The following is a 115343-nucleotide window of genomic DNA, read 5'->3' on the forward strand; positions in this document are numbered from 1 at the left end:
AACGCTGATTTTCAAGTCTGAATTCTCGCTCTTACTATTTAAGTTTTCTGGCAATTGTCTGCCTGTTGCACTTAAGTTTGCGTGGTAAACTTTGAATGGAATCCGTTTCTTTTGAATGTAAGAGGATTGTTCATGCCGGGCATTGTGAATCGGCCAATTTTGAGAATGACTTCAGGTATGCTGCTGGTGCTGACTCTGTCACTGACAGCCTGCACTGCCTTTGCGCCCAGTCAGCGTGCATCCTGGAAGCTGACTGATCCACCACCGCTGGATCCTCAAAATCAGCCGCTCAACAGTCCCCAGCCTGCAACCCCCAATACCCAGTCACGAGAAACACAACGTATCGGTCCGCAGCAGACGATTCCCCAGAAACAGGAACCGCCTGCACCACCAGACAATGATATGTTTGCCGTCCCCGAATCGATTGACCGCAATCAGCCGCCCCAACCTCGTGATCTACCTGAAGACATACCGTCCCGTCCGCGGGTGGAGACGCCTCAGCCCCAGATGCGTTCTAAACCGGAAACGACGCCACAGCGTCCCTCCGGACCGATGATGACTCCGCCGGCTCAGGTGGGGCCGTTGGAAATGACGGTTGATGTCATTCCCAAACGACAACTGGGCAGCGGTGCCACGTTCTACCTGATCGTGAAAAACACCAGCAACCAGTCCGTACGGAATGTGATTCTGGAATGCGAGTTCGATTCCACCCTGCTTTTTCCGGGTCGCAGAGAAAAGAAAATCGGGCAACGACTGGGGACGCTGCAGCCGGGTGAATCCAAGGAAATCAATCTGACACTCTACAGTGATACCCTGGGCAACCACTGCTGTCGCTTCCGCGCGATCGCTGAGGGCGAGGAACTGGTCTGGAAATCGGTCTGCGTCGAGTATGTCAAGAAGCAGTTGGAACTGTCTGTGATTGGTCCTTCGACGCGCACCATAGGCAGTCGTGCTGAGTACATCATCAAGCTCTCGAACGTCAATAATGTCGACCTCAAGAATGTGCTGGTGTCGGTCTCCTATGATGCGTCACTCATCCCGCGGGAGGCGTCCATCGGTTCCGAACGCGAGAGTGGCCAGTTGAAATGGCTGCTGGATACGATTCGTGTGGGAGAGGGCGTTCAGCTGCAGGTCGAGTTTGATTGTGAAGTCGCCGCTGAGTTTGCCTGCATGCGTGTGAATGTCAGCAGTCCGGAACTTCCCGACGAACAGGCATCGGCGTGTCTGAAAGTGACTCCCACGCAGGGAGTGCTGGATGTGCACGTTCGTGACACCAAAGATCCGATCGCCCGTGGTGAAGAGACAACTTATGAAGTCAGCATCGAAAATCGTGGTCTGCAGCCGGCGCGGGGAATTCAGCTACAGGCGAAAATCCCCCGCATGTTCCGCGTGGTCTCAGTTGAAGCACACCAGGGGAACCAGAAGCTGAATCTGCGACCGGAAGTGAATCAGAATACATTAAGTGTCTCCCCCGTGCAGGAACTGCCCACAGATGCGTTTCTGCGGTATACGATTCAGGTCAAAGCCATCGGTAACGGCGATGGCGAATTCGAAGTGACAATTACCAGCGCCGATTCCGAACATCTGGAAACGCGCGTCAGCGAAATCACAACCGTCAACCGCTGACAGACGCTCAACGTTTGGAAGCGTGTTCCGGGAAATCATTCTGGTAGCGTTTGACCAGCGCGTTCATATCAGCCGGCACGATATAGATTTTGCCGCGAATCTTTTTTGTTTCTCCCGGCAGAAGTCCACCCAGACGGAAATCGGCGTGGAGACAGCGAATCACTCCCTGGAACAGTTCCTGGTAGGGTTCAAACGCGGTCGCGAAAATCCAGCGATCGTCTGCACTGTAGCAGCCGATCAAACCGTTGCTCGGGACTTCGCTGCTGAGAGGCCGCGGATTCACATCCGTGCGAGGTACATCCACCGGGCACCAGACCTGGCCCGGTATGTAACGGGCTGTCGTCGCCCAGTTGCGCGTCGGCATGAAGGCCGGCTTGCCATCGAGAAAGATAAACGACTTTCTGATGTAAGCATATTTGTCGTCTGTCTGCTCAGCCCCGAGTCCGGCGAAATCGCCGACACGGATACAGGGTTGAGCCCAGTGCACTTCCGAACGCACCTGCGTCGGATTGTGAGCCACGAGTTGAAAATCGACTTCGTCTGATTTCGCCGTGATCGTGTGCTCTACGATAATGCCATCAGCGACCGTGCATTTCAGTTTGAGCACGGTCCGGTCATCGTTCAGATCGATCGTCTGTGTTTCGTGTTTGACGACTGTATGTTTTCCCCAGTCCGCATCTGTCGAACCGGCGCGACAATAGGCTTCCAGGTAATTAATCGGAATCGTGCCACCCGGAATGTGGTCCCCGTGAATGTACAACATGTTCTTTTCACGAGAGAGCGTCAGGCGTGGTGCGTGTTTGTCTGCGACCGCCTGTTGTGCGGCAGACCTCCGCGTGGCGGATGGTGCGAGAATCATCAGGGCACATAATCCCAGCAGCAAAAGCGAATGAGCGAGCGACTTCATCACTTCCTCCGATTAGAAACCGTATTGATTGTCAGTTACGAAAACTCCGGTCATTAAATGAAAAACAACCGGAATGTGACACACACGCCGGTTGTTTCAGTTTGTCGTTGATCAGTTATCAGTAGACTTAGACGAATGGAGTCACACCCGGCATGGCCACGGGGGGCTCGGGGAGTGACATAGCCATATCATATTTCTCCGGCGAGAGATCTTCTTTGGAGTTCATCGCCTGTTCCCAGGTGAGGGTCTTGCCGGTATAGGCTGACATGCGGGCAATGATGCCCATCATGGAGCTGTTAGCCATGTACTCACCGTTGTTGATGACTTCGCCATTCCGCAGGGCTTTGTACATTTCGTTGTGTTCCAGCTGATGCATGTTGGTACGTCGGCGGGCTCCTTTCCAGGGGTTCTTGCCTTCGATCTGATACTTCATCAGTGTCGCAGTGCCTTCGGTTCCGGAAACAGTATCTACAAACATGGAACTGCAGCCCTGCTGATGCCGGGTGGAAGCGAGGAACTTGGTTCCGTTGGCGTATTCGTAAACCGTGCTGAAGTGGTCGTAGATGTGACCGTACTCAGGTGCAGTCCGTGTCTGGCGACCGCCTGTACTGTAGCACTTGACGGGATATTCGCCCATAACCCAGGACTGTTTATCCAGTTCATGCACGAACTGTTCGGTATTGAAATCACCGGACAGCCATGTGTAGTAGTACCAGTTCCGCATCTGGTATTCCATGTCGGACCATTCGGGTTTGCGTTTGGCCATTTTGGCGACGCCGCCCAGGTAGCGGATGCTCTGCATGGAGACAATGTCTCCGATACCGCCGTTATGAATTTTATCGACCATCTGCTGCATTCCGGTTTCGTAACGCCAGCACAGACCGGAAACGATGGTCAGATTTTTTCGTTTGGCTTCTTTGGTGGTTTCGAGCACGGAACGGATACCGGGAGCATCGACGGCAACTGGTTTCTCACAGAAGACGTGCTTGCCGGCATCGATACAGGCTTTCAACTGCTGCGGGCGGAAGTGGGGAGGTGTTGCCAGCAGCACCAGGTCCACACCGGAATCGATCAGTTTCTGATAGGCGTCGAAACCGACGAACTTGTGTTCTGCATCGACTTTGACCCGATCCTGAACTTCGGTTTTCTTCAGGTTCTGATAGCTCTGTTCCAGTTGATCGCCGAATGCATCTGCAAGTGCCACAAGTTCCACATTGGGATCGGCACGCAGAGTCTGAGCCGCTGCCCCTGTTCCACGACCACCACAGCCGACGAGACCGACTTTGATCAGTTCGGTACTGGCAGCAAATGCACCCGAGGTCAATGCGGGATTCACAACCAGCCCGGTTGTCGCCAGCGTGGCCAGTGATTGTTTCATGAATGAGCGGCGTCCTTGAGAAGGCTGCTGTGGTGAGGCATTTTCGGGCATCAGAAAGACCTTTCGTTCGATTTCAGCAATGATAGAGTACGTGGGACTCAGTAGACCAAGGTGCTATGAATCCGTAATCAGGCAGGAAGTATGAGGACAATCGTCGGCAACCGGAGCTACTTAACGATCTTTAATTATTATCAACTCAGCCTCAAGCAAGATCAAGAGCGCGATCCATGCGTTCGGAAATATCCTGTAATCTCTGGCGATCGCCGCCTTTGACTTCCGCGGTGGCCCAGCCCTGTGTGTAGCCGATATCCTTAAGCGCCTGACGGACTTCGGGCCAGTTACAGTCCCCTTCGGTGATTTCGACCTGGAAACCTTTCCAGAGTCCCTCATCCTTCTGCTTTGTGCGACTGTATTCTTTGATATCGAGTTTGACGATGCGAGGGCCCAGGATGCGAATCCACTGATCGGGCCAGCCGAAGCGGACTACGTTCCCGACATCGAAATACACGCCCGCCGCCGGGCTCTCCAGTTCATCGATGAAGCGGGCCATCTCCAGGGGGCTGAGCAGGAAGTTATTCCACACATTTTCAACCAGCAGTTTAATGCCCTGCTTCTCTGCATAAGGTAGATGTTTCCTCAGCTTGGCCTGCTGCTGCTTGTAGACGACATCGTAGGGATTATCCTGGTCGACTCGTCCTGCCACCACCAGCACACTGGTGCCCCCGTAGTATTTCGCCTGATCGATTGAGTCTTTGAGTTCGTCGCGGCTGCTGTTCAGAAAGCCGTGGACCTGCACTCCCGTGGCGTCGATGGCTTTACGAACTTCTTTAGGATCGACCCTGGTACGGTAATGAATCTCGGTTCCGTCGAAGCCCAGATCCTTGAGCATTTTGAACTTGTCCATTACCGGAATTTTCTCGGTAATCATCTGATACTTGACCGCTTTCTTAATGCGGGCCTGTTTGCCGGAGTTCTTTTCTTCGCCAGCGAATCCAGCCAGCGGCTGCAAGACGGAACCGGCCAGCAAGGTGGCAGAGGTCTGCTGCAAAAATGCTCTGCGTGTTGTTTCTTTCGAGGGAACCACGTTCCCGGATTCTGATTGCGACATGCCTGCTCCTGTTCTCGCTCAAGTTGGATGATACATCAACCACGACTTATATCGAGCATACCCCGCTCAGCGAGGAGCCGCAAGATCGCGCTACTGTTCGGCAGTGGTACTCTGTGGCTGAGGCTGCCTGGTAACGGTGACTTGAACCGCTCCCTCATTATTGTGGAGTGAATCCCACGCATCATTTAAGCGGAAATAAAGCGTACCGGTCGCCGGGGCCATCCAGGTTGCCTGCGATCCCTGGGGATAGACCCGTAGCAGTGCCTGCACGCGTGTGGGATCATTGCCAGGATCGGGGCGGATCATCATCAACAGTCGGCCCAGTGGTTGTCCATTGAAGTACTGAAACGTAATCCCGTCCGCTGTACTCTGCCAGGGTTTGGGTTTCTGCGCGAGTGAAAACATTCCGCTCGCAGACACCGCATACGTCTCCCCGCGGGTCACATGTACGCCACTCGACTGCCAGCCTCGGTCGCTGGCGATTTCCTGTGTGACTGAAGCGTCTGTCGCAAGGTCCTTGCCGGGGTGAAACGTGATCATCGCCCTTTCGGAATCATAGCCAGGCTGCAGATTACGGACAAACAGCAGCCAGGCGTCATTGGCGGCGATCAGATCTGGACCGATCAGCGCTTTGATTTTTTCTGTGAACCCGGGGCCTTGCATCTGCCGCGCCAGCTTGCGGAACTCAGTCTGATATTGGGGATGCTTGTCAAAGAACTGACTGAGGGCCCACGACCAGGCATAGGATGCATTCGCATCGACAAAATCATCGGGCCCCAGTTGCATCACTTCCAGCATCGTTCTGGGGGGTGCACTTTTAACGGCATCCTGGATTAACGAGATCCGTCCCAGGCCGCCAAAATCATTTTTATTGTGAGGCATCACGTTAAACTGAATTTTCCCATCTGCACTGACATGGTGCGTCGCCATCGATTCTGCGATGCCTTCCAGGTACCAGACGGGCGCGCTGATGTCTTCCATGATCATGCTGTAGCAGTGCGTGTATTCGTGCAGCATCAGATGCTTGAGATAATATTCCTCGGTCTGCGCGTTCATCCAGAACTGAGCCCCCTGATGACGCCCGTTGATAATCTGAGCCAGCAACCCCGGAATCAACCCTGCTTTCTCATACCGTTCCCGGTCCTGCATGATATACCCGGTGACCTGAAACTCAGTGCCTTCCCGATTGGGGGGTAACGGACCAAAATACTTTTGCAGTGCCGGATAAGCCTGTTCAAGCACAGCAGGTAGTTTTTTCGCCTGTTCGGGATCGATGTCCGTATAAAGTTTCAGATGCGGCGATTCATAACACTCGATGCCCAACAGCGCCAGACGCTGGTTGTTGTGCAGAGGACGTTGATCGCTGGGGCGATACACTTTCTGCTCAGCACTTTGCATGCGTGATGCGGGTTGAGGTTCCCCAGGCGCCTTGCCCGGGTCAGACTCCGTTTTTGTTTGCTCCGTTTTTACCTGTGGAGCCTGTGGTTGCTGCTGTGATTCCGTAGAAGCCGTCGAGACAGCAGGTTCACTGATAACGACGACCTCAGGTTCTTCAGCGGCGCGCGGGGGTTTCGCGTCTGCACCGCAGCCCGGGAGCAGCAGGCAGAGCCAGAGTAGAGAACTCGGATTCCATTCCAATCGCGACACATGCATCTGAGAGAACTTTCAACCGATTTCAGGACAACTCCTCAGGAGAATCGAAGCGAGTCTATATTACTCTGTCTATTGTGACCGATTTTGCCCCCGCCGTCGAGGAAGCATTCGTTTCGCTGTTCTGAGTTGATACCCACGCTTGATTATTGCAAAATGCGGTGTAGACGTCTGTTACGAAATTCAACCGGCTGGAGTTCTTACGTCAGATTCCAGCAGATCGATAACCTAATCTCCCCGTTATTCTCTGCGAGGATCATCTTCATGAGCCCTTTCCGCTTTAGCCTGAACGCCAGTACGATCCGTACCACACCGCTGCTCGATAAAATCCGCGTCACTGCCGAAGCTGGATACGGGGGAATTGAACTCTGGTTTGATGAAGTCGAACAGTACCTGGCTGAGGGAGGGAAACTGGAAACGATCTCGCAGGCTCTCAAAGATGGCGGACTGGCGGTTCCGACGATGATCATGTTACGCGACTGGTGGTCAGCGACGGAGGAAGAGTATCCGCGTGTATTTCAGACCTGTCTGGATCGCATCAAGCTGGCCTCTCAACTGGGGGCGGAATATGTGATTGCCTGCCCGCATCGCGATAAGAATCCGGACTACGACCTGGGTGCGAAACGGTATCGCGATTTGCTGGAAGCGGGTATCGAAGCCGGTGCGAAGCCAGCGGTTGAGTTCCTGGGCTTCGTTGCTGATGTCACCACCATTGAAGATGCATTGCGGGTGGTCGAAAAGTCGAGACATCCCGCAGCGACCCTCGTACTCGATCCGTTTCACGTATTCCGGGGAGGCGGTTCCATGGAGACCATCGCGCATCTCAAGCCCGAACAAATCGCGATTTCCCATTTCAATGATGCCGTCGATACCCTGCCTCGCGAAACCCAGATGGATCCAGACCGCGTCCTTCCCGGCGACGGGCACCTGGACCTGGTACATTACTGCCGCCTGCTGAAGCAGATTGGTTACGAGGGCTGGCTCTCACTGGAACTGTTCCGCGAAGATCTCTGGGAACAGGATCCGTTACAGGTGGCGCAGGTCGGCCTGGAACGGATGCAGATCGTAGCCGAGCACGCCTGATTTAATCCTGTTGACTCGCAGCAATAAATTCAGCAAGCGTCGAGAGATTCCGGACAAAGACCCGCGTATCGATGATGGGCACATTGTCGAGATCGGCACTGCGGATATCTCCCTGAACGAGCCAGGCGCCGTCTTTGTTCAACGCGTTGACCACAGACTGTGCCCGCGCGGCCAGGGAGGGTGTTAAGCGCAGACGACGTTGCGGGAACTGCTGCGATTTGAGTTTTTCAGGCGATGCCTTCAGCAGTTTCTCGTAACGGTTTTCGAGCGAATCGACTTTGGAATCGATGATGAAACCATAGTGAGTGGGCAGATCGTTGTCTTTGTAGGTCAGTTCATATTTTTTAGTGAAGTAAAGCGGTCGGTTGGTTTTCAGTTCGTAAAAGCGGGCCAGCTTACCGCCGGGCAGTTCTGACTTCTTCAGATAGGCCAGTGCTTTTGGGATCGGTGCCAGATATTTTTTGTCGCCGGTGTAAATATAAATCTGCATCAGCGTTTTGATAATTCCCTGCGACTCGCCTCCGGTGACCGCCGGTGGTTCGAATTTACGCGCCCAGGCTGGCTGCATCTGCTGATTGTACTGCTGTGCCCACGCCGGCTGCGGTTCGGGCATCTGCGCGAGGAGGATAAAGTCTCCCGCTTTCAGAGCCGCTTCGCGATATCGGTCCTCCTGATAGACGTGATGCGCCAGGAACATCACATTGACCAGATCTTCGATGGCATTGTCGTTGAAGGTGTAATAATTCAGGTATTTCTGTTTGGGAAAGGTACGCGACCAGCTTTCCGGATAGCTGGCTTTGAGCACGGGATAGTCTTGAGGATCGGGAAATTCGTCGTAGCGCTGCGGCCAACCCCCGTTGGGATACTGTGCTTTTAAAAATGCATCCAGGGCATACATCACGGCTCCGTGCACGGCTTTGTCTTTGAACTTCAGCTCCTGATCGAGCAGGATCAGAAAGTGGAGCGCGGATTGCGAGGTGTTGTCGTCGAAGGTCGTTGTGTTCCGAACCTTGGGACCACCTCCGTCAAAACGATACTGCATCTGAGCCCGGCGTTCGAAATCGATGTAATAGTTCCAGCCCCCGGATTTGAGTTGTCCCTTAATCAGAGCTTCACCGGCAGCTCGCGCTGCTTTCAAGAGATAGGGTTGACCGGTTTTCTGATATGCTTCGAGGTAAGCCACTCCCACAGTGGGTGTTCCCGGAGGTTGCACCCAAACCATGGTATCACGGGCACGGCCTTCCCCTTCCCGGTATTTCAGATCCCGACTGTAGTGCCAGAGATAGCCGCCCTCGGTCGAGACTTGAGTGGTGAAGTAGTCTGTCGCACGACGCATTGCCTGTTGTGCTTCATCCACCGAGATCTCAGCCTGCAGTGCATTCTGTGCTCCCATCCCCCAGACGAAGACGCAGATCAACAGCAGACATTTCAACAGACGACACCAGGTGAGCACAGTCATGGGAGATCTTCCTTTTCTGCAGTATCAGGGTGGGACACGAAGCAACTTCATCCTACACAAAGCAGCAGGTCTATGAAAGCAACCTTTTCTTAACCTTTTTCACTAAATCGGCCTCTCTGTTTTCTCGCTTAGACTGGGTTGCGTCATGCATCAATCTTTGTAATGCTCGTTAGCACTCACGATATACGCCTAAGATTTTCCCGGAGAAGCGCTTATGTTGGAAAACTACCCCTTTGTCATATTGGCGATCGGCATCGCCACTGTGATTGGCATGATCATCTTTCTGAAAATCAATGCCTTTCTGGCGTTGATCACAGCAGCCATGGTCGTCAGCCTGCTGGGCCCCGCGTCAGCAGATGGGATGAACCGCATGAAGCGAGTGGCGATCGCCTTTGGCGACTCGGTTTCCGGGATCGGAATCGTGATTGCGCTGGCTGCGATCATCGGTAAATGCATGATGGACAGCGGCGCCGCAGACAGGATTGTCCGTACGTTTCTCAAGTTGATGGGGGAAAAGAACGCTTCCTTTGCGCTGATGGGAAGTGGCTTCGTCCTGGCGGTACCTGTCTTCTTTGATACGGTGTTCTACCTGTTGATTCCGCTGGCCCGTTCGCTGTATCGCAGCACCAAACGCAATTATCTGATGTACGTGATGGCGATTGCCGCCGGGGGCGCCATCACGCATACACTGGTTCCCCCGACCCCTGGACCACTGGCGATGGCCGATAACCTGGGTGTCGACCTGGGCAAGATGATCTTCGTGGGCGCCCTGGTCGCATTACCGGCTGCTTTTGTAGGGATCTTCTTCAGCATGTTCGCCAATAAAAAAATGGACATCCCCATGCGGGAAGTCGCCGAACATACTGAACCGGATCCGCTGAAAGAGGAAGAACTCCCTTCCCTGGTTGTTTCACTGTTACCGATTGTTCTGCCCGTGCTGTTGATCACGGCCAACACCCTGGTTAACTCCCTGCTGGCTGGCGGCGTCGGTCCCCAGGCATTCCTGACCAGCGTCAGTCCTTTTACTTCGATTATCGGAGACGCCAACTTCGCCCTGCTGGTCGCGACAGCGATTTCGCTGATCATTCTTTTCAGACAACGCGACCTGACACTGCTCAAACTGGGAGCCACTGTTGAAGAAGCCCTGATGAGCGGGGGCGTGATTATTCTGATCACAGCCGGGGGTGGTGCCTTCGGAAAGATGCTGACCGTCGCCCAGATTGGACCGGCGATCCAGGGCATGTTCAGCACCGAAGAAACGCAAGTTGCCGGCATGAGCTTTCTGATTCTCGGTTTCGGCATCGCAGCACTGCTCAAAATCGCCCAGGGTTCCAGTACCGTAGCGATGATTACGACCTCCGCCATGCTGGCGACGATGAACGTCAATTCCGAAATGCTGGGCTTCGATCCGGTTTACCTGGCGACGGCCATCGGTGCAGGTTCGCTGATCGGCTCCTGGATGAACGACAGTGGCTTCTGGATTTTCTGTAAGATGAGCGGTCTTACAGAAGAAGAGGCACTCAAATCATGGACACCTTTATTGCTCGTGCTGGGATGTACCAGCCTGGCATCCACGATCCTGCTGTCAATCGTCTGGCCGATGAGCTGATTTTTGAAACAAGTTCGGTCTGCTTCACTCTGCCTGAAGGACCCCGTATGCTGAAAGCGGTATGAACCAGACAGAATCGCGACTGCTTTTGACAGGATTTCCGGTATGAGCCAGCTGTTTCCCGACTGCCAGATTGTTCCGCTCCCCGATTTTCAGTTTGCGTTTCAGATCAAGGGAAAGGAGCGACTCAGGTGGCATCACTCTCCTGAATATTCGCGTCCCTTCTTTTATCCGCTTACGGGACCGGCGGGAGTTCCGTTAACACGGATCGGACATCCGGGGGCGCCGAACCATGACCACCATCGTTCGGTCTGGTTTGCCCATCACCGGGTGCTGGGGATTAATTTCTGGGCGGAAAACACGGGAGCGACCATCAGGCAGAAGCGCTGGATCAGTATTGATGAGACCGACGCTGAAGCGATCCTGGCGGTCGAACTGGACTGGATTGATGGCCACGATCCGGCTCCCCTGCTAAGACAGGAAATGATCGCCGCTGTCAGGACGAATGAGGCAGACGAGTTGTTCCTGGAACTGCAGACCACGTTCCATCCCACTGCAGCTGCTCTTGAATTTCAGAAAACCAATTTCGGTTTTCTGGCGGTGCGGGTAGCGCGTTCGATTTCAAGCTACTTCGGAGCCGGGACGATCACCAGCAGTACAGGACAGGTCGGGGAAAAGAATATCTTTGGCAAACCGGCAAACTGGATGGACTATTCCGGCCCGGTGACTCCCGAAGTCACGGAGGGAATCACTTATTTCTTCCATCCCGATAATCCAGTGGCAGGCACGGAGAAGCCGGTCTGCTGGCATGTCCGCGAGGATGGCTGGATGGGAGCTGCGCCCTGTATGCACGGGCCACTGGAAACGACGCGTCAGTCTCCGCTGACCTTTCGCTTTCTGCTGCACGCCCATGCGAATCAGCTGCACGCTGACCAGGCGGAACGAATCTACCAGACTTTTGCTGCCAGTCCGGTCTACCAGATTAGGAAGCCCGAGAAACGTCACACGACGGCGACAGTCGTTCGCAAACCCTGATTACCAGATCAGTTCGATACCAGCAGTAATACCATCAGCAGAGAACTTGCTGTTGTCATCGCGAACCCGGGTACCGACGGCTGGATTGGCTGCGGTACGATCTTCATTGTAGTCAATGATATTGAAGGCACGTGAAATCTGACCGACGAACAGGTAGTCGTATCCGACGAAGCAACGAAAGTGCTCATTCACATTCACTTTGGCGTACAAAGAAATCTGGAATGTAGGTGAGAACTCGTTGTTCTTATCGACGGTGACAATCCGGGGATCCGAAGGCTGGAACAGTTGTTCGGTCGCGACCTGGTTGGTATTACGGTTGAAACCGAAGGTAAATTTAGGTTCGGCACCGATTGTGAAGCGGCTATGCTTGAATTCGGTACGGGCACCGAGGCTGGGACCAAAGACCCGGTTCTCGGTTTTGGAGTAGATCGTAGTTGTCCGCGGCAGACCAATTCCGCCGCCGGAATCGACTCCCACCTGATTCATGGTTTCCTGAAGATCGATGAAGCGGAACCCGAACATCGGCTGCAAACGGAACCCTTCACCGGGCAGGTGCGGATCCATAATATAGTTGATCCCGGTACCAGCCATCTGTGTGTCCAGGTTGATGGTATAGCTGGTGTCATACACGTTGGTGTTCGAAGCGGGAGCTCCATTAATTTTGAAGTTGGTCACGACGACGAGGTCATCGTCGGGAACAGAATTCGCCTGGGTGGCAAAAATGCTGTCGGTAGGACGAATCGATTCATTTTTGAAAATGCCCCAGACGTTCCACTCCAGACTACCTTCCGGCAGAGCGAATTCCAGAGCGGCACGCATGCCGTTCGTATCCATCGACTGATCGTTGTAATCCAGTTCAACACCGTTGCCACGGGCAATTCCCGTTGACCGGTCGAATACCGAATTGGGCTGAGTCGAATCGGTTACTCCCAGGATGGGAGTTCCCAGCAGCACGTCATCTGGACCTTTTAACGACCAGTGCAGATATTCCAGTTTCAGCTTGGAAGACTTAAACATATTTCCGATCTGTTTATCAATCGGAGAGTCATAAGTCCACCCGCGATCTACCGGCAACTGTCGGACCAGCGAGCGGGAATAAGTATGCATGCCGGAAAAGAGCCCGGGATCATTCATGTATTCCTCACCGGCCATGTCCGCATCACCGTGCATGACATATTCTACGGAGTCTTTATCGCCGGCGACCACGGAACGAGTTGCCAGAGGCAGTCCGGTCGAACACAGCAGCACCAGTAGTGCACTCAGTCTGAATGGAGTAATCATCATTACTTTCCAGGATGTGCGACTCATCGATTAAAACCTTGAAATATTGGATCAAAACACAAGAGTGTGTCAGTTAAAACGAGACTTCAGTCAGGATCAGGGCAGCAGGAAGTTATTCAGGCTGATTTGACCATCAAATGTACCCCCACCAGGATTGAACAGGATGAAGGTCCCGTTGTTGCCTACCGAGGTGACATTTACGACGTTGTTGATTCCCGTCCCCAGTTGCAGGGGACCATTCGTCATAGCATTGAAGCTGACAGCGGATTCGACTTCGAAGATATCTCCATCAAAGATGCTCAGAGTATTCGCATCGATCACGACCGAAGAGCTGGTTGCATCGATCAGGTCAAAGTAGATCGCGTCGCTCCCAATCCCGGACATATTGATAATATTGTTGTTGATCTGCACATTGGAGTTGGCAGCCAGATCGAGGAACCGCAGACCGAACGAATCAGCTCCTGCCATCACGATTCCCTGATCGTTGTTGTTCTGAATCAGGATATTCGAAGGACCTTCAGTCTGAACCTGAATACCTTCACTGTTTGTCCCCGCAATGGTGAAGTTGTTCTGTCCGACCACCTGCAGGGTCATCAGGTCAGCCAGATCGCTACTGGTGGCATCGATGTCGATACCCTGGTTGTTGGTAGCACCGGTACCCACAAAGTTGTTCGCATTAGCCACAAGCACGTTCATGGGGCCTTCCCAGATCACAGCCAGACCAGCCGTATTGGAGACACTGGTTGTGATATCGTTGCCTTCCAGTGAGACGTTCAACACAGAGTCATCCAGCAGTCCACCAGACTCGATGCGGATCGCATCGGCACTGTCGTCTGTAATCGTGTTGTCCTGGAGAATCAGCGTGAAGCTGTCATCATCGGTGTCATCCAGTTCGATATTCGCGAGGTATTGGAGTGAATGCTCATCAGCGGCGGTACCGTTATCCAGCAATTCCGAATCGATCATCTGGAAAGTACGACCATTGATAATCCGGATACCGTCTCCGGCTGAATCTTCAACACGAACGCGTGTCAGGTTCAGACGGGGACCGTCGGCTACCGTTGTCTGATGCCATTCGATACCGGATGTTGTCGGAATCTGGATTTCCAGACCATCGATGTTCACCCGGTCGATGTCTTCCATCCAGACACCGTGTCTGGCTGCAGTAATCGTACCGCCGGCATCGATGGTGGCTCCATCACCGACGATCGAGAACAAACCGGGAGTACGCACCAGGCGAACACCGGCACTGTTCAGATAGAAGGCGTTATCTCCGGCAGTGGAGATCCCGTTCAGGTCGGGACCTGAAGTCGGACCAGCGGTAACCGAGGTCAGGTTCATGGAGAGGCTGGTATCTTCAATGTCGATCGCAGCCGCATCTGTCACAGTGATAATACCGCCCGATGAACTGATTGTTCCTGCATTGTTATTGGCGATGAATGCCAGGTTGTCTGTGGCGGTGATATTCAGGTCACCAAAGTTGACATTACCCGGGTTGTCCTGAACGTAGACACCAACCGCAGGTACGATTGGCGGTGGTGCCGTGTAAGCGGCACTATTCGCGGTCACATTCAGAGAACCGAAGCTGACAATGGGAGTGTTGTTCAGAATATGAACAACAGGCACTGTGGCACCGGTCGTTCCGGTGACGGTCGCATTATTGAATGAAACCTGTCCTGCGGTGCCTCCCTGCCCTGCGTTATTGATCAACACAACTGAGTTCGTCGTACTGTTATTAGACAGAACAGCGTTACCCAGACGGAAGACAGGGCTGTCGTCCAGGATGATGATCGCTTCATTGGCGGTCCCGGTGACAGTCGTTGTGCCTGTCACACTGAAGACCCCTGTATTGCCACCGTTATTGAACGAGATACCTTCGCCGTTACTTCCGGTGATTCCCAGGCTTCCGCCAAAGGAGATGTTTCCGGAAGTGTTGTTTACGTCAATACCATGATCGGTTACCGCAGAGGCCCCGTTGGTCATGGTGGTATTTCCGACCACGGACATGTTACCAGACAGATTTTCAACCAGAATACCGGCACCAGCCCGGTTCAGAATGTTGATGTCCTGCATCTGGAACACACCCTGATAATCTTCGACAAAGATACTGGGGCCGGTCGCACCATCAATGATAGTCGCGGCCTGGGCTGTATTTCTGAAAGTGACGACAGCATTAGCAGTTCCGCCAGTTACATAGATACCATCGTTGACTGTAGTGGGAACGTAGGCCCCGCTTTTGGTAATAGTCACGTTATCCAAAACGGCACCACCGCCAATGTTGTTGATCAAGATACCCTGGCCATCGGTGTCTTCGATTGAAGAATCCGTCATGTTGACTGAACCACCGGTGGTATTCTGGACCAGTACCGCACGACCATCTCCGGTATTGGTAATGGTACCTGTGCTGTAGCGAAGCAGCGGATCTCCACCGTCCACTACGAAAGCGTTACCAGCAGAGTTAGTCACATTGGTTGAAGTGAAGGCCAGGCTGCCGGTGGTACTACTCAGGAAGATCCCCTCACCGGCGGCATTATTCACGTCGTTGAAATTAGCAATTGTTTCGGAGACACCAATTCCCACGATACCGCGTCCGGTGGGATTATTGAGAATAAACCCGGAGAACTCACTGTCGGAAGCAAGGATGGCACCATCGCCGACGGTGTCGTTAAAAGTAGGCCGTACGAGGCTGTTCGGTCGCAGCGGATCGCCATAGGAGGGCGAGTTTGGCAGCAGTTTCGAACCGAAGCCCTGAATGTTGAAGAAGTGGTTTACGCCTTGTCCTTCACCGAGAATCCGGTCTCCCGAAACGAGTGAGATCGGTGGCCCATTGTTGAATTCACTCCCTGCATGGGTGAAGATGATGTCACGATCAGGACCCGCCTGGGCGTCGGAGATGGTCTGGTAAGGATCCAGTACCGCACCGGTTCCCCCCGGTCCGGCAAGTGAGTCGACGTGTGAAACCGTCCAGGGTGTTCCCGTGGCCGGGTTGATGGCGGTCAGACCGGAGTCCACCACATCACGCTGTTCGACGACGACGTTGTAGTTTCTGCGAACCCGCTCAGCCATGCGGTACATCTGAGTGGATTTTTCCATCTTGTTCCACTCGGGCTTGCCGGCAAAGGTCCAGGTGATATTGAAGAACACATTTGTATTGAATGTGTCGTCGTTGGTGACCGATAATTCCGCCAGAACGTTCGGCAATGGTTCGGCCTGTAAACGACCACGCCAGCCCCAGACCTGCGGACTGCCACTTGCCTGGAAATTGTAAGTACCGGCATAAACCCGGGTTTCAAATTTCTGGGCCAGTTCTCCCCAGACCGGGACACCGATTTCCGTATCGAAGCCCCGCATAGCGGTTCCGATGGTACGGGTCTGGTCATAGAGAATGTTGAATCCGGAGTACCGCTGACTGCCGTTATTAAACTGCAGATCGAGCTGTTGCTGACGGTTGCCGAATGGAATGTAGAAGTTGGCATTGGCGTCCCAGTAGCGACCCATCGTTTCGACGTTGAGGGCTGCCTGCTGGAAAACTTTATTGGTTGAGTCATCACGATCGTAGTAGAAACCGAAACCGAAGATCCGGTCGGTGTCGTAGTTGTAGAATCGATAAGCGATACCACCGGTTCCCCCGAGATTGCCCCGGTTGGTCCGGAACAGTCTGAAGTTACCGAACAGCATTCCAGCGTCGTCCGGGTTCTTGGTGTGGGTAAACAGGTACGGCATTGCTTCCAGGTGCGTGATTGATTCGTTCAGACCAATGGTCTTGCCAGCCTGGTGACCGACGCGAAACAGAGCCCCCATCCCGTTCCCGGGAACGACCGACGGGATTCCATCAAAGGTATCATCGACTTCACTTCCGTCTGCAATGATTGTTGTGAAATCACCTTCTTCATCAGCCAGTACTGTTCCCGACATGGCGGAGATTGCCAGCACGACAGCGCCCGCAATCAGGCGGAATGCAATTTTCATAAATCGTCCAGAATAGCTTGATGTCGACACAGGCATCTGTTTTACCTCGGCAAAGCACGCAGAGTGCAATTTGGCGTTTTTGTCCCGCTGTGTTGTATTTTGATCTGTCATGAAATTTTCTGGTTCTATGACAAGTTTTTCAGGAAAACCCATGAGATTTATCTCAACAAGAAATCTTCTGAATTCGGGAATGAGCCAGGGGAGCAGGCTCCTCAGACTCAATTGGTCAAGTCGTATCTACGCTACGTATCTGCACTCAATGACAGACGAAGTCCCCACGGCAAGCAGACTGCTGCCGAATGGTGACACCTGTTATTGAACGTGATTAATTTTATTGTGAATCAGGGAGGGTTCAGCCCGACCAGTCAGTAATCATCGAGAGAGAGTTGTGATCATTACGGATTCTCCGAAGAGAAACTGGTCCGACTAATATAGGATTTGTTGTAACGCGCCCCGGAAAAATCAGGTTTTTACCGGAAACAGGTTACTGGTATTTGATAAGTATTCAGGTTGTTTTTAATGTGAAATGGTACTCGCAAGAATCCAGAGTCAGCCTTGAGGACAAGTTTGCTCTGTTTTGAACTGCTGATCAGCCAGAACTGGCTAGACCGTATACAGTCCAGAGAGAGAATGATTCTTAGAGTATAAGAGATGTTGGGCGGGAACATATTCCAAATTCAAAATCGACGAAAGGCGAATTTGACCTTTCCCCTCAGAATTTTTTGACAATTTTCAAAATAGTCTCGCTCAAAGAATACCCTGCCCCCGCCTTCCGTATTGAAATATCACGATCGGTTTCATGAACCAGCAACCCTATTTAGTGCATCTTGCTTTGCGACTGGCTACAGGCCTGGAACAATTCTCTGCCTCCGATCTGGAGAAGCATCGCAGCTTCATTTGTTCCCAGCAGCAGCCCGATGGTGGTTTTTCCGGGAGAGAGGGAGGCTCAGACCTTTATTACACGGGATTTGCCGTTCGCAGTCTCGGAATTCTGGGAGGTCTGGAGCCGGGAGAAACGGAATCCCTCTGCGGTTATCTGAAGAGCTTTTCGCTGGAAACTCTTACCACGATTGATCTTTTGAGCTGGTTGTACTGCGCGTTAATCGTTCAGGCTTCCGGGGGCCCCGATGTGCTGGCTGAGGTGCCTGAAAACTGGAACACCCGGATTGCGGAACGGCTCGAAACGCTGCGAACTGAAGATGGTGGTTATGCGAAATCGGACCAGGGCGCGCTGGGAAGTACCTATCACAGCTTCCTGATCGTGTTGATCTATCAGTTGATCGGTGTGGATGTTCCGTCGCCGAACCGGCTGATCCAGTTCCTGTATGACATGCAGCGGGATGATGGCGGCTTCGTCGAAATTGCTCCCATGAAACGCAGCGGTACTAATCCGACCGCGGCTGCCGTCGCGACTCTGATCATCCTGGAAGCGATGGATGACGAGTTGAAGTCAGATGTCAGGGACTTTCTGAACCAGGTCAAAAGTTCTGAGGGAGGATTTCAGGCCAATACCCGCATTCCGTTTGCGGATGGCCTGTCAACCTTTACCGGATTACTGACCGCGCAGGACCTGGGATTAAACGAGATCATGGATCTGGAACAGGTCCGGAAATTCATGCAGGAATGGCTTGAGTTTCCGACCGGTGGGTTCCGCGGTGCCAGTTGGGACGAACAGGCCGATGTGGAATATACGTTTTATGGCCTGGGAGTGCTCGCGTTACTTGGACAGGCGGCTCAATAAGCCAGAACTGGGAACACGTACCTGATTCACGCGGATTCCCATGTCAATTCCAGGCTTTATTCCAGGGTGTCGTCCATATAGAGCAGACGTCCGCAGGACTTACAGAACACCAGTCGACCGGAATTCAGCTCGACCCGCAGCTGAGGCTCGATCATGACATTACAGGCAGAGCAGAACCTGCCCGCCACATTTGCCAGTGCACCTGCACCGTGAGAGCGAGTCAGACGGGAAAACTGAACTTTGAGATCCGCGGGGATGATCTGCTCGGCATCGGTGATCGCTGCCTGGCATTCCCGGATTTCTTCATCGAGCGATGCTTTGGCAGATTCAAAGTCCTGTTCGACTTTTTTGGCATCTGCAAAAGCGGTTTTGATTTTCGCTTCCCAGTCTTTCGCTTCCTGATCTTTCGCGTCGATTTTATCCATCAGTTCGAGGATTTCATCTTCCAGTACGCTGTTTGCCATCTGGTCAGCGGCGATCTGCCCTTTAATAATGTCAAACTCTTTGTTGGAAGAGGCCGTATTGAGTTTTCCCTTCAGATCCAGAATTTTGGCTTCATTCGACTGTAAGTCGAGATTCTTCTGCTGGACCTGTTTCTTTAACTGAGTAATCTGCTCCTGGACGGTCTTGAGGTGCTCTTCCTGCTTTTGTGCAAACTGTTCTTTCAGCTTGATGCGTTTGGGGCCTTGTTCCAATTTCAGGTTCACATCATGCATTCTCAGATAGAGATGATGTAAGGCTTTCAAACTGGCAGCAGTTGTTGACATGTTAAAGAACTCCGGAATCGCTTTGAAAAGTCGCCTCAGGCTCTGGAAACCATCAGGCTCGATGCGTTTAGTTTGTTATAAAGTTTTCGACAGCAAATAGCCAGACATACGGCAGAAAACTGTCAGATCTTCGCTTTCCCTGCTGCAGAGAGCATTGCTTTCGAGCAAATCGTGCCCTGCAGCAAAAAAAAACGCCGATCAAAACTGATCGGCGTTGTGAATTCAGATACTGGCTGAGGCCGTTGTATCCGCGGATTCCTCTTCGGACTCCGTCTGGCCCCAGTCGGGGACCAGGCCTTCGATAAAGCCCTGCAGCTGTTTGCTGCGAACCGGATGTTGCAGCTTGCGTACCGCCTTGGCTTCGATCTGGCGGACACGTTCCCGCGTCACTTTGAAGATCCGACCGACTTCTTCCAGCGTGTAGGTGTATCCGTCTCCCAGACCAAACCGCAGTTTGATGATCTCCCGCTCACGATAAGTGAGTGTTTTCAGGACATGATCAATCTTGTCCTTAAGCATTTCCTGGCTGGCGGTGTTAACCGGGCTGTCCGAATCGGAGTCCTCGATGAAGTCACCGAAGTAGCTGTCTTCGCTCTCGCCGACGGGACGGTCCAGACTGATCGGATGTCGCGAAATCTTGAGTACGCGGCGGGTCTCTTCGAGGCTGATGCCGGCGACTTCTGCCGTTTCTTCCAGGGTGGGCTCACGTCCATTTTCCTGCAGCAGCTGCTTGCTGACTTTACGCAGTTTGGACATGGTCTCGATCATGTGCACAGGAATACGAATGGTTCGTGCCTGGTCTGCAATCGCCCGGGTAATGGCCTGACGAATCCACCAGGTAGCGTATGTCGAGAATTTATAACCACGACGATACTCATATTTGTCGACCGCACGCATGAGGCCGGTATTGCCTTCCTGAATCAGGTCCAGGAAGCTCAGGCCGCGATTGCGGTATTTCTTGGCGATCGAAACCACCAGACGCAGGTTACCGCCTGACAGTTCACGCATCGCTGTTTCGTAATCGAGGTAACGCTGCTTGACCGCTTTGACGCGTTCCCGCAGGGTTTCCGGTGTTTCCATTGTCATCATGACCAGATCCTGCAATTCCCGTTCGAGGTTTGCACGATCGTCTTTGGAGTTCTTGACGCGGAGATCATCGAGATCCCGGATCTGATCTTCCAGTTCGGTCATTCGCTGTGAAATCTGTTCGAGACGCTTCATGCCGATCTGCAGACGTTGCGTCCGCAGGCTGAGCTCTTCGATCAGAGTTGCCATTTTCCGGCGGCGTTTCATCAGCGTCGCATACGCTTCACGCCGCTGAGTCTTGGTCATTTCCGGATCGATGAACCGCTGGAAGTCAGCATTGTTCTTACTGCTGAGATATTCCAGGGTTTTCAGGTTGTGAGGCATCCGCCCCAGAATCTGATTCTTTTCCAGACCTTCGGTGACTGAGACTTTAATCGTCCGGTCGAACGGCAGCTCGGTTTTGTGAACCTTGTCCAGAATGTCGATGGCCTGCCGCATGGCGTAGTCGCTGCTGAGCAGCTCGCGGCGGAAGCGACGACGGGTGATTTCGATTTTCTTCGCCAGGCGTATTTCTTCGTCCCGGGTCAGCAGCGGAATTTCCCCCATCTGTGTGAGGTACATCCGAACCGGATCATCGATTTTCCGGGAAAGGTCATCGGTACGGGTACGTCCCTTCGGTTTCTCCGGCTGGAGCACCGTGATGACCTGATCGGGAATAATGTCTAAGTCGATTTCCTCAATGGTCAGCAGGAGGTTATCCAGCTTCTCAGGATTCAGCGCTTCATCGGGCAGATAAGCGCTGACCTGATCATAAGTCAGATAACCCTGCTTTATTCCATTTTCAATCAGTTCATTCAATCGGGCGTCGAGTCGGTGCACGTTGCTTCTCCCAATCTCTTTTAAGTTAATGGGTCTCAAGTGAATTCTTTTTATGTCGTTTCTGGTGGAACTCGGATGCCTTTTTCAACAGTTCCTTGGCATCGGAACTCAAAGTATCGCTCTGAACTTTCTGGACCAGAACTCCTTTGGTCCGTTCATGATGTTCCCGTTCTTCCCGCCATTTGAGATTCTGAATGGAATGTTTCAGAAAATGGGGAATCCCTTCATGGGGAACAGGCGAAGAGTGGAGTTTGGTATGAATCGCTTTTTCGTGGGCCTGGAAGTCGATTTTGACGACCAGCTGCTTCAGGTCCGGATCTTCAATACGATCCAGAATACGATTCATTTCCGGGACGATCCCCTCTTCCGTTAAGTCAATGCTTAACTGGTAAAGAAAGCGTAGACGGGGATCTTTCAGGTTGGCTGGAGATATATGTTGCTGAATCTGGGGAACACATTCGGGGTATACAAAGATGATTTCAAGAAGTTCGCTCTCAAGTTGATTATCTTTCGCTGAATTTTCTGAAGTTCCACCGATTCCGGAGGTGTGGTCTGCACTCGGAGTTGAATGGGGGTCGTTTGAAGGGACACTCGGATTCAGACTGGGGGTTTGCTTCTGTTTGACTTCACTTAATCGTTTTCGGACAACAGTTTCGTTTAAGCTCAGTCGATCTGCTAACTTTCTTAATATGATATCTTCACGTATTTTGCCGGTTAAGTTTGGACTTGCGGCCAGAAGCTCCAGCATTTCTTCTAAAATTCGGTGTTGTCCATCAATTGACTCCAGTCCAAATTTGTCAACACAGAGATTCAATTTAAAAATCCAGGCTTCCGGGGCTTGTACGATCAACTGCTGCAAACTCTTTGCCCCCTGCTGTTCCAGAAAATCTGCCGGATCCTGGCCTGCCGGCAGCGTTAAAATACGTAAATCTACTTCTTGAGCGATGAATTTCGTTAAAGCCCGCTCCGCAGCCTGCTGTCCTGCGGTATCGCCATCAAATACCAGTACGACTTTACGTGCCAGCCGTTTGAGATAAGTCACATGCGATTCTGTCAGAGCCGTCCCCAATGTGGCTACGACATTAGTCACACCAAACTGATGCGCTGTAATGCAATCAGTGTACCCTTCTACTACGACAACTGTTTCTGTTTCGCGAATTCCCTGGCGCGCTTCATCCAAGCCAAACAACAGTTTGCTCTTAGTGAAAATCACACTTTCCGGACTGTTGAAATATTTCGCCAGTTTTGCTGAGTCGGCTCCCGGCAGGATACGTCCCCCGAATGCAACAACCCGCTTTCGCTCGTCGTGAACCGGAAACATCACCCGATTAACGAAATAATCCGAACAACGTGACTGTCCCTCTTTTCTGAAGATCAGTTTCGCTTCCAGCAGCAGCTGTTCGGGGAAATGATTGCGTGATCGATTGACCAGCCATTGCCAGTCATCCGGATGAAAACCGAGATTAAACTGCCGCATGGTCTCTTCGGTAAAGCCCCGGTCTTCCATCAGGTAACGGCGGGCATATTCTCCTACCGCAGTCTCCATCAGACATTCATGGAACTGCGTTTCCGCCCATTTCATGACGTCATACAGACTCGACTTCTCTAATGGCTGTTGTCCGCCCTGTGAATGACGGGGGGTGAACTTGGGAATTTCGAGATGGGCCTTCTCGGCCAGAATCTTGAGTGCTTCGACAAAGTCGACCCGGTCATATTCCATGACCCAGGAAAAGCAGTCCCCGCCGAGGTTACAGACCCAGCAGCGCCAGGTTGCACGTTCGGGGGAGATGACCATGGACGGATTATGGTCGTTATGAAAGGGACACAATCCTTTGAAATCGCGTCCATTGGGAGTCAGCTGAACCGACTCTGCGACCAGTTCTACCAGGTCTGTCCTCTGGCGGACCAGTTCTTTGAAATGTTGATCAAATCCTGGCGACACCAGTTTCTCCTGAACAGTTAAGAAGCAGCCCGAATGCCAGTTTCCGTCAACAGCTGGAAAGTGGACCTTTATACATAAACCTAGAGTGCTTCCCTGCTCAACTCCGTGTCCTCAAATTCTACACCATAGAAGGAGAGGGTCAAGAAAATGCGAATCTGGATTGTTCAGACTCACGGTCGCTTAAGGTCAAAATTTGTATAATGTTACAAAAATGCCTCATCGCGCAACTTCAACGGATGCCTCAAACTGACCTCTACTCCCCCTGTCTGCTTAATCAGATAGGTTGTGATGCTTTATCAGCACAGCCACCGAAGGATTAGACAGTTGGTTTGTATGAATTATCCATATTATACCCCCCTGATGAGTGTCTGCAATCTTCCTGAGAAAGAAACCTGACCTGTTAAGGGACTCCCTCTGCGCAGAATGATGCGATTCGCGATCAATCTCAGGACAGCAGACTGCTATTTGGCAGCTGCTTCTTCCTGAGGTTCCTCTGTGGGGGCATCTGCCTGTTTAATCTGCCAGAGAGAGATATTACCGAACTTCTCGCTGCACTTGGGGCATTTCGCCTTGGCAATCGCTTTGCCGGTTTTGCCGCCGATACGTTCCTTCTTGCGTGAATCTTCGCTGACAATCAGCTGGCAGCCCTGACATTGTCGGCCTACCAGGGTCAGCTCGATTTCGGGATCGGCTTCGTAGAATTCGAGATTCTCGTTCTCAAGTGCTTCGAACTGCTCTTCGCTGTAGTGACAGGTGACCTGTCGCGTTTCATCGGTCAGCGGAATTCCAGAGTCAGGACCGAGGTCACCGACGCTATGCAGTTCCTGGAGTGCTTCAGCAAACTTACGATATTCGGTCAGACTGAACGTCAGATACTGATTTTCCTTGCTGTCTTCCTGTTTCGGGAGGGCGATCGCAATGCGGCCTTTTCCGAAGACGGGAACGCCGGCAAAAATTGATTCGTGATCGTACATTGTCGGGAAGACGACTTTCAGCTTCGAAATCTGATCTGCAGAGAGCGTCTGAACGCTGGCGGCTGGGATTTCCGCATCGTCCTTCTCTTCACGAAGATGCTGGGCGATTTCGATGCGGGCTTGATCCTGTTTATCCTTGGAGCCCCCTCCGAGGAGACCGGCTTTCACCAGACCGAGTAACAGCATGCGCTCCGGGGAAATGGCCACATCGACGGTGGTAAAGGTCTTTTCCAGACTGTTGGGTTTCAGCTTGAGCTTGGTCGGATCGACGGCATGCAGTTTCAGATTCTGGAACCAGTGCCTGTAAGTGCCGGGATCGAAGGTATCGGTTCCTGCGGCGGCTTCGTTCTCTGCCCCGGAGTCAGTTGATTCCTCATCTGCTGGCTTGGGCGATCCCATTGGTACCAGATACATGACGTTACAGGCAGGACATTTTCCGGCTGAGCCGCGATACTCCTCGCGGACACGGATGCGATGTCCATTCGGGCAGTACACGACAATACCGCCTTCGATTTTGGCAGCACGTCGACGACGACGTCCCCCTTTACGGCGACGCTTTTCTTCTTTTTCTTCCTGCAGAGCGACATCCAGCAGCACGTCGCCGCCGGTCGCTACAGAATGATCTTCATCGGGCTCAGAGGGCGCTGCCTTCTGCTTCGATTCGTCTTCTGCTTCCGCTTTTTCGGCTGCTTCCTCTTCGGCGGCATGTTGCTGCGCTTCTTCAACAGATTCTTCCCGTGCCAGCGGGATGGTTGATTCTTCCCGTTCACTGACCTCAACACCGCCTGCCAGCTGAAAGTCGTCGTCGCTGGCTTCGTACTCGGTGACGGAGACACTCTGATCGAGTTCGAAGTCGTCATCGTCACGATCGGAATAAGCGGTCATGGTGGCGGTAGAAGCGCGTGATTCTTCCTCTGCCGACTCGTCAGATTCCTCCGGAAGCGGACTGAAAATCATCGGCGGCGGATTTTCCTGCATCTTGCGATAGGCTTCCGCTATATCTTCCCGCATGAAAGAGCCACAGTTCCAGCAGCGGACCAGACCGACGCGGACCATTTCATTACACAACGGACACGGTATTTCATTGGAATTGGTATTCTGTTCATCCGGAGTTATGTCGTTGGACATACTAAATCCCTGTACCTGGATAAAAACGTAGATGATGACTGGGAGATAAACAAATCATAATTACTTCATCACTTCTGAGCTGAGTATCAAACCCGAAAAGAATACAAATGAAGAAATTCAGAAGTTCGTTTAATTATGACCTGAAACGGTGAATATATGAAATTTTGTTAGAAAACCACACAGACTGTGGAGCAACGCCAGATTAACATAGCACTCGAGCAAATGCAGTAATGAATTGTCCTTTTATCAATATTAGCGTTTTACTGGAATCAGTCTGAGCTTTTTGTCGGAAATGTGTCCATTTTGCAGACAGACTCTGTCATAAACCTAGTCCAATCTGTCTGTAAAGCAAATGACTGCTCCGGATAAATAGAACGATCTGCGTTGGGTCATGTTTATTATAATGACTAGTGCAAGAAGTATTCAAGAGTATACAGAACAGTACGCAATTTTCCGGGGCGGAATGCGCGTCTGAAAACGGGAAACCGCGCGAATCTGAGGGGACTTCGGAGCAGCAACCTGTTATACTGCCTGCATTACAGGCCCGTCGGAGCAGCAATTTCATGCCAAATGCAGAACAATACCTCAAACCGGAAGTCATCCAGACCGTGGCCCGGCTCGATCTGCGGGCCAAGTTCATCGTGGAAGGCTTTCTGAGCGGCCTGCATGCCAGCCCCTATCACGGCTTCAGTGTCGAATTCAGCGAACACCGACGCTACACCCAGGGGGATGACCCACGCGACATTGACTGGCAGGTCTATGCCAAAACCGATCGCTACTACATCAAAAAGTACCAGGCGGAGACCAATCTGACCGGTTACCTGGTGATCGATCTTTCTGAAAGTATGGCTTATACCTATCGCCAGCAGCTCTCCAAATTTGATTACGGGATCTGTCTGGCCGCATCGCTGGCGTACATGATGATCCACCAGCAGGATCCGGTCGGCCTGATCACCTTTGGTGACAAGATCAGGGATTTCCTGCCTCCCCGCAGTAGGCGGGGACAGCTGGGGAACATACTGGCAATGCTCGCCAACTCCCAACCTGTTGGGACGACGGAGGTTTCACAAAACCTGCAGCAGATCGCTTCGATGATCAAACACCGCAGTCTGCTGATGATTTTCTCGGATCTGCTGACCGATCAGAAGAGCGTGCTCGACAGTCTGCAGCGTCTGCGTTACGCTGGCCACGATGTCATCCTGTTTCATATTCTGGACGAAGCAGAGGTCTACTTCCCTTTCGAGGGGATGGTCGATCTTCAGGAACCCGAACAGGGTGAGTCTATGGTTCTGGATGCGGAGGGCATGAAAGCCGACTATCTGGAGGCGGTTCAGGAAATGCGGGAGACCTATCGCGAGAAACTGTTCGCGATGGGCGTTGATTACGTTCCCCTGGATACCAGCATGCCGTTTGACAAAGCGCTGATTGAGTATCTTTCCCAGAGAAAAGCCCGTTTTTAACTATCCTTATGAACACAAACCGGCTTTTCAACCATGCGACTGAACGCAAGCAGAGGTTAAGTTATACGGATTCAAAGTTAAATACTGATTAGTACCTGTCCGTTCTTGAAATCTTAACTGAGTATGCGAGTCTAATAGCTTGCAAGTGCTCGCTGCCAAATTTAGAGTGTTACTCACTTTGGATCATTGTGTTTGAATGGAATCCTGAGTTTCAGGCCCCTGTAATGGATGCTGGCCGCTCGGTGATCTGCTACCGCCGCTGTTTTTCCGATTTCTTCTTAAGAAATTGAATTTTTTACAAACAGCGCACCATCACGAATCGTAGTAAGCTCGCAGAAATTCTAGCGTTAGCTTAGTCGGGCCCCTTTGGCTCGAAATACTGTTCTCATAACTGATTATCATTTTATTCACAGTGGGGAGCTGAGAACCGCCAATGGACAACGAGTCAGTCATTCAGATCAGCAATCTGACAAAGATCTATCGTGATTTCTGGGGCCGCAAGAAAGTTCGCGCTCTCAACTCTTTAAGCCTCGAAGTAAAAAAAGGCGAAATCTTTGGTCTGCTGGGTCCAAACGGTTCCGGAAAGACGACCACTCTGAAACTGCTGCTGGGTCTGCTGTTTCCCTCGGAAGGGGAAATTAAGGTCTTGGGCCAGCCTGCCTCGAACGTTGAGAAAAACGAGCGGATCGGTTATCTGCCGGAAGAATCCTATCTGTATCGCTTCCTGAATGCGGAAGAAACACTCGACTTCTACGGGCGTCTGTTCAAGATTTCTCCCAAGGAACGCCGCGAACGCGCCGCCGAGCTGATCGAAAAGGTCGGACTGGGACACGCCAAACGCCGTCAGCTGAAAGAATACTCCAAAGGGATGACCCGCCGTATCGGTCTGGCTCAGGCCCTGATCAACAACCCCGACCTGGTCATGCTTGACGAACCGACCAGTGGTCTGGACCCACTCGGTACCGACGACATGAAACGCATGATCGTCGAGCTGAAAGAACAGGGCAAGACCGTGCTGATGTGCAGCCACTTGCTGGCTGACGTGCAGGACGTGTGTGACCGGATCGCGATTCTCTACGGCGGCGAACTCAAAGTCATGGGTCGCGTGGATGACCTGCTCAAAGAACAGGAAGAGACCCAGATCCTGACGTCTCGCCTGAGCGATGAAGCCATCAAAGAGATCGAACAGGTCGTCGCCAAGCACAATGGTAAGGTCGATGCCATCGATCACCCGACAGCAACTCTGGAATCCCTGTTCCTGAAAACGGTTCAGGAAAGTAAAGAACGACCGGGTCAGCGCTTTGTTCCCGAGACGGAAACGAAGAAGGCTGCTGAATAAGCGGCGGGCTGTGTCTGGTTGTTATTACTCACGATCATTGACTCTGTCTCGGCTGGAAGGATTCAGCAGAGCCTCATATCCAATGAGATGTTATTCACAGAAGTAAATCATTATGTCTTTTGATCCAATTCCATTCAATTGGCTGGAAGCTTTAAAACATTTTGCATTCGTGTTTGGAAGCTCCATGGTCATCGCGCTGGTCGTCTGTCTGGTGGTGGGTGTCATCACCCGCGGGGCGAAGGGGTTCGTCGATGTCTTCAGCGGCGTGCTGGACTTCTTTGTGCAGATCATCCATATCTCACCCCGCCGCATCTGGTCTTTATCGGTCCTCACGATCCGCGAATCACTGCGACAGAAAATTCTGTTCGTCTTCATCATCTTTGCGGTGCTGTTCATGTTTGCCGGCTGGTTCCTGGCGGGCGCTGCAGACAGACCCGATCTCCAGGTGCAGTCTTATATTGACTTCGTACTCAAAGCCATCAGTTGGCTCGTGATCCCAATCATGCTGCTGCTGGCCTGCTGGTCGTTACCGGAAGACATCCGTTTGCGCACCATTCATACCGTCGTTACCAAGCCGGTCTACCGGATTGAAATCGTCATGGGCCGCATGCTGGGCTTCACGGTGCTCGGCACCGCCATTCTGCTCGTGATGGGCGGCGTGGGTTATATCTGGATCAATCGCCAGGTGCCCGACACCGCGAAAGAGAGCCTGGTTTCCAAGGTTCCGATTTACGGCGACATCGCCTTCACCAACCGTGAAGGGGCTCCTGCTGCCTCCGGGATCAATGTGGGTGACATCTGGATGTACCGCAGCTACATCGAAGGTGCCACCAAGGCTCGGGCGATCTACAAATTCGAAGGGGTCGACGAAAGCGACGCCATCGATGACAAGTTGAATCTGCAGGCTTCGTTCGAAGCGTTCCGAACCCACAAAGGGGATATGGAAAAAGGCGGGATTCTGTACGAGCTGACCTTCGTCAATGAAGATAAAGGGCTCCGCGTTGATACATCCCCGATGATCAACAAGGAATACACCGAAAACCGGTTGCAGATCGACCGTAAACTCTCACAGAAAAAGAATGAGGGCGAGGCCGACCAGGAAGTCGTCACTTACGATATTTTCGACGATCTGGTCGACAAAGACGGCAACCTGACCGTTGAAGTCGCCTGTCTGGAAGCAGGACAGTTGCTGGGGATGGCCCGTCCCGACCTCTTCATTCGTACTCCCGACCGTTCGTTCATGGTCGGTTACTCTAAAGCGATTCTGGGCATCTGGTTGCCGATGGTACTGGTGATCATGCTGGGCGTGACCGTCAGCTGTTTCGTCAAAGGCCCGGTTGCCATCCTGACGACCTTCACCGTTGTGATGGTCGGATTCATGTCCAAAGAATACATGAATGAAATTTTGAGCGGCAAAATGCAGGCCTCCGGTGCGATTGAAGCCTGGTATCGACTGTTAACTCACATGAATTCTCAAACGGAACTGCCTAATGGTCCCGTAAAAGGTATAATCGTCGTCGTTGATGGTGGCATCCGGAACTTCCTCTGGCTCTGCCAGCAGATCATCCCGAACTTTGGTATCTTCTCGAACATGCGGGAATATGTCATCAAAGGGTTTGACGTCTCCTGGAGTGCAGCTCTGCTGCCGGGACTGTTGACCACAGCGGCCTATATTCTTCCCTGCTTATTGATTTCATTCTATAGTTTGAAGCTCCGCGAACTGGAGGCGAAATGAACAAACTCTCTTCCAAACATCGAAAACTGGCTTATGTCATCGCGATTATCATTTTGCTGATACCGGTGATCTGGCTGGGTATGCCTTCCACCGGAGAAGAAGGATCTGGGGGCGAACTGGCCCAGTTACGGGTGCAGTATGAACTCGGGGAAAGTACCCTGGGTGACGTCGATCCTTCCAGCGCGTCCATGAACTTCGTTCTGCTCGGTCTGCGGGGCATCGCCACCAACCTGCTCTGGATGGATGCTAAAGACTACCAGGAACGGAAAGAATGGGCCAAGCTGCGTTCCACCGTCGATTCGATCATTCTGCTCCAGCCTCACTACATGAAGGTGTGGGACTTCCAGGGCTGGAACCTGGCTTACAACGTTTCTGCAGAGTGGGATGCCGTCGAGGATCGTTACTTCTGGGTTAAGGAAGGGATCAAGTTCCTCAACGAGGGAGTTGCCCGCAACGAACGCTTCCCCGAACTCGACTGGAAAATCGGTAACCTGCACGGCCAGAAAGTGGGTCGTTCCGATGAATGGAAACAGTTCCGACGCTTCTACAAGGTCGACCCTAATACCGAACGGTATGATGGCGGCCCCGATCCGGAAATCAATCCCGAGCGTCTGGATAACTACCAGGTTGCGAAGGAGAAATACCTGATTGCCAACGAGAAAGAACTCAAGCACAAACAGCACCTGCAGATGCGGATGCTCTTCCGGGCTGCTCCCTGGCACGCCCAGTTCGACTATGCCAACGCCATGCAGCGTGAAGGTAAGTTCGGTAAAGAACGGACCGATGCCTGGGCACAGGGCTTCAAAGAATGGACTACCATCTTCGGTCGTGAAGAGTTCATGACTCCCAAGGGAGCGGTGGTACTCGAATGGACCGACGACGATATCAAGAACCTGGCCAAACGGGACAACGTCAGTGAGTCAGACAAGAAGCACTGGACCGACCGTTACCAGAGTACTGCCAACTACCGTTTCTGGCGAACACGTGCCCTATCCGAATCTGAGCAGCAGACGATTGATGCTCACAAAGCGATCTACGACGGCGAAGTGTCCTTCACCGAAGGTAAGTTCGACAAGGCACAGGCGGAACTCGAAAAAGGGATGTCCCTCTATGCTTCCGTCCTGAACAAGTACCCGAGTCTGATGGCCGAAGACCTGGCGATAGAAGAAGGTCTGAAAGCAGTCCTGCTCTGGCGTGACATTCATGACCTGAAAGGGATCCCTGCCCCAGAGAGCTTCCCGCTGAAGCCACTCTGGATCAAAGAACAGGGACGTGTCCCCGGTCTGCAGGAAGACCTGCGACGCGACCTGGGTATCCAGTAAGTAATCTGGTACTCAACTGAAAACAGAAAGAGCCATCCGCATTCACGGATGGCTCTTTTTTTATGCCGTTTTTATTCCTGCATTGTCAGCAGAGGGAACTCTAGTCTGCCTGCTGCTGAAAGCGTGTCTGGACCTCTTCCGCACTTAAAGCACGCTTAAAGAGCTGCACGTCTTTCATTTTTCCATGGTAATAATCATGGGCACCGAAGCCGATCTTCAAAGGCTCTGTGTTGGACAAATCATATTCCGCGGGATCGAAGCTGGTCGACGACGCGACCAGGTCGCCGTCCACATACAGCTTGAGTTGCGACTTCTCTTTGACGGCTACGATCTGTCGCCAGCCTGGCTTCAAAGCGGTGTCGTAGGTGGCACTCTTGCCTGCTTCGATTGACTTCACCCGCCCGGCTGGTAACGTACCGGCAAAGAGGCGTCCCTGATAGACGGCCATCGACCAGACACGGCGATAGCGAACATCCGGCGTCAGATCGATTTGTCCGAGGTTCTTCCAGTCGACACCGCCGTCATAGCGATAGACCTCGGCCAGGGGGAGCGATCCGGAGTACATGGCGCCGTTGTAAACAACCAGTGGCATGCTTTCCTTTTCCTCGCCCAGTCGTCCCGCCAGTTCCCAGCGTTTTTCGCCCGCATAACGATACACTTCCGCATGCGGCCATTCGCTGACATACAGGTTTCCCTCGTACACAGCAAAGCCGTAAGTCTGCGTGGCTTCTCCCACCTGTCCGGCATGCGTCCATTTCTTTCCGTCATAACGGTAGACGGCACCTTCGTCGTAGCCGGTGGCAAACAGGTCGCCGTTATAGATCGCCATCGATTCCACCCGCTTTCCGTCGGGGACATCACAGGCGGTCCAGGTAGTTCCTCCATCGTAGCGATAGAAGGCTGCGGGGGCGTACATGGAGGAGGCATACAGCTTCCCCTTGTAAACCACCATCCCATTAATCGCTTCGACGCCGGGCAGATTACCACAGTGCTTCCACGTTCCATCCCCGAGATAACGATAGACGTTGCCCCCCATGTTCGGGTTTTCGGACTCTGCCAGCGAGGAACCTTTCAGCCGGTACTTTCCCGTTCCTGCATACAGGTGCCCCTGATAGACCGCCAGCGATGAAACGGCATTACACTTGTCCGGTGTTCCACAGTCGATCCATTTCTTTCCGTCCTCATACTGATAAACGTGTCCGGCGGCTTCCGCACCGGGCACACAGGTTCCTGCATAGAGTTTGCCGTCGTGCACGGCCATGCTGTAAATCAGAATGGCATTGCCCAGTTGCCCGTGATCGGTCCATTGAGAATCCACCTTGCCATTATCGATGCCGAACTGCAGATGATGCCAGTTCGACTGGCTGCTGGTCACGCCGGCATTATTTTTGATGCTCAGCTGGAACCCCCGGCGGGTTTTACGATCGTATTTGCTGCACAGGGTACCGATGACGTCTCCCAGGTCGGCACTTGTATTCACGGTCAGTGCCAGTGAAAAGTCGCCCGTTCCGAGGGACAGCGACTTTGAATCGGAAACTTCCAGATACGCGGTGCCACCATCAAAGACGGCCGGCTGTCCCGCTTTCAATTTCACGCCATGATTGACACCGTGATTCTGAAACGAACTCTGATCCCTGGCATCTCCCTCGAGCCGCCAGTTTCCTATCAACGCATCTTCCGCATGCACATCGAGTGGAACATCACAGCTCAACACACTGATTAACAGTAACGACCAATACCACTTCGCTCGCATCATCAGTCACTTCCCTTCTTGATTAGTCTGAATATCCAAGGTGCGTCCCGTTATTTAATATTATTAACAAAATAGCAGAACAAAATTTTTTCTAAAGATCAATCGACATAAATAAATTCATTCGAATTCAAGACCGCCAGGCAGAGGTCCGTGAGCGCTGCGCCCGCGTAAGGATCCTTTGTGGCCTGCTTGCCAAGAGGGAGCAGCAGCTGATCGGCAGTGCGTTGCTCCCGGCGCAATTCTTCGCGCTGAGATTTCAGAAACTGAACGAGTTCGACCAGTTCTGCTTTCCCGGGCTGACGTCCCAGCGCGCGTCGGATCAAGAGGGTGACCTGCTGTCGGGGACTGGAACCAGCCTCGTCCTGAATCAGTCCTGCCAGCTCTCTCGCTGACTTGAGCGAACTTTCCGAGTTCAACAGCAACAGTGCCTGTGGAGCCGTGGTTGAGTTGCCTCGCCGGGGACAGCTGTTATTCGCATCGGGCCGATCAAAGGCTTCGAACAGGGGATAGCGGAGGTTGCGTCGCGCAAAGACATAGATACTGCGGCGGTAGTGATCCTCTTCGCGGGGACTGGTTTTCCACTGATCCTTGAGCAGGGTAGCCCTCAGTTCCTGAGGCAGGGGCGGCATAACACCCCGACCGCCGGTTCGCTCGGAGAGCTTACCGCTGATCAATAACAGTGCATCGCGGATCACTTCCGCATCCAGACGCTGACGCGGAAACCGCGAGAGCAGTGCAGCATCCGGATCACGTTTCAGGCTTTGTTTCCAGGCAGTGCGTTGTTCCACAGAAACTGATTCCACGTTCTGGGTCTGTAAGCTGCTGGCCTGTTGATAGACCCGCGAGGTCAAAATCAGACGATGCAGCGACTTCAGCTTCCAGCCGGTCTCCGTGAATTCAGCAGCCAGCCAGTCCAGCAGTTCCGGGTGCGAGGGAGATTCTCCCATCAGACCAAAGTCACTGGGGGAGGCACACAGGCCCCGCCCGAAGTGATGCTGCCAGACCCGATTCACAATCACCCGCGATGTGAGGGGATGCGATTTCTGTGTCAACCAGCGAGCCAGAGCGAGCCGCTGTTGAGGCGCTTTCTGCGACTTGATTTGCTGCTCATCTGAATTCGCAATCCGCAAGAAGGCGGGTTCGACTTGAGGGCCGGGACGACGCCAGTCGCCGCGGAGCATCACGTGACTGGGCTTCCGTTTTTTATCCGTTGCAGCGAGTGTCGTTACCGAACGATTCTTTACCGGCTGCACCGCCGGTTCAAAGAAGGCTCTCAGACGATAAAAGTCGAACGTGCTGATCGGATCATATTTATGATCGTGGCACTGGGCACATCCCAGCTGCAGGGCCATGAACACAGAACCGACCGTGGAGCTCATCTCGTTGAGCAGCGTGTGGCGTCGTTCTTCCTGTGAATTGATGTCAGGCATATCGGGTCCGGAAAGACAGAAGGCCGTCGCCGTCCGGGCATCGGAATTGTCAGGGGCAATCACATCCCCGGCCAGTTGCCAGCGAACAAACTGATCGTAGGGCATATCGGCATTCAGCGCCTTGATCACCCAGTCCCGGTACTTCCAGGCATCAGGGCGGAGCTTATCGTGTTCATAGCCGTCCGTTTCTGCAAACCGGGCCAGGTCGAGCCAGTGCTGGGCCCAGCGTTCGCCATAGCGGGGCGAAGCCAGCAGGCGATCCACGAGTCGCTCATATGCATCTGCCGACTTGTCTGATAATAACTGATCAACTTCCGCCGGCGTGGGAGGTAAGCCGATGACATCGAAGTAAACGCGACGGATCAGCGTTACCCGTTCTGCATCCGGAGCCGGTTGCAATCCCTCGGCTTCCAGCTTCGCGAGGATGAATCGATCGATGGGCGTCCGCGGCCAGTTGCTGCGTTTGACTTCCGGCAGCGCCGGTTTTTGAATTGGTTGAAATGCCCAGTGATCGCGGTCTGACTCGGTCAGGGGAGTCTCTGTCAGTGCCTTTGTTTCTTCGGCTGATACGCTGACGGGCAGTGACAGGCAGAGCAGACAACACCAGCAGCTGGCATACTTGCAGAGTCCTTTCATGTGAGCAGTCCTTTCACAATCTCAACTTCCGCGGGGCCGGTCAGACGCTCATCCAGACCGTTATGAAAATAGGTCAGCGTTTCATGATCGAGTCCGAGCAGATGCAGGAGGGTCGCGTGAAACTGATTGACGTGCACGGTCTGCTCCGCAGCGCGTAAGCCGATGGGATCGGTGGCCCCGTAGGCGCGGCCCCCCGTGATACCGGCACCGGCCAGCCAGCCACAATAGCCCCAGGGATTGTGATCGCGGCCTTTGCCCTGCTCGCTCATCGGCATGCGACCGAATTCGCCACACCAGACCACCAGCGTATCTTCCAGGAGTCCCCGCTGTTTCAGATCTTTGAGCAGCGCTGCGATCGGCTGATCGGTCTTGCGGCAATAGGTGGTATGATTCTTCGTTACATCGCTGTGCGCATCCCAGCCCACGGTATCTCCGGAGTAAAGCTGAATGAAACGCACGCCACGCTCCACCATGCGTCGCGCCAGCAGACAGCGTTCGCCGAAATCACGCGTGTCTGGATCATCGAGTCCGTACATTTTGTGAGTCGCTGAGGTCTCCTGTGTCAGGTCGACAATTTCCGGAGCCGCGGTCTGCATGCGGAAAGCCAGCTCATAAGCGGCGATCCGGGCTGAGAGTTCGTCGTCCCGATCGCGGGTTTCCAGGTGGCGTCGATTCAGGGATTGAACCAGATCCAGGGTTGCCCTTTGCTGGCGTGCAGAGATCCCGGTGGGAGGCTTGAGATTCAGAATCGGCGTCTGCCCGGGTCGCATGGTTGTTCCCTGAAAGGTAGCCGGCAGGTAACCGCTGCCCCAGGCGGGCGGTCCCCCCTTCACGCCGCCCCCCGGATCCGGCAGGACCACGAAGGCGGGCATGTCTGCATTCTCGGAACCGAGACCGTAGGCGATCCAGCTGCCCACACTCGGATGCCCCATCAGGATGCTGCCCGTATTCATCTGATAGACCGACTGCGGATGATTCACGCTGTCACCATGCAGTGAGCGGATGACACACAGGTCGTCCACTAGTGCGCCGGTGTGCGGCAGAAAGTCACTGACTTCCAGTCCCGACTCACCGCGTTTGCGAAAGGGTTTGATCGGTGCCAGCAGAGGATTCTGTGCCACCTTGCGGCGCGTCATGACTTTGCCGAAACTTTCGGGCAGTGGTTTGCCCGCGTATTTGATCAGATCCGGTTTGGGATCCCACAGATCGACGTGGCTGGGACCGCCGTGCATGAAGAGCCAGATGATTCGTTTGGCTCGCGGAGGAAAGTCCGGTTTGCCGGGGGAGAGCGCTGAGTTCGCTGCAGCGTGCGCCGCTTGTTCCTGTTGCAGCAGTGCGTTCAGAGCCAGCATACCCATACCACCGCCGGCGTTCTGCAGCAGTTCGCGACGGTTCATCAGACCGGAGCAGGCAGGGCCGTGTGAAACTTGTCTCTCATGTTGATACTGACGCATGCAGACAGCTCCCTGGGGATGAGGTGCAGATGACTGCTCCTACTATATCAGGGAGTGCTGGAGGCCTCGACTGAATTCAGAACGGAATTCGCTTTTGTCGAAAAATGAGTGTCCGCAGTTCTGGTACGCCTGTCTGAGAGACAAGCGTGAAATTCGGCTTCTGGGACGCTGCTAATCGAACACCGGGCTGCGGGTTCTGTTTCGTCATTTTTTTGAACAAAGCCGAACGGGATTCAAAATATCCTGACTTTTTTCTTTCGATTCTGAAACCAGTTCAGCGCTGCGGAAGTATTCCTGACGCGGGGTTCACCTCATGATTCTTCTTGAATCATGACTGTTTCTTTTTGGCATCATGTTGTTTTGCAGCATCGTTTGAGTCCTGTCTGGCTGGTCAGCAATAAAGAGTTCCCGGATTTTCGCTTTTTTCTGAAATCAGAAACAAACCGACTCCGGAAACTAAGCTATATGAATACTGACCAGGCGCACGCGAAGGTCATCAGCAGTCCTGCAGACAGAGTGTGAATCAGAAACAATCATTCACAGTATCAGTAAAATAAGATGGGGAGATCAATGACTTCAACTTCAACGAGTTACCTGAAAGGATTCATCACCATCACCGCCGGCCTCTGTGTTCTGTTGCAGGCCGATCTGGCCAGCGCACAACAGGCCGGTCCCCTGGCAGCTCAAAATAACAGAACGCTGTCACCACGTGCGATCGAAAGCCTGGTGACCGGCATCGCCTTCTATCCGGATGAGCTGGTCGAGACCATCCTGCAGGCAGCACAACATCCCCTGGCAATCCGCCAGGCTTCCGAAAAAACAACGGGCCGGTTCGGCGGTCGATTTGCGCAACGGGTGCAACAATTCAATCAGAGTACAGACCCGAGTGTCGCGTCGCTCAAACAGTATCCCGAGATCCTGGCACAACTGAATGACAATCTTGCGACCACGACTTTACTGGGACGCGTGTATCAGACACAGCCCGACGATGTCTGGCGGGCGATTGATAAACTGCGAGCCGAAGTCGATGCAGCACTCGAAGCAGAACCGCAGCAGTTCGTCGATGCCAGTGGTGCACCGTTGACCGGTCAGGCCGCGTATGTAGCTGCAGCAGGTTATGTCGCCGGTCGGTACTTTGTACCCGCGACCATGTCAGAACTCTACGTGGCTTATGCACATCCACAGCAAACCACGACGACCACCGTCTATGAAGGACCCTATGCTTCCGGATCGGCCACACAAACCACGACCACGGGTCCTTACGGTCACGCGACCGCTTCGACCGGCAGCAGTTCCACCACTTACACGGGACCGAACGGGAACACCGTCACCGGAAATACCCAGGGGGGCAGCGTCGTTTACCAGAATGGACCGACGACCGCAGGTGCTGGTGTGGCGACCACTACGATTACCGGTCCCCAGGGGAATTCCGCCACCGCGACCGGAGCAGGCATCGCCGGCAAGACGACCGTGGGTGATACGACTTACTTTGGCGCTGCAGGAGGGGGGACCGTCAATACTTCAAACGGACTCACTGCCAGTGGCGCCGGGCAGGTCAATGGATCGATCACGCAGACACAGACCGGTGCGCAGTACAACACCCAGTCCAGCGGGGCGATCACTACGAATACAGGCGTCGACGCGTATGGCAGTCGCAATACAAGTGGCAGCGTTAACCAGAATGCCGATGGCTCTGTGAGCGGCGTCCGTTCTTCCTCGACTGCGATTCAGGGAAATAACGGTTACGCGAACGTGCAACACAACAGCTCTGGTACAGCCACCGGAAATGGTACGGGTACCTACAATGGTTCTACCACTGTTGATTCGAGTAAAGGGTCGGCTGCGGTCAACACTACTGCGGGCGATGGTCAGGTCAGTTCGACTGTGACCACGCAGAACGGTTCCAAGACCGGCACCCTGGGAGATGGCCAGGTGGGCCAGGGATCGTCCGCAGCCAGCAGTCGTCAAGCGACAGGCAGTCAACAGGGCTCTTACCGGGCCAGCCGTCAGAAGAGTGCTGCGAATTCGCGTTACAGTCAATCCTCAAGTCAGCAGATTGCCTCGGGGCTGCAGAGCATGCAGAAGAACTGGGGACAGCTCAGCCAGCAGATGAACCGTTCTTCCCAGGCGGCAGCCGCACAGCGCAATACGCGGACTTACTCACAACAGCGACCGACGTCCAGCTATTCACGAAGTTCGGGATACGGTTCGAACTACTCGAGCCGGAATAGTTCCTCTTATTCGAGAGGCAGTGCTTCTCCGGGAAGTGGCCGGGGTTCTTCAGGTCGATCCCGCGGTGGTCGCAGATAAGCATAGCTGATGTCAGCATCAGCGGATCTACGGGCCTTTGTTCCTAAGCGAACCGAGGCCCGTTTTTTTGACCATAAAAAGAAACAGCATAAAATCTGCGGTCTACCCAGAAAAAAACGTTAGAATCAGCCTTGCAGTTCTGTTTAAACTACAGGAGGAATAATTCCTACGGTCAGATTCTGGCGCGCTAATCTGACTGTCACCTCAGACCGGCAGGCGACCATGGCGAAGCAGAAACGATTTCTGATCGGTGTCGGTGAGATCATCACTATCCTGGTGATTCTCGCCATCCTGACCATGCTGATCATTCCGGAGACAAAACAGGTTGTTAACGGGGGACACAGAGAACGTTTTCGCAATCAACTGAAACTGGTAGGACTGGCCTGTCATGAATACCAGGCTGAGTATGGATGCCTGCCCCCTGTGGTCATTTCGGACGAGAGAGGCAGGTCGATTCACAGCTGGCGGGCGATGCTACTGCCCTGGCTGGAATCGCAAGGCAGGACGCAGCCACCGGCTTATGTGTATACTTTCAACGAACCCTGGTTCAGCCCTGCCAACCGACAGGCGGCATTGGATAACGCCAATCTCTTTACCATGCTGGTCTCCACTGATGACAGAGAGGTTATTCAGAAATCAAAATTAGCGGCCGTGATCGGCGCGCAGACTTACTGGAGCCCCTCTGGTGAATGCCGTCGTCTGCCGCTGGAGGCGAATCAGGATGAACGTCACATTCTGCTGCTGGAAATCCCCAATCTGTACGGTGCATGGAGCCAGCCCAATGACGTCACCCTGGACGAAGTGCTGACGCTCAGTAAGAATCAGCAGTTTGAACCGGATGGTGCGCACGTTTTATTTGATGACGGCAGTGTCACCTGGTTCGCTCCTGAAGCACTGACCGAGGCGACTTTACGCCGCCTGCTCTGTCCGTTTGACACAACAGATGCCGAGCCCGCTGTCGAGACATCGCTTTAACGTCAATAACAATTTCTATAAAAATGAACATCTCCCGTTGACTTAGTGTCTTCTCTACACTATCGTTTCAGTAATCAGGCAGTGATCCATCTGCCGATCTACAGGAGAGAGTTCGATGACGACATTAATCCAACTCAGCCAGTCAGCGCCGGCTCAAACCCGGTTAGAGTCACGTTATCACGTCACGGTGCTGTCCAATTTCGCTCGCGGGTATGACAAATACAGTCGTGCGTACTCCAAAGCCCGTATTGCCGAGAGCCGGTTTACTGATAAATTCCATCTACTGGAACGCGATCAGCTGCAGATCGGCATCGACAAAAACAACCGTCTGCTGGAAAAACTGAAGCTGCCTGACGATCAGTTGCTGGTACTGGAAACGTGCGTCGATCCTCAGCAATTGCATGTAACGGAACAGACGGGACTGGGACACTACATCCTGAGTGATTCCATTCGCTTACATCGTGTCTACCTGATCCGCGCTGATCTGACACTCCAGGAAATTGCGATTGAAGAAGCGATAGCACGATCGCTGTCTATTCTGCAACGGAATCTGCCTGAGTTCAGCGAGCTAGTGCCCCGTTCGGTTTCAGTGTTACCGATTGCCATCGGCTGCCAGGCGAAGTGTGCGTTCTGTTTTTCCAAATCCTCTGCCTCGGTGGAACAGGATAAGGGAACGCTCGATTTAGCACACATCGAACATATTCTGAGGTCTGCCCAAGCCCGTGGCGCACAGCGGGCTGTGATCACCGGCGGAGGAGAGCCGACGCTCTATCCGCGGCAAAAACTGCTGGACCTGATTCGACTGTCCGCCGCCTGGTTCCCGGAGAAAGTGGTGCTGATTACCAACGGTTACGTGCTGACCGAGATGTCTCCCGTTGAGCGACTGGCTTATCTCGAGGAGTTGCAGGCAGCCGAGCTGACGACACTGGCAATTTCACACCATCACTTCGATCCGGCAGTCAACCGTCAGATTATGAACCTGGAAATCGACATCGCCCGCATTGCAGAATGCTTCCAGCAACGGCCCGACCGGTTCCCTGCGCTCGCATTACGGCTCATTTGCGTTTTACAAAAGGGAGGGATCGAGAACGGGGATGCGATCGAAGATTACCTGCACTGGGCGGCAGCGCTGAAGATCCACGAAGTCTGCTTCAAAGAACTGTATGTCTCTTCGAGTGTCGAGTCCGTATACTATTCGCGTCCTGCCAACGAGTGGAGTGCCGACCACCAGGTACCACTCCAGGTCCTGCTGGAATATCTTCAACAGCATGACTGGGAACAGACGGGGGAACTTCCCTGGGGCGCTCCCATCTATACCGGCAAACTGGGGTCCGAGTCTTTGCGCGTTGCCGCGTATACCGAACCCAGCCTGCTCTGGGAACTGAAGCATGGTCTCTGCCGCAGCTGGAACATCATGGCTGACGGCCGCTGTCTGACTTCGCTGGAAGATCGCAGGAGTGAAATTGAAATCCCATGAATTACCAGAAATACCGCGCGGCCAAAGAGACATTTCTCCAGACCGATCCACTTCGACTGGACTGCATGAATACACAGAAGGCGTTGAGCGGGCTGGTACCCGCTATCCCGCAGACAACAGAGGAATATTCGCTGCCAGAGGCACTCGCGGCCTGGCAGGAGGTTACGGGGTTTGATTTACAACATCTGGAATCCATTCCCGGTACAGGAGTGCGTGAGCTTCTCGCGCAACTGATCGAACAACTCAAACAGGCAGCGGCGGAATTTCTCTTTCCCTGCGACGTGTATCCCGTTTATCACCGTTTACTGGGGGACTACCCCGCGCGGACGTATCACACTTTTCCCGATTGGGAATGGGAGGCCCTGTCTGCAACATCAGAACAGCGTCAGGTTTTACTGCTGACTCAACCTGCGGTTCCCGTGGGTCGGTACCTTTCCGCTGCAGAAATCACAACGGTCCAGAACTGGCTGGCTGCTGACGCCAGGCGACTGCTGATCGTCGATGCTGCCTATGCATATGAGCCGAATCACAGCATCTATGCGAAACTTCTGGCGTCGAACCAATGCCTGTGCCTGTTCTCGCTCTCCAAGCCCTGGCTGCTGCCCGAGCACTGGGGGTTGGCGGTCGGTCCGCCTGAACTCCTGGAGAGTGTGTCCCTTTCGCCCGGGGAATTCTCTACGAACTGGGTCCCTGCCCTGCTTCAAAATACCGGGCTGCCTGCTCGCTTACGGAATCTGTTTCATCAGGAATGGAAGCGACTGAGTGCCGCCATTCACGAATTTGCCCCGGAGTGGGAGCCGCCCGAGTCCGGATATTACGCGACGGTCAACCTTCCCTTTGAGCAGCTATTGCAGAATCACAACGTACTGGGAGTTCCAGCGACCGTGTTTGGTTCGGATCGATCGGACGTCACCGTGATCTCCTGCCTGTTCCACATCCAACGGGGTCTGACCGATGGATGAAAGCCTGGAACGCTGCCTGCAACTTTATGAGGATGCGGACTTTGAGGATGCGGACTTTTACGATCAGGAGTTTGCAGATCGCACTTTCGAAATCCCTTTTTTTCTGGCTGCAGCGCAGCGTTTCGGCTCCCCTGTGCTGGAGCTGGGCTGCGGCTCGGGAAGGATCACGATTCCCCTGGCCCGCGCGGGGGTCGATATAGACGGCATCGATCTCTCAGAGTCGATGCTCGACCGGGCCAGAGCCAGGGCAAAGACCTGTGAGTGTGAGCAGATCCGGTTCTTCCAGGGGGACTTCAGTCAATTGGAGACGCCACGCACTTACCAGCTGATTTTTTGCGCTACCAATGCCCTGCAGCACTTACTGCACGATCAGCAGATCGACGACTGTTTTCAAGCGGTCCGTCGCTGCCTGACACCTGCGGGTCTGTTTCTGATTGATGTATTTAACCCGGATCCTGCCCGACTGGCCCGGACCTGGGATCAGCGTTACCTGTTTAAGGAAATGCAGACGCGGACTGACGGCACGCTCTCTGTATATGCCCGCAGTGAGTATGCCCCGAAGAGTCGGGTACTCCGCTTTCAGCTCGACTATCGTCGACAGGCAGACGACAGACAGCTCAAAGTAAAAGACGTTGAGATGCGGTGCCTGTTTCCCACTGACCTTGCTGAATTCTGTCGACAAAATGGTTTCACTGTTGTCGATAAGTGGGGCAGTTATGACAGTGAGCCTTTCACAGAAAACTCTGCAAAGCAGATCATCGTCTGTCAGGCAGCAGTCAATCCCTGAAGTGACAACCTCATTCGGTGCTGCGCGGCAGGCACTCGATTCCGGAAATCTGTGCGCACAATCTGAATGATTCCTGTTATACTGACCGGAGACGGATTATCAATTCAGTTGCCGAGAGACCATATCTGTGCTGAATCACAGTTCCTTGAGAGACATAGTCTGACTCTGATGAAGTTTCCACTGCATCGCTTCGAAATTCAAACCGAATCCGAGACACAACTCTCGGGGGCAGTGCAACGAGAGCTCCTGGATGTACCGGAGATTGTGAAACAGGAATTCTCGGAGCAGGAATGGTTTGCTTTTCGGCTGGTCCTGGAAGAGTATGTGGTGGAACTTTTAAAAGAGAGGCGATCCGCCGCCCTCCGTTCCCGGCACGGAATAGCGGGAAGCTGTCAACTGAGCGTCCTGTTTGAGCAGAGACAGATTTTGATCTCTTTTAACGGACAGGAAAAAGTGCTGCAGTATCCGGGAGATGGTCCGGTCGTTTCGTAAGGGATAGACGGGGAAGTGAAACATCGCAGTCAGCTCAAATCATCATGCCCGTCAGGTCACAACATCAGCGATAATGTTCTCAAACATTTAAAAAAGGAGTTTGAAGATGTTCAAAGCCAAAACAGTCCTCACCCTGGTGATTTGCCTGCTCCTGATGTGCGCACTCCCCGCATCGGAAGGGAATCAGAAACCAAAAGGCGGGAATGAGCTGGTCCGTCTACGGGCGGTTCAGACCAGTGCCGGTCCGCAGTTGGAGATTAAGGCTGGTGACTTTACCTGTACCACTTCACAATTAACAGTCCGCAGAAAACAGGGGCAGCCGTTTACGGTCAAGCCGGCCAATGGGAAGGTGCAGGTCCATCGTGGGGGAACCATCTCGGAAGCGGGACAGATTGAAATCGCACTGCGATTTTGAGTCGAGCAGTGTTGATGCCCCGATCACGTTTTCATTAACGCGATCGGGTACCTGTAATGCCGGTAACAGAGCCCCCTTAATCGGTGGCACTGCCTGCTTCGACGGTGGAGTGTTCCTCTGTCAGGAATTCCATCTTGCCGCTTTTGACGTCGTACAGAGCACCGACGACCATCACCTTGCCGGTCTGAACCAGATCCCTGATGACCTCGCTGCGAGCGGAGATCTCGTGCACGCTGCGATAAACGTTGCGGCGGGCGACTTCGTCGACGAACTGCTCCCGCTCTTCGGGGCTCATTTCATCCAGACGCTCACACGCTTCTTCATCGACGCAGGGGATGACCTCATGCACGATGGAATCCAGGTGCGCACAGCCGGTGACCTGGGTATGGTCGCTGTGATCGCACATCAGTTGTACGGTGGAAGCGACAGCGCCGCAGCGGGTATGCCCCAGTACCAGCACCAGTTTGACTCCTTCAACCGAGACGCCATATTCGATACTGCCCAGGGATTTATTGCCGATCACATTACCGGCAACACGGACACTCAAAATGTCGCCGATGCCCAGATCGAGAACCAGTTCCGCGGGTACGCGCGAATCGATACAGCTCAAGACGACTGCCAGCGGGTGCTGTTCTCCTGCCGTCGCATTGACCTGGTGGCCGAGATCGCGGGAGAGCCGGTTCCCGGTGTGAAAACGTTCGTTACCATCCTGCAGAATCTTGAGCGCCTGCGCGGGAGTAATCTGATCTTTGAGATCACGGGTGGAATAGTCGGCGAACTGGATTTCGTTTTGCAGTTGATACTTGCGTTTGAAACCGCGCAGGCTGACTGAGATGCCGCGTGCGGGGCCGATTTTGGTTTTGAATTCCTGAATCAGACTCAGAATATCCGGGTCGATGTAATCGGTGTTGCTGGCGTCGATCAGCATATTAGTGCCGGGCTCTGCCTCATTAAAGATCTGGTCCAGAGCAGCCCGGTTCAGGAAGCTGACCTGGTTTGCCAGCTCGATATGCAGCACATCGCCGCCGGCATGTGTTTCGAGAATACGGCGGATGGGCTGACGCAGGCTGCTGTTCAAAATGAAGAGCAGACTGACTCCCAGGCCGATCAGAATCCCGATCAGCAGGTCGGTAAAGACGATGGAGAGCAACGTAATAATAAAGGGGAGGAACTGATAGCGTCCCTCAGACCACATCTGTTTGAAGAGTGTGGGGCTGGCGAGTTTGAAACCGGTGACCAGCAGAATCGCCGCCAGGGCTGCCAGCGGAATCAGATTCATATACATGGGAATCAGCGCGACTGCGACCAGCAGCAGGACCCCGTGGAAAATACAGGAGATTTTGGTTTTGGCTCCCGCGTTGACGTTAACCGAACCACGGACGATCACGGAGGTAACCGGCAGACCACCAATCAGGCCGGAGACCATGTTGCCGACCCCCTGGGCTACCAGTTCGCGGCTCGGCGGGGAGTTGCGGTTTTCAGGATCCAGTTTGTCGACCGCTTCCAGATTGAGCAGCGTTTCCAGTGATGCCACGATGGCAATCGTCGCACCAGCCAGATAGATGGCGGGATTCAGAAACTGCGAAAAGTCGGGGAAGGTCAGGAAGGTCAACAGATCTTTGGCCGACTCAGCGACAGGAATCTGCACCATGTGACTGGTTTCAATCGCCCAGGGGCCGCCGAGACGCTGGAACAGCAGATGCATGGACACGCCGAGCAGAACCACGATCAGCGGACCGGGGATCACCGAGTTCTTCAACATCTTGACGCGTCCCCAGACGACGAGTAGCAGAATTGAGGTCAAACCGACGGCAGCGGCTCCGTAATGGAAGTCTCCTTCGAAGACGGTCAGCAATTCGGAAAAGGTGTTCTGTTTATCCGGCTGGGTGAAGGACATCTCCCCTTCCGGGTCGGTATCATGGCCGACGACGTGCGGAATCTGCTTCAGGATCAGAATCACGCCGATGGCGGCCAGCAGGCCTTTAATCACACTGGAAGGGAAAAACGCCGAGAGTGAACCGGCACGTACCACTCCCAGAATGATCTGAATCACGCCGCCGACCATGACGGCCAGCAGGAATGCCTCGAACGATCCCAAGGTGGCAATCTGGGCAACAACGATGGCTGTCAAACCGGCAGCAGGTCCACTGACGCTGGTACTCGATCCACTGATGGATCCTACGACCAGACCGCCGACAATTCCGGCCAGCAGTCCTGAGAAGAGGGGGGCTCCGGATGCCAGGGCGATCCCCAGGCAGAGCGGCAGAGCCACCAGAAACACAACGAGACCTGACGTCAGGTCACGGGGTAAATACGAAAGCGGATACCCAGCGGCGCGCGCATCATTCATGGCAGTCAACTCAAACTCAAAAACTCGGTTGGCGGGTAATCTGTGGAAGCGGCCCCGTGCTCCCGGCTTCTGAGAGCCAGGTGACAGACAACTTTCCACAGCGATGCTTGAGAACGAGTTCTAAAAGCATCTGACCGGGCTCGGAAGAGCGGCGGTCATGGGGTTTATTATATGATCCAAACTCGTTTTACAATCGGAATTTAGCTTTTTCTCAGAATTTGAATTGCAGAACATTTTTGCCACTTTAAATCTGAGCTCTTTGTCTATAACTATACAGATTTCGGAGGCTGCTGCCTGAGAGATCCAAGAGTTTTATTCGAGGTGTATAAATTCACGCTAAACCATTCCCTGATATAATCTTACAACACATTTACACAATATAGCACCTGTTCTCTCTCAGTTTTCATTTCGGTTCCCTGCAGGAAAGTGTCGCCCATGCATCAATTCAAACTGATATCACTGTCGCTTGTGTTTATGATTTTATGTACGGCGAGTGCCTCCAGTGCGGATCAGACACTACCTGATCAGAGCTGGTCTCAGTGGCGGGGCCCCCAGCGGGATGGCACGCTTCCCGGAACGACTCTGCCTGATTCACTGAGCGAACAGAATCTGAAATTACGGTGGGAGCTACCTCTGAGTCCGGGGTATTCGGGACCGATTGTGACCGCGGACCGGGTGTTCGTGACGGAGACCGTCAATGAGGAGACCGAAGTCGTCCGGGCCCTGGATCGTCAGACCGGCAAGGAACTCTGGAAACAGTCCTGGCCCGGTGCGATCAGTGTTCCCTTTTTCGCGAAAGCGAATGGGGACTGGATCCGCGCCACACCCGCTTTTGATGGAGAGCGACTGTATGTCGCCGGCATCCGGGATGTGCTGGTCTGCCTGGATGCGGCCAGTGGCAGCATTCTCTGGCGACTCGACTTTGTCGAGCAGCTCAAATCCTCGCTGCCCTCGTTTGGCTTTGCTTCGTCTCCCCTCGTGACCGATGAGGCGGTGTATGTGCAGGCCGGTGGCGGTTTCTGTAAGGTCAACAAGTTGACAGGGGAAGTCATCTGGCGCGTGCTGGAAGACGGAGGCGGCATGTTCGGCAGCGCATTCTCTTCTCCCTGCCTGGCGGAACTGGATGGCGTGCAGCAGATCCTGGTTCAGACCCGGACTACCCTGGCGGGTGTCGATCCGGAATCGGGCCAGGTGTTCTGGGAACAGAAGATCCCCGCCTTTCGTGGCATGAATATTCTGACGCCGGCTGTTGTGAATAACACCGTCTTTACCAGCAGTTATGGCGGACGTTCGTTTCTGTTTAACATTACCCGCAACGGCGGAAAGTGGCAGGTGAAAGAACTCTGGTCGAATGCGATTCAGGGTTATATGTCATCGCCGATCATCCTGGACGGGTACATTTACCTGCATTTGAAAAATCAACGTTTTACCTGTCTCGATCTGAAAACAGGGAAAGCGGTCTGGACAACGGCCCCTTATGGCAAATACTGGAGCATGGTCACCGATGGTCAGAAGATTCTGGCGTTGGATCAGAAAGGGGAACTGCTGCTGATCAAAGCCAGCCCGAAGAAATTTGATCTGCTCGATCAGCGCAAAGTCGCCGATGACTCCTGGGCTTACCTGGCTGTCAGCGGGAAGGATATGTTTATCCGCGACCTGAAGCAGCTCTCTGTTTACCAGGCAGAGTAGGACAGTCTGAAGAACGAAGAGGTTAGCATGAGCATTCCTGAAATTCGTATCCGCCAGTTGAATGAGGCTCCGCTGAAGGGCGATGAAGACTACGTTCTGTACTGGATGATCGCCAACCGCCGCACGCGTTTTAATTTCAGCCTCGAGCGGGCGGTCGAAGTGGCAAAAGGACTGGATAAACCGCTGGTCGTGTTTGAAGCCTTGCGCTGCGGTTATCGCTGGGCCAGCGACCGGATGCATCGTTTTGTCCTGCAGGGCATGGCGGATAACCGAGCGAACTTTGAAGAGACTGTGGCGACGTACTACTGTTATGTGGAACCCGAGGCAGGTCATGGATCCGGACTTTTGGAAGCACTGGCCGACAAAGCGTGCGCGATTGTTACTGATGATTTTCCCTGTTTCTTTCTGCCACGGATGCTGGACCACGTGGCCCCGCGCCTGCCCGTCAGCCTGGAAGCCATCGATTCCAATGGACTGCTGCCCCTGCGAGCCGCCTCCCAGGTTTATCCCACGGCGTATGCATTTCGTCGCTTCCTGCACAAGGAACTGCCGCCCCACCTGCTGGAGATGCCTAAGACCAATCCGCTGGCGCGCATCAAACTGCCCGAACTGAAATCGCTGCCTGATAAAATTCTCGACCGCTGGCCGATGGCGACCGATGAACTGCTGACCGCCACGCCTGAAGTGCTGGCGGACCTGCCCCTTGATCACAGTGTTGGACCAGCATCCTTTGACGGCGGTGAAGAAGAAGCCCTGAAAGCGCTGCGGCGTTTCTTCGATACCCGCTTCGAACGCTACGCAGACGAACGAAACCTGCCTGAAGAAGAAGTCACCAGCGGGCTCTCCCCTTACCTGCACTTCGGTCACATCTCGGTTCACGATGTGTTTGATTCCATCGCCCGCCGGGAAGAGTGGTCGGTCGAAAAGGTGATGGACCAGAAACCGACCGGCAAACGCGCCGGGTGGTGGCAGATGAGTGAGACAGCGGAAAGTTTTCTGGACGAACTGATCACCTGGCGGGAACTGGGTTACAACATGTGCTGGCAGCGGGATGACTACGATCAGTACTCTTCCCTGCCCGACTGGGCGCAGACTACGCTCGACGAACACGCGTCCGATCCGCGCGAATATACTTACTCGCTGGAAGAGTTCGAACAGGCGAAAACACACGATCCCCTCTGGAACGCAGCCCAGACGCAACTGGTGACCGAAGGCCGTCTGCATAATTATATGCGGATGCTGTGGGGCAAGAAGATCCTGCACTGGTCGGACTCTCCGCAGGACGCGCTGGAGATCATGATCGAACTCAACAACAAGTATGCGGTCGACGGGCGGAATCCGAATTCGTATTCCGGCATTTTCTGGTGCCTGGGCCGATACGATCGTGCCTGGGGCCCCGAGCGGGAGATCTTTGGGAAGATCCGCTACATGACCAGTCAGAACACGGCCCGCAAATTCAGCGTCGATGGCTACCTGGAACGCTACGGTAATCAAAAACGCCAGGGGGCGTTATTCGATTGAAGTTTACGGCAGCTCTGCACTACACTGACTCCCTGTCAGCCTAATCAACAATGTTTGTCAGTGTGTATAACCAGGGAGCCCGGCGGTGGACAGAGACCTTTTTCAGGGAACGGTACCTTATTACGTGCGGTATCGCGTGCCCTACCCCGAGGAACTGCTTGCCCGAATCCGGGACCGGGCTGCGACTTCGGGATCAGGGCGTCTGTTGGACCTGGGTAGCGGCACCGGTGAGATCGCATTACGGCTGGCGCCTCACTTTCGCGAAGTGACAGCCGTCGAACCCGATCCTGCGATGCAGTCTGCGGGACTGACGAAGATGCGGGAGCAGCAGATCGAAAATGTCAGCTGGCGTTCCGAAACCGCGGAAGCCTTTTCTGCGGACGAGACAACATTTGAAATGGTGACGATCGGCGCTGCCTTCCACTGGATGGACCGCCGACTACTATCACGACGGATTCGAGGCTGGCTGCGTCCCGAACAGCCGCTGGTGATCCTGGGGTATACGAGCATCTGGAGTGGGACTGCGGACTGGCTCCCACTGGTGCGGGAAGTTCTGCAGCGCTGCCTGGGAGAAAAACGGCGTGCAGGTTCGGGCAATTATCCCGAACTGTCCCAGCCTCATGAGGAGATCCTGCTGGAAGCGGGTTACCAGATCGAGGAACTCGAGACCCGGATCACACAACAGTGGACGCTCGAGACACTGATCGGCAATCTCTATTCGACGTCCTTCGCCTCCCCGGCCGTCCTGGGAGAAAAGCAGAGTTCCTTCGAAGCCGACCTGAGGCAGACACTACTCGACTTTGATTCCCGCGGCGTGTATTCCGAAGAGATAACTTTCTACGCCCTGCTGGCGTGGCCGGAGTAGTGCTTACCGCTGGCGAAAGCCGTGATAGAGGTTGAGCAGACGAAATTCTTCCTGTTGCCTGATTCGAGCGGCTGTCAGTTCTTCGGCCTTGGAGAGCAGGAGTGCTCCGCCTGTTTCAAGGATGTGGCGCGGATTCTGCTTTTGTTGTCCGGCCATCGCCTGTGCGGCTCTTTCCATTACCAGTTGATGGTCCCACTCGCGCAATAACCCGTAATACTCGTCTGAATTTGAAGACGGATCTAAGGGAAGAAACGGGGCGGCCTGAGTGTGAAAGTAAAGGTGGTTTGTCTGTGCCTGTTTCGAAGCTGTCTTTTCCGGTTCCCAAACGGAGACCAGCGGCTCGACTAAAGCAGCGGGAGTGGCAAGCTCGATGGTTCGGAGTTCGTAAATACTTCCCTGCTTTTCGGTTGCAGAGACGAGAGAACAGGTCAGTCCCCAGATGACGACGGTGAATAACAGCTGACGCATGGCAGGCCCCCTTTCCGGCTCGATAAGTGAACGCGTTCCTTCAGCCGCGGTTCTTATCAGAACGAAGCCCATGTGTCGAGGCCTTTTGTCCAGTGCTGTTTGAGAGAAGATCTATTTTCACTCCTGCCCGCAGCGGATGTCTCATTCTGGTTGTGGGCCTGGTTGTGGGCTGCGCGACACCAGAAACATAATGAGCGCCAGGATGATTGACACCACCAGGATGACCAATCCGACGGTTCGGATTACCAGATATTCGCTTCGCTTGTCGCGGTTCGCCTCCTGCCGGGATTCCAGGGACTCAATTCTGCTTTGGATAGCCCAAAATTCATCGCCCACAGGACGTTTCCTACCGTGTTTGACGTAATAATCGTAATTCTTGACTCTGAAATCTTTGACAGTCTCTTCCTTCTGAATTTCGAGAACGCCGTTCTGCCAGTTGCCACTAAACAGACTGTACTGGGCATAACCTGCGACTCCGATGCCGATCATAAACAGACCGATGATGAGCGATACCAGCAGCATGCGGCGACTTTCGCGTTCGATCTGCTGAGACAGGTATGAGGCTTGTTCAGATTCTTCCGTCTCAAATATAGGGGTGGCGCTCTCTTCCGGATTCTGGCTCTGGACCTCAGGTTGCTGAAGTTCGCCCTCTTCAGTTCGAAGGGCTTCTCCCGAATCGCCTGATTCATCTTCTACCGAGTTCATCGTATTTGATCTCCCTGGAAATGTGCAGCGCATCTGTTCTGTTGCAAGCCGGGGACGTGGCTTGGCCCCGATGAACACCAGTATAAAAATGCTCACGCGCGATCACAAGACTGCGACGATGTCGGAACATCGTGCAGACGTTTCAGAACCGGACAGAGGGAGACTCACCCAGCTCAGTAAATGGGCCAGATGCCGGGGGTGGCGAGTTCGAGCACATGGTCGTCGGGATCGCGGAAGTAGAGGCTTTCGCCGCCGCGGGGCCAGCTCATGCGGCTGATAATTTCCACGCCTGCTGAGACGAGACGTTCTTCCCATTTGGCAAGGTCGTCCCGTTCGATGGCAAATGCGAAGTGGACCGGGCCATCGCCGTCATGGGGTGGAATCACACCCCCTTCGAGATGGGCTGCGGTATGCGTGGCACCCCGTTTGAAGATCAGAAACACGCTGCGGTCGCCGGCGTTCATGGCGCAGAACCGCTGGTCCTCCGCCATGATTTCGAATTCGAACAACTGCCGATAAAAGTCGACCGCGGTCTGCAGGTCATCTACGTAAATCGACGTCTCCAGTACGCCATGCACTTTCACTCTGGTCTCTCCTCTCAGGCTGCCTGACTCTGTGCTTCCGCTTCATAACGCAGGATATCACCGGGCTGACACTCCAAATATTCACAGATCTTTTCCAGCGTCGCGAAGCGAATCCCTTTGACTTTCCCCGACTTGAGCAGCGAAAGATTCTGCTCGGTGATTCCCACGTGTTTTGCCAGATCGCGTGAGGTGACTTTGCGTCGGGCCAGCATGACATCCAGTGTTATACAAATTCGCATCGATTCCTGCTTCGCTCGCTAAAACTCGTGTTAAGCTCTGATTCTACTATAGCTGAATTCCCGGCGGGTCACCAGACGTCTAAATGATCTGGGCGTGTTCTTCCGCGATCAGGCTGGCCCGCTTTAACAGATTCGCCAGCAGAAAGATCAGTGCTCCGACTCCCGCCAGGATGAACTGATTCGAACCGATGCTGATCGCCAGCATTTTCTGTCCGGGCGGATTATGCATCGTCAATACCACACTGAGCGCCGCTCCGCAGATGGGAGATAATAAAGCAGAGCCCATCAGCCCCAGGGCAAAACGTTTCAGCAGCCGACTGTTTTGTGTGCCCAGATAATCTTCGGCACAACAGGCTTTGAGAAAACGGCGTAGCGAAATCAGCCCCCAGTACGTGGGTGCGATCAGCAGTGCTGAGAGTAAAACCATGCCCACTTTAGTTGATACCGGCAGCGGAAAGGGAATGGCCTGGACAGGAATTCTGCCATTCTGTTTCGCGATCAGGTCGGCACAAAACCAGACCCAGATTAAAAATGCGGGCATCACCCAGAGGGATAGAGCACACAGATAATACAGAACACGGCAAATGACACTGGTACGATCTTTACGAGCCATCTCAGGAATCCTTTCCAAAGGGTTTGTTGTTGAACGGCGAATTTTTATCGTTTTACGATAAACAGCACAACCCCGGTTTTTGAGAATTCGGGATCGATTCCACTTCCCGCCGCTCTAACTCCCCTGCGATAGCCAGCCTCCCGGCTGTGGTGTTGCAGTGGACTGCGTATCGCGGTACCAGGCTTTGAGCTGCTTGAGCATTTTCGCAGCCTGGGCGGATTCGGTTTTCTGGAGGTCTTCTTTCTCGCCCGGATCGCGATCGAGGCGATAGAGTTCGACCTTTTCATTTTCGAAGGTGCCTGGTTTTGCGCGGGGATGCTGCACGACCAGTTTCCAGGGACCGTCCCGCATCGCTTCCGCGCGTCCGCCCCGATTCGAAAGTGAGGCCCAGAACAGCGGACGGGATGGGAGCGATTTCTGTTCAAACAGGACCGGGGAAAGATCGACGCCATCCAGGGGACGCTCCCGGGGCGGAGTGACGTCGGCAATCCCCAGCAGGGTCGGCATGACATCGATGCTGATCGCGGGGACATCCGAGACGGTGCCCGCCTCAATCTTACCAGGCCACCAGGCGATGGCAGGCACGCGATGTCCGCCTTCATAAACCGAACCTTTGGCGCCCCGCAGCGCGGGACTGCCACTCGGGAAATCACGCGAGGGACCATTGTCCGAGAAGAACAGCACGAACGTATTTTTATCGAGTCCCGATTTCACGAGGAACTCACGAATCTGCCCTACGCCTTCATCGACGGGGAGTGTCATCCCTTTGAACTTTTCGATGCGTTCCCCTTCATGGGCCGGCTTCCAGCGTTTCCAGCCTTCGGCTTCGGTGCGACGAATCGGATCGCCGGGAACCTGAACCGGATTGTGAATCGCTTCATGCGCCAGGTAGAGACAGAAGGGACGTTCCTGGTTGTCCTTGATGAACTGCAGGGCGTATTGGTTGATCAGGTGCGTCGAGTAGCCGGGTTCCTCGGTCTCCTGGCGTCCGTGCCACCAGTCGTGTTTGACGTGGTCTCCTACATGGCTGATGAAATCGATATTGCCGCTGTGATAACCGACGAAGGTATCGAACCCGTGATTGTCGGGATGGAACTCTGCGGAATTGTGCGGGTAGCCCTGGTGCCATTTCCCGATCAGGCCGGTCTGGTAACCTGCCTGTTTCAACAGTTCGGCGAAGGTGTTTTCGCTGCGTTTCAAACCTTTCAGATGTTCGGGATGATCGCTGACCGGATGGATGACCGCTTCAATGCCGGCCCGTTGCTGATAGCGACCGGTGAGCAGACCGGCCCGCGTGGGCGAACAGACGGTGCCCGAAGAATGAAAGTCGGTCAGCTTCAGGCCTTCCGCCGCCAGCCGATCGATCTCGGGAGTTTTAAAGTAGGGATTGCCGAAACAGCTGACTCCGGCATAGCCCATATCGTCGACCATAATCACGATCAGATTAGGTCGATCTCCCGGCGTCCGCGGGGTTGCGGCCGTGGTACTTCGTAGAACAGACAGGGAGAGACAGAGCGTCAACAGGCACAGACTTAAGCTACGCATCCCGGAATTGAGCACGATTCGATTCCTCTTTGATAACAGGTAGAAACGGGAAGATCAGGCGGGTCGCGATTCGATTATAACAGACGCGAGAGGAAAAGCACGGTTGCACTCCCAGAGACTGCTATGACAGTCTGACCGGCGTCCTTTGAAATCTGAAATTTCTGCTTGCGTTCCTGCAAACAATTCCGGAATATTGTACTTCAGATCAGTCGATCCAATTTCATTTCTTATCTTTCTGGATCTCTTAACTGGCGGGACCGAATCATGATTCAATTCCAGTGTGAACACTGTTTTCAGGATTATAAAGTCCGCGATGACCGTGCGGGGCAGACCCTGAAGTGCAAATCCTGTGGAGAGCGGATGCAGGTTCCTGCAGGTGAGGATGACCTGCTGGACGATTTCTACGAAGACGACGAGGAAGTCTACGAGAGCCCGGCGAGGCCGGCACGTAAAAAGACGTCATCTAAAGGGGGCAAACAGAAAAAGCAGTCGGGTAACAGCGCTAATTCTCCGGTGACCCTGATTGCTGGTATTGTGGCCTTCGTAGTGATGTTCTTTGTCTCTTATACGCTGGTCCGTTCCCTGATGGGAGGGGGAGAACCGGAAGAGATCGCACAGCCGCACCAGGAACTGGCTCCCGCTGGAGTGACACCAGCGCCCGCTCCCGCGCCTGTTGAGGAAAAAGCCGAGTCAGAACCACCGGCGAAACCGATGGAGGTCGCGAAAACCAAGCCGGTGAGCAGTCAACCGGCGGAGAAGAAAGCGACGCCGGCTCCTACGAAACCGAAACCCCAGCCGGAACCGGAGCAGAAGTGGACGTCCCTCGTCGATCCACCGCTGGTGACCGCGGACTGGCCGGAATCGTCACGCTTGAAAATTGACCTGAAGAATGCGGAAGAGAAACTGGTGGTGCCCAGCGGTTCCGGCCCGGTGGTCGCCGTGCAGTACAAGAACCGCAGTCTGTATCACTTTGACATCTGGAACCTGGCGACGGAGAAGAAAATCGGTGAGATCTCGATCACGCCTCCCCAGGAATGGATGATCCTGACGCCCAAATTCAAACTCAGTGCAGACGGGAAATATCTGCTGCTGAATATTACCGAACGCACGTCGAAAATCCCCAAGCTGGTCTGCTGGGATACCACGACCGGGAAAATCGTTTCCGAATGGCAGGTTGATGCGCCCGGCAGCGTGGTCTCTTTATATGAAATCTGCGGGAACAACGGCGCGTTCGTGCAGTTGATCCGCAAAGACGGGGGCAAGTACAAAACGATTCTCAAACGCTGGGACCTGCAGACCGGAAAGCTCGAACAGGAAAGCGAGATCAAATCCAGCGAGTTCGCGAGCCACAGTTACCTGGTCAGCCCGGGAGGCAACTACCTGGCGACCAATACAAGTAACAAAGTTTTCTTCTACGACCTGCGTACGCTGAAACTGCTCTATCTCATGGAGCTGGATGGTCACCTGGATCCCCGTGCGAAATATTATTCGCTGCAGGCCCTGGATTTTTCGCGGGACGGCAAACAACTGGGGATGCTGGTCACCGAATCGGGCAAAACCGAGATCTGGCTGGTGAACCTGGAAGATGGCAAGCCGGAACGGGCCTTCGAAATAGCCGGCAACCTGAGCGATCAGTTCAGTCAGCCTTCCTACGAAGGGAACAAGCTGGAACTGACCCCCTCCGGCAGAAGTTTTCTGCTCTACGGTGCCCTGCTCGTCGATCGCGAGAGCCGGCGGAGTGTGTGGGTCCTCGAACCGCCGCCGAACGTGATTATCCGCCGCCCCCTCTACCTGACTCCCCATTACCTGTTTGCAAACACCGACAGTGCGCTGACCGATGACAAGGGGCGTCTGCGACTTAACCGTAAGCCTCAACTGGTGACAGTACCTCTGCCGGAGAAACAGATCACCGATGGTCTGGCGGCTTACCAGAGCGAATCGGGTGCGATTCTGAGGACCGGCTCGAAAGTCAGTATCAATGTCAACGTGGTGAATATTAAATTCGGCAAGGAGGACGAAGTCAAAGAAGTTCTGCAGGAAGTGCTCAAAGATCGCCTGGAAGCGGATGGTTTTGAAGTGGCGGAGGACCAGCCGCTGATCTTCCAGATGGAGTACCAGGAACAGGATGGTAACAAGCTGCAGATGTCGAAACGGGGTCGGCCCTCCCCCGGCAATCCGCTGGGACGCACTCCCACCGGGGAAACACTGCAATCGACGGCAGCCGCGTTTAAGCTGTCGTGGGTGCAGAAGTCACCCAAGCGGACGCTGTGGACCAAACAGGTGCTGGTCAATCCCCGCTTTCTGATTCTCCGGAATGCCACCGAACAGGAGGCCCGCGAGCAGATGTTTGAGGGACTGCAGAACCGGCTGATGGGAGAACTGATCCCCTACTTCATCCCGAAAGAAAAAGGGCTCTCGATGCTGCCCGGCGAGACACAACTGCCGGAGTAATCCTTCACTTTCCGACTCATTGTGCTTCATCCATCACGGTTCAACCGAGACTTCTCTCGAAAGCGGTATTGAACTGCGCGTGATACTCGGATTACAATACAGGATATACACGTCCATTAATATAATGGCGCACTGACTTTGTATCTGCTATTCAATTGAAGGATGAATCCATGCGTAAACTGGTTTACGGCTTAATTTGTGGTCTGTTCATAATAGGACTCGGGACCGATGCGGAAGAAATCCAGACGGCACGTGCCGACGATGCTGATAAGTGCGAAAGTAAGCCAGGCGATGAACAGGACCTGGAAGGTGAGAAGCGACTCAGCAAATTCATGCACGAAAAACTGACCAGCTCCCAACTCGTGCTCGAAGGACTGATGATCGAGGATTACGAGAAGATGCAGAAGGGGGCTAAACGCATGATCGAGATGAGCAACGCCACCGAATGGCAGGTTGTCGAGGGCCCCATTTTTGCCCGTCAGAGTGAAGAGTTTCGTTCCGCAGCCAAGCAGGTGATTAAATTCGCCAAAGAGAAAAACATCGACGGTGCCTCACTCAGTTATCTGCATCTGACGATGACCTGCATCAACTGCCATAAGAAGGTCAACAAAGTCCTGATTTCGCAGCGTTAGGATTTCACAACGAAAAAAACAACGGGACCTGTGAAGCGAATTCACAGGTCCCGTCAGTTCAATGCAAGTGATACTCAGAGTGCTACTTTTCAGTAGACGCTGTCTTCTCGGATGGTTTCGCGGGGGTGATGCGAATGACGCGTCCCGCGACATGTTCGTCGCCGTCCATCTCGACCGTGCGGATCCGCAGCAGATGCGTGCCCGCTTTCAATCCGTCGGGCAGCTTGGCCTGCCAGAGATGGGTTGAGTTCTTGGCCTTGGGGAGATCGCGATAAGCTTTCGCTTCGACGCCGTTCTCCGTTTCGGAGAGTTTCTTGAAGCTGGGATCGATGGTGACAATCCGCTCCATGGGAGCCCAGCTGCCGGACTCGCCGATCTGCATTTCCACCTTCGATTTTTCTGAGCCGTTAAATACGTTAACCATCACGTTGGTTTCCGCGACCTTGTCAACTGTGACCGCTTCGGGGGCGATGATATTCATCTGGTATTTTGCAGCCCGACCGGCGGCTCGAAAGTCCAGGTTATATTCTTTACCGTCAAAGGTAATGATGGAATAACCGTTGGGAGCACCGTCGGCCATCATCGTATGCGGAATGCCCCGTTCATCCGGCGCACCGGACCACCAGCTGCCGCTGACGGTCACATTGATGATGTGATGGTGTGGCTTCGCCCCCCGCCAGCCATCTTCTTTGGTGATGAAGCGGTGTTCGTGGTGGTGGGTATGACCGGAAATGGACATACAGAAGGGACGCTTTTCAATCAGGCGGTACAGGTCCTGGCGATCTTCGACGCCGACCAGCGGGATGTGCATCATCAGGACGACGAGCTGATCTTCGGGAATCTGCTGCAGATCGTTCTTGACGAATTCGATCTGCTCCTTGCCGAGACCACCCTGGTATTTCCCTTTTTTCTTTTTGTTCTTCTTTGATTCGTCGGTGACGATCCATTCGATGTCGTCCAGCACGATGAAATGCACGGTGCCGTAATCGAAGGAGTAATAAGAGGGACCGAAGGCCCGCTCGAATGTTTCATCGCTCAACTTATCGTTGGGGGCATCATAGTTGATGTCGTGGTTGCCGATCACGTTGTACCAGGGAATTCCCAAGAGGGCGATGCCCCGTGCCTGCGATTCGAACAGCGACAGATCGTCGAACAGAATGTCGCCCAGCGTGACGCCGAACGAAGCATCGGTGCCGACGAGGTCTTCGATTACATCATGGGCGATGTAGTCGATCTCTTTCTGATCGCGGGGCTGTGGATCACCGAAAAAGAGGGCGCGGAACTGATTAGGCTCTTTCTGCGGATAAAGGGGAAAGTCGACCGATTCTGGCAGCGGTCCGGTGGGAGCGACGCCGGCGAAGTGTGACTTGGGTGAGCCCTTGGGTTTATGAATGTAATAGAACTCGGGTGTGAGATTCTTGCTCAGCGGTGTCCGCCAGTTGCGGGGTTTGATGACGAACAGAATGGTGTCATCGGTAACGGGCAGTTCATACTTTCCGTTTTCATCGGTGCGAACCACCTTGAGGCCATTCGAGACCGCAACGCCCGGCAGCGTTTTCTCGCCCGCATCGAACTTCCGGTTCTGGTTAGCATCATGAAATACATATCCGGTGGCAGTTTTACCTGACGATTCCGCCCGGCTCAGCCCCTGCTGGGTCAGCAGGAACATTCCTGCCAGCAGCATGGTAGTCAGTGTGAAGCGACGCATTGAAATATCCTTGTAAAGAATCCCGTGGTCTAAACAATCTTTAGTAATATGTTACGTCACCGAGGGACGAGACAAAACCCACAGCCTCACTTTTTCGGCAGAGTTCTATCTGGCCATACAGACAGCACGTAATCAAATAAAACAACCGGAGGATGCGATTCCAGCAGATCCTCCGGTTGTGAACATTCAGTAAAACAGAGTCAGTTCATTAAAAGCCTGTCTTAGAAGTTATCAATTACTTCCCGGTTGGCACGGGTGCCCAGGGCCTGGTAGATGGTCTGACTGATATTTTCAGAAATGAAGCGACAGGAACCGTCGGCCAGTCCAACCTGAACCCCCCCGGTATGCTGACTCCGCAGAGCAGCGATCTGGGTTCCGTCATTCGCTTCCGTACAGGGCATTTCAGCGGTGTTGGAACATTTTGCCAGAATATCCGCGGTCGTGCTGTTCGGATTGCGGCCGGTACTGAAGGCAGATCCGCCCATGCCGGAGTAAACCCAGGCACCACGGGCATCGGACGTATTATCGTTGATGTAGTTTACTTCCCCGGTCAGCAGGGTGTTACTGGTCCCATCTTTGATGTCCCGAATCCCGATCGAAGAGTTAATCGTGAAGATGCCACCAGAGGCATTCGTGTAGGAATCGGTCAGATTGCCGTTTCCGTAGTTGGCAGCGTAGTTACCGCGGGACATGTGCTCGATTGAGCGAAACGCGACGTTACTGCGGCGATCCCAGGGATGACTGGGGCAACGGTAAGCAGCGGGGCTCCAGTGCCCGAAGATATTGTTCATGTAATCCAGAGGGTCACGACCATTCAACACGGGAGCAGCTTTATCCCAGAGCGAGCTCTGTTCCATTTGTGGCAGGATGTAGAGCAACCAGTTGCCTCCCAGGCTGTGCTGATCGGTACATTCCTGGAGACCGGTCAGGTTGGTGGGGGGAGTACCGCCGCACAGACCGATGACACCACCAGGAGGGAAGACCCCGTGCGTGTCGTGGTAGTTCTGCAGGGCCAGGCCCAGCTGTTTGAGATTGTTTTTACATTGACTGCGGCGGGCAGCTTCGCGGGCCTGCTGCACTGCGGGCAACAGCAGCGCGATCAGAATCGCAATGATCGCGATGACCACGAGCAGTTCAATCAGAGTAAAACCACGACGGTTTTTTCCGGTAACGGACTCGGACGAAATCAGACGTAACATCTTCTTCTCCTTGATATGTAAATGAAAACTATAAGACAGACAGGCGGAGTAAATCGTGATGAATCGTCTTGCCTGCAGGGACGATTAGGGATCGGTGTATTCCGGTGTCGGTGTGGAATCGCCGGGAACACCTTCTTCGGGTTCTCCCGAGCAACCGGTCAGGGACAGAGTCAGACAGAATACACAGCACAACAGCAGGTAGTATTTTTTCATGAGAATCAGCTCCTCTCATTCAGGAAACAACAGCTCAGCCGAAGAATGGGTTCAAACGTGCCATTCTCCAGCTGGCTTGTTTAATGGAATCAAAACGGAACATCGCTTAGAAGTTATCAATCACTTCACTGTTCGCACGGGTTCCCAGGGCCTGATAGATGGCCTGACTGATATTTTCCGAGATAAACCGGCAGGAACCGTCGGCCAGTCCGACCTGGACGCCCCCGGTATGATGACTGCGGGAAGCCGCAATCTGGGTTCCGTCGTTTCCGGCGGTACAAGGCAACTCGGTAGTGGTGCTACAGCTGGCCAGGATGTCGGCAGTGGTCGAGTTCGGGTTTAAACCCGTGCTGAAAGCGGAACCACCCATGCCGGAATAAACCCAGGCACCACGAGCATCAGAAGTGTTGTCGTTGTTGTACATGATCTCGCCGGTCAGCAGGGTATTACTGGTACCGTCTTTGATGTCCCGAATCCCGATCGCAGAGTTGATGGTAAAGACACCTGCATGGGTGTTCGTGTAAGACTCTGTCAGGTTGCCGGAACCGTAGTTGGCAGCGTAGTTGCCACGTGACATGTGCTCCAGGGCACGGAACGCGACGTTACTGCGACGATCCCAGGGATGGCTGGGGCAGCGGAATGCTGCGGGAGCATAATGTCCAAACACGTTATTCATGCTGTCCAGCGGATTATTCGTATTCAGAATCGGAGCTGCATTTTCCCACAGGGAACTCTGTTCCATCTGGGGCAGAATGTAGATCAGCCAGTTGCCACCCAGGCTCTGACCACTGCATTCCTGGCTGCCGGAAATATTGGTCGGAGGATTTCCGGCACAGGTTCCAATCACTCCACCGGGAGGGAAGACGCCGTGCGTATCATGATAGTTCTGCAGTGCAATCCCCAACTGCTTGAGATTGTTTTTGCACTGGCTGCGACGTGCGGCTTCACGAGCCTGCTGCACAGCGGGTAACAGTAACGCAATCAGAATGGCGATAATCGCGATTACCACCAGCAACTCGATCAAAGTAAAACCACGACGATGTACTGCAACGGCAGTACGCGCGCCGGCAGGGCGCGAAAAGCGAAGAAGCATCAAAGCAACTCCCAAAAAACGAAGAGAAAAACAGATTGACTTGGCGTTTCAAGGCACTTTGATGCCGAGGATGGTCTTGACTGACCGTTTTGTCGGAAGGTTAGGCAGGAAGGATGCTCCGCAACTCCGAAGTTGCAGGAATCCTACAAGGTGTTTATTAAGATTGAATGTCGAATAAATGAAATGTCGTTTCTAATCCGCCGCTGTGTTCCCATGCATACCATTCTTTTTTGAAAAAATTGTCTGATTGAGAAAGAAAGTCTGTAACGCGCGCCGAAATCGTCGTGTGAGCGACGGTCCCAGTCTGTGCGGTCCAAAACCGGGCCCGGGATTGACGCGGCACAATGGTTGTCTCATAGTAAATAGAAATACTTTCCGCTCTGACCTCCTTTGCAAGAGCACCTCGACACCAGAAACATTCAGGAACCGACACCATGCTGCAGTCTTGCCGTTTCTCAAGCCCCTCTTTATTTAAATGTTCGCTCTGGCTGACAGTCATCGCTCTCGTCTTCAGTTCCAGTCTTGAAACACAGCGTGTGCAGGCCGCTGATTCTGTGCGTGTGCTCTGTTACAACATTCATTACGGACAGGGAACTGACGGCAAATACGATGTAGCCCGACTGGCGAAGGTGATTGCACAGACTAAGCCGGACCTGGTCGCCCTGCAGGAAGTCGACGTAGGTGTAAAACGCTCCAATCGTGTTCACGAAGCACAGCGCCTGTCGGAACTGACGGGGCTCGAAGTTCGCTTCGGACCGACGCAGCATTATGAAGGGGGGCTGTTTGGGAATGCAGTGCTGACGCGCCTGCCGATTCTGGATGTCATGATTCAGCCACTCCCCTATACCGAAAGTACTCCCGAACGGGTGACTTATCCGCGGGGCGCAATCGTCGTGACCGTGAAGGGTCCCGATGGGAAGCCGCTGCGATTCATCAGCACGCACTTTCAACATAATGTGCCTGAGGATCGAGTCGCGGAAGCCAAAGCCATCAATCAGTATTTCGCGTCCGAGTCTGAAGTCCCCACGATCCTTGCGGGAGACATGAATGCCCGCCCGGAAGAAGAGCCGATTCAGGTTCTGCTCAAACGCTGGACCAACGCCATCGATAAAGACGCGTCCCCAACCGCGCCTTCGACGAAGCCCCGCTCCCGGATTGATTACATCTTTTATCGACCGGCTGCCCGTTTTGAAGTCATCGAAACCAAAGTCATCAATGAACCGCTGGCCTCGGATCACCGTCCGGTGTTTGCCATCCTGAAACTCACACAGGAGTAACCCGATGCGAAACTGTCTTTCCTGGATGTGCCTTGTCGCACTGCTGCTCACGAGTGTCACTCAGAGTGTGCGCGGTGCAGAACAACAGGCGACGCCGGTGAGCTCGATCCGCGTGCAGCCCGGCTTTCAGGTGGAGTTGCTGCGTTCGGCGCAGTCGGGAGAAAGCTCCTGGATCAGCATGACATTCGATGATCGGGGACGCGTGATCCTGGGACTGGACGATGTCGGCCTGGGTCGGCTCACTTTCAATGATAATACCGACAAGGTCGCGTTCGAAAAAATCGACGACAAATTAAAACACTGTCGCGGTGTGTTGTATGCCCACGACAGCCTGTATATCAGTGAGACGAACGGCGAGGGGCTGCATCGCTTCCAGGATACGAATGGCGACGGTCAGTTCGATCAGCGGCAGTTGTTGAAACCACTGGATTACCGCAGCCGGTTCGGACATGGCAGCAATCAGCTCGTACTCGGCCCCGACAAAAACATCTATCTCGTCGTCGGTAATGATGTGTCGTTTCCGGAGGGAGTCTCCCCTCAGTCTCCCTATCGCGATCCGCAGAACGATCAGTTGCTGCCCAACCCGCACGACGCCGGTCAGGACAATCGTGTCGGCTACATTCTTAAGACCGACCCGGCTGGGAAAACCTGGGAGATTCTCGCAGGGGGATTTCGGAACCAGGTCGACATCGCCTTTAACCCCGAGGGGGAGATGTTTACTTACGACGCCGACATGGAATGGGACATCGGCCAACCCTGGTATCGCCCGACCCGCATAAATCATATTATTCCCGGCGGCGAGTATGGCTGGCGGTGGGGAACCGGCAAATGGCCCGAGTATTATGCAGACAGTCTGCCCAGCACGCTGAATACGGGGCTGGGTTCTCCGACCGGGATGGTCTTCGGCACCGAGAGTCACTTTCCGCCCCGGTTCAAAAACGCCATGTATATCGCCGACTGGCAGAATGGACGCATCCTGCTCGTGGACCTGATTCCTGCGGGAGCCAGTTATCAGTGTCAGTATGAAGTCTTTCTGGAAGGGGGGCCGCTGAATGTGTGTGACATGCAGTTCGGTCCTGATGGTGCGCTGTATTTCATCACCGGTGGTCGCGGCTCACAATCGGGCCTGTATCGCGTGACTCCGCGAGCCGATCAGAGTCCGACTTCCCAGGCTCCTGAAATCAGTGCGCAGGACCGTCAGCAGGGAGAAACCGCGCGGCAGTTGAGGCGGAACCTCGAACCATATCTCAACTCACCTGTGCCTGAGATCGACGTGCTCTGGACACACTTGAGCAGTGATGACCGCTGGCTGCGTTTCACCGCCCGCAAGGCACTGGAAAACCAGGATGTCTCCCGCTGGCGTGAACGGGCCCTTTCAGAGACGAAGCCGGTTGCAGCGATCGAGGCGTTGATTGCCCTGTGTCATCAGGGAACCCCTCAAGATCGAGACGCAGTCCTGACAGCGCTGAACCGGATCGAGATCAGCGCGCTATCGCAGGAACAGTTACTGGCGTTACTGCGTGCTTATGAACTCAGTTGTATTCGACTTGGTAAACCGACGTCAGCCCAGGCGGCGACAATCAGAGAGCGACTGAGCCCCCTGTTTCCGCATGCGACCAGCAGCGCGAATCACATGTTGTGCGAACTGCTGGTCTATCTGAACGATGAATCGGTCGTTCCCCGAGCCATGACGCTGCTCGCTGATACATCGCCCCAGGAAGATCAGATCCGCACCGCCCGTGCCTTGACTCAGGCCTCCCGCGGCTGGACTCCGGATACCCAGCGTCAGTTCCTCGCCTGGCTGGGGATGGCCCGCCACTTTACGGGGGGTAAGCAGTTGACCGAACGGCTCCGCGATATTCGCGTGGACTTCCTGAAGTTACTCAGCGACACACAACAGCAGGAGTTCAGGGAGGAGATCGCGGCCCTCGACAAACCGCTGGAAGTGGAAGAGGTGGTTCCCGCGCGGCCCGTGGTGAAAGACTGGCAACTGACCGATCTCGAACCGCATCTGGTTTCAGTGACACAGAACCGTTCCTTCAAAAACGCGCGACAGGCGTTGCTGGCGGCAAACTGTCTCAAGTGTCATCGTATCGGCTCTACGGGAGCGCAGATCGGCCCGGATCTGTCGAATGTTGGCAAACGCTTTGACAGCCGGGCGATTCTCGAATCGATCATTGAACCGTCCAAAGTGATGGATCCGAAATACCTTTATACTGTCTACGTCCTCAGCAGCGGCAAGATCGTGACCGGCAGACCGGTGGGGGTCAGCAAGACAACCATCACTGTTGAAACCGATCCGATTCGTCAGACCACGGTGCCGGTGCTCCGCGAGGAAATCGAGGAAGCCGTCCTTTCGAAAACGTCGCCGATGCCCGCCAGCCTGATCAATGTGCTCACACAGGAAGACATTCTGGATCTGCTGGCCTACCTCAAGGCGGGCGGCGATCCCGGGGCTGCCGCGTTTCAACAGTCGAATTGAGCGGATTCTGAAAGGACCACCGCATGCCTGTGCTCAAGACATTGCTGATACTGATCTGCAGCACGCTCAGCGTCGCAGCTGCGGAGCCGGTCAACCTCAACAGCCTGCCCTCTGACCTGTCAGTGCCTGAGGTCACGCGGGGTACACCTGCTCCCGGCCAGCGGGTCTGGCAGACGAATCAGGGGTTCGAAAAGACCGAAATCGTCCATGCACTGTATCTGCCGACGGACTGGCGGCCCGGTAAGAGGTATCCGGTGATTATGGAGTACCCGGGCAACGGCGGTTATCACAATGCCTTGAATGACGTCAGTCGGGGCCGTGTGCAGGACTGCAAACTGGGCTATGGTTTGTCCGGCGGTGTCGGCATGATCTGGGTCAGTCTGCCCTTCGTGGATCCGAAAACGGGTCAGCATGCCGTCAAATGGTGGGGCGATCCGGACGCGACAGCCGACTATTGTAAACAGACCGTGGCCCGCATCTGCAGGGAATATGGCGGCGACGCGGAGAATGTCATCCTCACCGGCTTTTCGCGGGGTGCCATCGCCTGTAATTTTATTGGACTGCGAGACGCGGAGATCGCCAAACTCTGGAAAGCGATGCTGCCCCACAGTCATTACGACGGCGTACGCAAGTGGAATTACCCCGACAGTGATGCCGCGTCTGCTCGCCAGCGACTGGTGCGGGTCGGAACGCGTCCCCAGTTCATCAGCCATGAAATGAGTACGCAGCAGACAGAAGCGTATCTCAAAGAGAGTGGCGTGCCAGGGCAGTTCACGTTTATGGCACTCCCCTACCCCAATCATTCCGATGAATGGGTATTGAAAGATATTCCCCAGCGGAGCCGGGCGCGTGAATGGCTCCAGAACATCGTACAACAAACAGCAACCGACTGAATCCTTCCCCGAAACGAGGCACTCCCATGCACCGCATTGCTCCCTGGATGCTCTGCTCCTTCTCTTGTCTGCTCCTGCAGAATGTCACTCTCCGCGCAGCGGAACCGGAGCCACAACCCCGTCCGCACATCGAGATCCGCGGGATCTACGGCGGTGCGCCGACACAGTTACTGGAACAGAACCGCAGCCTGCCTGAACTGGGCGTGAATGCGATTTTCATGGGCTCAGGCAGTCTTTCAACAGAAAAGATCGCGGAACTCAAGCGACAGGGAGCCAAGGTCTTTGCCGAGTTCAACACGCTGCATGTCGCCGGCTATCTCAAGGAGCATCCGGATGCGGCTCCGATCGGTGTGGATGGGAAGGTCTCACCTCCCCCGCATGGCTGGCAGGGCATCTGTCCGACTCATCCCGGCTATCGGAAATATCGGATGGAGGAATTTCGTCGCGTGCTCAAAGAGTATGAGATTGATGGCATCTGGCTCGATTATCATCACAGCCATGCCAGCTGGGAGCGGGCCGAGCCGGACATGCCGGACACCTGTTTCTGTGAACGTTGTCTGAAACAGTATCAACAGGATACGAAAACCAGCCTACCCGAGGCACCGACGGCCGAACTTTCGCAACTGCTGCTGGGAGAACAGAAAGCGAAGTGGACACAGTGGCGATGTGACGTCTTCACCGACTGGGTCCGCGAGTTTCATTCGATTATCAAGGAGACACGACCGAAAGCACTGCTGGGCACATTCCATTGCCCATGGACCGACACCGAATTCGACGGGGCGCTGAAAAACAAGCTGGCCATCGATCTCAAGGCCCAGGCGCAGTACATCGATGTTTTCAGCATCATGCCTTACCATGCCCGCTTCAATCATCCCCAGGACCCGGCCTGGATTTCACGACAGACGGCCTGGCTGGGAAAGTACCTCGGTATCAAGGGGCAGCCTGGCGAGCGGCACAAGATCTGGCCCATCGTGCAGCTCTCGGACTGGGGAGAAACAGTGCCCGTCAAACAGGTGACGCCGGTCCTCGACCATGGGACGCGTCCTCCGGCGACCGGGGTGATGGTCTTCCGCTGGGGTTCCCTGCATCCCCAGACCGACAAGGTGGAGGCGATGATCGAATACTATCGCGCCATTCGGCCGTGAGCCGGACGGGAATCTGTTTATTGACAATCCGACAGGCGCGGTCTATAACCAACGCGAACTGAAATCACCTGCAGATAGACGGATTGCGACCATGCTGACAGTACTTTCTCCGGCCAAATCACTGAACCTGGATCCTCAGAAACAGACCTCGAAATATTCGACTCCCGAATTCCTCGAGGAGGCAGAAACGCTCGTCAATAAACTGAAGCGGATGTCGCGGAAAGCGCTGGGCGAACTGATGAGCATCAGTGACGATCTGTCCGAATTGAATCGTGGCCGTTTCAATGAATGGTCGCGTCCCTTCACAACGAAGAATGCCAAGCAGGCCGTGCTGACGTTTAACGGGGATGTTTACCAGGGATTGAATGCCAGTCAGTTCAAGGCACGCGACCTGGCGTATGCCCAGGATCATCTGCGAATCCTGTCCGGTCTGTATGGCGTGCTGCGTCCGCTCGATCTGATGCAGGCGTATCGGCTGGAAATGGGAACCAGTCTCAAGACACGGCAGGGAAACTCGCTGTACGATTTCTGGGGCGATAAAATCACCGAGTCGCTCAAGGCGGATCTCGACAAACAGAAACAGCGGGCCTTGGTGAATCTCGCTTCGAATGAATACTTCAAATCGGTGAAACCGAAACAGCTGGGATGCCCGGTGATTACGCCGGTCTTCAAGGAAATCAAGGATGGCAAATCGCGGACGATCGCCCTGTTCGCGAAGCAGGCCCGCGGTCGGATGGCGGCCTGGATGATACAGAACCGCATCGATGCCCCCGCTGACCTGACCGGTTTCAACCTGGATGGTTACGAGTACCAGCCCGATGAATCGACTGACAGCAAACTGACCTTTTCCCGCCCGCAACCACCGCCGGTCGGAAAAAAATAACTTCCACTCTCTCAGGATCAAAGCACAATGACGGAGCAGGCACTGCATCAGCAACTGGACCAGATGATTACCGGCTACTGGACATCGCAGGCGATTTATGCGGCGGCGAAACTGGGAATCGCTGACCTGCTGGTCGACCAGCCCCAGACCGCGGCCCAACTCGCGTCCGCTACTGACACGAATGCAGGCGCCCTGTATCGGGTGTTGCGAGCACTGGCCAGCATCGGGATCTTTGAGGAAAACGAGCAGCAGGAATTTGCTTTGACGCCGATGGCGGAATTTCTGCGGAGCGATGTCCCCGGTTCCAAGCGGGCGCTGGCGATGATGTCGGGCGATGAGCAGTTCCAGTGCTGGAGCGAGATCATGTACAGCGTGCAGACCGGAAAGACCTCGTTCGATAAGGTCTTCGGTCAGCCGATCTTCGAATACCTGTCTCAGCATGAAGACAAAGGCCAGATTTTCGACCAGGCGATGATGGGCATTCACGGCCGGGAAACCGGAGAGATCATGCAGGCCTACGATTTCTCAGGCATTCAGACCCTGGTTGACGTGGGCGGCGGAAACGGTTCGAACATTGCCCACATTCTGCAGCAGTACCCCGAGATGCAGGGGATTCTGTTCGACCTGCCTCACGTTGTCGAACGGGCTCAACAACACATTGAGGCTGCGGGACTGAGTGAGCGGTGCGAAATTGTGGGAGGCAACTTCTTTGAAGTGGTGCCCACGAACGCGGATGCCTGGTTCATGCGGCACATCATTCATGACTGGGACGATGAAAAGTCGCTCACGATTCTCAAAAACTGTCACACCGCGATGCCTGCAGACGCTAAACTGCTGGTTGTGGAAAGTGTGATCCCGGCAGGCAACGAACCGTTCGCCGGCAAGTTTCTGGACCTGGTGATGCTGATGATCCCCGGCGGCAAGGAACGGACGGCCGAAGAGTATCGCAGCCTGTTCGCCGAGGCAGGCTTTGAGCTGACGCGCATTATCCCGACGGAATCCGAGCTGAGTATTATCGAATGTGTTAAGCAGTAGATCTGGAATGCCGGTTGTCTGTCGGTCGATGCGACTCGTCCCGAATAGATGTGAGCTGAAGTGAGGAGACCCTGAGATGACCGACGAACCTCATGCGCAACAACTGGAGCGGATGATAACCGGCTATTGTATTTCACAGAGCATTTATGCCGCCGCCAAACTGGAAATCGCCGATCAGTTGACTGCGGGCCCCCGGACCGCGGCACAACTGGCGGAAGCGACGCAGACCGATGCGGACTCGCTGTACCGCCTGCTCCGCGCCCTGGCCAGTGTGGGGATCTTTGCGGAAAACGAACAGGGAGCCTTCTCCCTCACGCCACTGGCGGAGCCGCTGCGCAGCGATCATCCGGAATCCAAACAGGCCTGCGCGATCATGAATGGCGAAGACCAGTTCCGGCCCTGGTGCGAAATCATTTACAGCCTGCAGACCGGGAAACCGGCTTACGACAAGATCTGGGGAAAATCGGTGTTTGAGTTTCTGGCCGAACATCCGGAGCAGGCGCAGATCTTCGACCGGGCGATGACCGGCATCCACGGTCGCGGGAACGATTCGATCCTGGATGCTTATGATCTTACTGATACCCGGGTCCTGGCGGATGTCGGCGGGGGCAATGGCTTGCACCTCGCTGGAATTCTGCAGGCGAACCCTCATCTGCACGGCCTGCTGTTCGATGTGCCGCATGTCGTCGAACGGGCCCAGTCCCAGATCGACCAGGCCGGTTTGTCCGATCGCTGCCAGCTGGTCGGTGGAGACTTTTTCCAGTCACTGCCCCAGGGACCGGATGCGATTCTCCTGCGGCACATCATTCACGACTGGAACGACGAGCAATCACTGCGCATTCTCAGGAACTGTCATACGGCCCTGCCGGACGGGGGCAAGCTGTTGATCCTGGAGAGTGTCATTCAGCCGGGTAATGCGGCCTTCTGGGGGAAGTTCGTGGACCTGATCATGCTGCTGGTGACGGGGGGCAGAGAACGGACGGCCAAGGAATTCCGTCTGCTCTATGAGCGGGCCGGCTTTGAACTGACGCGGATTGTTCCTACCTCGTCCGATCTCTCGATTGTGGAAGGCGTCAAACGCTGATCGCTGCGATTGCGGGATCAGGGAAAGCGGACAGAAAGACCGGCGCCGGCGAAGAAGTCAGACGCGCCTTCGCTCAGGCCGACGCCCGCACTCCAGTCGAGTTGCACATTGTTATTGATCAGGAAGGTGAACCCGGCATCAAAATAGTGTTCCGTGCGAGCGGTACGGGCGCCGCTGGGAATCAGCACGAACCATTCGGTAAACGCGCTGAGTTGACTGTTCAACGTATAATTGACTGAGCAGGACTGGGCCATCTCCAGGAAGTACTTCCCGCTGGTGTCGATATCTGCATAGCCCTGCGTGGATGCAGCGACGGAGACAATCTGGTTCAGCTGCCAGGCATAGATCAGATCGACGCCCGGTTCCACATGCTGAGAGGTAAAGGCCAGGCTTCCGGTCGGCACGCTCATCGATGTAATCAGCGCCATTTGTGGCAGAATGCCTGCCTGCGGTGTCAGAGCAAACTGCAGTGCCAGGTCCAGATCCTGGGTGCCGAAAGTGCTGTTATGCCAGGTACCGATCTGTGCCGCCTGTTGCAGGGGTGAAAAGCCGACGCGAAACTCCAGCCAGTCTGCCAGGATCCCCTGTCGCCAGAGGAACTCACCAAAGGACTGATAGCGAACGTCCTGGCCCCCCTCGTTACTTTTCAGATACGTGTAACCCGATTCAACCTGCGTCACGCCCCGCCCCACGGTCACCGAAGTGGATGTGAAGTTAGGGCGATCGGTCTGCAACGGCTTGTCCAGTTGAGGACCGCCCGAACATTCCGGGCCCGCGTTCCACTGAAACAGGGTGCCACAACAGGGGGCGAAGTAGAGACCCGTAACCGGCGCGACCGGTAAGGCCGCGGGTTCTGTCTCGGCCAGTGCTTTGACGAATTCGCCCTGCTCAATGAGCAACGGGGCTGCAGCGGCATCACCTGCCTGTGCGCAGCAGAAATCGAGACACAGCAATATCAGGCAGGGTAAGCTGCGCAAGATTTGTGCCCTGGTCGGTGTCAGACTACTTCGGGAAATCGGCATAGAAGATTTATCGGAAAGCCTGCCTGACAGCGGTCAGGATTTCTGGAGAATCGCCGTGTGTCCCATATCTTCAGTGATGAAGGAGACGCAGTGGTTAAGACTTCTCTTTCCGGGCTGACGCCGATCCGTAGGATGGTTTACCTGGAATGGGACACTGTTGGACGAAAACTGCGTGATTTTGCTGGAGAACGGCAGACGGTGGTTCTTTATTTGAACGGTACTTACCTGAAGTCTTTCAAGCGGGGCTAACACCCTGCGGCTCATTTTTTTTCTGCAATCATTGTTTAGAGTACCGAGTCAGTTACAGGGCATTGTATTTTCAGTCTTTACGGAGGCCATCAGCGTGGATATTTATTTTGCGGAAGGGCGCGTGGCGGTCAAGCGGAGATTGTGCTCCCGGTCGGTGGTGAATGGTTCTGAATTATCAGTGAGATGCATTTCAAACGCGTTGAGTGTGCTGCGAAATGATTTGAAATTATACGAGACAGAACGCACTGGTTCGGATTGTCCCGGTGAAAAGTGGACAAAATCGACGGCGATTCAGGTGCATCTGAGTCAGTTGTGGTCCGTATTCCAGTGCACGCATCATCCGCCTCGCGCGCGAAGCAGAATTACACAAGATAGGATTCAGCAGGTGCCGATCAAGTTCAGTTTCTTCAGTGAAAAGAACTGAACCGTTCCAGTGCATAAAACGGAGTAGTGAATTCAAAAGAAAACGCGTTGATTCTGAATGTGAATATTTCGGACGAAGCACAGCCGGTGATTGACCTGTTGAAGGAGTTCCTTCAAAATCGAAAAGATCAATTCCCTGTGCCTTTTTAGCCGGTGCCTGTTTAGAAAGAGAAGACAATGTTGCGTCCCTGCCGACTGCTGATGATGACTGTGCTGTTGTGTCTGACTCTGTTTCACTCCGTAACGGGAGCCGAACCGCTGATTGTTGCCCACCGGGGACTGCTCAAAGTCGCACCGGAAAACACGCTGGCGAACTTCCGGGCCTGCCTGGAACTGCGACTCGGTTTTGAATTCGATGTGCAGCGAACCCGAGACGGCCACCTGATCTGCCTGCATGACACGACCGTCGACCGCACCACCGACGGCACCGGAAAGGTAGCAGACCTGACGCTGGCGGAGATTAAGAAGCTGGACGCAGGCAACTGGTTTGACAGTCAGTTTAAGGGCGAACGGGTGCCAACGATTGATGAAGTTCTGGAACTGGTCTCCCGTTATCGTCAACATGAGATTCTGGTCGCCGTCGATTTCAAAGATGCGAATGTAGAACAGGATGTGGTACGACTGGCAGAAAAACATGGAGTACTGTCAAAGCTGATCTTTATCGGGAGAACGATTCAGGAATCTGAGGTCCGCGACAATCTCAAAGCGGCTTCCCCGAAAGCAGAGACCGCTGCGGTGGCTAATAATGCGGGCGAATTCAAAGACGCGCTCGGTGCGAAGAATGCAGACTGGGTTTATCTGCGGTACCTTGCACCGGCCAGTGAAATTCAGGCAGTACACCGGGCGGGCAAACGCACATTTATCGCCGGACCGACGGTCAGCGGCGATCTGCCTGTCAACTGGAGGCGGATCACCTCAGCGGGCGTGGATGCGATTCTGACGGATTATCCGCTGCAGTTGAAACTCGCGTTGAAACAGCAACCGTGAATCGGAGTCAGTTGGAGCGCAGCTGATTCTCTTGATCTTTGACAATTGGAATAAGGCCTCGACGGGTAGTGGAATAGGGTCTCTGCAGGAGATCTGGTTGAAATCGTGGGCGGAGTATGCATAATGAACCGATATCACAGCGTCTCTGAGCTCTTTCTAATTAAAGTCGAGAATCCCATGTCGCCGTTAGGACTTGAGGATCAGGTTATCGTGGCCCTGCGTCGCATCACGCGTGCGATCGATTTGCATTCGCGAAACCTGATGCAGGAAATCGGACTGACTGCCCCGCAACTGGCAGCACTGCAGATGATTGCGCGGCGACAGCCGATTACGGTTGGGGCGCTGGCGAAATCGATTCATCTGAGCCAGGCGACGCTGACGGGAATTCTGAGTCGACTGGAATCACGACAGCTGGTATCCCGCTCCCGACGTGGAGCGGATAAGCGGACCGTGGTGGTAGAGCTGACCGACGAAGGTCAGGCGATGCTCAAGAACGCGCCGTCGCTGCTGCAGGATCGTTTTCGTCGTGAACTGTTGACACTGCAGCAATGGGAACAGACCCAGATGCTGGCCACGCTGCAGCGGATCGCCACGATGATGGACGCGGAAGATATTGATGCTTCCCCCGTGTTGTCTGCGGGTGACGTCTCGTTTCATACAGAACCGGCAGAAGCGGATACCGACACGTTTCTCAAGCAACAGAACCTGGATTCCCACTCCTGAGGGCTCCCGTTTACAGGTTTATTATCAAATAGTCGGAATTTTCGACTAAAACCGGTTCTAAGGACGGCAATCACTCCAGCTAATCGGCGCTGAGCCTGCTCACGCAGGGGCAAACCGAGCTTGCCTTTGAGAACGATTTGAGCCCTGACCAGACCAGAATCGTGATCAAGGAACAGGGCCCCCCCAATTCACCTGCATTTCCAAATCTGGGGGTTGACATTTTGATATACATTGAGTACAAAGTATTGAACACTAACTAATTCTGCCAAGTGATGTCGTTTCACCACTGAGCCACGCGTTTCAGAACACAAGAAATCGTCTATATTAAGTTAAAATTAAGACATGAATGTGAAACTTGACAATCGCATATGACTCGCAGTTTCAAAATAATGTATTTTGAATTTACTTTGTAGTCTAATCATTTTCCTAGAGCGACTTGCTCGGAATCCCATAAAAAGCCAAATGGATACGGCCCACAAACTCATTTTTCGCGAGCCCCGAGTGGAAGATGCGCTCGCGATTTCCCGCCTCATTAAACGCTGCCCTCCTCTGGACGTAAATTCCACTTACGCCACCATGTTGCTATGTCGTGACTTTCACGATACTTGCGTTGTTGTGGAGCAGGACTCGGAAGTCCTGGCATTTCTATCCGCTTATCGACCTCCACAGCGAGAGAATACGATCTTTATCTGGCAAGCCGCCGTAGACAGTCGCCTGCGTTCCCAGGGAGTTGCCTCCCGAATGCTGGACGACCTGCTGTCGCGGGAGTCGCTCGCCGACGTTAACCACCTGGAGACGACGATTACACCTTCGAATCAGTCGTCCCAAAAACTGTTTCGCTCACTGGCGAAACGTCTTAATACGGAATGTCGATCGGTAGAAGGATTTCCTGCTGCACTGTTTGGTGAAGTCGAAGAACACGAAGCAGAGGATCTCTACCAGCTTGGTCCATTCACACTAAAACCCGTTCATGGAGAGAAACCAATAGTATCATGAGTATATTCAAACGACTCGAATCAAACGTTCGAGGTTACTGCCGCTCGTTCCCAACCACATTCACCAAAGCTCAGAACGCAACTTTGCGTGATGACAAGGGAAATGAATACATTGATTTCCTGGCAGGAGCCGGTTCACTCAACTATGGTCACAACAACCCGCAGCTGAAAACCAAGCTGCTGGAGTTTCTGGAACGGGATGGCATGCTGCATGGTCTCGACATGCACACCGACGCCAAGGAGCGCTTCCTGGAAGTCTTCGAAAAGCGGATTCTGTCTCCATTGGAACTGGATTACAAGCTGCAGTTCACCGGCCCCACAGGTACGAACGCTGTGGAAGCAGCCCTGAAGCTGGCACGCAAGATCACCGGACGGACCAACATTGTTTCGTTCACAAACGGTTTCCACGGCGTGAGCCTGGGATCGGTCGCCGCGACCGGCAACAGTCACTTCCGCGATGCCGCTGGCACGCCTTTGAATAACGTGACCTTCATGCCTTACTACGGCTACCTGGGTGACAACATCGACACCCTGGAATATTTCGAAGCCCTGCTCAAAGATAACAGCAGTGGTCTGGATCTCCCCGCAGCGGTGATTGTGGAAACCGTGCAGGGTGAAGGCGGCGTGAATGTCGCTGGCATCGAATGGCTGCAGCAGCTGGAAACCCTGTGTCAAGAACATGGCATGCTGCTGATCGTCGACGATATTCAGGTCGGCTGTGGACGTACCGGTGACTTCTTCAGCTTTGAACAGGCTGGAATCGTGCCGGATATCGTGACTCTTTCGAAATCCCTGAGTGCCTACGGACTGCCGATGTCGCTGGTACTGATGAAATCCGAACTGGACCAGTGGGAACCTGGCGAACATAACGGTACGTTCCGCGGAAATAACCTCGCATTCGTGTCCGCCGCCGAAGCAATCGAATATTACTGGGGCGATTATCAGCTGTCTCGCGAAGTCAAACGCAAAGGCGAACTGATCCAGGAACGCCTGCAGGATATCGCTGACAGTATCATCGACGTTGATCTCGAAGTCCGCGGACGTGGTATGATCTGGGGACTGGCCTGCCAGGAATGTCCGGATCTGTCGGGTAAGATCACCGAAGCCGCCTTCAAGCGGGGGCTGATCATTGAGACCAGTGGTACTGACAGCCACGTCCTGAAATTCCTGCCGCCATTGACCATCGAAGAAGATCTGCTGACGCAGGGACTCGACATCGTCGCCGAAAGTTACAAAGCGGTTCTGGAAGACGAAGTCATTATGAAAGAACTGGGTCTGATCACCAGCGAGTGATCAGTCGCCAGGCTTCCAGCGAAACAAACCGATATTCAACCTGATAGACATCCTATTTCATCTGAAGAAACTGAAGAGAGACGCTCACAATGCTTGTACGTCAATTAAGTGAGATTATTGATACCGACCGTGACATTAAAGCCGAAACCTGGAACAGCCGCCGTCTTCTGCTGGCAGGAGACAAGATGGGATTTTCCCTGCACGACACGCTGATTCACCCAGGAACGGAAACGGAAATCTGGTACCAGAATCACCTTGAAGCCGTCTATTGCATTGAAGGAGAAGGCGAAATCGAACTGATTCCGGATGGGCCGACTTACCCCATCTCACCGGGCATGATGTATGCCCTGGATAAGAACGACCGTCATCTCCTGAGAGCGAAATCTCAGTTACGAATGGTCTGCGTCTTTAATCCTCCCGTCACCGGTCAGGAAGTCCACGACGAAAATGGTGTATATCCGGCTGCGACCACCGACTCCTGAGTCGACTCGCAGCTCAGCGTTTACGACACTGTTGTTTTACATAAAGGACTTTTTCATCAGGCTGGAAATGCCTCTCTCCGGCATTGGCCAGTGACCGTGAAGGCAATGAACACTGAAGTAGCGAATTCGAAAGATCTGTATCCGTCTCGTGTCAAACCTCAGCCCGAATTCCTGGAGCGGACTGATCCGGTCGTGTATGGATCTTCCGAGGATGGCCCATTAACGGCAGGTCAGCTGAACCACTTTGAACGGGACGGTTTTCTGATTCTGCCGGCTTTTTTTTCCCAGGCAGAGCTCGACGCCTGCAACGCCGAGCTGGCCCGCCTCAAGGAAAGCGCTGTAACCCGCAGACGCTCTGAAGCAATTGTGGAGCAGGACTGCGACGAACTGCGGTCGCTGTTTGCGATTCATCATGCGGAGATCAGTCCGTTTTTCTCTAAAGTTGCCCAGGATGAGCGTATCGCGGGAATGGTGATGCAGATTCTGGACAGCGAAGTTTATCTGCATCAGTCGCGTGTGAATCTGAAACCGGGCTTTGCCGGGAAAGAGTTCTACTGGCATTCTGACTTCGAAACCTGGCATGTGGAAGACGGGATGCCTCGGATGCGTGCGGTGAGCTGTTCGCTGTTGCTCACCGACAACTACGAATTCAACGCGCCTTTAATGCTGATGCCGGGCTCTCACCGAAAGTATGTTTCGTGTGTGGGAGAGACTCCCGAGGATCATTACCTGACGTCCCTGCAGAAGCAGGAACTGGGTATTCCCGACAAGGATTCCCTGCGGGAACTGGTCGACGAACACGGCATCATCCAGGGCGCTGGTCCTGCAGGCACTCTGGTGCTGTTTGACTGCAACACCATGCATGGCTCGAACGGAAATATCACCCCCTTCCCGCGTTCGAACCTGTTCTTTGTGTATAACAGCGTCTGGAACCAGCTCGACGAACCCTTTGGACAGAAGAAATACAGACCGGAATTTATCGCCTCACGCCAGTATTGTGAGCCCGTTTCACAACAGGCGGTTAATTACAGTCTCCAGTAACAGACAACGGTTGCTCCTGATGGCGGGACAACCAGAACCAGAAAAGAGGATCTGATGTCAGATTGTTGTGTTGAGTTAATCACAGCGTGGCGATCGTGTGCAGATCCCGCTCCGACCTGCTTGCTTCTCCTGCGCTCTCAATTTCATCCTTTATCAGAGGATCAGCGCAGATGAACAAATTATTTGCGATCATTCAGCGGATCGAAGCGTTTCTGCTGGCCTGGTCGATCATCAGCATTGCCGCTCTTTCGATCGGCAACGTGGTGTGCCGCGCCCTGTTCGGCTTCAGCCTGGCCTTTGTCGGCGAAGTCTCGCAGTTCCTGATTATCGTTGTGACCTTCATCGGCCTGAGCTATGCTGCCAGCCAGGGTCGCCATATCCGCATGACCGCGCTGTACGATCAGCTCAACCGACGCTGGCGTAAAATCATGATGGTCATCATCAACAGTCTGACAGCTCTGCTGATGCTGTTGCTGGCCGGATATGCTTTCGAATACATCAACACCGTCCGCTTTCTGGACACGATTTCTCCCGTATTACAGGTGCCCTTTTACCTGATCTATCTATTCGTCCCGCTGGGGTTCATTCTGTCGGCCATCCAGTATGGCCTGACAGTCTTCCGTAACCTGACTGCCCCCGACGTCTATATTTCGTATTCACAGAAAGACGAATACGAAACCACGGTCGTCGGCGAAGTCTAACCAAGGCCCTCAGGGAGAATCACGAATGGAAGCCTTACTCATCATCGGCATCATGATCTTTTTACTGCTGCTGGGTTTTCCGATGAAGGTCCCACTGATCGTCGCTGCCCTGGCGGTCCTGCTGGTCTTTCATCCGGATGTAACGCCGGCCGTGCTGGTTCAGCAGATGATCGGCGGTATCAAGCCAGCGGCCCTGATCGCGGTCCCGATGTTTATTTTCGCGGCCGATATCATGACGCGGGGGAATTCCGCGAACCGGTTACTCGACCTGGTGACGGCGTTTGTCGGTCACCTGCGAGGTGGTCTGCCGATCGCCAGTGCCATCAGCTGTACCCTGTTTGGTGCGATGTCCGGTTCGACCCAGGCGACCGTCGTCGCCATCGGTGGTCCACTCAGGCCCCAGCTGCTCAAAGCGGGTTACCCCGATTCCTTCACCACAGCGCTGATCATCAATGCGAGCGACATTGCCCTTTTGATCCCGCCCAGTATCGGCATGATCGTTTACGGCGTTGTCTCGGGAACTTCGATCGGGGAACTGTTCATCGCGGGTATCGGGCCGGGCCTGTTGGTCCTGTTGCTGTTTTGTATTTACTGCTGGATCGCTTCGATTCGCATGCAGATTCCCCGCCAGGAAAAAACAGACGCTGCGACCCGTCGCACAGCGGCACGCCGGGCACTGCTCCCGCTGGGTTTCCCCCTGATTATTATCGGCGGAATCTACTCGGGGATTTTCAGCCCCACTGAAGCCGCGGCGATCTCGGTTTTGTATGCAGCGATTCTGGAGATCGTCTTCTTCCGGGATCTTTCTGTGAAAGACATTCCGGACATCGCACTCTCGACCGGATTAATTACCGCGGTCGTCTTTATCCTCGTTGGTGCGGGTGCTGCCTTCAGCTGGGTGATCTCGTTCGCACAACTGCCGGACGCGTTGATCAATAACTGGCTGGGGCTGACACCGGATTCGGGCTACTGGACGATCATGCTGACGATTGCCATCGCCTACTTCATCGGCTGTATGTTCGTGGATCCGATCGTGGTGATTCTGATTCTGACCCCGATCTTCCATCCGGTGGCGATTGCTGCTGGCATCGATCCGGTACTGGTTGGGATTGTAGTGACCTTACAGGTGGCCATTGGATCGGCGACGCCGCCGTTCGGCTGTGACATATTTACCGCGATTGCGGTCTTCCGCCGGCCCTACCTGGAGGTGATTCGGGGCACGCCCCCCTTCATCGCCATTCTGCTGTTTGCAGGGATCCTGCTGATTGCGTTCCCCAGTATTTCCCTGTTTCTCCGCAACCTCGCATTTGGATAAGCATCATGAACCTGATTCAGAAAATATTCAGTTCTGCGTCTGTCTGGAGCCTGCTCCTGATCCTGGGCGGTTCCCTGCTTTGCACTTCGTGTGGTGCTGAGGCAACCGCGTCGACGGATCAACCGACGCAGTGGCGGTTTGCGATTGAAGAGACCATCGGCAGCGTTCAGCACCAGTACGCAATAAAGTTCAAGGAACTCGTCGAGGAACGTTCCAATGGGGAAATCGAAGTCACCATCTATCCCTACGGAACCCTGGGGACCTCGGACCAGATTACCGAGCTGGTCGATATGGAGGTGGTGCAGTTTGCGATGGCCTCCCCCGGGCACCTGGGAAAACTGATTCCGGAAGTCCAGGTCTTCCTGTTGCACTTTCTGTTCTCCGACGATGATGAAATCAACAACCAGGTATTGAATAAAGATCCGCGGTTACAGAAAACCTTTGCTGAACTCTACGCCCGCAAGCGGCTGAAGCTGCTGTCGATTTTCTCGGAAGGCTGGCAGGTCTGGACAACGAAAGATCCCATTCATCGGCCTGAAGATTTCGAGGGAGTCAAAATGCGGGTCATGACGTCCCCGCTGCTGATCGCTGCCTACAATGCGTATGGAGCCAGCCCGACACCGCTGCCCTACTCCGAAGTCTATTCAGCGTTGCAACTGAATATGATCGACGGACAGGAAAACCCGGTGTTCGCGATCCAGGAGATGAATTTCTACGAAGTGACCGACTGGATGATTTTCGCGCGACATGCACCGTTCATCACGACTGCTGTCACTAACCGTGAATTCTTCGATTCTCTGCCTGCCGAACGTCAGGAACTGGTGACCGGGGTGGTATCCGATCTCAACGATTACATCCTGAAGGTGCAGAGAGAATTCAACCAGGAACGGCTGAGCCTGATTCGCAAGAATAAGCCTGACCTGGAAATCATCACCGAGCTGACACCCGAAGAACGCGAAGCGTTTCGTCAGGCGAGTCAGCCGGTCCGGGAGCGGTTCATCAGAATGACCGGTGAAGATGGACGCAAGCTGCTGGAAGAGCTGAAACAGACTATTAAAGAATACGAAGACCAACAGCAGAACTGAAATTACCGGTCAAACGTTGTGTAACGGTTCTACAGGAAGGTGGCATTTGTCCCGGAGTACGCGATAGCGGCTGCGGGATTTTTTAATAATCGGTCTGGTCTGTTCCGTGCACATGGGGTAGAAACAATGTACGCTCATATCCATTTGCACAGAAGCCGACAGCGAGACGACCAGCGGAGACCGGGATGCCCATTCACGTTCAATGTGACGAGTGTTTTCAGAGTTATAAAGTCAAAGAGGAACGCGCCGGCCAGACGCTGAAATGCAAATCGTGCGGCAGCCGGATGCAGGTCCCTGAGGCTGACGAAGAAACCGGAGATCTCTTCGAGCATTATGGAGAGCCGATCGCTCCACAGCGAAAAACGAAGACCGCAGTCAAATCGAAAAAGAAAAAGTCCCGCAAGAAAGGCCCGAGCCTTTCGATGGGAAAGCTGGTCAAGAAAGCGTTTGGTGTGATGTCGATGGCACTGGGCATCATAATGCTGGGGGCTTCCATCTATATGTTTTTCGAGGGAGATTCCCCGGAAGGCAAACGCAGCAGACCGGTAGGAGGGCTGATCATGGCTTCGATCTTCATGGGCGTCGGCAAGAAATGGCTGTTCGACGAATAGCTGTCTGGGCTTTGTGAGGTGGGTTTGAAGTTCAGTGTCAGGTTAAGTCACAATCAGAAGCATCATCTAGAGTATGATCTTCTTAAAATATTCAGCTGCATCCTGCTCTCGAATTTTACATCCAATTTCGGGAACCAGAGAGGAACGAAACCGGTCTGCGATGCTCACGGAGAGTGTCAGATCAAAAACACCAATCAGTTCACTGTCAAGATCGTCCCAACACACATAAAACCGCACGTACCAGGATGAGTCAGGAGGAGCGATCCCTACATAAACCAGTTCATCCCCTGGCATCGATAATAAAAGTGAACGAGGGGTCTGGACCATGGCAAACAGTCCATGGATATCACAGTCGGCTTTCCGGAAATGCAGACCATCATGTTGCCACCAGTCGTCATACCTTACCAGTTGAGTAACGTGAAGATCGTTCTGCAAAAAAGCTGCGATCTTACAAAGTGCGTTGGACAGTTTATTCAGAGGTACAAACTCTTCCGTTGAAAAATTCACTCCCCCGGGTGGTTGGAATCCCTGGTCTTCCGGCTTAATGATGGCCATCACGTCCACCTTTACGATCTATCTAGCGTGTATTGAATTATTTGGAAACGAACTCTTGTAACTGTAAACTCCTTTGTCCCGACTCTCAATCACTCGACAAATCCGAATCTTCCGGCAGTCTGCTTTTGATAAATGAGGTAAGGTTTTCGGCATCGTCTGTACCCACGCGGAGCGTTCCCTTTTTGAGTTTGAGAACCACGCAGTCACGGCCCCAGAGATTCATTACCCAACCCCCGCGGAGGCTTAGATGAATGCCCCAGCCATCCAGTATGCTGGTGCGACCGACTTCGACACCGACGATGTCTTCGTAGAGTACGGCCCGCTGAAACAGGGGAATGGGGCCGAAGCGAATTCGCAGGCGGTCGATTTCGTCCGCTACGGTTAGATGGTGAAAGGAGGCCGCGAACAGAAACACGAGCATCGCTGAGCCGCTCAGGATCCAGGTCAGGAATGGCTGAGGTGGTTCATGGCGACAGTACCAGGCAACTCCGGCGAGCAGGGCTGCGGTGGCGTAGACCAACAGACACAGAGGACCGTGCTGACGATGATAGTAGATGGCGAGGCTGCTCATTCTTGTGACTCCTGTTCACTTTTGATTGCCTCTATTTTAGCAGATTTCCGTTCCCCTGCGCGAAACAGTTCCAGGATATTCTGCTGATCCCTGACGGATGATCTGCCTGCCCACCACAGCCCCAGGGAAATAAAAGCAAACAGGAGCGGAAATAAAAACAGTATCTGGGTCAGCGAGAGCGGATTTTTCCCCGGAAGCTGAGCTGTAAAATAGAGCCATAAATACACGGGCTGGACGATCATCAGACCTCCCAGTGAAGCATAGAAGGTGAAGCGGGTAAATCGCCGGGTCTCTGACTTTGTTTTCTCGTAGTTTTCAACAGCCGCGGCTGCTGAGTTGATTTCTCCTTCAAACATCTGCTGTTGACAGGTAGGGCAAAAACCTGTCGCAGCGGCTACCTTTCTTTCAGATTCTCTCCATGAGATCTGGCAGAAGGGACAACGCGGTGCAGTTGTCTGTCTAAGTTGTTTTACCTGGCGGTAGAGAAAGGGGACCGGAAAACATGCAGAAATAATGATCATGGGAAGAATTAAGATCGGATTGATGGCGTTTGGACAATCCGCCGTTCCCGCTTTGATTCCGATTGCGTTATGGATCTCAGGCCGAAAATACTTTACCACAAAAGCCAGCAGAGCCAGCGTCAGAAAGAAACTCACAAAGGCAATTGCGCCGCGCAGGAGTACCTGAAAGTCATAGCGCGTGACTGTAGCCTTGAACTGTTCTTTCAGCTCTGAGGGAGACTAGCCTGAATCAGTCATGGTGTTTCTCTTGTTGCCTGTTTGCGAATCCATATGTAGCCTCATTCTTAGAACACTCATGCTTTCAATCAACGAAAACATGCCAACTCTGGATCATCAGGTTTCCTGAGATTTGTCCCAAAACAGCGAACTCCACTTATCCTTTTAATGTCCTTAACCGGCTCGTTTCATTTTATCTGCTTTTCTCAGGTATATACCAACAAACTAAGTGCAGGGGTTAGCATATTGTCCAATCAAACCATCAACTTCTACAGCGTCAGCGAGGCTTACGGTGAGTTCTCCAACTTTGCCGGATTTCCGATTAAGCTGGAGGGTAAATGCTGGCCGACGTCGGAGCATTATTTTCAGGCGCAGAAATTCAAAGAGACTTCACACCAGGAAGAGATCCGCAAAGAATCGTCGCCGATGCGAGCAGCCCAGATGGGGCGGGAGCGGAAGCGACCGCTGCGGAAAGACTGGGAATCGGTCAAAGATGGCATCATGCGGCAAGCCGTGCTGGCGAAGTTTACGCAACATGCAGAACTGCGGGAACTGCTGCTCGCTACGGGAGAGAGTCGTCTCGTCGAGCATACGACGAACGATGCTTACTGGGGAGATGGGGGAGATGGCAGCGGTAAGAATCGGCTGGGGCAGATTCTGATGGAGATTCGCCGGACGCTGCGGGAGGTGGGAGATCCGGAAGGGGAAGCGTAGCGGGGCTCAGGGGAAGTCGATGTACTCGGGTGGAACTCGATCGGTCAGCCAGACCTGATTCGGAGTCACAAAGAATTCAAACCCGACTTGAGACATCTCTCCCGAGCGTATCTTCAGCAACACTGGTTTTCCCCGCCGCTGCCCGACCGCCAGTGCGGTATTTTCATCTCCATGCAGATGCACGTGATGACGTTTCATCTTCTTGAGTCCCTCGCGGGCGATCACTGCAACAAACTGTTGCGGGGTGCCATGAATCAGGAACTCAGGGGGAGTCGCGGCTTCATAGCCTAGTTCAATTTTGACGGAGTGCCCCTGATTAGCCCGGATGCGGGTGCCGTCATCACTGAAGGAGAACCGCTGTTTGTCATTCGAATGTACGACGTGCTCCAGTGTTTCCCGCGACATCCTTTTACCATGTTCGTCGATCGCAGAGAGTAACGTCTCTACGTCGACCCAACCCGATTCATCCAGTTGGATCCCGACGGTCTCCGGCTGATGCCTGAGAATCAGGCTCAGAAATTTACTTTTCCTTTTGATATCCTTTTCGTTCATTTCATTTTCCTTTACTTACTTTTTCTTTTCATAGTTGATTGATATTAGTTTGTTCTATTTCAGATCAGGGCGACACCTGCCGCCTGCATTTCCTGCAGGGCCCGCTGAATATCACCCTCGTTCAGATCGACGCCCCGACAGCCAGCCTGCACCAGATTGGTTTTCAATCCGTGTCTGACCGCATCAAGGGCCGTGAATTTCACGCAGTAATCGGTGGCAAGTCCCATGATGGTGACTTCACTCACATTGCGTTCGTTTAAATAGTCGCCCAGACCGGTCGCCTGTCGATGTCCGTTATCGAAGAACCCGCTGTAACTGTCGATGCTGGTATCAGTGCCTTTCGGGATTACCGCATCAATCTGCTCCTGATCCAGATCGGCGTGCAGTTTGGCTCCCGAGGAACCCTGAATACAGTGTTCGGGCCAGAGAATCTGCTCCAGCCCATGGAGATCGATCTGCTCACCAATTTCCCGATTCGGATGCTGGCTGGCGAAACTCAGATGACCTGGCGGATGCCAGTCCTGGGTCGCGACGACCAGTTCGAATTTTGGTATCCACCGGTTGGCCACTTCCACGACGTCATCGCCGCCGGGGACCGCCAGGGCACCGCCCGGCATAAAATCGTATTGCAGATCGACTAAGATTAAGGCATGCATCATGCGACTCCTCGGTTCAATAGGGCGGAAGCAGGCGTCGGCCCCCCAGGCTGATCACCACGGCAGCAAACAGCAGATTCCGCGGAATCGTAGCCAGCCAGTGCATGGGAGGGGGTGCCTGCGGATCCGCAGTTTCATCCATTTGCGACAGACACTCCGCCAGCGATTCCATCCACGCGATGGTTCGCGGCCATTCTGCCAGTTGTTGTTTCCATTCGCCGGGAATCACATCGACTCCCAGGTTCGCTCCACTGATGGCTCCGACAATCGCAGCCACACTGTCGGCATCGCCCCCCAGCATGACGGCATTTTCGACTGACTGCCGAAAATCATCCGCAGTATATGCCCAGCAGTAGAGCGCCGCGGGAACAGTCTGGTTAATGTAGCCGGAGATTCCGTTGCTCCAGCCCTGGTCGTGTGCGTACTCTTCGGGAGTACTCTGACGTGCGAGATGTTCGACTGCGTTCTCGGTCGCCGACTTGAGTTCTGCATCCTGAATCTGCGAGACGCTGATACCAAGAAATTCCCGCGGACTTTGTCCTGGCTCTGTCAGGGACAGTCGTGCCGCCCGGGCTACCAGAAGTGCGCCCTCTTCGGCGCGGGGATCTTTGTGAGTGATTCTGGAGCTTCGCAATACCAGTTCCTGCAGGTGTGACTCGGAAGTTGCATAGAGCCCCAACAGTGCAGAACGCATGGCCGGCCCATTCCCTGCACTGAAGACACCGCTGTTTTGAGGAGCAACGCCAACTAACAGTTTCAGACAGGAGCGAAGCGTGGCCCGGCCGATCCCGGCCGGCATGGTTAACAGCCAGTGCTTGAGGTCCCGCCCCAGTCGTCGTTCGAAATCTTCGGGCACACCCCGGGAGAGCACCAGGGCTCGTCCGACCATCAGGGTGTGTTCGGTATCGTCGCTGCAATACCCCCTGTTCAAAAACAGATCGGGAGAAAGTGGAGGCCCCCCATACAGGCGTCGGGAACGTTTGCGGGATAAGCCTTCCCGTTTCAGCCCGACGGCATCTCCGACCGCGGTTCCCAGTAAACACCCTAGAATACGAGAGTAATTGTCCATGGTTCAGATCTCGAAGTGAAACCCCTGTTTAGTCAGGCGTTTGTATTTGCGACGGTCGAACTGATACAGACGCGCGGCTCGATGAGCGACATCCGTCTCGACTTCGTCCAGTTCAATGAGGATTCCCATACTGAGAATCTTTTTACGAAAATTACGTTTATCCAGCGGGCGATCCAGAATGACTTCATACAGATGCTGGATCTGCCTTAGGGTAAATTTGGGAGGCAGCAGTTCAAAGCCGATTGGCTGGTAACGGACTTTGCCGCGCAAGCGTTCGTGAGCCATCTCCAGAATCTGGTCGTGGTCAAAGGCCAGCGAAGGAATGTCGTCCACCGTGAACCAGGCGGCATTTCGAGCATCGGTGGCCGCCTGCACCCGGTGATCCGACAGATTCACCAGGGCATAGTAAGCTACCGTCACGACACGCTCCCGGGGATCCCGGTTCACGGTTCCAAAGGAATACAGCTGTTCGAGATAGACATTTTTCAGACCGGTCTCTTCACTCAACTCCCGCAAGGCAGCTTCGTCCAGTGTTTCTTCCAGCCGAACAAACCCACCTGGGAGTGCCCAGTCCCCTTCGAACGGGGGCAGATCCCGCTGAATGAGCAGAATCTGCAGATCATCTTCATCCAGGCCAAACACGACGCAGTCCACCGTTAATGCAGCCCGCGGATATTCATAGCTGTATTTCATCTCAAAACCTTCACTGTCTCACAAATCTTTTTTATGTCTCTATCAAATTCAGTCAGTATCAAATGTTGATTTATCAATTCATGCCAACACTCATTATGCGTTTGCCACAAGACGGAGTTCCGACAGTTCTTCTGTAAAGCCTCCCGAGAGAATGGGAAAACGGCACCAGGTTTTCGGATCCAGATTCTCATCGTCCAGGTGAAACGAGGGCGCGTAGCGTTCGCGTTTCCACTGGTTCCGCGACCAGAGCCGAAAGAAGCGTTCGATCCATGCCACCAGTTGTGCGGGCTGTTCTGCGGGAAACTCGACGAGTGCCAGTCGATAGAGCTCCACAGGACTACGCTTATCGCGAATCGCAGCTCGCTCGACCCAGTCCAATAATTCGTAAGGCATCAGATCCTGCTCGTCCTTCTGCTCTGCTTCCTGCGGACGCAGCTCTGCGGTCGGCTCCTGTTGATTGATCAGGTTCAGTTCGGGAACCGTACCTACCTGCAGCGGACCGACCGTTTCAATCCATCTCAGCCAGTTTCGCAGAAACGCTTTATCGATGCCAGAGATTGGCGACAGACCGCCGCACGTATCGCCGTCCATCGTGGTATAGCCCACAGCTGCTTCCGATCGGTTACTGGTTGACAGCAACAGGGCATTTCGCAGATTGGTAATCATCCAGACTCCCGGTGCCCTGCTCCGGGCCTGAATATTCTGGAGTGGAATATCATCGGTTTCCCAGCTCAGCTCCCGCCCGACAGCTTTTGATACGAGATCGACATATGCCTGTGTGATGGCGTCGACATCCAGATTCAGAAAATCGGCGCCGATCCCCTCCGCCAGTCCGGCCGCGGCGTTCGCCGTCGTTTCGGAACTGTTGCGGGTAGACTGATAGACGCAGGTCAGCAACCCATTGATCAGTTCGGCGAAACCGGATTCCGGTTTGCTCCCGGGCAGATAGGCAAGCTTTTGGGATAATCCATCGGCCCCCAGTTCGGAGAGTCCCAGTTTGAGCATGGCCCAGACCAGGACCGCAGCCGCAGCAGAATCTGCACCGCCACTCAATGAAATCACGAAGCCTTGAGACCGGCTCTTGCGCAGGTAGTCGAATAACGCGAGTGCCACGGCCCGCGTGAATTCTTCCTCTTTGATAGAGTCTGAACGTTCCCAGTCTGCAGCCTGGCAGTGCAAGGTTCGAAACAGAATCTCCGGAAACTGGTAATCGGCTGTGATCGTAGTCTCGCGGAAGGCTCCCGGCCGGGGTTGAAAACTGGCCAGACGGGCGCGATTCATTCTGGTTAAATCAATATCGACGATCGCTGACGTTACGGAAACGTCCTGAAACGAGAGCCGCTGTCCCTCCGCCAGCAGTGAACCGTTACTGGCAATCAACGTGGCACCGTCGTAGATGATGCGGCCCGCTTCGTTCCCCAGTAGATTGGAATACACGTAAGTCACGCCGTACGCCCGTGAACTTTCCTGAACCAGCCGTCGGCGGATTTCCTGTTTGCCAAATGCGAAGTGGCTGGCACTCGGGTTGAGAATCAGGTCGACGGCTGCCTGCGAGAGCTCACGCCCGGGTCGACGCGCGGCCCATGCATCTTCACAGATTTCGAAGCCGAGCCGAACACCGTCCACGTCAAAGATCAAATTGCCAATCGGGTATGCCTGGCCCTGAATTGTGATTTCACCCACGCACGTGGAATCCCAGGCTTTGAACCAGCGTGGTTCGTAATGAATGCCATCGCCGGCCAGATGATTTTTGGCGACAAATCCCAGAATCTGACCATCGGCTATCAGGCAGGCACAGTTATAGAGGGCACCGCCATACATCAGCGGAAGCCCTACTGAGACGACGGTCCCTTTCGTGAAAGGGAGCAGTTCCAGCAAGGCTGACAGCGCCCGCTGTTGAACGTCGATCGAAAAGAAAGTGTCTTCACAGTTATAGCCGGTGAGACAGAGCTCGGGCAAACAGATCAACGAGGCCCCCTCATTGCGGGCCGCTTCGATCGCCTGTCTGACCCGGGCTGCATTCCCGGACCAGTCCAAGGGAGTCTGATTCAGTGCAACGGCGGCTATCTGGATGAGTTTCATGGCTGATTCATTTCATTATTCTGCATGAGCTTGATTCATGGTTCCCAGAGTCACTGATGATTTATTTTTCGTGCCAGCAGAATCTGTTCGGTTTTGTAATCATAGAGCCCCTGTTCCAGACCAACGGGATATTCGTGTGGCTCCAGATGACGCTGAATGCCCACGTGAAACAGATCCAACTGCTGCTGGGCCCGTTCGCGAATGACTGACAATGATTCGTGTTGATGAACGATTTCCCCCTGCTGGACCACGGGGATCAGCAGGTCCTGAAACTCAAGTTTTTCACCCAGCACACGTCGCCGCGTCGGATCCAGAGGATCGATCAGCACACTTCGTTCCGAGGATGGCGGAGCTAGTTCATTAAAGATCATGTCGGCCACGGCCCCGTTTTCATTCAGATAGCGTCTGGTCTGTAAGATACCGGGGGTAGAGGTCTTGATGGCCTGCTCGGACAGTTTCAAACGGGGTTCCCATTCCTGGTCTTCATTCCTGATCGCTCCCAGTTTGTAAACCCCTCCCAGGGCGGGCTGTTCGAAGGCGGTTACCAGACGAGTGCCCACACCCCAGACGGCGATCTTGGCTCCCTGCATTTTGAGGCTGCTGATGGTGGTTTCATCCAGGTCATTGCTGGCCACGATCGCGGCTTCCGTCAGCCCCGCTTCATCCAGCAGGCGTCTGGCTTCGATACTGAGATACGCGAGATCTCCCGAATCGAGCCGGATTCCCACCATTTGATGGCCTGACTCTTTTAACTGAATCCCGACGCGAACCGCATTGCGGACCCCATCGAGTGTATCGTAGGTATCGACGAGGAAGACACAGTTGTTGGGCATCGCCCTGGCGTAATCTTCGAAGGCGGAAAGCTCATCATCGTAGGACATGACCCAGCTGTGAGCGTGTGTCCCTTTGACGGGAATTCCGAACAGCTTACCGGCCAGCACATTGGATGTGGCTGCACACCCGCCAATGTAAGCGGCTCGACTGGCTGCCAGTCCGCCATCAATCCCCTGGGCCCGCCTTAAACCGAACTCCAGAACAGGATCTCCCCCCGTGGCGGTACAGATCCGGGCGGACTTGGTGGCGATCAGCGTCTGAAAGTTGATCAGATTCAGTAAAGCGGTTTCCAGCAACTGACACTGCAGAATCGGTCCCGTAACCCGCACCAGGGGTTCGTGGGGAAAGACCACGGTCCCTTCCGGAACCGCCGCCAGATCACAGGTGATCCGCAGATCCTCCAGATATTCCAGAAAGCCACTGGAGAACAACGGGCGGCCATCATTGCCTTCCAGTGTCTGCAGATAACTGAGATCATCTTCGCTGAACTGGAAGTGCCTGATATATTCCAGAGCGTATTCCAGCCCGGCTGCGATGGTGTAACCACCCTGGAACGGATTTTTGCGAAAGAAGAGGTGAAAGACGGCTTCCTGTTCAGCTCTTCCCGTTTTCCAGTATCCATGTGCCATCGTCAGCTGGTACAGGTCTGTTAAGAGCGTCAGTGAAGTATCGTAGATCTGATTCAGGGCCATTGTGATTTCCTCCGATTTGTTAGTGTATTATACACACTATCTAATTTGATTCAATACTTCATTCTGACCTTACTCATGAATTCATGGAATTTCACTCCCCCCTGCTCGCGACACGAAACCAGAACCGGGGTAATCACTGACAGGTTTCGTCCTGAAAATCTCTTCACTTATCCAATTAACAGACAATCGTTTACGTCATTTTATTGCCGAAAAGCAGACCTCGGAATTAATGTTGCTCGATTTGAACTGATTCTACTATACTCCCCCACCAGCTATTTGACATTCACTGCCTGATTAACCTAACTGAGCCTATCGCTTTGCGACTCACGACTTTTGAATATTGTTCAACCTGTCTTTACCACTTCCTGCAATCCTGAGTCTGCTCCGAGACTGATGAAGCTTACGAAATCGGGCTCGGCTGATTACTGGTACTAACCTCAAGCCCGCCAACCTGATGGAGCCGACTCTCGTGGTCGCAGGATTGTCAGCACTTACCATTCAATAATATAGATGTTTAATGAATAATCGAGTCAAACTCGCTCTGGAAGATGTGATCGACGTGATCAAATCCAGCCGGTTATGTATGTTTCTGGCATGGTTTGATATTCGCATCCGTTATCGCAGATCTAAAATTGGTCCATTCTGGATCACGATCAGTATGGCAATCTTTATTATTGCCCTGGGAGTTGTTTACTCCAAACTGTTCAACATGGCTCCCGATGAATATCTGCCCAACCTGGCGGCAGGTTATCTGTTCTGGACGCTCATAGCGGCGACTATCAGTGAAGCTCCCACGATCTTCATTGACAATGCGGCTTATCTCAAAGATATGAAAATCAATCTGCTGGTTTTTGTATTTCGGGCGCTGGCACGCAACACAATCATCTTCCTGCACAATGCCCTGTTTATCGTTTTTGTCTGCTTTTATTTTAAAATCTGGCCTCAATTACAGACACTTCTCGTAATTCCAGGTCTGTTTCTGGTGTTGCTGAACCTATTCTGGATCACACTGTTCTTCGGGATCGTGGGTGCCCGCTATCGTGATCTGGCGCCCATTATTCAAAGCATGGTACAGGTGCTGTTTTTCGTCTCTCCGATAACCTGGTTACCCAAGCTCGTCGGCGAAGACAGCTGGGTTGTGATGTTCAATCCCATTGCTTACTTCCTTGACCTGACTCGCGCCCCCATATTGAACCAGACTCCTGCATTGAGCTCCTGGTTGATTACTGCAGGAATCAGTATTGTCGGTTTTGCTGTCAGCCTATTACTTTACGCCTACAAACGAGACCGGATTGTTTATTGGATTTGATATGGCCAGGATAAAAGTAGAAAATGTAACGCTGCACTACCCGATCATCGGGGCCGGCGACCGATCCGTGAAAAACAGGCTGCTGAACTTTGCGACCGGAGGAAAAATCACCCGGGACAGTGGTACAATGGTCGTCACAGGCCTGGACCGTATCGACCTGGAACTGCGGGACGGCGACCGTCTGGGTTTGATTGGACACAATGGCGCCGGTAAATCCACGTTGCTGAAAGTTCTGGCTGGAATCTATATCCCTACACAAGGCACTGTAGATATTGAGGGACGCGTTGTTTCGACCCTGAATATTACACTGGGCTTTGAACAAGAGGCCACTGGATTTGAGAATATCTTTCTGCGTGGTCGCCTGCTGGGACTGACCTCTGCTGAAATTGAAGATAAGCTCGAAGAAATCTCAGAGTTCACTGAGTTGGGCAAATATCTGGATCTGCCAGTACGAGTTTATTCTTCCGGGATGCTGATGCGGCTGGCATTTGCCATTATGACATCGCTGGAATCGGAGATTCTGCTGATGGACGAAGTCATCGGTACCGGGGACGCCCGCTTTATCCATAAGGCGGAAGCCAGATTGAATGAATTCATGAACAAAGCCAAAATCATGGTGATTGCATCACATTCAGATGATGTTATCAGAGAATTTTGTAACACGGCACTTCTACTCAAAAATGGAACTCCCTTTGCCCAGGGTGAGATCGAAGAAGTGCTGGAAATTTATCAGTCAGCGGATTACCAGACATAAACCATACGGATTTTCGGAGCAATTCTCCATGAGCCAGGCAACCAGAATCATTTGCAGAAACCTGGAACGTTCCATCGCAGCCAAAAACGAGTTGTTGCAGAACGCACAGACTCAGGCCGAATTTGCCCGGTCAGTAGACATTGTATTGAACTGCTATCAGCAGGGGGGCCGCCTGTACGTTGCCGGCAATGGTGGTTCAGCTGCCGATGCACAGCACCTGGCGGCGGAATTTGTCAGTCGTCTGGCCCGCGACCGAGCCCCATTGCCTGCAGAAGCACTCACGACCGACTCCTCGATCATCACAGCCATCGGCAACGATTATGGCTACGACGAGATCTTTTCCCGTCAGATTGCGGGTAAGCTGAGCGAAAAGGATGTCTTTCTGGGAATTACGACTTCCGGGAATTCCCCCAACATTGTCAAAGCCCTGCAGGTCTGCCGTGAGCGGAATATTCAGAGTATTGTGTTTACCGGTCACGATGGCGGAGCAGTACGAGAATGGAGCGACGTCTGCGTGATTGCTCCCGGTGAGCTGACCAGCCAGATCCAGGAAGTGCACCTGGTTCTGGAACACACACTTTGCGAGTGTGTCGAAGCCGCTTTGTTTGACTTCGAGCTCTAAGCGTTGCACTCAAGCCCTCAGCATATGAGCCCGTAGTGGCAGATAAGCTTCCTGTATATGTTCGAGTCAGCTCCGCATCTGCGCTACACGCCTGAGGCACAGACAACATGATTTTCAATGTGGGCTATGGGGCCTAATCAGGTCCCGGCAACCTTAAACCATCTGAAGAACTGCCGCACTGAAAAATAGCAGGCCAGCAGACTGAAGCGTAACCAGACACCGCAGGCAATCAGCCACATCAAAACAACCGGATACTTGTGGCGGAAAAACTTGCGATAGAATCGCACCATTCCCTTGTGCTTACACCATTCAACAAAGATCCGACGCGAGCGACTGCAGCTCCCCTGAAAGTGCGAGATTTTCGCATCCGGAACGAACATGATCTTCCAGCCTTTTTCCCGGAAGCTCATGCACCAGTCCAAATCTTCACAGTGCAGAAAGTAGCCCTCATCTAAGCCGCCGACATCTTCATATGCCTTGCGAGGGACCAGCATACAGGCCCCCGAAATTGCTTCAACCTCTACCGGGTGATCGGGCAACGACTCTTGATGCAGATTAAAGTCTGAAAAGAGCCGTGGAAATAATGGGGAAAGCCAGCGTAGTTTAAATACACGCACGAAGGTTCGCCAGGGCGTGGGAATCAAGCGACGTCCACCAACCTGTTCGGTACCATCACTGTTGAGCAGTTGTCCGCCGGTCATTCCCACATCGGGATTCTGAACCAGGCATTCCCTGAGTTGGGTGATGGCGTGCGAATTGATTTTACAGTCGGGATTCAGGTACAGGAGGTAGTCTCCGGTGGCGACTCGTGCCCCCTGATTACAGGCTACCGCAAATCCCATATTTTCCTGATTTTCAGTGACCAGGATATTCTGTTGCGCGCGAAAGGTGTGCTGCACGTTTTTCAGACTCTCGTCGTGAGAAGCATTATCGACGATGATAATTTCCAGGGACTGCTGGCAATCAACCAGCGACTGCACACATAGCGATAATTTGTCAGCCGAGTTGAAATTAACAATTATGACCGAGATCAAACAGCTATTCTCCATACTTCCCCATCTTTCCGATCAAGGCATGCCAGACTCCCAGGGAAAGCATCTTCATGTTGAGCAGGCGTTTTCCGACAAAGAAAGAAAAGACCAGATAAATCAGGAACAATCTGCGAAAATCCATTACTTTCCAGGAAAATGAAACCCATGACTGTTGGATCAGCCAGATCCCATTCCGCACTGTATAATAGTGTCGAAGCGGGTGGTGCACCGGGAAAGTTCTGCCGAAGAGATTCGCATATTCATCTCCCAGATCATGCTTCATACGAGCAGAGCCAACGCCATAAATCTGATACCCTTTGTGAATTGCACGCAGGCACCATTCAGTGTCGACATAATCAATAAAAAGATCTTCTTCCATCAACCCGATTTCTTCCAGTGCCTTCATAGAAATCAAGCTTCCAGAGGAAATGAGATGATCGACAGTGACGATTTCATTCTCGGCACAATCAATTCGCCTTAATCGGATCCCCTGTAGTTTTACAAAGGGAGCTGCATGGTGTCCCTTGATATCAGAATACCTGGGACCGACTGCCGCGACATGACAACCAAGTCTCGTTTTTTCGTTCATCACAGTCAACAATGTGTCAACCATATCCGGTTCTGGAAGGCTGTCCTGGTCAAAAAGAACCACATGACTTGCATTCTTTTCCCTGGCCCGAAAAACGCCATGATTGATAGCTGACGCTATTCCGTAATTCTCTTCAAGCGAAACTAATCCTCCATTGTCTTTGAGGATTCCCAGAATAAACTGTTTGATTTCTTGAGGGGAATTGTTATCAACCACACACACATAATCCACTTGCACAGAGATCGCATCGATCAGCTTATGCAGTGTTTCTTTATCGGGATTGAACGTCACTATGATCGCGGCGACGAAGTCCATTTGCTTGCCATATCAAATAATACAGGTTTTGGAATTCACAAATCGAGACAATCAGTCTGGCTGTCAGGCCGAATATGCCTGAAGCTCCAGTTGCTCCTCCTCAGCTTTTAGAATCTTTGCAAAAGTTCTTTTTGAATCACTCCAGGTCCATTCTTCTGCTGTTTTGTAACCATTTTCTATCAGCTGGTGTCTGAGTTCCACATTTTCAATAAGCGTTCTGACTGCCATTTTTGCTTCTGCCACATCTCCAGGCTTAACAATCAATGAGTTATAATTATCGATTGCATATTCTTCCAGACCTGTCACTTCAGATACAACAACACTGCAACCACAGGCCATTGCTTCGAGAGGTGGATAGCAGAAGCTTTCGACACGGCTCATTTTCAGAAAAATGTCGCAAGACGAATAAATATTCCGCATCTTATGAATATCGACTTTTTCAAAAAGCCTGTCATATTTCCACTCAGCAGGAATCTTGCCACTACTCGAGATTATCCAGAGTTCACAATTGAGATCTTTGACGGCAGCATATGCCTCTTTCATCCCCTTAAATGGAATGTCAACAGGCCCTTCAAGCAGCACTCTCACTTTTTTCTCTTTAGGAAGAATCTCCTGGTCGTGGAAAAACATATTCTGGTCCAGTCCATTCGGAACATATTCTGAATCATGCCCGAACTCATCTTTGAGCCATTTTTGAATCCAACAAGCCATCGTGACATACTCGCAGTCTGTCAGATAAGTCTGGTGTACCAGTTTTTTTGTCGCCTCGTCGGTGTAAAAACGGCGTTCATCGGATTGGACAAAGTAGAGTTTCCTTTTTGGTTCCAGCTGGTTCAAGATTTCGACGGTATTCCAACCGGTAGCAATCGCAACATCGATATTATCAACACGCATATCCAAGTTGCTTAATTGATAAATGGGGACATTATGTTCGGGAAACCAATTAATGGAGTTTCCAAAAGTCACATCGAGATTGATGCAGGATACATCAAATTTTTGTTCCATTAACTTCTTGGCATGATGCAAGACCACAGCAATACCTCCAGAAATCCCAGTTCCTGGAATGATGAAAACAATCTTTTGCAGTTTCTTTGCCCGTGTCTGATATTGTCTCAGAGCTTCCTGTTTCCAGTAGTCAGATTCTTCAATAAAGTTTAATTCGTTGTTGCCTTTATGAATGCGCAAAGTTACCAGAACATCACGCGTTGCTTTGAACTTGTATCCAAAGTAGGCCAGTCGCAGCCATAATTCATAATCTTCGCAATAGCACATTTCTGGCTTTAGACCACCCACATCCAGTAAGGCGGCTCTTCTTATCATGACTGTACTCTGGCAAGGTACACAAATCTCTTTTAAAAATTGCAGATCACAATCCGGACTCTCAATCACTCTACCATCATGGAGCCCATTGATTTCTCGTGAGTTATCCATTTTTATCTTATATGCGCCATAGACTACGTCTGCGTTGTATCTCTCCATCACATTCAGAGATTTTTTGATTCTGTTTTTGTCAGCGATGTCATCACTATCCAAAAATGCGATATATTTACCAGTCGCTTCCAAAATCCCCTTATTTCGGCCACGAACTGCATTCCCGGAGTTATCATAGTAATGGAAGATTTTTACTTTTGGATGATGAGAATACTTATCCAAAACAGCTAATGTATCTGGTGGAGAGCCATCGGTGACTATGATCACTTCAATTTCTGAAACAGTTTGATTGAGGCAAGATTCAATCGCTTCTTTCAGTTCAAAAGTGCGATCATACACGGGTATTACAAAACTGACTAAAACACGCCTCGAAGATTTGATTTTCTCTTCAAGATAGCTCTTTTGCCTGAACCTGTCCCATCTTGCTTTTATTTTCGTTTTCAGGAACAGACAGGTCCTTTGAAGAAATGCAAGCACCCCTTCATTAGAAATAATTGAAACAGATTTTGATAACAAGTTCTTAATTTGATATCCCACAATTAGCTCCTGAAGCCCATTTTCGGAAATAGCGTCTTAACTTCAAACGCTAATGGATTGACTCAATCTTCAAGTTGTTTCTGGAGATACTTAAAGATTAACTTCAACTGTTATTTCGATTATACAATACACCTGACTGACATCATCTGCTTCGAAATCATCTACACTCTGTCTGTTACTCCAGCAATCTTTTGGTTGGCTACCAGAGTTAAACAAATCACTGTATCCAAATTGAGAAAGCTGATTTTCCGCTGTTTATCATGCAGATTTCCTCAAAAACATACTCTCTAAGATCATGCCCACAAAAACAGGCGTCACTCACATCACTGATGTGTGGACAGTTCATCCAGTAAAAAGTCTGCCAAGGGAAAGTCCAGCTAATCCAATAACCTGATCAGGTAGTCCCCGTAATTAGTTTTTGACAATGCTTCGGCCTGCATCTGCAACTGATCTCGCGATATCCAACCCTTCTGGAAGGCGATTTCTTCGAGACAAGCGATTTTCAGTCCCTGTCGATGTTCAATTGTCTGGAAGAAATGGCTGGCATCTTGCAGACTTTCATGTGTCCCCGTATCAAACCAGGCATGCCCACGCCCCAGTAATTCCACACAGAGATCTTCACGTTCGAGATAGGCATTATTCACTGCGGTAATTTCGAGTTCTCCCCGCGCAGACGGTTTGACATTTTTCGCGATTTCGATCACATCGTTGTCATAAAAATAAAGCCCTGTAACCGCATAATTTGATTTGGGCCGAACTGGCTTCTCTTCAATTGAGATTGCCTTGAATACGCTGTCAAATTCAACGACGCCAAACCTCTCCGGGTCATGCACCTGGTAACCAAACACGGTCGCCCCTTTTTCGCGGGAAGCAGCCGCCTTTAAACTTTCCGTGAAACCATGTCCGTAGAAAATGTTGTCTCCCAAGATTAGACAAGTGGGATCCGATCCCACGAAGTCCTCACCAATCAGAAATGCCTGTGCCAACCCGTCTGGTGAAGGCTGCTCGGCATATTGAAAACGTACTCCCCACTGTTCCCCACTCTCCAGCAAATCCTGAAACATGGGTAAGTCGTGTGGCGTGGAAATGATCAAAATATCTCTAATGCCTGCCAACATCAGGGAGGAGAGCGGATAGTAAATCATCGGCTTATCATAGATTGGCAACAGTTGCTTGGACACAACTTTTGTCACCGGATGAAGGCGGGTCCCCGATCCTCCTGCCAACACTATTCCTTTTCTCGACATTTACATTTCCAGTACTGTTTTGTTGGTTGAGATCAACCGGAACTCAATAAAAGCTCATTGTCCATGATTAACTACTGAGGTGCGTTTGGTATTGAAATTCAGAAAATAAAGCAACACGAATTTCCCGTTCTGACTGAAGAATACAAGAGAAGTCACGGAACTTTGCTGGCAAGACAAAGATTTCTGCACAAATCGTTAAGCTCGCATTAAATCGCAGATGTTGAGCGACTTTGACAGCAAACAGCAATACTGATCATACAGACATACACCTGCATGATTTGCGGGGTCAGGAACAAGAACCAAGGTTCGTTCCAATTCTGAAAGCGCAACTCAGTCTCCATAAACGTTTTCGGCCCCCAATCAAAAGAAGTATTGAAATCATTCTTCCAACTGACTACCGACTTCTTTGCGTCTGCAGCACCTCAAATAACTTCTCATTGTAGACCATGATATTTCAGCATCAGATCGACAGGATGACCACAGCCTTCAGATGAAATCCATTTCCCATAGACATCTGGTGCCCCCTGACAGCAGGAACCAGGAGCAATGACAATCAGTCACCGGGGCACGATGTCTTCAATAAAGATATGACTTGGTTCATACATCATTTTTTCAGTTATTCGTCTGCTGATTGTGCAGGTAGTAGTGTGACTACTGAATTGCTCTTCGCGCATTTCAGTCGAACCTCTATAAGTACCTGAATTGACTCTCTGGATGCTGAATTAATCACCCACGACCATAGTGACCAGCAAATACCAGACTAACAGCAATTCCTAAACTATGGAAATTGCCATTTCTCACATGCTCTAGCCTTTGTACGGACCTCTGACTTATCAGACTGGACTCAAAAACACCAATTGATAATGCTCCACCAGCGAATACACAACTTCTGTTTTTTACCTGACTGATTGAAAAAGAGAGACGAAATGACTTTCATTTGAATGGAGTAAATACATGTTCAATGATAAATTGGAATCGCTCCGAGGAATCGCCGCCTTGGTTGTGGCCATCTATCACAGTTTCCTCGTATTTGCGGTCGATCAGAACCAGGTCATCTGGGAAAGCACTCTCTTTGACGTAACGGGTACGAATTCATTCCTGACCAGAATGGCACTGGCCATCTTCAATGGAAGTGCAGCAGTATCTATCTTTTTCGTTCTCAGCGGCTATGTCCTCGGACTTTCACTGGATCGAAAGCCCAGAAGGCTCACCACTTATCACGCTTTCTACATAAAACGCTTTTTCCGAATATATCCCACATATTTTGTGTCATTGACATTGATCGTCCTGTCCATTGTCCTGTTTCACAGTTATATCAAGTTCCCGAATACCTCTCTCTGGTATAACTGGTGGTACACGGAAGGGATCACCTTAAAAAATGCTCTCGCAAATTATTCGCTAGTGAAAATTGATATTAATAATGTTGCCTGGACTTTGAAGGTCGAATTAATCATCTCACTCTTTTTCCCTTTATTCTATCTGATTAACCGCAGGTTTGGACTGAAGGTGAATCTGCTTTTCCTGCTGGGCCTCATCATTATGGGTTACACGGGACCCATAATTGATACAATCCAGTATGCATTTATGTTTCACATTGGACTGATGCTGCCCTATTTTGTCAAAAAACAGCAATCCCCCGTAAGCAGCTTTTTTTGCGGAAATCTCGCTTTTATGATTGGGCTAGTATGCCTTTTGTCAGCGAGGCTCTTTTTAGCTAAGATTGATTATTTCTTCCCAATCCTGGTGGAAGGTATCGCCTCTGGCTTCCTGATCTGGATCCTGTTAAGCACAGAAGAAAACACATTCTTCAATCGTTTTCTGAAGATTAATCTCGTTAAGAAACTGGGCAAATACTCTTATTCCTTTTACTTGTTCCACTTTATCGTGATGTACTGGCTGGCTTACTGCATGTTTCTGGTTATTCCCCCAGAGATATCAGCCACTTACCCGGTTATCTTAAGCAGCCTGCTTGCCGTAATCTCAATTCCGATTACTTACTTTATTGCGATCGTGTCTTATAAGTGCGTCGAAGTGCCAATGATCAAACATGGTGCTGTGATTGCCGAAGTTCTCTCCACAGGCACAAAACGAAGTCTGGACAGAATAGCATTGGTTGTAATTCGATGGCGGAGAAAAAAGGAGTTTCTGCCCTTGAGTTTCGCTTTTAAACGCTTCTGGTAATGCCGGGGAAACCAGACTTAGTTAGCAGAACCACGAACGTATTGCATGCCTAAGAACTTACAGGGTTTTCATTACTGACAGGTATGAAATCCCTGTTCTTTTTGCAACTATCAGAACAAAACGGAGTATCGATAGTGAAAATACCGCTTCTCGCCTTGGAAGAGTAGATTTTCTGCTGTTCAACTCGACTCTAGAAATCGAGATCGATACGGCACACAGCGAAGTCCCGGTAGTGACATAGAGAGCTTATTGCGGTCAACTTTCTCAGTGGCACAGTTACCAGGCGATACGAGAAAGAGGAATCAAGATCCACGGTTTTCCGACTGAGATCAGGACCTGAATGCTGTCAGACCGAAGCCAAGTGAGAAGCGGATTCCCTTTTACGTCCACCGTCAATCTATCGATGACCACAGCATGCTCGCCTACTGTTTGAATTAGTGAACCGAAGTTGTTCGCGGTGCATTTCTATCAGGGATCTTGAATCGGATAAACCTAAAGCAGGGGCTGCCCTGAAATGATTACATACAGAGCTTGCTGTTCCGGGGACAGCAGGACTTCGTTGCAGCGGGAAATATGGCCAACCGGTTATTCCCCTCTCAGAGGCGGAGCAGAACTGATTTTCAGGTTCCGAAACTCGAGTGCTCCTGCTTTCTCCCCCGCGGGTCCGCCGGAATCTCCGCCCAGGCCGAATGTCAGTTTGGGTTCGGCGATGTAGTCGGCCTGGACTCTGGATTTCCGACCATCAACGGTTGCGGTCATGCTGGGACCATCAAAGCGAACCTGCGCCGAATACCATTGGCCTGTCTCAATTTTGTGGGGCTGTTGCAGCAGATTCTCGGACTCCCCTTTCTTCGCATGTCCCAACACGCGGATCTGGTCCTGGCTGATCACGAGGTGCACAATATGCCCCCGCTGCTGCGAACCGTTAAAGATAATCCCCGCGAACCGTGCTTTGCCTTCCAGGCGAAATTCGAAATCGACAACGCCATCCCCCAGTTCGAATCGCCGCATCTTGACGGGTCCGTGCCGGCGAGGACCGGATTCGTAGCCGCGGAGAACCCCCTTTTCAGCTTTCCAGGTTCCCAAACCCCAGAACCAGTCTTTCGAAAGCGGCTCCTGAAATGTTTCCTGCAGCAGAGGTTTGTCGGGGGTGATCTCAGCAGCAGAACGTTGCCACCCAAAACTGATAAACAGAATCAGACAGAGCAGCGTCTTCAAAAAATAAGCGTTCATATCTCAGCTACCTGGAAAGAATGGTGCAGAAGGAAATCAAGTCACAAACTGATGGTCATGAATGCGCTCAGAGACCTTTTTCGGTAGGAGGGAAGCGTTTGCGGCTGTCACTGTCTACCGGCTGACCACTGCGTGTATTCCACCATTCATGAGCCTTGTCGGGATCATAACTGGGGTTTGGGAGCGGCATCCGGGCACTGACACTGTGCCTCCAGGAATTGAGTTTCTGCTTGAGGTCAGCCACGCGACCTTTCTTTTCACCTGCCAGATTGTTCGTTTCACCGATGTCATCACTGATGTGATACAGTTCGATGTCTCCTGTTCCATCCAGGTACTCAATCAGTTTCCAGTCCCGTTCACGGATACTGCTGGCAGGGCGGTCATGGTGGTAATGCGGGTAGTGCCAGTAGAGGGCACTTCGTTTAAGCTGAGCATCCGGATTTTTCAATAATGGAACCAGGCTCATTCCATCGATCGTCTGATTTTTCGGGAGCGATGCCCCTGCAAGCTCGACAAACGTCGGATAGAAGTCATAACTGATGATCGGCTCCTTACAGACGGTGCCTGGCTTCACCAGAGGTGGATACTTGATAATCAAAGGCACCCGTACGCCTCCTTCATGTAGAGAACCTTTCTCCCCCTTGAGCGGTGCCTGAGTGGAAACGTTGTCATCCGCCTGCTCACGATAATCATACCGGCGATAGAGCCCCCCGTTATCTGAAGTGAAGACGACCATGGTTTCGTTTGTCAGACCTTCAGCCTCAATGGCATCGACAATACGTCCCACCATTTCGTCGCAATGTTCGATCATCGCAGCATAAACCGGATGAGGCAGATCTCGCTTGAGTTCGGCTGCTTTCTTACGATACTTCTCAACTTTGTCCGACATCGCTCCCAGTGGGATATGCACGGCGAACGGGGAGAGCATCAGAAAGAATGGTTTCTGTTTGTTCTCATGAATGAAGTCGATACTCAAATCGGCTTCGAAGTCTGTGCGATATTGTCCTGTCTTTGGTTTCAGATCACTTCGTCCCTGCACCCGGTATTTTCCCGGCAGATGGGGACCGCCGATGACTGCAGAAAAATCATATCCCTGTCGATCGGGTTGAAATTCAGGTCCATTCCCCAGGTGCCATTTCCCGATGTAGCCGGTAGTGTAACCAGCCGGCTTCAGAGCTTCTGCTACGGTAACCGTATCCAGGGGAAGCGCCATCGTCGGACGGGGAGTGATCACACGTTCGAAGGGCCGCCAGTGCCCCGAGATGAAATCGGTAATCCCGATTCGCGCCTGATTCTGTCCCGACTGCAGAGCACATCGCGTGGGCGAACAGACGGCCCCCGCAGCGTAGAAATCGGTAAACTTCATCCCTTCTTTTGCCAGCTGATCGATGCGGGGGGTGTCGACGAAGTCGTTGTCGTAACAGCCAACGTCCTTCCAACCCATGTCATCAATAAAGATCAGCACGATATTCGGCTGATCGGCAGCGGAGAGGGTTCCGGTAGCCCAGAGGAGAGTAAACAGAGACAGAACAATCACGCGCGCCATGATTTCAGCTCCCGTTGTCAATTCAGAATGGGTCCCGCCAAAGCAGGACAGAGATAAAGTCAATCAAAACGATCTGTTCATCTCTTATAACCCATGACTGTAGCACGGTTAAGTGATTTCCAGTGACTCATTTTAGAAATCCGGAAAGCGGCAGGTACTTCCAGAGAAAGGCGGTCTGGTTGCCGGGCATCACAGTCAGCAGAAAATTCAGTTCTCTGCTGGATAACGATAAGGCTGGGACGCTTCGTATAATTTCCGGCGACTTTCAAATTCAGTTTTCAAGTCATCCGAGGCCAGGGCGATTGCTTCCTGGTTGGCCTTCAAAGCTTCTTCGAAATTTCCGTTTGCTGCGTAAGCGACTGCGAGGTTTGCCCAATGCATGGCCTGGTATTCAACTTGATAATTTGTACTGATCCGCTTCCCGAAGACAGCAAGCTTAAGTGCTTCCTCAGGATTTCTGAGTGCGGGATCATTGATGGCTGACTGAATCTCCGCAGCCGCCATAATGACATCAACGTTCTCGCGATACTCTTTCATCGCCAGTTCCAATGCAGCGAGCGCCTCTGGATATCTGCGCAGCCCGTATAACGCCAGTCCCTGGTATTGCTGGATCTTTTCCATTCCGGGCCACTTCGCCAGCGTTTCCGTGGACATCTCCAACAACCGATCGGCTTGACCCTGTTCCCAATAAACCTCACACAGTTTCAGTCTGGGTACAACATCATCTGGCTCCTGCTTAACCCGTTTCTCCCAGTACGTCACTCGTTCTGCCAATGGTGCTTCATCTGCAGGCAGATCTGAAGCGGGAAGTCGTTTCAGTCTCACGTTCTTCAATTTCCAGACGATCCCGGGTGGGTTCGGCAGACGAACTGCTTTACTTTTAGACTCGATCTTGAAGAGCAGGTGATTTCTGAGGGGCGCTGTGTCGTCAAAGCGGACCTGATCCGGGTAGTTCCCCAGGGTAACTTCGCTGGAATCCGCATTCAGTTTCCAGTCGATCAGATGCATGCCGGGATCCATCACGCGAATGGACTGCTCCTGATGACGGTACGGCACGCGGTCGACGGTATAAATTCGGAAACCGGCGTGCAGGTCTTCCAGCTTATGGAATGGGTTTGCTCCCTTTAATTCTGCTTTGGGATAGGACCAGTAGCCCCGAATTCCCACATTGAGTGATGGAATTTTTTCACCTTGTTCATCGGTCTTCCCATACAATTCTTCCCAGCGAATACCAATATGCGTATCACCGGGATGAGTCGCGATTTGCTCGATGTGGGCCTGGATCCGGAGTGGCGCCTCCACGGTGATCAGAGGGCGGGCCCAGGAGTGCTGTGCTTCATTTGTTTTTCGGCAGACGAGCAGACTTTGATCTTCGCTGTCCCAGTCAATCTGATCGGCGCTGATCTCCCAGCCGAGCCCCTGATCTTCGAAATCGAATTCGACCCAGTCTCCCTTGAGGTATGCCCTCAGTTGTTGCAGCATTTTTCCTGTATGGGCATAGTAACGTTCTGCCAGTTCACCCTGAGCCGTTGGTTTCAATGCCTGCCACTCTTTTTCCAGGGCATCGATTTCCGATAACTTTGCATCCGCAGTCCAGCCTTTGCGTATTTTTTGATCGAACTCCAGAACACGATCCTGGACTTCTCCCTGAGCAGCAAACAGTCTGCACATCAAAAACTTTCCGGGACGATGTGATTTCTGAAGCTGAGAATAGTCGAGGTCTCCTTCAGTGGCTTTAAACTCGGCGAGAGCCAATTCTGGATACCCTGCCCGTTGGAGAAACAGACCAATTCTTGTCCTGTAGTAAGGAGTATCTCCATATAATTTTTCACCAGGATGCGCTGCCCGGTATTTCTCCCGCTGAGTCAGGAAATGATCGATGATTGTTCTGGCACCAAATTTTTCCTGTTGTGACCAGTCATCGATGAATTCGTTGTCCTGCAGATATAACATGACCTCAAACGCATAGTAGGGTAGTTGAGTATCAAATCGATCACTGTTGATACAGTGACCGGCAAAGCTGCGAAACTGACCCAGATCGCCTCCCCAACGCGGCAACATCGAATTCCACAACGCATAATAGGGAAGTGACCGATCGTAATGGTTTTCGACAGAACGGCGAAACCAGTCAACCGGCTCGTAGACTCTGTCATGCCCCGTCATGGCAACCGAAATTAATCTGATGGGAGGGTGAGGAGAATCCGGACGCAGCAGACAGGCATACTCCAAGTGAGCCTTGCCCATCTGGATGCCCCTCTGGAAAGTCAGTTGATCGCCACGGCTCATGTTGCTGGCATATCTGCCTCGGCGTTCCCCCCAGGCCTGGTCGAGCAGACGTTGCCCCGTTAACCAGTGTTTGATAAACGGCTCGATCTTTTCTGACTTCAAACAGCCGACGACTAAACCGTCGCGAAAAGTGATGTCGTTCGACTCCCAGATCCCGGCTAACTTGAAATGGACACAGTCCAGCCACTGCTGCTCTGTGGAGGCTTCTTCCAGCCAGCGTACGATGCTTACCAGTAAGGCATCTTTATGTCCCTCGCTGACCGATGAGCTGAAATCGACTACAAACAGGCGGAGATAAACCTGAATGATCTGCGGGTACTGGCTCGTTCTCAACTGCTCGAGACACTGGGTCCACATGGACAACGCCGCGTCGGAATCGCCTGTCTCTTCATACAAGACATAGGTCACGTATGTCAGCAGTAAGGGATCATTGGATTGGAGCTCGATCACTTTCTTAGCCAGCGAGATGATTTCATCATTCGACAGAGAATCGGGTTGTCCCGTCACTCTGAACAGGTATGCCTTCAGAAATTCCTCGCCCGCGGCTTTGACTTCGGGTTTGTCTTTGGACAGTAGCTGATATGCTTCCATCTCCCGCAGGCGGAACCTGTGATACTTCTGCAAGAAGTCGCGGGGAGCAACAAATTGTTTGACCAGCGCGAGATCTACCGGTTGATTCAGCGTTTTCCCAGCGCGTTTGATTTTGAAGTCTTTGACCTTCCCACTCGCCTGGCTGGCTTCCTCATAGAGGTCTTGGCTGAGCTCCCGATAATTCCCGGTCAACAGAAAAACGGGACCGTCACCGTAGTCGGGATACTCCAGTGGTCTGGCAGCGCGACGTGCGGGATCATCATAACCGAGCCGACGGATCTCCGCTGCCACCTTGACGTCCCGGTTTGCCTGCTGCTGAGCAGCACGTTCATCCTGCCTGGTAAAAAGCAGGGCCAGCAGAGCCACCAATACCAGAATCAGCAGAGTTGAACGGACAACATTCTTTTGGACTGGAGAGAGCACAGATCCTGTTTCCTTCTGAAAGTGTATGGATAGCGAAACAGATCAACCTCAGATCGGTACAGAGATACAGTCCAATCTATCGGTGCGTAGTTCGCCAGGCAAGCAGGAAGTGCGGATCCACATGGAAAATGTCAGGAGCCAGAAGCGTGACTCACCCTACCAGCAGAGACCAGCGGGGAAAGCTTGAGAAGTGTGAGAGCTCTCTGAAAGTGCATAAAAAAACCCGATATCGCTTTGCGATACCGGGCGAAATTGTTCAGGAGCTTCTTTTAAAGAAACAAGCTCCTCGACAAGGACTCGAACCTTGAACCTAGCGGTTAACAGCCGCTCGCTCTACCGATTGAGCTATCGAGGATCAGTTTTTGTGGTAAAAGATTTCTCTCAACCACGTTGTGCCTATAAGATATTGTGAGAAATGCGTGAAGTCAACCGAAGATAAAGTGGAACCAGCGACGTTCTGACAAAATTTCGGGAAAAGTTGACTTGAACGGTTCACTGCAACTGAGTCAGATCACTCGGTTTCGGAACCAGGCTGCTCGGGAGCTACGCCTTTGATCTTCTCCAGCGTGACTTTGTTCCCCTGATCGTTATATTCGATCAGATTCATAAAAGCGCCCATCAACATGATTCCCCGTCCACAAGGGCGTTCGAGGTTCTCCAGCAGGGTCGGATCGGGGACTTCAGTACGATTAAAGCCTTCCCCTTCATCCTGGATCTCAATGCGGACCCGCTCATCACTGATCCAGCATTTGATATCCACACTTTTATCGGGAGACATCCGGTTGCCGTGTTTGATGGCGTTAACCAGAGCCTCTTCCAATGCCAGCCGCACTGCAAATACATCCCGATCGGGGTATTCACGTACCTCAAGACCCTCAACAATCCGGGCCTGCACAGCCTGCCCTTCTGAGGTATCGCTGGGAATCGTTACTTCAATGTATTCGTCCGATGACATGAGTTTGGCCAGCACACGATTTCTGGTGTTTATCCAGTGACTATTCAGAGATCGCTTAAAAGCTCCGGTTCATCCATTCCCCGGTTTTGAATCAGAGGTGATTCACTCTTAAACGTCCCACAATGTAATGCTCAAAACTTGTCCTAACGCGAATGGTAACAGCCGACGCTTCCCGTTCAGCAATTACCAGACCAGTGTTAGAAACCTTCGAGCGCCGCCTCCTGTGTTTCGGCGATATCAAACAACTGATTTAATCTGGTGATGGCAAAAACTTCGTAAATGTCAGGACGAATTGAGCAGAGTTTCAACTTGCCCTTTGCCTTTTTCACTTTTTTATCCAATGTGATCAACTTACCAAGTGCAGCACTTGAGAGGTATTCCACGTTGGAAAAATCAAGAATGATCTTCTTGCGACCATCTTCATCAACAAGCCCAAATAACTGGGTTCCGATGATCTGGATATTACCTTCATCCAGAATTTTCTTGTCTATAAACTTTGCAATGGTGACATCCGAAACTTCTTCGATGTCAACACGACGGTGACCAGCTGCCATAATTCCAGCCCACCCTCTTCTAAAGAGACAAAATTCCGACGTTGGCACATGTATTCCCTCTGAATACATTATCGTAGATAGGAGTTAACCGACGACTGCCTGGCCCGATCGGAATCGATCAAAATAACGAGTTGAATAAAGTAACAAATTATATCTGTTGAATCCAAAAAAGGAATTATCTAAACAGATATTCCCATTAGACTAACATCAATTTTGCTGAGGACACATATCCCCGGTTATGCATGATCATCACGCTTTCTTTCCTTGGTGTCAAGCATATTCACAAGATTGTTTAGCGGAATATCCGGGTCTAAGTGCCATATTCAGCAGAGTTTGTGTAATCTCACGCTGTCACTCTGGATAAAATCCCGTCGATTCTCTTCCCTGCCCTGGAAAACCACGCGTGACGATCAATAGTTTTGCTGCTGACGCTTCCGATTTGTACAGAAATTGAAACAGACAGACGTTGCCTGTTTCGTTTGTGAAACGTTTTTTCCACAACCTGACCTTCAGTTGAGTCTGAACCTGGCATTGATTTCGTTCCTGGTTCTCTGTCTCACGCAGTGTGCAGGCAGTATTAACTGTCATAACCCTGTCGATCTGGCTTCGTGACGGTGAAACCGGCGCAATCAGATTCATCCTCGCGCAACCGTTGTCAGTCCAGGCGCGCTGTTTGCCCTCTTAACAGGTTTTCTCCGCAGCTTGATCTCTGCAGAACTCCGACTCTCTCACCTGGAGAAAACCATGATTCCTGGATTCAAGTCACTACTTTGTCTGTGCTTAGTCAGCGTCTGCTGCGCCACCCCACTCACTGCCGGGGTTGAAGTCGAACTGACAAACGGAGAAGTACGGACCGGAAGCTGGATCCAATGGGGCCCCCATGAGACTATGCTGATCGACTCCGGAACGGACCAGCGTTCGCAGATCGAACGCATCTCGCTGGATTCGATCAGACGACTCTCCATCGATGAAAGCGTCTACGACCAGGAAACCATCCAGCTGGCAGCAGCCCGGCGGTCCCCTGCGGAGCCGACCGAGTTCGTCAAAAAACGACGACTGATGCCTGCTCCGATCTACGTCCCCTCCCTACCTCAGCCAGTTCTGACAGCACCGCCGATGAGCGTCGACTGTAATCACTGCAGCCGGGGTGTGATTCTGGGAGTCCACGAAGATCCGTTGAATGCCTACCAGCACCTGGTAGAACAATACTTCCCCAATGGCGTCCCCACTCTCGAACGGGGACACGTACTGGGGCTGATGCGGGCCGCCACCGCACAGCAGGCTCTGGGATATGCTCCCCTGCCCGCAGGACCTCCCCCGGTCCAGGGACTTCCCGCTCCGCCACCTGCTCTGTTTCCTGGACCAGGGCCTGTGTCGGGGCAACTGACACGGATCTCGGTGGAAGCGACGCCCGTCAATACACGTGGTCAGGCCGACTGGAACGCTCTGGCTGTGCGTGTGCAAGGTTTCGATCAGGCAGGTAGACCCGCGCCGCTGACAGGTCAGATTCAGATTCATCTGTACGGAGAACGTCAACTGTTACTACACGCCTGGGATCAGCAGTTCGCAGCGAAACCGATTCAAACCATCTCACTGGCCGAATGGACCCGCAACTGTTCGACTTCACCAGAGACACAGAGTCCCAGTGCCGGCAATCAGTTTGGAGCCGGACTTCCTGCTGACCAGACCTGGATCGTCAGAATGCCGTCCCGGATTCCCGAACATAATCCGAACGTCTATGCTCTCGGTGCCGTGCAGGCCACACTCGTTTCACCCGGGAAAGGAACTTTCACCGCTTCGCTGCCATCGGTCCCGTTAAAGCATGTCTCAACGGTCCGGGATGTTTCGCTGTCGAATACAGGCACACGCTTCTTCCCTTCTGAGACAACGTCTGAGGGGATCTATCGTCCGACCCGCATCAATTACAATGCTCCCTCAAGGCCAAACAGCCGCACACTCTCCGTCCAGCCTTAATGTAAGACACTTGGCTGAGCCCCCCGCTTTGATGAATTCATCCAGGGGGGTGCTGTGCGGTTCATAACCGCGTTCGCGGAGGGTCTGCTCGAGCTGCGGGCAGCCCGTATTCAAGGCGACCGATTTTCCAATCACCACCGCATTACAGGCAAACCGCTGCGCCTCTTCATCCACCACGGGAATCAGATCAGGGATATGCTCCTGTAAGGCCTGCTGTCCATAACTATCGAACGCGGGCGGATAATAAATCGCCTCTGTTTCGCTCAAGGGACAGAAACAGGTATCGAGATGGTAGTAAAACTCATCGACCAGCTGCAGGGGAATCACTCGGCACTTCATCTCGGCAGCCACCCACTGCAGGGCTTTCACATCGCTGCGAATCAGGTAACCCGCAAACAGGGTATCGCCACAGAACAGAGCGTCCCCAGCTCCTTCGAAGAAAAATTCTTCGGGCATCTCGATCGTTTCAAAGCCTGCCTGCTCAAACCACTGTTTATCAACGGGGGTTTCCCCCTGGCGGGCCTGGTGCCGAAACAGAGAGAGGAACACGCGATTGTGCCAGATCAGTCCGGCGTTCGCGGTAAAGACGAGATCGGGCAGCCCCTTCACGGGCGTCATCAATTCAATGCTGGCGTTCAGTTTCTGGAGCAGCGCGTACAATGACTCCCATTGCTGCCGGGCCACTTCCAGATTGCTCTGCTGACTGCGGCTCATCCAGGGATTGATCTCGTATTCGATCCCGTAATAATCAGGGGGACACATCAGGATCGTCGGGCTGTCGTATTTCACTTGAACGTCTTTCTGGCTTCCTGTCAGTTAATCGATATGAACGTCTCCTCTCTGTAATTATACCACAGAGGGAAGTCTGCTGTGGGAAGATTTCTCTCGCACCGAAGGCCAGCAAATACCGGCTGCATAATTGACGGATTTACTGTCGATCTCATACATTCAATGAATTGATAACCGACACATCCTTTATTTCGGGATTCCTCATCATGACTGATACTGCCTCCTATCCGCTGACCTGGGAACTGGACTCGCTCTACCCCAATCCTGCACAACCCGAGTTCACCGCGATTCTGCAAGATTGCAAAAGCGCACTGGAAACCCTGGTGGAACGTGTGGCGCAGCTGGCCGATGCCGGGAATCCAGAGCAGGACGCAGCACTCTGGGCCGATTTTCTGACAGACTACCAGGCAGCGACTGCAGAACTTTCGGGGCTGTTTGCGTTTCTCGAATGCTGTTGTGCCGAGGATGCTCATAACAAACAGTACCAGGTGCTGATGGGGCGGCTGGCCAGTATTCGTCCCTTACGCGAGAACATCGAAACACAGCTGCAACTGACACTCCGCGAGCTTTCCGCGGAAACCATTCAACAGTTCTGCGAACAGGAACCACGTCTGCAGGAAATTCGGTTCTTCCTGGAAGAGTCCAAGCGGGGTGCGACCCTGAGACTTCCCAAGGAACAGGAAATTCTGGCTTCCGAACTGGCCGTCGATGGTTTACACGCCTGGGGACGGCTTTACGATCGGCTCTCCGGGGATCTGAAAATCCAGCTCATGGAAAAAGGGGAACTGGTAGAACGGTCTCCGGGACAGGTGCAGTTCGATTCTCCGCAACGGTCAATCCGTGAAAATAACTTCTATGCTGCAAACATAGCCTGGGATACGATTGCTGATTCGTGTGCCGATGCGTTGAATCATCTTTCGGGCACGCGACTGACACTCTACAAACGGCTGCCAGTCTCCGACCACCTGGATGCACCGTTGATTTACAATCGCATGCAGCGGAGCACACTGGATACCATGTGGTCTGTGATCTCCGAGCGGAAACAGAAGCTGGTGCGCTTCCTGGAAAAGAAAGCAGAGCTGCTGGGACTGTCACGACTCTGCTGGTATGACCTGAATGCACCGTTGCCCCTGGCCGGAGCGGAATCAGCCGAGCTGACCTACGACCGTGCCTGCGAATTGACGGTCAACTCATTCGCCGAGTTCAGTTCCGACCTGCGGGACTTCGCGGAACGGTCTCTGCGCGAGCGCTGGATTGAGGCGGAGAATCGGGCTGGCAAACGTCAGGGGGGCTTCTGCACAACTCTGCCTCTGCAAAAGCAGTCCCGCATTTTCATGACCTTCACGAACTCGGCCGACAGCATGTCGACGCTGGCGCACGAACTGGGGCACGCCTATCATTCCTACGTGCTGAAAGACGCCCCCTTCGTGTTAAGCGATTACCCGATGAACCTGGCAGAGACAGCGTCTACCTTCGCGGAAGCAGTATTGGGTGAGCAACGTTTAAAAGCGGCCAAAACCCGCGACGAAGAGCTGCAGATTCTGGATGGCATGCTGGGAGACTCTGTCGCCTTCATGATGAATATCCATACCCGCTTCCTGTTTGAAGACCGTTTTCATCAGGAACGTGCCTCTGGGGAATTGACTCCAGAACGCTTTTCCGAGCTGATGCTCACCGCTCAGCAGGAAGCGTACATGAATGCCCTGGACGACTCCGGCTGGAATCCCAGCTTCTGGATTTCCAAGCTGCATTTTTACATCAGCGAATTACCGTTCTATAACTTCCCGTACACGTTTGGTTATCTGCTCTCACTGGGGATCTATGCCCTGGCAGATACGTTCGAGGATCAGAGCGAGTTCGCAGATAAATATCGTGAACTTCTGATTGCCACCGGCTGTCAACTGACCGAAGACGCAGTGGCCGGGACATTTGGTTACGACCTGAGTCAGGCTGAATTCTGGAACAAAAGTATCGATATTATCGATCGCCGCGTCGATCGTTTTCTGGAGCTGGCCGACCAGGCTGACTGAAGATCAGATCAGTGACTCCGAGAGTGGCGCGGAAATCCAAATTTTGCGGAATCCGCGGAAAAAACAGACTTTCAGTAAAACCAGCCTTAAAATGCAGAGAGATCCACCTGTATTACTGCCGCAACGTGTCGAAATTCCACAACTGCTGCGGTATACTGGTGCACTCTGCAGACCAAATATCAAGAAATTATAGCCGGCTTCCGCTCCTGAACGAGCAGCCGGATCTGCCTCTAAACCACGGCCGTTTCTCTGGATAAGATTCGTGTCTGGTCTTTTTGCAGGACTACTGAGAAATATCACTTTCCATGGCTACGCAACAGGAACTTTCAGAAACCCGCCAGCATTCAGGAGTCGGTCTGGTTCAGACCCGACTTGCGACTCTGTTTATGCCCCCCGACTGGCTCAAGCTGGCAGGAGGTGGCGAACTGGGTCCGATTCAGGTTGCCTATGAAACGTATGGCACCTTGAGCCCTGAGAAAGACAATGCCATTTTCATCTGTCACGCTCTCACCGGTGATGCCCATGCCGCCGGTTATTACGAAGACGATGATGAAAAAGCCAAACCGGGCTGGTGGGACGAGCTGATCGGCCCCGGTCGGACCCTGGACACCGATAAGTATTTTGTGATTTGTGCGAACGTTCTGGGAGGCTGCATGGGAACCACGGGGCCCGGAAGCGTCAATCCGGAAACCAATCAGCCTTACCGCCTGAACTTCCCCTTCATCACCGTGGGGGATATTGTCGAAGTCCATGCGGCTCTGACTCGACAGCTGGGAATCGATCAACTGCTGGCAGTGATCGGAGGCAGCCTGGGAGGCATGCAGGTACTGGAGTGGGCAGCACGCTATCCCGACCAGTTGCGAAGCGCGATTTGCCTGGCATCCGCGGCACAGCTCTCCGCTCAGGGCATCGCATTCAATGCCGTTGGTCGACGGGCCATCAAGACAGACCCCGAATTCAAAGATGGCGAATACGAACGGGGTGCCGGCCCGCGGTACGGTCTGGCCCTGGCCCGCATGATCGCTCATATTACCTACCTGTCGGACCAGTCGATCGAAATGAAATTCGGCCGACGTCTGCAGGACCACGATACATTCACCTACGAAATGCTGCCCGAGGTGGAATTCCAGGTGGAAAGCTACCTGCACTACCAGGGAAAACGGTTCGTCGAACGCTTCGATGCGAACAGCTATCTCTACCTCACGCGGGCCATGGATTATTTCGACCTGGTCTCGCAACATGGATCGCTGACCAAAGCCCTGGGACGAACCAATGCCCGGTTCCTGATCGCCTCGTATGATTCCGACTGGCTGTTTACCACAACACAGAGCAAGGAAATCGTCCGGGCATTAATCGAATGCGGCAAGCACGTTTCATTTATTGAACTCAAAAGCCCCTTCGGTCATGATTCCTTTTTGATTGAAATTGAACAACTGCAGAAACTGATCACTCCTTTCCTGGCACAAGCCTACGAATCGAGACTGGCGGAGAAACAGAGCTGACTGCTCCCCTGAACTATCTCTGCAAGCAGAGAGATCAGAATACATAAGAGTAAAACAATACCATGTGCGCACAACATCGATACTGTATGGAGGACCCGTCACTGGATCTGACCGACAAGCTGCTGATGGAGCAGATTCAGCCGGGCAGTCGTGTGCTGGACCTGGGATGTGGTGATGGGCGGTTGCTGGCTCGACTCCGCGATGAACGCGATGCTTCCGTCTTGGGCATGGAAATCGATATCACGCAGCATCATGGTGCCATCGCCCGGGGTGTACCGGTGATTCAGGCTGACCTCGATGAAGGTCTGCACGACATTCCGGATCTGGCGTTTGACTACGTCGTCTTGAGCCAGACACTGCAACAGGTTCTGCACCCCAAACAGCTGCTGGAAGAAATGGTCCGCGTTGCCCGCCAGGCTCTGGTCGTGGTTCCCAATTTCGGCAACTGGCGTATCCGCCTGCAGGTCTTGAAACAGGGACGGGCACCGGTGACGGAAGTACTGCCTTATGAATGGTACAACACCCCTAACCTGCACCTGATGTCAATGCACGACTTTCAGGATCTGATGCGAATCCTGG

Annotated in this window: 93 protein-coding genes and 1 tRNA gene (1 of these 94 only partly in view); 48 read left to right on the plus strand and 46 right to left on the minus strand. The window is 53.0% G+C overall.

Translation table 11 applies throughout. From position 1 onward, the window contains the following. Positions 1-132: 132 nt before the first annotated feature. Positions 133-1626, plus strand: a complete 1494-nt coding sequence (locus tag RID21_RS26620) for a COG1361 family protein (RefSeq protein ID WP_350194239.1) — start codon at positions 133-135, stop codon at positions 1624-1626. Between the two features lie 7 nt (positions 1627-1633). Here the strand turns inward: RID21_RS26620 and RID21_RS26625 are convergent, their stop codons facing one another. The 4 genes from RID21_RS26625 to RID21_RS26640 all read right to left on the minus strand — a co-directional run bounded on the left by RID21_RS26625 (position 1634) and on the right by RID21_RS26640 (position 6672). Further along, positions 1634-2533 carry a hypothetical protein gene (locus RID21_RS26625; RefSeq protein WP_350194241.1) on the minus strand — a complete coding sequence of 300 codons (900 nt, stop codon included), beginning with the start codon at positions 2531-2533 and terminating at the stop codon, positions 1634-1636. A 127-nt stretch (positions 2534-2660) separates the two neighbouring features. Next, positions 2661-3911, minus strand: a complete 1251-nt coding sequence (locus RID21_RS26630; protein ID WP_350194243.1) for a Gfo/Idh/MocA family protein — start codon at positions 3909-3911, stop codon at positions 2661-2663. Between the two features lie 202 nt (positions 3912-4113). Continuing rightward, the gene (locus tag RID21_RS26635) at positions 4114-5019 is read right to left on the minus strand and encodes a sugar phosphate isomerase/epimerase family protein (RefSeq protein ID WP_350194245.1); all 906 of its coding nucleotides are present in this window, start codon (positions 5017-5019) and stop codon (positions 4114-4116) included. 90 nt (positions 5020-5109) lie between these two features. Beyond that, complete coding sequence (locus RID21_RS26640) at positions 5110-6672, minus strand: hypothetical protein (RefSeq protein ID WP_350194247.1); 1563 nt, start codon at positions 6670-6672, stop codon at positions 5110-5112. Between the two features lie 261 nt (positions 6673-6933). Here RID21_RS26640 and RID21_RS26645 point away from each other — a divergent pair, with 261 nt between their 5' ends. Next, the gene (locus RID21_RS26645; protein ID WP_350194249.1) at positions 6934-7752 is read left to right on the plus strand and encodes a sugar phosphate isomerase/epimerase family protein; all 819 of its coding nucleotides are present in this window, start codon (positions 6934-6936) and stop codon (positions 7750-7752) included. 1 nt (position 7753) lies between these two features. On the opposite strand, the gene RID21_RS26650 is transcribed toward RID21_RS26645, so the two are convergent. Further along, positions 7754-9211, minus strand: coding sequence for a pectate lyase (locus tag RID21_RS26650; RefSeq protein ID WP_350194251.1), 1458 nt, complete (start codon positions 9209-9211; stop codon positions 7754-7756). Between the two features lie 214 nt (positions 9212-9425). Here RID21_RS26650 and RID21_RS26655 point away from each other — a divergent pair, with 214 nt between their 5' ends. Both RID21_RS26655 and RID21_RS26660 read left to right on the plus strand, forming a co-directional pair. Next, complete coding sequence (locus RID21_RS26655) at positions 9426-10820, plus strand: GntP family permease (RefSeq protein WP_350194253.1); 1395 nt, start codon at positions 9426-9428, stop codon at positions 10818-10820. Positions 10821-10925: 105 nt separating this feature from the next. Beyond that, positions 10926-11855 (plus strand): DUF6807 domain-containing protein, encoded by a 930-nt coding sequence (locus tag RID21_RS26660; protein WP_350194255.1) that lies wholly within the window; start codon positions 10926-10928, stop codon positions 11853-11855. Here RID21_RS26660 and RID21_RS26665 read toward each other — a convergent pair whose 3' ends face one another. Together RID21_RS26665 and RID21_RS26670 are read right to left on the minus strand one after the other, a co-directional pair. Then, positions 11856-13163, minus strand: a complete 1308-nt coding sequence (locus RID21_RS26665; protein ID WP_350194257.1) for a BBP7 family outer membrane beta-barrel protein — start codon at positions 13161-13163, stop codon at positions 11856-11858. A 69-nt stretch (positions 13164-13232) separates the two neighbouring features. Beyond that, a complete protein-coding gene (locus RID21_RS26670) occupies positions 13233-17105 on the minus strand; it encodes a beta strand repeat-containing protein (protein ID WP_350194259.1) in 3873 nt (1290 codons plus the stop codon). Positions 17106-17904: 799 nt separating this feature from the next. Here RID21_RS26670 and RID21_RS26675 point away from each other — a divergent pair. Continuing rightward, positions 17905-18846, plus strand: a complete 942-nt coding sequence (locus tag RID21_RS26675; protein ID WP_350194261.1) for a prenyltransferase/squalene oxidase repeat-containing protein — start codon at positions 17905-17907, stop codon at positions 18844-18846. 56 nt (positions 18847-18902) lie between these two features. Here RID21_RS26675 and RID21_RS26680 read toward each other — a convergent pair whose 3' ends face one another. The 4 genes from RID21_RS26680 to RID21_RS26695 all read right to left on the minus strand — a co-directional run bounded on the left by RID21_RS26680 (position 18903) and on the right by RID21_RS26695 (position 25562). Beyond that, a complete protein-coding gene (locus tag RID21_RS26680) occupies positions 18903-19613 on the minus strand; it encodes a zinc ribbon domain-containing protein (protein ID WP_350194263.1) in 711 nt (236 codons plus the stop codon). A 222-nt stretch (positions 19614-19835) separates the two neighbouring features. Then, positions 19836-21518: an RNA polymerase sigma factor RpoD gene (gene rpoD / locus RID21_RS26685; protein WP_350194266.1), complete on the minus strand. Its 1683-nt coding sequence runs from the start codon at positions 21516-21518 to the stop codon at positions 19836-19838. Positions 21519-21543: 25 nt separating this feature from the next. Beyond that, entirely contained in the window at positions 21544-23460 is a 1917-nt protein-coding gene (gene dnaG, locus RID21_RS26690) for a DNA primase (protein WP_350194268.1), read from the minus strand. 461 nt (positions 23461-23921) lie between these two features. Further along, positions 23922-25562: a hypothetical protein gene (locus tag RID21_RS26695; RefSeq protein WP_350194270.1), complete on the minus strand. Its 1641-nt coding sequence runs from the start codon at positions 25560-25562 to the stop codon at positions 23922-23924. A 563-nt stretch (positions 25563-26125) separates the two neighbouring features. Between RID21_RS26695 and RID21_RS26700 the strand changes: the two genes are divergently transcribed. The 4 genes from RID21_RS26700 to RID21_RS26715 all read left to right on the plus strand — a co-directional run bounded on the left by RID21_RS26700 (position 26126) and on the right by RID21_RS26715 (position 31418). Beyond that, positions 26126-27022: a DUF58 domain-containing protein gene (locus RID21_RS26700; RefSeq protein WP_350194272.1), complete on the plus strand. Its 897-nt coding sequence runs from the start codon at positions 26126-26128 to the stop codon at positions 27020-27022. Positions 27023-27455: 433 nt separating this feature from the next. After that, the gene (locus RID21_RS26705) at positions 27456-28361 is read left to right on the plus strand and encodes an ABC transporter ATP-binding protein (RefSeq protein WP_145042727.1); all 906 of its coding nucleotides are present in this window, start codon (positions 27456-27458) and stop codon (positions 28359-28361) included. Between the two features lie 112 nt (positions 28362-28473). Continuing rightward, positions 28474-30096 carry an ABC transporter permease gene (locus RID21_RS26710; RefSeq protein WP_350194274.1) on the plus strand — a complete coding sequence of 541 codons (1623 nt, stop codon included), beginning with the start codon at positions 28474-28476 and terminating at the stop codon, positions 30094-30096. Then, a complete protein-coding gene (locus tag RID21_RS26715; RefSeq protein WP_350194276.1) occupies positions 30093-31418 on the plus strand; it encodes a hypothetical protein in 1326 nt (441 codons plus the stop codon). The genes RID21_RS26710 and RID21_RS26715 overlap by 4 nt, the downstream gene beginning before the upstream one ends. A 100-nt stretch (positions 31419-31518) precedes the next feature. Here RID21_RS26715 and RID21_RS26720 read toward each other — a convergent pair whose 3' ends face one another. The 3 genes from RID21_RS26720 to RID21_RS26730 all read right to left on the minus strand — a co-directional run bounded on the left by RID21_RS26720 (position 31519) and on the right by RID21_RS26730 (position 36634). Next, positions 31519-33174, minus strand: a complete 1656-nt coding sequence (locus RID21_RS26720) for a LamG-like jellyroll fold domain-containing protein (protein ID WP_350194278.1) — start codon at positions 33172-33174, stop codon at positions 31519-31521. Between the two features lie 95 nt (positions 33175-33269). Continuing rightward, on the minus strand, positions 33270-35237 hold the full coding sequence (locus RID21_RS26725) for a DUF1549 and DUF1553 domain-containing protein (protein WP_350194280.1): 1968 nt from the start codon (positions 35235-35237) through the stop codon (positions 33270-33272). Then, positions 35234-36634: a DUF1501 domain-containing protein gene (locus tag RID21_RS26730; RefSeq protein WP_350194489.1), complete on the minus strand. Its 1401-nt coding sequence runs from the start codon at positions 36632-36634 to the stop codon at positions 35234-35236. Before RID21_RS26730 ends, RID21_RS26725 begins: the two co-directional genes overlap by 4 nt. Positions 36635-37261: 627 nt before the next feature. Between RID21_RS26730 and RID21_RS26735 the strand changes: the two genes are divergently transcribed. From RID21_RS26735 to RID21_RS26765, 7 genes are all read left to right on the plus strand, one after another. Next, positions 37262-39001 (plus strand): DUF3300 domain-containing protein, encoded by a 1740-nt coding sequence (locus RID21_RS26735; protein ID WP_350194282.1) that lies wholly within the window; start codon positions 37262-37264, stop codon positions 38999-39001. Between the two features lie 222 nt (positions 39002-39223). Then, positions 39224-39976 (plus strand): DUF1559 family PulG-like putative transporter, encoded by a 753-nt coding sequence (locus RID21_RS26740; protein WP_350194284.1) that lies wholly within the window; start codon positions 39224-39226, stop codon positions 39974-39976. Positions 39977-40091: 115 nt separating this feature from the next. Then, positions 40092-41453 (plus strand): radical SAM protein, encoded by a 1362-nt coding sequence (locus RID21_RS26745; protein ID WP_350194286.1) that lies wholly within the window; start codon positions 40092-40094, stop codon positions 41451-41453. Next, positions 41450-42415 carry an aminotransferase class I/II-fold pyridoxal phosphate-dependent enzyme gene (locus tag RID21_RS26750; RefSeq protein ID WP_350194288.1) on the plus strand — a complete coding sequence of 322 codons (966 nt, stop codon included), beginning with the start codon at positions 41450-41452 and terminating at the stop codon, positions 42413-42415. Before RID21_RS26745 ends, RID21_RS26750 begins: the two co-directional genes overlap by 4 nt. Beyond that, positions 42408-43202, plus strand: a complete 795-nt coding sequence (locus RID21_RS26755) for a class I SAM-dependent methyltransferase (protein WP_350194290.1) — start codon at positions 42408-42410, stop codon at positions 43200-43202. Before RID21_RS26750 ends, RID21_RS26755 begins: the two co-directional genes overlap by 8 nt. Positions 43203-43370: 168 nt before the next feature. After that, positions 43371-43694 (plus strand): hypothetical protein, encoded by a 324-nt coding sequence (locus RID21_RS26760; RefSeq protein WP_350194292.1) that lies wholly within the window; start codon positions 43371-43373, stop codon positions 43692-43694. 106 nt (positions 43695-43800) lie between these two features. After that, the gene (locus tag RID21_RS26765) at positions 43801-44109 is read left to right on the plus strand and encodes a hypothetical protein (RefSeq protein WP_350194294.1); all 309 of its coding nucleotides are present in this window, start codon (positions 43801-43803) and stop codon (positions 44107-44109) included. A 76-nt stretch (positions 44110-44185) separates the two neighbouring features. On the opposite strand, the gene RID21_RS26770 is transcribed toward RID21_RS26765, so the two are convergent. Beyond that, entirely contained in the window at positions 44186-46459 is a 2274-nt protein-coding gene (locus RID21_RS26770; protein WP_350194296.1) for a SulP family inorganic anion transporter, read from the minus strand. Positions 46460-46894: 435 nt separating this feature from the next. On the opposite strand from RID21_RS26770, the gene RID21_RS26775 reads away from it, so the two are divergent. From RID21_RS26775 to RID21_RS26785, 3 genes are all read left to right on the plus strand, one after another. Continuing rightward, entirely contained in the window at positions 46895-48148 is a 1254-nt protein-coding gene (locus tag RID21_RS26775; RefSeq protein WP_350194298.1) for a PQQ-binding-like beta-propeller repeat protein, read from the plus strand. Positions 48149-48175: 27 nt separating this feature from the next. Beyond that, on the plus strand, positions 48176-49669 hold the full coding sequence (locus tag RID21_RS26780; RefSeq protein WP_350194300.1) for a cryptochrome/DNA photolyase family protein: 1494 nt from the start codon (positions 48176-48178) through the stop codon (positions 49667-49669). A gap of 85 nt (positions 49670-49754) precedes the next feature. Beyond that, positions 49755-50534 (plus strand): class I SAM-dependent methyltransferase, encoded by a 780-nt coding sequence (locus tag RID21_RS26785; RefSeq protein WP_350194302.1) that lies wholly within the window; start codon positions 49755-49757, stop codon positions 50532-50534. Positions 50535-50537: 3 nt separating this feature from the next. Here RID21_RS26785 and RID21_RS26790 read toward each other — a convergent pair whose 3' ends face one another. The 6 genes from RID21_RS26790 to RID21_RS26815 all read right to left on the minus strand — a co-directional run bounded on the left by RID21_RS26790 (position 50538) and on the right by RID21_RS26815 (position 54703). Further along, entirely contained in the window at positions 50538-51002 is a 465-nt protein-coding gene (locus RID21_RS26790; RefSeq protein ID WP_350194304.1) for a hypothetical protein, read from the minus strand. A 141-nt stretch (positions 51003-51143) separates the two neighbouring features. Beyond that, a complete protein-coding gene (locus RID21_RS26795) occupies positions 51144-51707 on the minus strand; it encodes a hypothetical protein (RefSeq protein ID WP_350194306.1) in 564 nt (187 codons plus the stop codon). A 173-nt stretch (positions 51708-51880) separates the two neighbouring features. Continuing rightward, a complete protein-coding gene (locus RID21_RS26800) occupies positions 51881-52291 on the minus strand; it encodes a VOC family protein (protein WP_145042762.1) in 411 nt (136 codons plus the stop codon). A 14-nt stretch (positions 52292-52305) separates the two neighbouring features. Beyond that, a complete protein-coding gene (locus RID21_RS26805) occupies positions 52306-52530 on the minus strand; it encodes a helix-turn-helix domain-containing protein (protein ID WP_145042764.1) in 225 nt (74 codons plus the stop codon). Between the two features lie 79 nt (positions 52531-52609). Beyond that, the gene (locus RID21_RS26810; RefSeq protein WP_350194308.1) at positions 52610-53143 is read right to left on the minus strand and encodes a DUF2975 domain-containing protein; all 534 of its coding nucleotides are present in this window, start codon (positions 53141-53143) and stop codon (positions 52610-52612) included. 114 nt (positions 53144-53257) lie between these two features. Further along, on the minus strand, positions 53258-54703 hold the full coding sequence (locus RID21_RS26815) for a sulfatase-like hydrolase/transferase (protein WP_350194310.1): 1446 nt from the start codon (positions 54701-54703) through the stop codon (positions 53258-53260). A gap of 249 nt (positions 54704-54952) precedes the next feature. On the opposite strand from RID21_RS26815, the gene RID21_RS26820 reads away from it, so the two are divergent. Together RID21_RS26820 and RID21_RS26825 are read left to right on the plus strand one after the other, a co-directional pair. After that, positions 54953-57139, plus strand: a complete 2187-nt coding sequence (locus RID21_RS26820) for a hypothetical protein (protein ID WP_350194312.1) — start codon at positions 54953-54955, stop codon at positions 57137-57139. A gap of 170 nt (positions 57140-57309) precedes the next feature. Next, positions 57310-57771 carry a hypothetical protein gene (locus RID21_RS26825; protein WP_350194314.1) on the plus strand — a complete coding sequence of 154 codons (462 nt, stop codon included), beginning with the start codon at positions 57310-57312 and terminating at the stop codon, positions 57769-57771. A gap of 82 nt (positions 57772-57853) precedes the next feature. On the opposite strand, the gene RID21_RS26830 is transcribed toward RID21_RS26825, so the two are convergent. From RID21_RS26830 to RID21_RS26845, 4 genes are all read right to left on the minus strand, one after another. After that, positions 57854-59479 (minus strand): calcineurin-like phosphoesterase C-terminal domain-containing protein, encoded by a 1626-nt coding sequence (locus tag RID21_RS26830; protein WP_350194316.1) that lies wholly within the window; start codon positions 59477-59479, stop codon positions 57854-57856. A 221-nt stretch (positions 59480-59700) separates the two neighbouring features. Then, a complete protein-coding gene (locus RID21_RS26835; RefSeq protein ID WP_350194318.1) occupies positions 59701-60678 on the minus strand; it encodes a DUF1559 domain-containing protein in 978 nt (325 codons plus the stop codon). A gap of 84 nt (positions 60679-60762) precedes the next feature. After that, positions 60763-60891, minus strand: coding sequence for a putative periplasmic lipoprotein (locus RID21_RS26840; RefSeq protein WP_261343285.1), 129 nt, complete (start codon positions 60889-60891; stop codon positions 60763-60765). A gap of 106 nt (positions 60892-60997) precedes the next feature. Next, complete coding sequence (locus RID21_RS26845) at positions 60998-61984, minus strand: DUF1559 domain-containing protein (protein ID WP_350194320.1); 987 nt, start codon at positions 61982-61984, stop codon at positions 60998-61000. Positions 61985-62418: 434 nt separating this feature from the next. Here RID21_RS26845 and RID21_RS26850 point away from each other — a divergent pair, with 434 nt between their 5' ends. The 7 genes from RID21_RS26850 to RID21_RS26880 all read left to right on the plus strand — a co-directional run bounded on the left by RID21_RS26850 (position 62419) and on the right by RID21_RS26880 (position 70783). Continuing rightward, the gene (locus RID21_RS26850) at positions 62419-63261 is read left to right on the plus strand and encodes an endonuclease/exonuclease/phosphatase family protein (RefSeq protein WP_350194322.1); all 843 of its coding nucleotides are present in this window, start codon (positions 62419-62421) and stop codon (positions 63259-63261) included. A gap of 4 nt (positions 63262-63265) precedes the next feature. After that, entirely contained in the window at positions 63266-65743 is a 2478-nt protein-coding gene (locus tag RID21_RS26855) for a c-type cytochrome (protein WP_350194324.1), read from the plus strand. Positions 65744-65766: 23 nt separating this feature from the next. Then, the gene (locus tag RID21_RS26860) at positions 65767-66636 is read left to right on the plus strand and encodes a hypothetical protein (RefSeq protein WP_350194326.1); all 870 of its coding nucleotides are present in this window, start codon (positions 65767-65769) and stop codon (positions 66634-66636) included. Between the two features lie 26 nt (positions 66637-66662). After that, on the plus strand, positions 66663-67781 hold the full coding sequence (locus tag RID21_RS26865) for a family 10 glycosylhydrolase (protein WP_350194328.1): 1119 nt from the start codon (positions 66663-66665) through the stop codon (positions 67779-67781). A gap of 91 nt (positions 67782-67872) precedes the next feature. Further along, positions 67873-68664, plus strand: a complete 792-nt coding sequence (yaaA, locus tag RID21_RS26870) for a peroxide stress protein YaaA (protein WP_350194330.1) — start codon at positions 67873-67875, stop codon at positions 68662-68664. A 27-nt stretch (positions 68665-68691) separates the two neighbouring features. Beyond that, positions 68692-69699: a methyltransferase gene (locus tag RID21_RS26875; protein WP_350194332.1), complete on the plus strand. Its 1008-nt coding sequence runs from the start codon at positions 68692-68694 to the stop codon at positions 69697-69699. A 76-nt stretch (positions 69700-69775) separates the two neighbouring features. Next, positions 69776-70783 (plus strand): methyltransferase, encoded by a 1008-nt coding sequence (locus RID21_RS26880; RefSeq protein ID WP_350194334.1) that lies wholly within the window; start codon positions 69776-69778, stop codon positions 70781-70783. A gap of 17 nt (positions 70784-70800) precedes the next feature. Here RID21_RS26880 and RID21_RS26885 read toward each other — a convergent pair whose 3' ends face one another. After that, positions 70801-71760, minus strand: a complete 960-nt coding sequence (locus tag RID21_RS26885; RefSeq protein WP_350194336.1) for a transporter — start codon at positions 71758-71760, stop codon at positions 70801-70803. Positions 71761-71895: 135 nt separating this feature from the next. Here RID21_RS26885 and RID21_RS26890 point away from each other — a divergent pair, with 135 nt between their 5' ends. From RID21_RS26890 to RID21_RS26940, 11 genes are all read left to right on the plus strand, one after another. After that, the gene (locus RID21_RS26890) at positions 71896-72054 is read left to right on the plus strand and encodes a hypothetical protein (protein ID WP_350194338.1); all 159 of its coding nucleotides are present in this window, start codon (positions 71896-71898) and stop codon (positions 72052-72054) included. Between the two features lie 600 nt (positions 72055-72654). After that, positions 72655-73464 carry a glycerophosphodiester phosphodiesterase gene (locus RID21_RS26895; protein WP_350194340.1) on the plus strand — a complete coding sequence of 270 codons (810 nt, stop codon included), beginning with the start codon at positions 72655-72657 and terminating at the stop codon, positions 73462-73464. 123 nt (positions 73465-73587) lie between these two features. Continuing rightward, the gene (locus RID21_RS26900; RefSeq protein WP_350194342.1) at positions 73588-74187 is read left to right on the plus strand and encodes a MarR family winged helix-turn-helix transcriptional regulator; all 600 of its coding nucleotides are present in this window, start codon (positions 73588-73590) and stop codon (positions 74185-74187) included. A 462-nt stretch (positions 74188-74649) separates the two neighbouring features. After that, entirely contained in the window at positions 74650-75183 is a 534-nt protein-coding gene (gene ectA, locus RID21_RS26905) for a diaminobutyrate acetyltransferase (protein ID WP_350194344.1), read from the plus strand. Next, on the plus strand, positions 75180-76475 hold the full coding sequence (gene ectB / locus RID21_RS26910; RefSeq protein ID WP_350194346.1) for a diaminobutyrate--2-oxoglutarate transaminase: 1296 nt from the start codon (positions 75180-75182) through the stop codon (positions 76473-76475). Before ectA ends, ectB begins: the two co-directional genes overlap by 4 nt. A gap of 89 nt (positions 76476-76564) precedes the next feature. Continuing rightward, positions 76565-76957 (plus strand): ectoine synthase, encoded by a 393-nt coding sequence (locus RID21_RS26915; RefSeq protein WP_145189669.1) that lies wholly within the window; start codon positions 76565-76567, stop codon positions 76955-76957. Between the two features lie 105 nt (positions 76958-77062). Beyond that, positions 77063-77998 (plus strand): ectoine hydroxylase, encoded by a 936-nt coding sequence (thpD, locus tag RID21_RS26920; RefSeq protein WP_350194348.1) that lies wholly within the window; start codon positions 77063-77065, stop codon positions 77996-77998. 170 nt (positions 77999-78168) lie between these two features. After that, positions 78169-78699, plus strand: a complete 531-nt coding sequence (locus RID21_RS26925) for a TRAP transporter small permease (protein ID WP_350194350.1) — start codon at positions 78169-78171, stop codon at positions 78697-78699. A gap of 25 nt (positions 78700-78724) precedes the next feature. Continuing rightward, entirely contained in the window at positions 78725-80014 is a 1290-nt protein-coding gene (locus RID21_RS26930; protein WP_149339560.1) for a TRAP transporter large permease, read from the plus strand. A gap of 5 nt (positions 80015-80019) precedes the next feature. After that, positions 80020-81099, plus strand: coding sequence for a TRAP transporter substrate-binding protein (locus tag RID21_RS26935; protein ID WP_350194352.1), 1080 nt, complete (start codon positions 80020-80022; stop codon positions 81097-81099). A gap of 185 nt (positions 81100-81284) precedes the next feature. After that, positions 81285-81710, plus strand: a complete 426-nt coding sequence (locus RID21_RS26940) for a hypothetical protein (RefSeq protein ID WP_350194354.1) — start codon at positions 81285-81287, stop codon at positions 81708-81710. 66 nt (positions 81711-81776) lie between these two features. Here RID21_RS26940 and RID21_RS26945 read toward each other — a convergent pair whose 3' ends face one another. The 3 genes from RID21_RS26945 to RID21_RS26955 all read right to left on the minus strand — a co-directional run bounded on the left by RID21_RS26945 (position 81777) and on the right by RID21_RS26955 (position 83192). After that, the gene (locus tag RID21_RS26945) at positions 81777-82265 is read right to left on the minus strand and encodes a hypothetical protein (RefSeq protein WP_155365883.1); all 489 of its coding nucleotides are present in this window, start codon (positions 82263-82265) and stop codon (positions 81777-81779) included. 85 nt (positions 82266-82350) lie between these two features. Further along, a complete protein-coding gene (locus RID21_RS26950; RefSeq protein ID WP_155365882.1) occupies positions 82351-82836 on the minus strand; it encodes a hypothetical protein in 486 nt (161 codons plus the stop codon). Then, positions 82833-83192 carry a hypothetical protein gene (locus RID21_RS26955; protein ID WP_350194356.1) on the minus strand — a complete coding sequence of 120 codons (360 nt, stop codon included), beginning with the start codon at positions 83190-83192 and terminating at the stop codon, positions 82833-82835. Before RID21_RS26955 ends, RID21_RS26950 begins: the two co-directional genes overlap by 4 nt. Before the next feature lie 627 nt (positions 83193-83819). On the opposite strand from RID21_RS26955, the gene ybiA reads away from it, so the two are divergent. After that, complete coding sequence (gene ybiA, locus RID21_RS26960; RefSeq protein WP_350194358.1) at positions 83820-84287, plus strand: riboflavin biosynthesis intermediates N-glycosidase; 468 nt, start codon at positions 83820-83822, stop codon at positions 84285-84287. 6 nt (positions 84288-84293) lie between these two features. On the opposite strand, the gene RID21_RS26965 is transcribed toward ybiA, so the two are convergent. The 6 genes from RID21_RS26965 to RID21_RS26990 form a co-directional block, all read right to left on the minus strand. After that, positions 84294-84839 carry an RNA 2'-phosphotransferase gene (locus RID21_RS26965; protein ID WP_350194360.1) on the minus strand — a complete coding sequence of 182 codons (546 nt, stop codon included), beginning with the start codon at positions 84837-84839 and terminating at the stop codon, positions 84294-84296. A gap of 59 nt (positions 84840-84898) precedes the next feature. Beyond that, a complete protein-coding gene (gene pncA, locus RID21_RS26970) occupies positions 84899-85495 on the minus strand; it encodes a bifunctional nicotinamidase/pyrazinamidase (RefSeq protein ID WP_350194362.1) in 597 nt (198 codons plus the stop codon). Positions 85496-85511: 16 nt separating this feature from the next. Continuing rightward, a complete protein-coding gene (locus tag RID21_RS26975) occupies positions 85512-86564 on the minus strand; it encodes an ADP-ribosylglycohydrolase family protein (RefSeq protein ID WP_350194364.1) in 1053 nt (350 codons plus the stop codon). A 3-nt stretch (positions 86565-86567) separates the two neighbouring features. Then, the gene (locus RID21_RS26980) at positions 86568-87257 is read right to left on the minus strand and encodes an NUDIX hydrolase (protein ID WP_350194366.1); all 690 of its coding nucleotides are present in this window, start codon (positions 87255-87257) and stop codon (positions 86568-86570) included. Between the two features lie 93 nt (positions 87258-87350). Then, on the minus strand, positions 87351-89339 hold the full coding sequence (gene nadE, locus RID21_RS26985) for an NAD(+) synthase (protein WP_350194368.1): 1989 nt from the start codon (positions 89337-89339) through the stop codon (positions 87351-87353). Positions 89340-89389: 50 nt separating this feature from the next. Then, a complete protein-coding gene (locus tag RID21_RS26990) occupies positions 89390-90865 on the minus strand; it encodes a nicotinate phosphoribosyltransferase (RefSeq protein WP_350194370.1) in 1476 nt (491 codons plus the stop codon). 517 nt (positions 90866-91382) lie between these two features. Between RID21_RS26990 and RID21_RS26995 the strand changes: the two genes are divergently transcribed. Genes RID21_RS26995 through RID21_RS27005 form a run of 3 tightly spaced genes read left to right on the plus strand, consistent with a single transcriptional unit; the run spans position 91383 to position 93550 of the window. Next, entirely contained in the window at positions 91383-92174 is a 792-nt protein-coding gene (locus RID21_RS26995) for an ABC transporter permease (RefSeq protein WP_350194372.1), read from the plus strand. Between the two features lies 1 nt (position 92175). After that, the gene (locus RID21_RS27000; RefSeq protein ID WP_350194374.1) at positions 92176-92928 is read left to right on the plus strand and encodes an ABC transporter ATP-binding protein; all 753 of its coding nucleotides are present in this window, start codon (positions 92176-92178) and stop codon (positions 92926-92928) included. A 28-nt stretch (positions 92929-92956) separates the two neighbouring features. Beyond that, positions 92957-93550, plus strand: a complete 594-nt coding sequence (locus tag RID21_RS27005; RefSeq protein ID WP_350194376.1) for a D-sedoheptulose-7-phosphate isomerase — start codon at positions 92957-92959, stop codon at positions 93548-93550. 137 nt (positions 93551-93687) lie between these two features. Here RID21_RS27005 and RID21_RS27010 read toward each other — a convergent pair whose 3' ends face one another. From RID21_RS27010 to rfbA, 4 genes are all read right to left on the minus strand, one after another. Further along, positions 93688-94599 (minus strand): glycosyltransferase family 2 protein, encoded by a 912-nt coding sequence (locus RID21_RS27010; protein ID WP_350194378.1) that lies wholly within the window; start codon positions 94597-94599, stop codon positions 93688-93690. Next, entirely contained in the window at positions 94589-95485 is an 897-nt protein-coding gene (locus RID21_RS27015) for a glycosyltransferase family 2 protein (RefSeq protein ID WP_350194380.1), read from the minus strand. Before RID21_RS27015 ends, RID21_RS27010 begins: the two co-directional genes overlap by 11 nt. 63 nt (positions 95486-95548) lie before the next feature. After that, positions 95549-97453 carry a glycosyltransferase gene (locus RID21_RS27020; protein ID WP_350194382.1) on the minus strand — a complete coding sequence of 635 codons (1905 nt, stop codon included), beginning with the start codon at positions 97451-97453 and terminating at the stop codon, positions 95549-95551. A 377-nt stretch (positions 97454-97830) separates the two neighbouring features. Then, positions 97831-98700 carry a glucose-1-phosphate thymidylyltransferase RfbA gene (gene rfbA / locus RID21_RS27025; RefSeq protein ID WP_350194384.1) on the minus strand — a complete coding sequence of 290 codons (870 nt, stop codon included), beginning with the start codon at positions 98698-98700 and terminating at the stop codon, positions 97831-97833. Between the two features lie 954 nt (positions 98701-99654). Between rfbA and RID21_RS27030 the strand changes: the two genes are divergently transcribed. Beyond that, the gene (locus tag RID21_RS27030; protein WP_350194386.1) at positions 99655-100881 is read left to right on the plus strand and encodes an acyltransferase family protein; all 1227 of its coding nucleotides are present in this window, start codon (positions 99655-99657) and stop codon (positions 100879-100881) included. A 585-nt stretch (positions 100882-101466) separates the two neighbouring features. Here RID21_RS27030 and RID21_RS27035 read toward each other — a convergent pair. From RID21_RS27035 to RID21_RS27060, 6 genes are all read right to left on the minus strand, one after another. Beyond that, positions 101467-102114 (minus strand): LamG domain-containing protein, encoded by a 648-nt coding sequence (locus tag RID21_RS27035; protein WP_350194388.1) that lies wholly within the window; start codon positions 102112-102114, stop codon positions 101467-101469. 67 nt (positions 102115-102181) lie between these two features. Beyond that, complete coding sequence (locus tag RID21_RS27040; protein WP_350194390.1) at positions 102182-103660, minus strand: sulfatase; 1479 nt, start codon at positions 103658-103660, stop codon at positions 102182-102184. 207 nt (positions 103661-103867) lie between these two features. Further along, positions 103868-106960 (minus strand): tetratricopeptide repeat protein, encoded by a 3093-nt coding sequence (locus RID21_RS27045; protein WP_350194392.1) that lies wholly within the window; start codon positions 106958-106960, stop codon positions 103868-103870. A 282-nt stretch (positions 106961-107242) separates the two neighbouring features. Beyond that, a tRNA-Asn gene (locus tag RID21_RS27050) sits at positions 107243-107315 on the minus strand. Between the two features lie 156 nt (positions 107316-107471). Beyond that, positions 107472-107915, minus strand: coding sequence for an ATP-binding protein (locus RID21_RS27055; protein WP_350194394.1), 444 nt, complete (start codon positions 107913-107915; stop codon positions 107472-107474). Positions 107916-108112: 197 nt separating this feature from the next. Further along, entirely contained in the window at positions 108113-108469 is a 357-nt protein-coding gene (locus RID21_RS27060) for an STAS domain-containing protein (RefSeq protein ID WP_002647021.1), read from the minus strand. A 744-nt stretch (positions 108470-109213) separates the two neighbouring features. Between RID21_RS27060 and RID21_RS27065 the strand changes: the two genes are divergently transcribed. After that, the gene (locus RID21_RS27065) at positions 109214-110443 is read left to right on the plus strand and encodes a hypothetical protein (protein WP_350194396.1); all 1230 of its coding nucleotides are present in this window, start codon (positions 109214-109216) and stop codon (positions 110441-110443) included. Here the strand turns inward: RID21_RS27065 and RID21_RS27070 are convergent. After that, the gene (locus RID21_RS27070) at positions 110405-111232 is read right to left on the minus strand and encodes a dimethylarginine dimethylaminohydrolase family protein (protein ID WP_350194398.1); all 828 of its coding nucleotides are present in this window, start codon (positions 111230-111232) and stop codon (positions 110405-110407) included. The two genes, RID21_RS27065 and RID21_RS27070, sit on opposite strands and share 39 nt — an antisense overlap. A 206-nt stretch (positions 111233-111438) precedes the next feature. Here RID21_RS27070 and RID21_RS27075 point away from each other — a divergent pair, with 206 nt between their 5' ends. The 3 genes from RID21_RS27075 to metW form a co-directional block, all read left to right on the plus strand. Further along, positions 111439-113262: a M3 family oligoendopeptidase gene (locus RID21_RS27075; protein WP_350194400.1), complete on the plus strand. Its 1824-nt coding sequence runs from the start codon at positions 111439-111441 to the stop codon at positions 113260-113262. A gap of 305 nt (positions 113263-113567) precedes the next feature. Continuing rightward, on the plus strand, positions 113568-114764 hold the full coding sequence (gene metX / locus RID21_RS27080) for a homoserine O-acetyltransferase MetX (protein ID WP_350194402.1): 1197 nt from the start codon (positions 113568-113570) through the stop codon (positions 114762-114764). A gap of 86 nt (positions 114765-114850) precedes the next feature. Next, a protein-coding gene (gene metW / locus RID21_RS27085) for a methionine biosynthesis protein MetW (RefSeq protein WP_350194403.1) crosses the window boundary here: on the plus strand, positions 114851-115343 show its 5' portion. 161 nt of this gene lie beyond the right edge of the window; 493 of the gene's 654 nt are visible here — the first part of the coding sequence; it begins with the start codon at positions 114851-114853; its stop codon lies off the right edge, out of view.

The sequence above is a fragment of the Gimesia sp. genome (assembly GCF_040219335.1).
GTDB lineage: Bacteria > Planctomycetota > Planctomycetia > Planctomycetales > Planctomycetaceae > Gimesia.

Excerpts from the sequence above, each read along its gene's own strand:
- RID21_RS27065 (WP_350194396.1), top strand. The coding sequence starts at position 109,214 with ATGATTCCTGGATTCAAGTCACTACTTTGTCTGTGCTTAGTCAGCGTC.
- RID21_RS26900 (WP_350194342.1), top strand. The coding sequence starts at position 73,588 with ATGAACCGATATCACAGCGTCTCTGAGCTCTTTCTAATTAAAGTCGAG.
- RID21_RS26860 (WP_350194326.1), top strand. The coding sequence starts at position 65,767 with ATGCCTGTGCTCAAGACATTGCTGATACTGATCTGCAGCACGCTCAGC.
- RID21_RS26675 (WP_350194261.1), top strand. The coding sequence starts at position 17,905 with ATGAACCAGCAACCCTATTTAGTGCATCTTGCTTTGCGACTGGCTACA.
- RID21_RS26670 (WP_350194259.1), bottom strand. The coding sequence starts at position 17,105 with ATGAAAATTGCATTCCGCCTGATTGCGGGCGCTGTCGTGCTGGCAATC.
- RID21_RS26955 (WP_350194356.1), bottom strand. The coding sequence starts at position 83,192 with ATGTTTGAAGGAGAAATCAACTCAGCAGCCGCGGCTGTTGAAAACTAC.
- RID21_RS26640 (WP_350194247.1), bottom strand. The coding sequence starts at position 6,672 with ATGCATGTGTCGCGATTGGAATGGAATCCGAGTTCTCTACTCTGGCTC.
- pncA (WP_350194362.1), bottom strand. The coding sequence starts at position 85,495 with ATGCATGCCTTAATCTTAGTCGATCTGCAATACGATTTTATGCCGGGC.
- RID21_RS26695 (WP_350194270.1), bottom strand. The coding sequence starts at position 25,562 with ATGTCCAACGACATAACTCCGGATGAACAGAATACCAATTCCAATGAA.
- RID21_RS27015 (WP_350194380.1), bottom strand. The coding sequence starts at position 95,485 with ATGGACTTCGTCGCCGCGATCATAGTGACGTTCAATCCCGATAAAGAA.
- RID21_RS26705 (WP_145042727.1), top strand. The coding sequence starts at position 27,456 with ATGGACAACGAGTCAGTCATTCAGATCAGCAATCTGACAAAGATCTAT.
- RID21_RS26650 (WP_350194251.1), bottom strand. The coding sequence starts at position 9,211 with ATGACTGTGCTCACCTGGTGTCGTCTGTTGAAATGTCTGCTGTTGATC.
- RID21_RS26915 (WP_145189669.1), top strand. The coding sequence starts at position 76,565 with ATGCTTGTACGTCAATTAAGTGAGATTATTGATACCGACCGTGACATT.
- RID21_RS26720 (WP_350194278.1), bottom strand. The coding sequence starts at position 33,174 with ATGATGCGAGCGAAGTGGTATTGGTCGTTACTGTTAATCAGTGTGTTG.
- RID21_RS27005 (WP_350194376.1), top strand. The coding sequence starts at position 92,957 with ATGAGCCAGGCAACCAGAATCATTTGCAGAAACCTGGAACGTTCCATC.
- ectB (WP_350194346.1), top strand. The coding sequence starts at position 75,180 with ATGAGTATATTCAAACGACTCGAATCAAACGTTCGAGGTTACTGCCGC.
- RID21_RS26755 (WP_350194290.1), top strand. The coding sequence starts at position 42,408 with ATGGATGAAAGCCTGGAACGCTGCCTGCAACTTTATGAGGATGCGGAC.
- RID21_RS26865 (WP_350194328.1), top strand. The coding sequence starts at position 66,663 with ATGCACCGCATTGCTCCCTGGATGCTCTGCTCCTTCTCTTGTCTGCTC.
- RID21_RS26735 (WP_350194282.1), top strand. The coding sequence starts at position 37,262 with ATGACTTCAACTTCAACGAGTTACCTGAAAGGATTCATCACCATCACC.
- RID21_RS26790 (WP_350194304.1), bottom strand. The coding sequence starts at position 51,002 with ATGCGTCAGCTGTTATTCACCGTCGTCATCTGGGGACTGACCTGTTCT.
- RID21_RS26820 (WP_350194312.1), top strand. The coding sequence starts at position 54,953 with ATGATTCAATTCCAGTGTGAACACTGTTTTCAGGATTATAAAGTCCGC.
- RID21_RS26975 (WP_350194364.1), bottom strand. The coding sequence starts at position 86,564 with ATGGACAATTACTCTCGTATTCTAGGGTGTTTACTGGGAACCGCGGTC.
- RID21_RS26770 (WP_350194296.1), bottom strand. The coding sequence starts at position 46,459 with ATGAATGATGCGCGCGCCGCTGGGTATCCGCTTTCGTATTTACCCCGT.
- RID21_RS26630 (WP_350194243.1), bottom strand. The coding sequence starts at position 3,911 with ATGAAACAATCACTGGCCACGCTGGCGACAACCGGGCTGGTTGTGAAT.
- nadE (WP_350194368.1), bottom strand. The coding sequence starts at position 89,339 with ATGAAACTCATCCAGATAGCCGCCGTTGCACTGAATCAGACTCCCTTG.
- RID21_RS27000 (WP_350194374.1), top strand. The coding sequence starts at position 92,176 with ATGGCCAGGATAAAAGTAGAAAATGTAACGCTGCACTACCCGATCATC.
- RID21_RS26805 (WP_145042764.1), bottom strand. The coding sequence starts at position 52,530 with ATGCGAATTTGTATAACACTGGATGTCATGCTGGCCCGACGCAAAGTC.
- RID21_RS26635 (WP_350194245.1), bottom strand. The coding sequence starts at position 5,019 with ATGTCGCAATCAGAATCCGGGAACGTGGTTCCCTCGAAAGAAACAACA.
- RID21_RS26940 (WP_350194354.1), top strand. The coding sequence starts at position 81,285 with ATGCCCATTCACGTTCAATGTGACGAGTGTTTTCAGAGTTATAAAGTC.
- RID21_RS26995 (WP_350194372.1), top strand. The coding sequence starts at position 91,383 with ATGAATAATCGAGTCAAACTCGCTCTGGAAGATGTGATCGACGTGATC.
- RID21_RS26655 (WP_350194253.1), top strand. The coding sequence starts at position 9,426 with ATGTTGGAAAACTACCCCTTTGTCATATTGGCGATCGGCATCGCCACT.
- RID21_RS26855 (WP_350194324.1), top strand. The coding sequence starts at position 63,266 with ATGCGAAACTGTCTTTCCTGGATGTGCCTTGTCGCACTGCTGCTCACG.
- RID21_RS27060 (WP_002647021.1), bottom strand. The coding sequence starts at position 108,469 with ATGGCAGCTGGTCACCGTCGTGTTGACATCGAAGAAGTTTCGGATGTC.
- RID21_RS27035 (WP_350194388.1), bottom strand. The coding sequence starts at position 102,114 with ATGAACGCTTATTTTTTGAAGACGCTGCTCTGTCTGATTCTGTTTATC.
- RID21_RS26725 (WP_350194280.1), bottom strand. The coding sequence starts at position 35,237 with ATGAAAGGACTCTGCAAGTATGCCAGCTGCTGGTGTTGTCTGCTCTGC.
- RID21_RS26950 (WP_155365882.1), bottom strand. The coding sequence starts at position 82,836 with ATGAGCAGCCTCGCCATCTACTATCATCGTCAGCACGGTCCTCTGTGT.
- ectA (WP_350194344.1), top strand. The coding sequence starts at position 74,650 with ATGGATACGGCCCACAAACTCATTTTTCGCGAGCCCCGAGTGGAAGAT.
- RID21_RS26665 (WP_350194257.1), bottom strand. The coding sequence starts at position 13,163 with ATGAGTCGCACATCCTGGAAAGTAATGATGATTACTCCATTCAGACTG.
- RID21_RS26835 (WP_350194318.1), bottom strand. The coding sequence starts at position 60,678 with ATGTTACGTCTGATTTCGTCCGAGTCCGTTACCGGAAAAAACCGTCGT.
- RID21_RS26625 (WP_350194241.1), bottom strand. The coding sequence starts at position 2,533 with ATGAAGTCGCTCGCTCATTCGCTTTTGCTGCTGGGATTATGTGCCCTG.
- RID21_RS26760 (WP_350194292.1), top strand. The coding sequence starts at position 43,371 with ATGAAGTTTCCACTGCATCGCTTCGAAATTCAAACCGAATCCGAGACA.
- RID21_RS26750 (WP_350194288.1), top strand. The coding sequence starts at position 41,450 with ATGAATTACCAGAAATACCGCGCGGCCAAAGAGACATTTCTCCAGACC.
- RID21_RS26810 (WP_350194308.1), bottom strand. The coding sequence starts at position 53,143 with ATGGCTCGTAAAGATCGTACCAGTGTCATTTGCCGTGTTCTGTATTAT.
- RID21_RS26825 (WP_350194314.1), top strand. The coding sequence starts at position 57,310 with ATGCGTAAACTGGTTTACGGCTTAATTTGTGGTCTGTTCATAATAGGA.
- RID21_RS26895 (WP_350194340.1), top strand. The coding sequence starts at position 72,655 with ATGTTGCGTCCCTGCCGACTGCTGATGATGACTGTGCTGTTGTGTCTG.
- RID21_RS27075 (WP_350194400.1), top strand. The coding sequence starts at position 111,439 with ATGACTGATACTGCCTCCTATCCGCTGACCTGGGAACTGGACTCGCTC.
- RID21_RS26935 (WP_350194352.1), top strand. The coding sequence starts at position 80,020 with ATGAACCTGATTCAGAAAATATTCAGTTCTGCGTCTGTCTGGAGCCTG.
- RID21_RS26845 (WP_350194320.1), bottom strand. The coding sequence starts at position 61,984 with ATGCTTCTTCGCTTTTCGCGCCCTGCCGGCGCGCGTACTGCCGTTGCA.
- RID21_RS26645 (WP_350194249.1), top strand. The coding sequence starts at position 6,934 with ATGAGCCCTTTCCGCTTTAGCCTGAACGCCAGTACGATCCGTACCACA.
- metX (WP_350194402.1), top strand. The coding sequence starts at position 113,568 with ATGGCTACGCAACAGGAACTTTCAGAAACCCGCCAGCATTCAGGAGTC.
- RID21_RS27010 (WP_350194378.1), bottom strand. The coding sequence starts at position 94,599 with ATGGAGAATAGCTGTTTGATCTCGGTCATAATTGTTAATTTCAACTCG.
- rfbA (WP_350194384.1), bottom strand. The coding sequence starts at position 98,700 with ATGTCGAGAAAAGGAATAGTGTTGGCAGGAGGATCGGGGACCCGCCTT.
- RID21_RS26930 (WP_149339560.1), top strand. The coding sequence starts at position 78,725 with ATGGAAGCCTTACTCATCATCGGCATCATGATCTTTTTACTGCTGCTG.
- RID21_RS26925 (WP_350194350.1), top strand. The coding sequence starts at position 78,169 with ATGAACAAATTATTTGCGATCATTCAGCGGATCGAAGCGTTTCTGCTG.
- RID21_RS26780 (WP_350194300.1), top strand. The coding sequence starts at position 48,176 with ATGAGCATTCCTGAAATTCGTATCCGCCAGTTGAATGAGGCTCCGCTG.
- RID21_RS26875 (WP_350194332.1), top strand. The coding sequence starts at position 68,692 with ATGACGGAGCAGGCACTGCATCAGCAACTGGACCAGATGATTACCGGC.
- RID21_RS26660 (WP_350194255.1), top strand. The coding sequence starts at position 10,926 with ATGAGCCAGCTGTTTCCCGACTGCCAGATTGTTCCGCTCCCCGATTTT.
- RID21_RS26980 (WP_350194366.1), bottom strand. The coding sequence starts at position 87,257 with ATGAAATACAGCTATGAATATCCGCGGGCTGCATTAACGGTGGACTGC.
- RID21_RS26710 (WP_350194274.1), top strand. The coding sequence starts at position 28,474 with ATGTCTTTTGATCCAATTCCATTCAATTGGCTGGAAGCTTTAAAACAT.
- RID21_RS26745 (WP_350194286.1), top strand. The coding sequence starts at position 40,092 with ATGACGACATTAATCCAACTCAGCCAGTCAGCGCCGGCTCAAACCCGG.
- RID21_RS26830 (WP_350194316.1), bottom strand. The coding sequence starts at position 59,479 with ATGCGTCGCTTCACACTGACTACCATGCTGCTGGCAGGAATGTTCCTG.
- RID21_RS26700 (WP_350194272.1), top strand. The coding sequence starts at position 26,126 with ATGCCAAATGCAGAACAATACCTCAAACCGGAAGTCATCCAGACCGTG.
- RID21_RS27030 (WP_350194386.1), top strand. The coding sequence starts at position 99,655 with ATGTTCAATGATAAATTGGAATCGCTCCGAGGAATCGCCGCCTTGGTT.
- RID21_RS26840 (WP_261343285.1), bottom strand. The coding sequence starts at position 60,891 with ATGAAAAAATACTACCTGCTGTTGTGCTGTGTATTCTGTCTGACTCTG.
- RID21_RS26740 (WP_350194284.1), top strand. The coding sequence starts at position 39,224 with ATGGCGAAGCAGAAACGATTTCTGATCGGTGTCGGTGAGATCATCACT.
- RID21_RS26775 (WP_350194298.1), top strand. The coding sequence starts at position 46,895 with ATGCATCAATTCAAACTGATATCACTGTCGCTTGTGTTTATGATTTTA.
- RID21_RS26990 (WP_350194370.1), bottom strand. The coding sequence starts at position 90,865 with ATGGCCCTGAATCAGATCTACGATACTTCACTGACGCTCTTAACAGAC.
- RID21_RS27055 (WP_350194394.1), bottom strand. The coding sequence starts at position 107,915 with ATGTCATCGGACGAATACATTGAAGTAACGATTCCCAGCGATACCTCA.
- RID21_RS26715 (WP_350194276.1), top strand. The coding sequence starts at position 30,093 with ATGAACAAACTCTCTTCCAAACATCGAAAACTGGCTTATGTCATCGCG.
- RID21_RS26620 (WP_350194239.1), top strand. The coding sequence starts at position 133 with ATGCCGGGCATTGTGAATCGGCCAATTTTGAGAATGACTTCAGGTATG.
- RID21_RS26850 (WP_350194322.1), top strand. The coding sequence starts at position 62,419 with ATGCTGCAGTCTTGCCGTTTCTCAAGCCCCTCTTTATTTAAATGTTCG.
- thpD (WP_350194348.1), top strand. The coding sequence starts at position 77,063 with ATGAACACTGAAGTAGCGAATTCGAAAGATCTGTATCCGTCTCGTGTC.
- RID21_RS27040 (WP_350194390.1), bottom strand. The coding sequence starts at position 103,660 with ATGGCGCGCGTGATTGTTCTGTCTCTGTTTACTCTCCTCTGGGCTACC.
- yaaA (WP_350194330.1), top strand. The coding sequence starts at position 67,873 with ATGCTGACAGTACTTTCTCCGGCCAAATCACTGAACCTGGATCCTCAG.
- RID21_RS26965 (WP_350194360.1), bottom strand. The coding sequence starts at position 84,839 with ATGAACGAAAAGGATATCAAAAGGAAAAGTAAATTTCTGAGCCTGATT.
- RID21_RS26945 (WP_155365883.1), bottom strand. The coding sequence starts at position 82,265 with ATGGCCATCATTAAGCCGGAAGACCAGGGATTCCAACCACCCGGGGGA.
- RID21_RS26795 (WP_350194306.1), bottom strand. The coding sequence starts at position 51,707 with ATGAACTCGGTAGAAGATGAATCAGGCGATTCGGGAGAAGCCCTTCGA.
- RID21_RS26680 (WP_350194263.1), bottom strand. The coding sequence starts at position 19,613 with ATGTCAACAACTGCTGCCAGTTTGAAAGCCTTACATCATCTCTATCTG.
- RID21_RS26730 (WP_350194489.1), bottom strand. The coding sequence starts at position 36,634 with ATGAACCGTCGCGAACTGCTGCAGAACGCCGGCGGTGGTATGGGTATG.
- RID21_RS26880 (WP_350194334.1), top strand. The coding sequence starts at position 69,776 with ATGACCGACGAACCTCATGCGCAACAACTGGAGCGGATGATAACCGGC.
- RID21_RS26765 (WP_350194294.1), top strand. The coding sequence starts at position 43,801 with ATGTTCAAAGCCAAAACAGTCCTCACCCTGGTGATTTGCCTGCTCCTG.